The organism is Brevibacillus sp. B_LB10_24, from assembly GCF_046036945.1.
GTDB lineage: Bacteria > Bacillota > Bacilli > Brevibacillales > Brevibacillaceae > Brevibacillus_C.
The window spans coordinates 1-112,810 of the sequence record NZ_JBJQOQ010000010.1 but is presented as its reverse complement, the minus strand read 5'-3'; the positions used below and the strand labels follow the sequence as shown (position 1 = coordinate 112,810).

The following is a 112,810-nucleotide window of genomic DNA, read 5'->3' as shown; positions in this document are numbered from 1 at the left end:
GAGCTGTAAGCTCAGTCGGTCGCTTTTTGCATTTTCTGGCAGTCATGGGCGCATACTAACCGGTACACGGACAAGGGGGGAGACGAATGGAAGCACCTTTATTCCTGCGGCTGAGAAGAAGACTGTCTGTTCAGCCGGGGGCCGTTGTGACGATGGGCGACATCTGCCAGCTGTATTGGGATGGCGTGCAGGAAGAGCATCTGCGAAGGCTGCCGGTCTACCAGGTAAAGCCGGAGGATGGAGACTTGTTGGTGATCGACATCATGCAAGTGGTGAAGAAGCTGCGCACGATGTACCCTGGCATCCAGCTTGAGATCCAGGGTGCCCCGCAGGTGATTGTCGAAGTGATCAGCAAGCGCAAAAGGCCCAACATTGTCTTGGTCGTATTGGTCTGGCTCGTGTTGTTTATCGGCTCGGGACTTGCGATTATGAACTTCCATACGGATGTAAGCATGCCTGAAGTGCATCAGCGCCTTTACTACCTGATCACCGGACGGACCGAGAGTCAGCCGCTGATGATGCAAATCCCGTATTCGCTGGGAATCGCTTTGGGCATGATCCTGTTCTTCAACCATATCTTCCAAAAACGCATCAACGAGGAGCCAAGTCCATTGGAAGTAGAGTTGTTTTTATATCAGCAGAATGTCGACCAGTATTACATTCAACATGAGAACAAGGAGAATGAAAAGATGAAGTGATGAAGCTGCTGCTGGATGGACTGTTGGTGATCGTTGGGCTCAGCGGAGGATTTGCAGTGGGCGGGGGGCTGGTCGCCTTCATCACGGTGCTCGATATCATCCCGAGGTTGACCCAATTGACGAATTCCCGCTCTTATATTCGGGCGTACGAGTGGGCGCTTGTTTCCGGTGCGCTCTTTTTTACGGTGCTCGATTTCTTTTCGCTCTCGTTTCAGTTGGCCGAGCTGGTGACCGCCCTTGTGGGTCTGTTCGCCGGGGTATTTGTCGGGACGCTTGCGGCTGGCCTGACGGAAGTGCTGAATGTCTTTCCCATTTTGGCCAAACGGCTTTCGATGACCGACTTTATCCTCTCTTTCTTGATGGCGATGGTGGCAGGCAAAATGCTCGGATCCTTGGTGCAGTGGCTTTTCCGCCTATGATTTGGCAGCAGGCTGGGGCTCATAGAACGGACAAGAGTAGGAAAAATATCGTAATGGAAGGGAAAGGGAGAATACCATCAGAAAGGAAGTGGATGTTCATTGGCAACCAAGACAAAACAGGCTCCCGACCTAAAGATGACCAAAGCGCACTATCAGCAGCATGCGGCGAAGTACCAACCGCAGCGCAACGTCCTGCTGAATTCTTGGCGTGCGTTTTGGGTCGGCGGTACGATCTGTCTTCTGGGACAGGTGATTCAGAAGTTCTATATGAGCGTCTTTGACTTCACGGATAAAACGGCGGGGAATCCGACCGTGGCGACGCTGATTTTCATCTCTGTGCTGTTGACCGGTCTTGGCGTGTATGACAACATCGGTCAATACGCCGGAGCGGGATCGGCTGTTCCGGTTACCGGATTCGCCAATTCAATGGCTTCGGCGGCGATCGAACACCGCAGCGAGGGATACGTGCTGGGAGTCGGAGGCAATATGTTTAAGCTGGCCGGATCGGTGATCGTATTCGGGGTCGTTGCCGCATTTGTGGCCGCGTTGATCAAAACGCTGATGGTCATGATCTGGCCGGGTTGATTAGATAGAGGGGGGGTTACGTGTGAGCGTCGATCTTTTGACAGCGCCTCGTTTGAGCCGTCAGACGTGGAAGTTCACCAGCGACGTCCGGATTCAATCGTCGGCAACGGCTGTAGGTCCCAAGGAAGCGCAGGGACCGCTCAAAGATACTTTCGATAAAACCTATGACGACATGTACGCAGGCCGGGATTCCTGGGAGGCGGCAGAGCAGCGGCTGATGGAAGACGCGATCAGCATCGCGATTGCCAAAGCGGGCCTGACCGCGGATCAAGTGGATTTGATCATGGCCGGAGACCTGCTCAATCAGAACATCACAGCCACTTTTTCGGCGGAAAGCATCGGCATCCCGCTGATGGGCATGTACGGGGCATGTTCTACTTCGATGCTGACGCTTGCCAACGCAGCTGCACTGGTGAATGCCGGTTATGCCAACTGCATCGTCGCAGCCTGCAGCAGCCACAATGCGACAGCAGAGAGGCAGTACCGATATCCGACGGAGTACGGCGGGCAAAAACCTCCGTCAGCCCAATGGACGGTGACCGGGGCGGGTGCGGCCGTCGTCGGGCAGGGTGGAGCGGGGCCACGGATCACGTATGCGACGATGGGCAAGGTGGTAGATATGGGAGTAAAAGATCCATTCGACATGGGGACGGCGATGGCTCCGGCGGCTGTCTCCACGCTCCTGGCCCATTTTCGCGATAGCGGACGAACTCCGCAGGATTACGATTTGATCGTGACCGGCGACCTCGCAGCCATTGGGTATCCGATTGCCAAAGCGATGCTGGCAAAAGAGGGGTATGATATGGATCGTGTGTACAACGATTGCGGTCTGATGGTCTACTCTCCGGATCAAGATGTGTTTGCCGGCGCCAGCGGCTGTGCCAGCAGCGCGGTGGTGACTTACGGATACATCATGGAGCAGATGTCTCTTCGCAAGCTGCAAAAGGTGCTGGTGTGCGCAACGGGTGCCTTGCTGAGTCCGGTCAGCTATCAACAGGGAAAATCAATCCCGTGCATCGCCCATGCGGTAGCGCTGGAAGGGGGAATATGAACGCATGGAATTCGTGATCGCCTTCGTCGTCGGCGGACTCATCTGTGTCGTCGGACAACTATTGATGGACGTCGGCAAGCTGACCCCGGCCCATGTGATGAGCACACTGGTGGTCGCCGGCGTCGTGCTTGATTTCTTCGGTTTTTACGATCCGTTTATCAAGTTTGCCGGTGCCGGCGCCACCGTGCCGATCACCAGCTTTGGACACTCTTTGTACCACGGTGCGATCACCGAGGCCCAGCGGGATGGACTGGTCGGCGTGATCACCGGAATTTTTGAGGTGACAAGCGCAGGTATCTCGGCCGCGATCGTATTTGGTTTTCTCGCCTCGCTCGTCTTTAAACCAAGGGGTTGAAGAAGAAGGAAGGATGACACATGGCTGGCAGACCTCGCGATGTGATCCTTGTCACAGATGGCGATGCCGTAGCCCAAAGAGCCATTGAACTGGTTGCCCGGCAGATTGGCGGGCGCTGCATCTCCCTGACGGCAGGAAATCCGACCCCGCTGTCCGGCGAGCAAGTGGTGACCTTGATCAATCAAGCCGCCGGCGATCCGGTGTTCGTGATGTTTGACGATAATGGCGATTGCGGGCAGGGAGCAGGAGAGCGGGCTTTGTCGATCGTCGCTCGCCATCCCGGCTTCCGGATTCTCGGCGTGCTGGCCGTCGCTTCCCATACGAACTGGGCAAAAGGCGTCCAGGTAGACTGCTCGATAGACAACACCGGCCGGATTGTCAAGGATGCTGTGGACAAGGACGGCTTTGCACGAAAACAGTTGGACAACCGGATCATGGGTGATACCGTCGACATCCTTGCCGGGTTGTCGGTTCCCAATGTCATCGGCATCGGCGATATTGGGAAAATGGCAGGGCGCGACAGCCTGCGCCGCGGTTGTCCCATAACGCGAAAAGCGGTCGAATGGATACTGGAAAGGAGCGGTTATCATGCCGGCAGAGGCCCGGGAGAAACATCCGATCACCCCTAATATTGAAGAAAACCAACAGTATCTCAACCGGGTACTGGGGGTCGGCGTCAGCTATGACATGGGCGTACACGAGTGCAATATCGGCGGCATGCGGTGTCTGCTCTACTACATCAACGGATTTGCCAACAGCGATCTGGTTACGATGATCATGCGCGATCTCAACGATATCAAAAGCAGGGAACTGGCTTCCGATATCATCGAGCGCCTCTACCACAAGTACATCCCCTTTTTTCAATTGGCGAAGGTAAAGAACACGGACGAGTTTGTCGACCAAATCCTTGCCGGGCAGGTGGGGATCGTCGTCGAGGGAGAGACGGCTGCTTTGATGCTGGATGTGCGGAAATACCCTGGCCGCAATCCGGAAGAACCGGATTTGGAAAGAGTGGTGCGCGGGGCACATGACGGTTTTACGGAAACCCTGGTCATGAACACGGCGCTGACCCGCCGCCGCATCCGGGATGACCGCCTTCGCTTTGAGGTGATGCAGATTGGCGAACGTTCCAAGACGGATGTCGCGATCGCTTATCTCGAAGATGTGGCCAATCCGGATTTGGTACAGGAGCTGCGCGAGAGGCTGAGCAGTGTGAACGTGGACGGCATTCCGATGGCAGACAAGACAGTGGAAGAGTTTATCATTGGGAAAACCTGGAACCCGTTTCCGATGGTCCGCTATACAGAACGTCCCGATGTGGCAACGGTTCATTTAATGGAAGGACATGTCCTGATTTACGTTGACACCTCTCCGAGTGTGATGATCACGCCGACAACGTACTTTCACCATGTACAGCACGCGGAGGAGTACCGGCAGACACCGATTGTCGGCGCCTATCTGCGCTGGATCCGCTTCTTTGGGATTGTCGCTTCGCTGATTCTCCTGCCGCTCTGGGCGCTGTTGGTGATGAACCCTGACATGATCCCGTCATCGCTGTCGTTTCTCGGCATAAAAAAGGCGGCACACATCCCGATTTTGGCGCAATTTTTTCTTGCTGAAGTAGGTGTGGATCTCATGCGAATGGCGGCCATCCATACGCCGACGCCGCTGGCAACCGCCATGGGCTTGGTCGCGGCGATCCTGATCGGTGAGGTTGCGATCAAGGTGGGAATGTTTTCCCCGGAGGTCATTCTCTACCTGGCAGTGGCAGCGATCGGCTCATTTGCCACTCCCAGCTATGAATTGGGCCTGGCCAATCGCCTGGTCAGACTCGTCTTGTTGATCTTGGTCGGTTTATTTGGCGCTCCAGGTTTCGTCATCGGGATCGCTGTCGTCATCGTCATCCTGGCGATGACCCGTTCCCTCGACACGCCGTATTTGTGGCCGCTGATCCCGTTCAACTACCAGGCCATGAAGGATGTCATCATCCGTGCGACGATGCCATCGAAAAAACTGCGGCCCAGTATTGTAAAACCCCAAAATCCTTATCGGCAATAGCTCCTCCGATCATAAGAATATCCATTGTCAACAAAATTCCGTCCATGTTATAGTATAATTTAACGAGATAAAGTCCGCATGGTACGTTGGCAGCAGACATGACAACTGGCGTGCTCTCACGTCAGTTGTTTTTTGCCGCCTAAATGCAGAAATTTCATGCAGACTTCTGCTAGTTTTTCTTCTTTCACACAAGCGAGTCAGGAAGCTAGGGGGAAATGGATGATGTTACTTCACGGTACCAGCCGTATCGATGAAAAAGGACAATTGGAGATCGGCGGCTGTAATGCAGTTGAGCTCGCCGCAGAATTTGGCACACCGCTTTTCGTGTATGACGAAGCGCAGATCAGGGACAAGTGCCGCGCATTCGTCACAGCGTTTCAAGAAAGTGGACTCGCTTTCCAAGTCGCCTATGCGAGCAAGGCATTTTGCACGATGGCCATGTGCAAATTAATCGAAGAAGAGGGTCTGTCGCTGGATGTCGTCTCCGGCGGCGAACTGTACACCGCTCTGCAGGCGGGATTTCCGGCCGAACGCATTCATTTTCATGGGAACAATAAATCGATTGACGAAATGGAAATGGCGCTGGATGCCGGGATCGGCTGTTTTGTCGCAGACAACTTTTACGAGTTGGGACTGCTAAACGAACTGGGCAAAGCGCGGGGAAAACAGGTGAATGTGCTTTTGCGGATTACTCCTGGAGTGGAGGCGCATACGCATGAGTACATTTCAACGGGCCAGCAGGATTCCAAATTTGGCTTTGACATGATGAGCGGACAGGCGTTGGAAGCGGTACAATTTGCGCTGCATGCGGAAGCGCTCCATCTGCTGGGTACGCATTGCCATATCGGATCACAAATTTTTGAAACAAATGGATTTGTCTTGACAGTCGAACGGGTGATTTCGTTCCTCGCCGAGGCAAAGGCAAAACTGGGCTTTGAACCGGCTGTTTTGAACGTCGGCGGCGGCTTTGGCATCTACTACGTAGAAGGCGATACGCCGCGAGCTCCGGGCGAGTACGTTAAGGCGATTACGGCCACAGTCCGGCGCGAATGCGAAGAGCGCGATTTGGCGCTGCCGGAGCTGTGGATCGAACCGGGACGCAGCATTGTCGGGGATGCCGGTACGACGCTTTACCGCATCGGCTCCACCAAGGAGATCCCCGGTATGCGCAAGTACGTCGCGGTGGACGGAGGCATGACGGACAATCTGCGGCCTGCCCTGTATCAGGCCAAATACGAAGCGGCTTTGGCCAATCGCATGCGTGACGAGGCGGAAGAGACCGTGTCGATCGCCGGGAAGTGCTGTGAGTCGGGCGACATGTTGATTTGGGACGTCAAATTGCCAAAGGTGCAAGCCGGCGACATCCTGGCCGTTCCCAGCACAGGGGCGTACGGATACGCCATGGCCAACAATTACAATCGGATCGCCAGGCCGGCCGTCGTGTTCGTCCGGGATGGACACGCCGAACTGGTCGTCGAACGCGAACAATTGTCTGACCTGGTCCGCCTGGATCGCCTGCCGAAGCGGATAAACCTCTAAACTTGCCTAGCTGAAAAAGAACAGATAAGATAAAGAGATCACTGCAAAAGGAGGCCGATCCATGAAAACGGCTAAAATCACGCTTGAAAATGGCAAGGAAATCACCCTGGAATTGTATGATGAAGCAGCGCCCGGCACCGTTGCCAACTTTGAAAAATTGGCAAATGAGGGCTTTTACAATGGTTTGACGTTTCACCGTGTCATCCCGGGATTCGTCGCTCAAGGCGGCTGCCCGTACGGTACCGGAACAGGCAGCCCCGGCTATACGATCAAGTGCGAAACCGCAGGAAACCCGCACAAGCACGAGCGCGGCGCCTTGTCCATGGCCCACGCCGGCAAGGACACCGGCGGCAGCCAGTTCTTCATCTGCTACGATGCTTTCCCCCACCTGGACGGTGTTCACACCGTGTTCGGCAAGGTGACCGAAGGCATGGAACACGTGGACAACATCAAGCAAGGCGATCAGATGAAGGAAGTCAAAGTAGGGTAAACCTGAACAAGAAACAACGACACTGGCCACTCACAGCTAGTGTCGTCTGTTTTTTACATACGAATGAAAATAGGAGGAGCTTATGGAGATACTCTTTGTGATCCTGATTCTGATCGGCATGCTGACGATCTACGATGCAATAAGAAAACTAAACGCGAACATCATGACCCAGATCGATCAAAATGATAAAATCATCGAACTGCTACAAGAACGAAATTCGAGAAATTGAGTGAAGTAATCGAAAAACGAGCAACAAGTTACGAGTATTAACAGACTATAGGAAAAGCTCCGGTGAGACCGAGAAAACTGGAGCGAGCAGAGGCCTTGGCAACGCCCACCCAGTCGGAACGGAACAAAACGGCACACGCTTGTCGACCAAATGCTACGTTGAACCACCCCCAGTCATTTTTGGTCGACGTGCCGTTTTGTGAAGTGCAGACGGCCAGTCCAGCTTCCCCGCAGGCGTGCCACGAACGAAGCGAGCCCATTTTTCTTAAGTCTCCACGGACTATGTTCACAAAAGCAAGCGAACAGATGCTTTTTCCCCCGTTTTTGCCATGTCTTCTTGTCTCTCTCTAATCCAACTGGTATTCTATTAATTAGTGATTTTTGTAGATTTGCGAACAGGAGGCCGCACATGGATCTATCCCAATTCTTGCACTTTGACTGGTATACGCTCCCGTTTCGCTTGATCGCCTTCGTCATCGCCTTTTCGCTGCACGAGTGGGCACATGCTTATGTGGCTTGGCGATTGGGCGACAACACAGCGCAGCGGGAAGGGCGGCTGACGATCAATCCGATCCCGCACCTCGATCCGTTCGGCTTGCTGTTGATACTGTTCGGGCCATTCGGCTGGGCCAAGCCCGTACCGGTCAATCCGTTCAACTTTCGCGGCAACAAGCGCTTAGGGATGGTCTACGTCGCCGCTGCCGGCCCGTTTGTCAATCTGGTGTTGGCATTCTTGTTTGCCGCCATTTACTTTTTGGCGTACAAATTCAGTCTTTTGAACGGCCTACCGGATAAAGCGGTGGAAGCCATCGGGTATACGCTGCGCTACAGCTTCATCATCAACTGCGGTTTGCTCGTCTTTAACCTGCTGCCGATATCTCCTTTGGACGGTTCCAATATTCTCCGCTTTTTGGCACCGAAAAGCTGGGGCGGCTTCTTCTATAAACTGGATCTCTACGGCCCGTGGATTCTCCTATTGTTGGTCTTTATCCCTACGCTTAGAGCCTATGTGCTCGGCGTTCCGCTGTGGTACGTGACGAGTGGAATCGAGAATGCCGTGCGAAGTTTCTTAGGCATATAAGGGAAGGGCGGACTGACGTGTCGTACAGCATTAAACTGGATTCGTTTGAAGGACCGCTCGATTTGCTGCTGCACCTGATCGACAAAGCGGAAGTCGATATCTATGACATACCGATTGCCGAGATTACAGAACAGTATCTGCAGACGATTCACGCCATGCAGGAGCTTCAGTTGGAGGTAGCGAGCGAGTTTGTCGTCATGGCGGCCACGCTGTTGTCCATCAAGAGCAAGATGCTGCTGCCGAAGAAGGAAGAACACGTGTTTCAACCGCTGCTGGACATCGATGTGGAAGAAGTCGATCCGCGAGACGAGCTGGTCCAGCGCCTTTTGGAATACAAGCGTTTCAAACTGATAGCCGAACAGCTTAGGGAAATGGAGACAGGACGCAGCCAGGTCTTTACCCGTCCGGCGGAAGATCTGACGCCGTACATCCGCGAAGAGGAGCCCCCGGTCGTAGGCGTTACGCTCTACGATCTGATGTCGGCGCTGGAGAAGCTGCTCGCCCGCAAGCGGGATGACGAACCCATGACAAAGGTATCGCGAGATGAGGTGTCGATCAAGGACCGAATGAAGGAGATTCGGCAGCTGCTAAAAGTCGGCGGCGGGATGATCCGGTTTTTTCAGCTGTTTTCCCCGTCAGCCAGCAGAACGGAAATTGTTACGACTTTCTTGGCTTTGCTGGAGTTGATGAAGGCAAAGCGGGTAACGTGTGTACAGAATCAATTGTTTACGGATATCTTGATCTGCGAGAGCCAGGCGGCAGGAGGTGAAGCAGATGGATTATGACAAGCTGAAAAGCGTGATCGAAGGGCTGCTCTTTCTGGCGGGCGACGAAGGGCTGGACGCAAAACAGATCGGCGAGATCATCGAACTGCCCGAGGATACCGTCGTCGACCTGATTGAAGACATGAAAGCGGACTTCCGCCGACAAGGACGCGGCATTCAGATTGTGGAGGTTGCCAGAGCCTACCAATTTACCACCTTGCAGGAGCATGCTCCCTACTTCGAGCGGATGGCCTCATCACCCGGCCATTCCACGCTGTCACAGGCAGCCTTGGAGACGTTGGCGATTATCGCCTACAAACAGCCGATCACTCGTTCGGAGATTGAGGAGATACGGGGGGTCAAGTGTGAAAAGGCACTGAATACGCTCTTGTCAAAGCAGCTCATCCGGGAAACCGGCAGAGCGGAAGGAATCGGCCGTCCGATTCTCTACGGAACCACCAAAGAGTTTTTGGAGCATTTCGGGCTGAGGCAATTGACCGATTTGCCTGCAGCGCCCGAGGGGCTCAGCGTTGAAGAAGCTGAAAACGAAGTTGCCGCCTTATTTGCCAAGGCTTCCGCAAACGACGTTGCACCGGAATAGGTTGAGGTACTAGAGAACGTCTCGTCCCCATATACTTGTACCATAACAAGTGATGCAAAGATGGGGAGGACGTTATGAAGTACCTGAACCGCATATCCGGCGCACTCGTCGTTTTTCTTTTGTTTCAGGGATGGTTCGTCCCGATGAAGGCCGCAGATGCGTCGAGCCAGCCTCCAAAAATATCTGCTGAAGCCGCAGCGCTGATCGATGTTACATCGGGACGCATTTTGTATAAGAAAAACGCGGATAAAAAGATGCGGATCGCCAGCTTGACAAAAACGATGACGGCGATCGTGGCGATTGAATCGGCCAATCTGAACGATGTCGTCACCGTACCGAAGAGTGCGGTCGGGGTGGCAGGCTCTTCGATTTACCTCAAACAGGGGGAGCGGCTTACGCTGGAGGAATTGCTGTACGGGTTAATGCTGCGGTCAGGAAATGATTCCGCCGTGGCGATAGCCGAGCATGTCGGCGGTTCAGTTCCCGGATTTGCTTTCATGATGAACGAAAAAGCGGCGATGATTGGCATGACCCATACGAATTTCACCAATCCGCACGGGCTTGACGACAGCAACATGCACTATTCCACTGCCGAGGATATGGTGAAGCTGTCTGCCTATGCGTTGAAAAATCCGGAGTTTCAAAAGATCGTCTCCACGAAGGTAAAAACGATCTCCTGGGAAGGGGAGGATTGGGGAAGACGGCTTTTAAACAAAAACAAACTGCTCTTCATGTACAAAGGCGCAGACGGGGTGAAAACGGGCTATACCAGGCTGGCCAAACGCTGTCTGGCCTCTTCCGCAACCCGGGACGGCCGCCAATTGGCCGTGATTACCTTGAATGCTCCGGACGATTGGAAGGATTCCATGGGCCTGCTGGATTGGGGGTTCAGTCAATTCCAGCCGGTGAAGGTAGTGCAAAAGGGCGAACCTGTGGAACCTGATGTGACGATTGAGCGGAAGCAGGACGATCTCGTGTTCGTCACGATGAACGAGTTTAACTACCCGCTGACAGAAGAAGAGGTTCCCAGCATCCAATCGAAGGTACAATTGTTTGAGCGCAGCGCCGTACCGGCGATGATCGGCAAACATGTCGGATTTTTACAAATTTACCTGGGCGGCGCACTGATTGGCAAAGTGCCGCTTACCGTTCAGCAGACCGCGACCGGCGTGCAGATGAACCGACACGTTCCTGCTTTTGTCAATATCGTATGGGAAATTATGGCAGGGGGGATTCTACATGCTTAATCTGATCTGGCTGGGGCTTATCCTGATCAGCATTGTCGTCGCAGCATTCAACGGGCGGATCGAGGTGATCAGCCAGGCTTCGTTCGAAGGGGCGAAGACCGGGGTTACGGTCTGCTTCGGCTTGCTGAGTATCCTCGTTTTTTGGATGGGCGTGATGAAAATCGCAGAAAAATCCGGGCTGCTGCACCTGCTGAGCAAGCTCCTCTCACCTGTCGTCGGCAGGTTGTTTCCTGACGTGCCAAAAGGGCACCCGGCGCTTGGCTACATCATGTCGAACATGAGCGCCAACATTCTGGGCTTGGGAAATGCGGCTACGCCAATGGGTCTTAAAGCGATGGAAGAACTGCAAAAACTGAATCCCGACAAAACTACGGCCTCAGCGTCGATGTGTACGCTGCTGGCGATCAATACGGCCAGCATCACATTGATCCCGACGACGATCATCGCCATCCGCATGCAGTACGGCTCCAGCCAGCCCGTTGAGATCGTCGGCACGACCCTGATCGCCTCCTTCCTTGCGACCGTCTTCGCCTTGCTGCTGGACAGGTGGTATCGGCACCGGTACCGCAATCGCCTGAGATAAGGAGGGGACGATTTGTACGGACTAATCTCACTCCTCTCCCTTTGGGCGATCCCCGTCCTGCTCGCTTTTATCCTCGTTCATGCCTGGTCGCAGCGGGTCCCCGTCTATGAGACTTTCGTCGAAGGCGCGAGGGGAGGGCTGGTGACCTCGATCAAAATCATGCCCCATCTGGTGGCGATGATGGTGGCGATTACCTTGTTCCGCGAGTCAGGAGCGATGGAACTGCTGCTTGGCAGCTTGCGGCCGCTCTTGCAGTGGCTCCACGTTCCCTCGGAAATCGTGCCGCTGGCATTGATGCGTCCCCTCTCCGGCACCGGTTCGCTGGCGATCACGACTGACTTGATCGCCCAGTACGGTCCGGATTCGCTGCTCGGCCGGTTAGCCTCTACCATGCAGGGGAGCACGGATACCACCCTCTACGTGCTGACCGTCTACTTTGGCGCGGTGGGGATTCGCAACGGCGCCTACGCGCTGAAGGTGGGACTCTGGTCGGATCTGGCTGGTGTCGTCGCTTCGCTGATCGTCGTTTATCTGGTGTTTGGATAAGATGTTTGCCGGTCTTTGGGCAACCCGATTCACGATCGCTACGGTGAATCGGGTTGTTCTTTTTGTGACGCCGAAGCCGCAAAGTTGTCCTCCCACACAGAAATGGGTATGATGAGTAGGAGGTGAACCGGGTATGGAACGCTTGCAAAAAGTGCTCGCTCAAGCGGGTGTGGCCTCTCGCCGCCGCTGTGAGGAACTGATTATACAGGGCCGGGTAGAGGTAAATGGAACAGTTATACGAGAATTGGGAACCAAGGTAGATCCGCTTCGCGATCGCATCACTGTCGACGGACGGCAGATTCGCCGGGAAGAACATCTCTACCTTTTGCTCAACAAGCCTAGAGGCGTGATTACGAGCCTGTCTGATCCCCAGGGCCGCCGGGTGGTGACTGATTTGCTGACCGGAATCGACGAGCGGGTATATCCGGTGGGACGTCTGGACTATGACACCTCCGGATTGCTGCTGTTGACGAACGACGGCGATCTCGCCAACCGCCTGGCCCATCCTTCTTATGAAATAGACAAGGTGTATCGGGCGTTTGTGCGGGGCATCCCGAGTGAAGACTCACTCCGCCGCCTGGCCGAGGGAGTCCTGCTGGAAGACGGAATGACCGCACCTGGACAGGCCAGTCTGGTGGTAGCGGACCCCACCCGAAATCGGGCGGTGATCGAATTGACCATTCACGAGGGAAAAAACAGGCAGGTTCGCCGGATGTGCGAAGCCGTCGGTCATCCGGTTCTGGCGCTGGAGCGGATCAGGCTGGGTTTTCTCACGCTGGAGGGAGTGAAAAGGGGAAGATTCCGCCATCTGACCGACGAAGAGGTGGCCCGTCTGCAACAAGAACTGACCGGCAGCCAGAAGGCATCCCGCGGGTAGATCGTTCAAAATCTGTTCATAAATGTTGTGTTGGCTGCATTTTTAACAAGGCTATAATAAAGTCGGAGTTAAAAGATGCCACGTCATTTCTGTTGAAAACCGTATATGAATAGGAGAATGTGTGATGAACAAACGAAGTCGCACACCAATCCGAATCGCCATTCTCGGTGTGTTGCTTGTCGCACTCGTCTTCGCCATCTACTCAAGCTATGCGAAATCGGGTGAGGTAGGGGTAGGAGATGCGGCGCCAAACTTCAGCTTGAAGCAGCTCGACGGCACACCTATGAAGTTGTCTGACCTGCAAGGGAAAGCGGTCCTGCTCAACTTCTGGGCCAGTTGGTGCGATCCTTGCAAGGCAGAGATGCCCGATCTGGAAAAAGAGTACGGCAAATGGAAGGATAAAGGTCTGGTCGTCGTCGGCGTCAATATTGGCGAAACACCGCTTATTGTCAATCAGTTTGTGGAACCCAGGGGCCTTACCTTCCCTATTCTTTTGGACGCCAAAAACGAGATTACCAAGCTGTACAACATTGGGCCGATCCCGACGTCATTCTTTATTGATGCGAACGGAAAAGTTGTAGACAAAGTAGTCGGCCAGATGAACGAAGCGATCATCGAGAGCAAGGTGGCTAAAATTTTGCGGTAAGTGAGGAGCCAATATGGACCAAACTGATCTCGACCAAATCAAATGTGAATGCGGACATGCCAATCCGGTTGGCACGCTGCTGTGCGAGTCCTGCGGAAAACCGTTGGACCAGCCGGAGGAGCCGGATGGAGAGCGGCAGACCCGACAGGAGTTTCCGGACATGCGGTATGAAGGCATGGCCCGCCGTTCACAGACCTACAAGAAAAGCATTGTCGACCGTATCTGGAACTTTTTCTCTTCAGTAAAAATTGCGGTATGGATGATCGTCATCACCTTGATTGCCTGCGCACTCGGGACGGTCTTTCCGCAGCAGCAGTACATTCCCGTTCCTGTTCCGACAGAAGCAGACGTCGCGCAGTTCTATGAAAAAACCTATGGCATGCTAGGCAAGATCTACTATGCGCTCGGTTTTCATAATCTCTTTGATTCCTGGTGGTTTGTGACTCTTCTGGTCATGATTGGGACATCGCTCGTCATCTGCAGTCTCGACCGTGTCATTCCCTTGTACAAGGCGCTCTCCAAGCCGCGGGTAAACCCCCACGAGTCCTTTTTAAAAGGGCAAAAACTGCGCGGTGAGGCAGTTGTCACAGACGATCTCGATGCCCGGAAGGTTCTGCCGGAAGCAGCCGCGCTGCTGAAAAAGAAAGGCTATCGGACCTATCAGGAAGGGACATCGCTGTTGGGAGAAAAGGCCCGGTTTAGCAGGTGGGGTCCCTATATCAACCACATTGGATTGATCATCTTCCTGCTTGGGACATTGATGCGGAGCCTGCCGGGCATGTATCTGAACGAGTTTGCCTGGATCCGCGAAGGCGAAACGGTCCCGCTTGAAGGCACCCCCTACTACGCCAAAAGCGTCAGTGCCAAAGTAGACTACTACTCGGAAGACGAGTTTCCGGAAAAGCTGGATCTGCGGGGGGGCGTCATCGCCAAGAACTATCAGACCGATATCATTCTCTATCGTAATGAAAATGCAGACCTGCCCGGGGCCGAACCGAAGCTGACGCAGCTGAAGGAAGGCATCGCTACCGTCAACCACCCGTTCACGTACGAAGACCTCAGTCTGTTCCAATCTTCCCTGCTGCCGATGCAGCTGAGGGCGCTCAATTTCACGCTGGTTGATCAGAAGGCAGGGAATAAGGAGCTTGGCAAAATCAAGTTGGACTTGTTTTCTCCTGTTGAAGAACAAAAGGTGGCTGATGGCATCAGCGTTCGGGTGATCGCCTATTTTCCCGACTTTTATCTGAACAAGGAAGGGAAGCCGGATACCAAAACGGGTCAGCCGAACAACCCGATGTTTGCTTTGCAAATCAAGAATGAAGACGGGACGCCGGCGGAAAAGCTGGTATATGTGCAAGGCGGAACGATCAGCGACAAGGCAGACGCCCGCTACACGCTGGGAATTGAAAAACCCGACTTCTACAACCTGACCGGCCTGATGGTACGAAAAGATAAAATGATGCCGTTCATCTACTTTGGCAGCATCATCTTCCTTATTGGCGTTGTGATGGGTCTTTACTGGCAGCACCGCCGGATCTGGGTTCATTTTGCCGGCGACCGCCTCTACATTGCGGGGCATACCAACAAAAACTGGTTTGGGCTGCGCAAAGAAGTCGAGTTCTTGACGACTAGCATGAATCTTCCGGTACAGCTGGTTTTGGATTCCACCAAACCCATCCATAAAAAACGGGAAAAGGGTGAATCCAAAGAGACCGCAAAACAGAATGGTTGAGTGATTGTCATCGCTTCATAAGGAGGGTCATCGTACTTGGATTATCTAAAACTTAGTGACAACCTGCTGCTGATATCGTTTTTTATCTACCTGATCGCCTCGATCGTATTCACCGTGGCGATCACCGGGAAGCGCTGGGCCAATCGTGACCCCGAACTGCATACGAAAAGGTACGGCAACATCGGCTTCATTATTACGGTAGTCGGTTTTCTCACCCAGTTAGGCTATGTAGTAACCCGCTGGATGGGCGGCGGGCACAGCCCCACCAGCAATATGTTTGAATTCATGGCATTCCTTTCGTTTACCATTATCTTTGCTTTCCTGGTTTTGTATGCCATCTACAGGCTGCCCGTCCTTGGCCTCTTTGCCGTGCCGCTCGGTTTGATCATGCTGGCTTATGCCAGTGTGTTTCCGCGTGAAGTGACGCCGCTGATCCCGGCACTCCAAAGCTACTGGCTGAAGATTCACGTCACGACCGCCGCGCTGGGCGAAGGGATCCTGTCGATCGGGTTTGCCGCGGGGTTAATCTATCTCGTTCGCACCGTCGATCAGAAAGTCAAAAGCAAGAGCACCTTCTGGCTGGAATTCGTGCTGAGTACCGTGCTGATGCTGATTGGCTTTATCATCATCGTTTCGATCTATGCCGGGTTGGATCAAAAGACTTCGTTCGAATTTCCTCAGTACAAGGACGGTCAAGTACAGAGCACGCAAAACGTGGACTACGTCCTGCCTGCGATCGTAGCGCCTTACGAGTCCAAGATCACCAAACCGGGACCGATGACCCCGCTGTTTGAGGCCCCGTCCTGGATGGAAGGGAAGGATGCGGCGCGCAAGCTGAATACCTTGATCTGGTCGATCATCACCGGACTGATCCTCTACGGCCTGCTGCGGTTGATTTTGCGCAAGCGCTTGGCGGCCGCCATGCAGCCCTGGCTGGAAGACATCGATCCCGATCTCATCGACGAGATCAGCTACCGGGCGATTGCCATCGGGTATCCCGTCTATACGCTGGGGGCGCTTGTCTTCGCGATGATTTGGGCAGCGGAAGCCTGGGGCCGCTTCTGGGGTTGGGATCCCAAAGAAGTCTGGGCGCTGATCGTCTGGCTGTTCTACAGCGCCTACCTGCACCTTCGCCTGTCAAGGGGCTGGCTGGGGACGAAGTCGGCGTGGATGTCCGTGATCGGATTTGTTATCATATTAATTACATTGGTCGTAGTCAACCTGGTCATTGCCGGATTACACTCTTACGCCGGAGTATAAATGATATGACTGCTTGATCGAAAAGCTGGTATTATGCCAGCTTTTCGGTATATCTTTTTGTCCATTTCCTTCGAGAGGTGATCAGTCTTTATGGAAAAAGAAGCGAAAATTCTGGTAGTAGACGACGAAGAAAGGATCCGCCGTTTGCTCCGCATGTACCTGGAGCGTGAAAACTTCGAGATTGATGAAGCAGAGCAGGGCGAAGAAGCGCTGGACATGGCGCTGGCCGCCGACTATGATCTGATCTTGCTCGATTTGATGCTGCCCGGGATAGATGGCATGGAGGTCTGCCAGAAGATCCGGGAGCGGAAGGCGACGCCGATCATCATGCTGACGGCAAAAGGGGAAGAGACAAACCGGGTGCAAGGATTCGAAGCCGGGGCGGATGACTACGTCGTCAAACCGTTCAGCCCGCGTGAAGTCGTCTTCCGGGTGAGGGCGATCTTGCGCCGATCATCGGCTACGGCCTATCTGCGGACGGACACCGTGGCAAGCCATACAATCCTTGTCTTTCAGGACTTGACGATTGATCACGATGCGCACAAGGTAACGGCCAACGGGCAGGAGATCAACCTGACTCCGAAGGAATACGAATTGCTCTATTACCTGGCCCAGTCGCCGGACAAGGTGTTCTCCCGGGAAGAACTGCTGAAGGACGTTTGGCACTACGATTTCTTCGGCGATTTGCGCACGGTAGACACGCACATCAAACGGCTGCGCGAAAAGTTGAACAAGGTCTCTCCTGATGCGGCACAGATGATCGCCACGGTCTGGGGCGTAGGCTACAAGCTTGAGGTGCCAAAATAGGTGGACGTCCTTTTTCGAAGTGTTGTCGGAAAACTATGGCTCACCATTATTGCGCTGTTCGCCTTTATTTTGACCATCTTTAGCCTGCTTTTGGTCCAATCCTTTGACAGCTATTATTTTCACAAACAGGCGGAAAGTCTAAAGAGCTTGGCGGAACGCCTATCCGAAGAGTTTGTGACGGAGGCTGACCCGCATCAGGTCTTTCATTTGGCAGCCCGGATGAGCGGCTCATACAGGATCGGCTTATCCGTGATTGACGAAAATTACCGCGTAGTAAGCCAGACGGAGCCCGATCCGGAAGCGCCGCAAATCCCCATCGATCAACTGCTGAGGGAAAACAGCCTGCACGTCGACCAGGCGTTAAAGGGACAGCATCCGGCGCCGGTGACGGTCATTCTGCCTGGCCAGAATAAAGAGATGAACGACAGGGTACAGATCATCGCCGTCGCCGTACCGATACCTGCCCACTCCGGAGCAGTGATTTTGTATCAAGCCATCGAAGACGTCAATGGAACCGTAGGGGAGATGAGAAAGCTCATCTATATCGTCGGCGTGATCGGATTTACGATGACGACGGTGTTTGCCTTCTTCCTTTCCTCGCGAATCGCTTTCCCGCTGCGGCAGATGAAAGCAACGGCTCACCGCATTGCCGAGGGAGACTACCACGCGGAGATTCCCATTCGGACGAACGACGAAATCGGCGATTTGGCATCCACCTTTAATACGATGGCCAGCCGGTTGAACAGCACGGTTAACGCCCTGTCGCACGAAAAAGAACAGTTGGCAAGCGTGCTTCGCAGCATGATCGACGGCGTCGTGATGATCTACGGAGACGGAAAAATCGTGGTGACCAACCCGCCAGCCGAGAACTTTTTAAAGGATTGGAAATTCGAGCACCCACAGGAGCCCAGTCCGGTGCTGCAATTATATCAGCGGCTGCTGGAAAACGAGCAGGAGATACGCGAAGACATCCCCTTGCAGGGGCGGATCTGGTCGATCGTGATGACGCCCCTCTACGTGCAGGAGCAGATTCGCGGTGCGGTCGCTGTCCTGCGCGACATGACCCAGGAGCGAAAGCTGGATAAACTCCGCCAGGATTTCGTCGCGAACGTGTCGCATGAACTGCGAACGCCTCTGTCCATGCTGCAGGGGTACAGCGAGGCGATCGTGGATGACATTGCCGCGACCCCGGAGGAGCACAAGGAGCTGGCCAAGATCATCTACGATGAGTCCGTCCGCATGACCAAGCTGGTAAATGAACTGCTGGATCTGGCCCGGATGGAGGGCGGGCATGTGGAGCTGTTCCGCGAAGAGGTTGCTGTCCGCCCCTACATGGAACGGATACAGCGGAAGTTTACCAATCTGGCCCGCGAACAGGAAATCGCACTGCAGCTGCGAATTGAGACAAAGCGGGAGCACTTTACCTTTGATCCGGATCGAATGGAACAAGTGCTGACCAACCTGGTGGATAATGCGCTGCGGCACACCCCGACTGGCGGAATCGTCATCGTCGCCGCAGCAGGAGAAAAGGCCCTGCAGCTAGAAGTAAGTGATACAGGCAGCGGAATTCCGCAAGAGGACTTACCGTTCGTGTTTGAGCGGTTCTATAAAGCCGACAAGGCAAGGACAAGAGGGAGAGCGGGAACAGGTCTTGGACTGTCCATCGTCAGAAATATTGTTGCCGCGCACGGAGGCAAGATAACGGTGCAAAGCAAGCTCGGCGAAGGTACGACCTTTACCATTACCCTGCCGGATGAGGAGACAGACATGAGGAGTGGAGCGAATGGTTCGAACAATTCTATTTGATGTTGACGGTGTCATGCTCAGCGAGGAGCGGTACTTTGATGCGTCCGCGCTGACGGTTTGGGAAATGCTGCACAACGAGAAATACCTCGGACTTCCGGGGGACGAATTTACGCCTTCACCGGAGGAGGAGACGATCCGGAGGGTCAGGAATACCGTTTTTTCCAATGACGAGGTACTGCGTTTTCTCAAGGCACGTGGTACCAATTCCAACTGGGATATGGTTTTCCTGAGTTTTTCCTATCAATTGATACGCCTCTGCCAGCATTTGCAGGAGAAGCACCCGGAGGCAGCGGAGCTGTTGACCGGCCAGATCAATCGGGCCAAGTTGGCTCAGGTTGCTGACTGGGCGCGCGAGGCTGGCGATTTCGCCATTGATTACAAGGCCTTTGTAGCTGATTTTGGCAAAGGAAATGCGGAGAAGGCCGAACTTCTCCTGTATCTGAACCAGATCGCAAGTGAGCGCTGCGGTGTGGAGACCCGAATCTTCTCGCGAAACAGCGAGTTGTGGGAGCTTTGCCAGCAAACGTTCCAGGAGTGGTACCTGGGTGACGACCTGATTGCAGGCTCGATCGGGAGAGAGACGTTTCAGAAAGGTAAAAAGGGCTTCCTCACGGACGAAATTCCGATCGTGGAGCCGGCCAAGCTTCGTGAGATCCTGCTGGAGCTCAAGGCCAAAGGGCTGACGCTGGGAATCGGTACAGGACGTCCGACAATCGAAACCCATGTTCCGCTGAAAGAGCTGGGCCTATTGGAGCTGTTTGAGGCCAACCGCGTGGTGACGGCGAGCCATGTCCTGGATGCCGAGACAGCCTACCCGCAGTTTGCGCCGCTCTCCAAGCCGAATCCCTACTCCTATGTCAAAGGGTATTTCGGTCTGGACAAACCGGATGCCGAGGTCTTGAATCAGCCGCTCCCGCTGCCTAATGCAGAGGAGATTCTGATCGTCGGCGATTCGCTTGCCGACCTGTTGGCTGCCCGCAAGATCGGCTGCCGATTTGCAGCAACTTTGACCGGGCTTTCCGGCAAAGAGGCGAGAAGCACCTTTGAAAAGGAAAAAGCCGACTACATCTTGGAGGATGTCAGTGAGATTCTGACGATCTTCTCGTAAGCATCACCCCCGGGAACCAGTGCGTTCTCCGGGGGTTTTTTGTTTTGAAGGCTGTTTTGTTTGTTCCTTTCTGGCCTGGGATCACAGGGAGAGTCCCATATTTTGCCCCACCCAGCACATTAAAGTCCGGCCAAAACTTGCGGAGTGACACGTACAGCTATACAATGGAAATAAAAAACAGTTAGGAGTTGTTAAGCCGATGTACGATATCGTGATCATTGGAGGAGGCACGGCTGGTTCAAGCGCGGCCATTTTCGCTGCCAAGGCTGGAAAGAAAACGCTCGTGATTGACAATGACAAAGGCATGACTAGACGAGCCTGGCTGGAGAATCACTACGGCATCATGGAGATCAGCGGCCCTGATCTGATCGACACAGGCAGGAAGCAAGCAGAAAAATTTGGAGCAGAGTACATAGACGACAAAGCAGTCAATGTGACCAAAAAGGAGAACGGCTTCAGCATCGCTACGGAAAATAGGGAAGTCGAAGCCCAGCACGTCATCCTGGCGACCGGCGCCCTCGTCGACCTGGCAGAGACGATCGGCCTCCAGACAAAACCGGGTACCGAACCCCGCATCAAGACCGTTTTTGACGTAGACAGCAGCGGCAAGACCAACATCGACGGCATCTGGGCCGCCGGCACCTGCGCCGGAGTCAGCGTCCACACCATCGTCACCGCAGGCGACGGCGCCAAAGTCGCCATCAACGTCATCAGCGAAATCAACGGCGAACGCTACGTCGACCACGACGTATTACCCGCAAAGTAAGAGAAGAAATAGGAAAAGAGGAAGTGCCCTCTCCGATAGGAGGGGTACTTTTTTTGTAGTAGAAAGCAGCGAGAGTCCGAGAAAAATGGAGCGAGCGAAGGCCTTGGCAACGCCCACCCAGTCGGAACGGAAAAAAACGGCACACGCTTGTCGACCAAATTCTACGTTGAGAGACTCACAGTAATTTTTGGTCGACGTGCCGTTTTTTGGAGTGCAAACGGCCAGGTCCAGCTTCCCCGCCGGCGTGCCACGAACTGAGCGAGCCCATTTTTTCGGACTCCACCCACCATGTTCGCAAAAGCCAAAAAAAGACGCGAGGCTTTTCCAACCCCGCGTCCAAGACAGATTCTACAGATCGATTTGCGTAACGCTAGTAATTTCCGAAAGTTCTCCAACTGTATCGAGCAATTCTGCCGAGAGCGGCTTGTCGACAGTCAGCATCATGATCGCGTCGCCGCCGACATCCTGTCGTCCCACCTGCATGGTTGCGATGTTGACGCCATTTGAACCCAGCACCGTTCCGACCCGTCCAATGACACCCGGCCGGTCGTTGTGATGGATCAGCAGCAGATGGCCTTCCGGAGAAGCGTCGATCGAGTAGTTGTCGATCTTGACGATCCGTGCGCCATACCCGTTCAGACGGGTTCCGGCGACCGTGCGGCTCTCCTGGTTGGTTCTGAGCGTCACAGTCAGCAGGTTGGTAAATCCGCGGCTGTGCGAAGACTTCTGTTCATTGACTACGATGTCGCGCACTTTGGCCAAGTGCGGAGCGTTGACGTAATTGACCTGGTCGCCGAGCCTGAAGGACAGCACCCCTTTGAGGATCGTCCGCGTGAGCGGCGTGGTATCCACGTCAGCCAGCTCGCCGCTGTACGTGATCGAGATTTCCTGCAGCGCGCCAATCGTCACCTGGGCGAGAAAATGGCCCACTTTTTCCCCGAGGTCGAAGTAAGGCTGCACCCGCTCCAGAACATGGGCAGGGAGGGACGGAAGGTTGACGGCGTTTTTAAATGCCTCTCCGCGCAGGGCTTTCAGCAGCTCTTCCGAGACGTCAATGGCTACGTTTTCTTGCGCTTCCACCGTCGACGCACCCAGGTGGGGAGTGACGACGACCTGCGGCAATCCGATCAGCGGATTGTCAGTTGGGGGCTCCACTTCGAAGACGTCGAGCGCCGCACCTGCCACTTTTCCGGTCGTGATTGCTTCGTACAGGGCCTTTTCGTCAATGATGCCGCCGCGTGCGCAGTTGACAATCCGGACGCCTTTTTTCATCATTTCAAATTCACGCGTGCCGATCAGGTGGTGTGTCTCCTTGGTCAAAGGAGTGTGAACCGTGATGAAGTCGGCCTGGACGACGATATCGTCAACCGTTCCCATTTGTACGCCCAGCTTTTGCGCGCGTTCCTCCGTCAGGAAGGGATCGTATCCGATGACCTTCATGTTAAATGCTTTAGCCCGTTTGGCCACTTCCGAACCGATCCGGCCCATCCCGACGACGCCGAGAACCTTGTTGTTCAGCTCTACACCCTGGAAGCTTTTGCGGTCCCAGACACCGTCGGTGAGCTTCTTATGCGCCTGCGGAATGTTGCGCGCGACAGCCATCAGCATCGCAAAGGTGTGTTCCGCCGCCGAGAACGTGTTTCCGTCGGGAGCGTTAATGACCGCGACACCAGCACTGGTGGCGGCGCCCAGATCGATGTTGTCTACGCCGACTCCGGCCCGTCCGACTACCTTGAGCCGCTTGGCGGCGGCGAAGACTTCTGCTGTCACCTGTGTTTGGCTGCGAACCAGCAGGGCGTCGTAGTCAACGATCTCCGCGAGCAGGTCGGAAGGGGAGAGGTTGGTTTTTTGCACGACTTCTATATCAGGAGCTTCCAATAGCTTCTGGATTCCAAATTCGCTGAGCGGATCGCTGATGAGTACTTTAAACATGGTTGATCAATACCTCCTGTGCAGCTTTGACACCGGCGCCAAGCGTTACGTCTGTGCCGATTTGTTTTAATGCCATTTCGATGGCGGATACGACAGTGATGACGTCGAGCGGATCACAGTACCCCATGTGGCCGATCCGGAAGATCTTGCCTTTCAGATGCTGTTGTCCGCCGGCGATGATGATGTTGTGCTTGGTCCGCAGCACCTTGCGAAGCTCTTCTGCATCAAATTTTCCCTCAGGGTTCAGCGAGGTCACGGTAGGCGATCCGTACTCGTCCTTCGTCATCAACGAGATATCGAGGGCCTTCATCGCTGCCCGGGTCATATCCCTCATCAAGACGTGGCGGTTGATGATGTTCGGCATACCTTCCTCTTCAATCATGCTGCATACCTCGGCCAGTCCAAAGACGAGAGAGACGGCAGGCGTATAAGGGGTGGTCGAATCCGCCAGGCTTTTGCGGTATGCCTTTAGGTCGAGGTAGAACGCCTGCGGCTTCACCTGCTCGATCACTTTCCAAGCTCGTTCGCTGGCAGCCAGAAACGCCAGGCCGGTCGGGAGCATAAACGCCTTTTGCGAACCGGTGACCAAGATGTCAATGCCCCATTTATCCATCTCGCAAGGGACAGCTCCCAGGCAGCTTACGCCATCGACGATAAACAGCGCATCTGTCTCCTCGTGAACCACCCGGGACAATTGTTCGATCGGATTTAATACGCCGGTCGATGTTTCACAGTGGGTAGCGAAGACAGCCTTCACTTGAGAGTGTTCTTTCAGGAACGGAGTAAGGACTTCCGGCGTGATCGCTTCTCCCCAGGGAACTTCCAGGCGATGGACGATAATACCGTAACGCTCGCATATTTTGGCAAACCGTTCCCCGAAGACGCCGCTGACCAGAACGGCCGCTTCTTCACCGGGCTGAACCGTGTTGACCACTCCCATTTCCAGAGCGCTCGTGCCGGAGCCGGTCAAAATGTAGACGTCCTGCTCGGTGCCAAAGATCGGCTTCAGCCGCTTGGCCGTTTCGGCAAACAGGGCGGAAAACTGGCCGCTGCGGTGACCGATCATCGGGCGATTCATCGCCTGCATAACGCGGGGGGGAATCGGGGTTGGGCCTGGAATACGCAAAATTGTTTTGTCTGCAAACATGGTTCTCTCATCCTCCTGTATTTTCTTTACATGTAAGGCAGATAAGGTGAAAAATTCTTATCCGCCAATAAAAAACCTCTCGTCCCTCACTACAGATCGCTGTAGTGAGGGACGAGAGGTATGCTTCGCGGTACCACCCTCATTTGTTTTCCTTTTCGCAAAGGAAAACCTTAGCAGGTTCAAGACCTGATGGATAACGGATCAACCGATCAAACCTACTTGCCGCACGGCTTTCAGCTTGTAACTCCGAAGTGCTCATCTGTGCAAGGAACCGCCGATTCGCAGCGACCATCGGCTCTCTGAGGGTTTCCTTCGCACAGCATATCTTCATCAACGTTGTTCGACTATTCTGTTTGCTGAGATTTGTTACTAACTTTATCACGGCAATTGAAAACCGTCAAGCAGAAAAATCATGAACATTTAATTACATTTTTTGAAAAACGTTCGGAAAAGCAAAAGAAAGACACGGATGCTCCCGTGCCTTTATAGTTGTTTATGTAATTACTTGCTTTCTTTGTAGCGGGCGTAGCACTCGTCGATCAAGGCATTTGCCTTCTCAGGACCGTACCAGCCGTCAATTTTGGTCACTTTGTTCTCGAGGTCTTTGTACCGCTCGAAGAAGTGGGAGATTTCCTTCAGCACGTGCGGTGATACATCATCCAACGACTTCACGTGGGCAAAGCGCGGATCTTTTACCGGTACGCCGAGCAGCTTTTCATCCTGCCCCTTGTCGTCAGACATGACCAGAACGCCGATGATGCGCGTGTCGATCACGCAGCCGGGGAACGTCGGGAAGGTGGTGATCACCAGCACGTCAAGCGGGTCGCCGTCCAAAGCCAACGTATTATCCAAATAGCCGTACTCCGTTGGATAGTGCATAGGGGAGTACAGAACGCGGTCAAGGCGAAATACTCCGGCATCCTTGTCAAACTCGTATTTATTCTGACTGCCGGTAGGAATTTCAATGATCGCTTCTACAACTTTATTTGTTTCAGACATCGCAGCAGATCCTCCTTCAAATGGTGTCAAGCAAAACCATTTTACATTATAACAAGAAGTTTTCGTAAATAAAAGCAGGGAATAAGCCTAAAAAAATCGCCCACCTCCCTTAGGGGTGAGCGATTTTTTTGCCGTACTACTCTTCCACTTTTATCGAATCAGTCGGGCAGCCGTCAGCTGCATCCCGAACATCGTCGAAAAGAATATCAGGGATTTCGGCAGTGTTCGTATTATCGTCAATTTTGTTGTATGCCAACCCTTCATCGTCGTAATCGAACACGTCAGGTGCTGTAGCACCGCAGGCCCCGCAAGCGATACAGGTTTCTTTGTCTACCCATGTCGTCATGTGTGGTTTCACCTCCCAGCAAGATGGTCCACTGCTCATCCTCATTTTAGACTCTGGACAAACAGATTTCAAGAATGAATCCCTTTCAGAAATGAACTTATTCTGTAAACAGGGGCATCTCCGGAAAAGCAACCTTGGGATAGACCTGTTTGCGCAGGGCGGAAAAGTCGCCGGAACGGACCGCATCGGTCGTCATCAGGACGCGAATGGCAAAGGGAACGTCAGTCCAGCCGAGAGATGCTGCTTGATCATTTGCGATCACGGAGTCAAGTTTTGCGGTCAAATCCACCGGCCGGTATTCAACCAGCTTTTTTGTCTGGTACAAATATTCGGCGCTAATATAGTTTCGATAATGAAACGGGTATTCCTTCCACTGGGAGAAAGAGATGGACTTCGGAACTTCCAGAGAAGCAGATTTTTTCGTTACGTACAACTGCTCCCAGGTAGCGACCGCTTTGTACATATCCGCCTCGGCACGCAGCCATGCAGTGTCAAATTCGCTGTTGCCGGCATCCTCAGTATACGCCTTCAGGCTTTGGATGTATTCATGTTTGGCCTGCAAAAGCAGCGGGGAAGTTTCCGGGACACCTGCTTTTTCCACTTCCTGCAGCGTCTTTTTGACCAGTTTGCGGAGTTGCTGGCTGGAGGTGTCTGCCTCCTGCTGGCTGTTCATGCGAAGGTACTCCGCTTTGAATTCCTGCATCGGCTTGTACACGTTGTAATAGTAAGCGATAAAATCCTTGTCCGGGTACATCCCTTGGGCTTTGCGGTCTGACTGCACCGATTGCTCGGCGTAGATTTTTCCCTTGATGACGCTTGCGCCCAAAAAAAATCCGCAGACGAAGCTGGCAAATGTTATGATAATCATATAGGTAAGCAGGTAGTCGGTTTTTTTCAATCGTTGCATGCCAATCCTCCAACAATGATGGTGTTTAGGGTAAAGGAGTAAAGATGAGTCAGTTTCTGGAAAAAGAAGGGCATTTCATGAAGGCGCTCGCTCTTTACGGTCTTGCCCGCCTGGCCGGCGAGCGGACGCTGTACGCGCTGTACTACGTGCTCAAAGGCAGAAAGGCAAATCAGACCATACAAGATGTCCACCTTTTTGGGCTGCATTCCTATTATCGGCTTTTTCCTGATCTTTTGAGAGAGCATTGGACGGAAATTCTGTCTTTTTTCCTTGCGGAGAAATGGATAGCGGAAACGACCCTGTCCGCACACACTCCGAAAAAAACGTACAGCCTGACGGAACGCGGCCTGCAGGTATTGGCGAACGCCAAAGAACGCTACGAGCTGGACAAGTGGCTCGGCATGGATGCGAGCCTTGCCGATTGGGAGCAGCTCGAATCGTTCTGGTATAAGCTTCACCTGATCGTGCAAACGACCTCCCATCTGCTGCAGGGAAAGTTGGACTTTTACCCGGTCGTTCAGAACAGGCAGGTGCAAAAGTGGGTCAGACAGCAGCTCCAGACCGCTCGGCAGCGTCAGTTATGGATGGAAGGTTTATACAGGGAGCTGCACGCGACCTTGGGGGAGTTTCCAGGCGAGCTGCAGCGATTGATCGTTAACCAGTTTTCCGGTGTGGGACAAGCCGGGTTGACACTGGAACAGATCGCTCACAAGGAGCGGGAGGCTGTCTCGTTCATTCGGCTGAAGCAGAGGTATGTCTTGACCTGTCTCTACCTGAAGGCTTTGCGCGGAAGGCCGGGCGGTACGTCGCTGCTGGCGTCACTGTGCGAAGGGCAGGCTGCCGCGAGCGAACGGTTGACGCAAAGTGCCAAGGAGACGTGGCGGCTGCTCAGACGGGGCATCTCTCCGGAAGAGATAGCCGGACTGCGGGGATTGAAGGTTGCCACCGTCGAGGACCATCTTGTGGAGATCGCTCTGCATCAGCGAGAGTGGGACCCTTCCCGCTATCTCAGCGCCGCAGAGCAGGCAAGGATCGTCGAGGCCAGTCAAGCGCTGGGTACACGCCGATTGCGGGCGCTCAAGGATTACCTCGGCCCCGGTTACAGTTATCTGAAAATTCGTTTGGCATTGGCCAAAAAGGAGGGGGCTTCATGGGGGTGAACCGTGAGCAGATCATGAGGGCCTTGGAATCTTTTTTTGGCTACAGCGGCTTTCGACCCGGGCAGGGGGAGTTGGTTGAGCGGGTGATGCAGAAGCGAAATGCACTGGGGATCCTGCCGACAGGAGGAGGAAAGTCGATTACATATCAACTGCCGTCGCTGTTGTTTCCTTTTCTTACCATTGTGGTAACGCCGCTCATCTCCCTGATGATCGATCAAGTGCAGCAGCTTCGCCAAAAGGGAAGGCGGGATGTCGCCTACGTAAACAGCTCCCTGACTGCCCAAGAGATGAGGGAGACGCTTCGGGAAATTCGTGAGGGCAAGTACCGGCTCGTCTACATCTCTCCGGAAAAGCTGCAGCAGCCTGCGATTCTTCAACTGCTTGGCAGCCGGAAAGTCTCATTGGTGGCCATTGATGAAGCCCACTGCATCTCACACTGGGGACATGACTTTCGCACCGATTATCTTCGCCTGCCGGATGTGGTCGAGATACTTGGTTCACCTCCCGTTCTCGCCTTGACAGCGACAGCCACTGCTGCCGTACAGGAGGAAATCTGCCGATTGTTTCGAATTGAGCACGAGGATGTGGTCGCAGAGCCGCTCAATCGGAGAAATATTGCCTATGACATCAAGCCCGTAGCGAACGAAGCGGAGAAGCTCCAGGAGATGGTCGGCATGCTGCGTCAGCTGGCGGGACAAGGCATTGTCTACTGCTCGACCCGGCAAGCCGTGGAACGCCTGGTGTCCGCCTGCAAGCAGGCCGGGCTGGAGAGCGTTCACGGGTACCACGGAGGGATGTCGGCGATGGAGCGTGTACAGCTGCAGGAGCAGTTCCTGCTGCGTCAACTCGACGTCATGATTGCTACCAACGCGTTTGGCATGGGAATCGACAAGCCGGATATCCGCTTTGTCCTTCACTACCATTTTCCCGCCAGCATCGAGGCGTACGTGCAGGAGGTGGGGCGGATCGGCCGGGATGGGGAACGCGGGTACGCTTGTCTGTTTTACCTGCCGGAAGACGCCCTGATTCACCAGCACCTGGTTCAAAACGAGTGCCCGACCGAAACGGAGGTTGGGTGGTTTTTACAGCATCTGCAGCAGCTTCGGCCAGATGGTCCCGAAACGCTGGTCCAGCTTTCCCAAAGCGATCTGCAAACTGCTTGTGGAGGCAGCGAAAATCTCGCCCGCGCCCTGCTGTTTTACGCGGAGAGGTGCGGGCTGATCAGCCGGCTGGCACAGACGAGGGAAGGGTACCAGTTCGCTCTTGCCAGCGGCGATTGGACGCGGGCAAAGAGCAGGATTTCCCGGCGATTTCAACGGACGGCCGGGCAAAAGCGGCAAAAACTTCAGGAGATCATCGCCTGGATCGAGGGGACTGCTTGTCTGCGCGAAGGCTTGCGTAAGTACTTTGGAGAACGGGAGGCCGGCTCGCCGGTGGAAAACTGCTGCTGCCGCTGCGGACTAAATCCTGGTGAATTTTTTGCGGACGGCAACAAACGGGAAAAAGCTGAGGCGGCGACATGGGATTTGACGCGGGCACTGAGACGTCTGCTGCCGGCTCTGGAATGCAGTAGGGAGGCTTCGAGTTGACAGATCAACTGAAAGAAATGGATCAGCGGACCTTGTACTTGAACCTTCTGCTGACACAGGGGATCGTACTCTGCGCGGGGATCATCTTGAGCCTGACCGTTCACGGATGGCAGGAAAGCTGGCTGCTCTTTCGATTTCCCGGGTGGAGGGCGATGGCTTTTGCTGTTGGGGCCGCTTCGGCTATCGCGGCGCTCAGTTTGCTCCTGGAGCGGATATTGCCCAAGCAATGGCTGGACGACGGGGAGCTCAACCGGCGCATTTTTCACGGGCTTTCTATGTGGCAGACGGCGCTCTTGTGCGGGTTGGTGGGACTGAGTGAAGAGTGGTTGTTTCGCGGCGTCATCCAACCGCTGGCGGGCAATCTCTTGACAAGTCTGGCTTTTGCGCTGATCCACTTTCGCTACCTGCGCAAGCCTTTTCTGTCACTCACCGTATTTCTGACGAGCTTGGTTTTGGGATGGCTGTATCAATCCGCCCAAAGTCTCTTGGTTCCGATCGAAGCGCACAGTCTGTTTAATTTTTTCATGGTCCTTTCCATTCAGTATGGTCCGTCGCGGGAGGGTGACGAGTAAAAAGGAGGCAGTCAAGACATGTCGAGCAGTTCAAAGCAGAAAAGCAAGGGATGGGCCGCCCCTTTGCCGGCTGATCGCCCGCTACCTTCCCGCAAGCTGCGGCATTCGCGCAAGAGACGCAGCAATCCGCTGGCCCACAATAACCGGTTGGCGCTTTGGGTGGGGATCTTTAGTGTGCTGATTGTCTGTGCGATCGCATATGAGATCGTTCAGGCCAATAAAAACAGACCGGCACTCACGGTCCAGGCAACGACGGAAATGCCGCAGAATACCGGTCTGCTTACTCCGGCCGTCCCCAAAGAAAATGAGGGGGAAAACGAGCATCCGGACAGCCAGTCCCCCAATCCGGTCGAAAGTCACTCAGCTCCTCAGCAGGCAGGGACGGATGGGCCGCCTCTCACCAAGGAGCAGATTTCCCCGACAGATATCCCACCGGCAGGGGATGAGCCAGTCCATGCCAACGGGCAGCTTTCATCAGTTAATGCCGCCCCGGCCCAGGCCGCCGCTGCCCAGTCCAAGAGGCAAAAACCGTTGAAGGTAAAACGTCACGTGGTCAAGCAGGGGGAGACGCTGTACCAGCTTTCCCGCCTCTATTACGGGAATGAGACGAATGTAAAGCGAATTGCCCGATACAACGGGATCAGTGCGGAAGCGAAGCTGGCCGTGGGCCAGGTCATCTCGATCCCCTCGCCATCCCGCTGATTGTTGGCGGGCTGGCATCATTTCGTCGGCAGGACAAACTGGTACCCCGCATGTTCCAGCCCGGTCAGGATGTCATCCAGCTCACGGGCGGTCCGCATGCGATCGTGAAATAAAATCGTCGCCCCCGGATGAATGCTGCCGAACACTTGTCGGGCAATTCCCCGGGGTCTTTGGTATACGCGGGCGTCCCAATCGAGAGAGCCGACAGACCAGTTCAGCGAAGCCATCCCCTCCTCCCTGCAGATGTTCCTGGAATCATCGGTGTCGGCGCCATAGGGCGGGCGAAAGTACCTGGGTGTGTCGCCGGTAAGCTGACTGATGACCGCGTTGGTGCTGATGATCTCTTCCCGCTGGCTTTCTGCCGGCAGCTTGCGCAGGTTTTGGTGGTGCCAGGTGTGGTTTCCGATCAGGTGTCCCCGCTGTTTGATGTCCTGAAGCAGCGCTGCCTTCTTCGGCTTGAAGGTGATCGTCCCGTCCCCATTCTTGAAAGCAAGCTGGTTTCCATTGACGAACCAGATTGCCTTAGCCTGATGGCGATCCAACACCTCCAGCAGCTGCCTTGTCGATTCGCCGGAAGGACCGTCGTCGATCGTGAGCAGGGCGATTTTTTTATTGCTTCCCTCAAGGTCGACGATCCGGTAATCTTTCATCCGGATCGTGTAGCCCGGGGCCTTCTCCGCGATCTGGACAGCCGGCCGCTGAATCTTTCGGGCATGGATGGGGCGTGCTTCCGAATGGACAAGATAAGAGCAAAGGCAGGCAATCGTGAGAACAGCGGTCAGGATGAGCTTCGGCAACGGTCGCACCTCCGTCTTTCGTAGTGGGGCATGTATTTTTAAGTCTTTGCGGGCAGGCATTTTCCCATGTAAAATCCCTTTCCCGGGAAAGCGCAGAAAATGACATCGTCCTACAAAGAAGTCGCGATCAAGGGGCGGAAAATCGAGTCGTTTTTCCAAACTTCGATTCCCGGTCGGGTGCTATTTTCTTGTCCCAAAGTGTGGTATGATATAGGGACACACATATTGATGCTGCGCTAGCACTGCTTATGCCATTTTCGATGGTTGGAGGATAGCGGAGCACCATTACAGGCTGTGATTCATAACCTGTAATACGACTGGATGGCGAGGAGGGACAGTCATGCGTGTAGAGCGCCTTGGCCAAGACAAGATACGCATCTTTTTAACGTTTGATGACTTGACGGAACGAGGCATCGAAAAAGAAGATATGTGGCGTGACATTCCGAAAGTACATGAACTGTTCAACGACATGATGGAGCAGGCTTACCAAGAACTCGGGTTTGAAGTTTCTGGTCCGGTCGCCGTTGAAGTGTTCGCCTTGCCAGCTCAGGGAATGGTCGTAATCGTCACTAAAGGAAAAACGGGGTTTCGACAAGAAAAAGAAGAGGAATACGAAGAAGAAGTCTACGAAATGGAAGTGACACTTGAAGAAAGTGATCTCATCCTTTATTCCTTCCGTGACTTTGAACATATGGTAGAAGCTGCCCATCGGATCAATGGTATGCTGACGAATGGGGGAAGCGCCTACTTCTATCAAGGAAAGTATTTCCTTGTTCTTGAAGAGGTTGATTTAGACCAAGAGCGATATCATAAACTGATTGCGATCCTCTCTGAATACGGTGAAGCGACACCAACGACTGTTTATGTTCTCGAAGAGTATGGAAAAGTCGTATTTGCCGAAGATGCCGTTAAGGAAATATGCCGCCACTTCTCATAAAAAGCATCTCTGACAAGATTTCCCGTTTGTACCATGCAAACGAAAGCACCTGGCAGATTCGTCGCCAGGTGCTTTTTACCGTACGAAAAGAGTCTTATATTCCGGCGAACAGATCGGACTCTTTTCCGTTGAGCCGGTAAGAAGGCAGCCGGTTCCAGGCGAGGATAAAGTAATTGGTATCCCGCACATGGCGGTAGTCTCCTTGGGCAATGCCAGGAAAAACCCGCTCCACAGACAGATGCTGCGTCCGGTGTGCCAACAGGGCCTTCGCCGTAACGTCGACGTATTCCGGTGCCGTAATATGCGTGGTAATTGCCTCATCCGGATCTGTGTAGATGGTGCGGGCAGGGAACGGACCCGACCGCGGCAGCGTACAGAAATACAGCTTTTTCACGGGGGAATCAGGCGCCAGCTGGCTCACCGCGCGTGCGGTAGCTTGGGAAATGGCCCGGTGGTCAGGATGGCCGGAGATGCCGTGCGGCGCAAAGGTGATCACTACCTGTGGCTGCACCTTGGCAATCACTGAGACAATTCGGCCTGCCAACTCATCTATCGGCACATCAGACAAGTGTTTGTCCTGGTAATCCAGGATGTCCAACTGGTTGATCCCCAAGATGCGCGCAGCTTCCCGAAGTTCCCGTTCGCGCACGGCCGGCAGCTCTTCTGCCGTACAGATTGGCGGATCGCCGGCTTTCCCTGCCTGCCCGCGGGTAGCGCACAGCAACGCGACCGTCGCGTTTTCTTCCCTCGTGTATTTGGCAATCGTGACACCAGAGGTGAAGGTCTCATCGTCGGGATGGGCGAAGACAAACAGGATTCGTTTTTGAGACACGTGTGCCCCTCCTCATTGCATTGATCTTTACAAAACAGATTATCGCATATTTCGACGGCGCAGGCGAGGCTGGGACAGGTTGCGAAGCTGTCCGTTTGAAACGGGATTACATTCTCTGTGACTAAACCCTAGTATTTCGGAAAACCTAAAAAAGACCTGAATTTACATGAGTTTGGGCGCAATTACTAGGTAAGCCGTTATTTTTAAACTTCTCATCCCTTGAACAAGGGTGTATACTAAACGATGGATTACCGACAACTATTTTGAGGTGGTTAAGAAATGGGGAAGCACGAAGTGGTAACCGGTGAAACGAAAGAGGCGGTTAAACAGCAGGAGAGCTTGAATTTGCTTACCTCCACGCAAACTGTCATCAAAGAGGCACTCGAAAAATTAGGTTACCAGGAGTCAATGTATGAACTGTTAAAAGAGCCGCTTAGGGTCTTGACGGTTCGCATCCCAGTTCGTATGGACAACGGTGAAGTAAAAGTGTTCACCGGATACCGCGCACAGCACAACGATGCGGTAGGACCGACAAAGGGCGGGATTCGCTTCCATCCAGACGTTACAGAGGATGAGGTGAAAGCGCTTTCGATTTGGATGAGTTTAAAAGCAGGTATCGTTGATCTTCCATATGGTGGAGGGAAAGGCGGAATCATTTGCGATCCGCGCGAGATGTCGTTCCGTGAATTGGAGCGCTTGAGCCGCGGCTACGTCCGGGCGATCAGCCAGATCGTCGGACCGACCAAAGACATTCCGGCACCAGACGTCTTCACCAATTCGCAAATAATGGCTTGGATGTTGGATGAGTACAGCAGCATTCGCGAATTTGATTCACCCGGATTTATTACAGGCAAACCGATTGCCCTCGGCGGTTCCCACGGACGGGAAACGGCGACGGCCAAAGGGGTTACCATTTGTATCCGGGAAGCGTTGAAGCGCCGCGGCATCGCCCTGGAGGGAGCGCGTGTCATCGTACAGGGCTTCGGCAATGCGGGAAGCTACCTGTCCAAGTTCATGCACGACGCCGGTGCCAAAGTGGTCGGGATTTCCGATGCGTACGGCGCCCTCTACGATCCGAACGGCCTCGACATCGACTATTTGCTGGACCGCCGCGACTCCTTCGGAACGGTGACCAAGCTCTTTACCAACACGATTACGAACAAAGAACTGCTCGAGTCGGAATGCGACATCCTCGTACCGGCTGCGATCGAAAACCAGATCACGAAAGAGAACGCACACAATATCAAGGCACAAATCGTCTGCGAAGCGGCCAATGGTCCGACTACGCTGGAGGCGACGAAAATTCTCACCGAACGGGGAATTCTGCTGGTGCCTGACGTATTGGCCAGCTCCGGCGGCGTTACGGTTTCCTATTTCGAATGGGTGCAGAACAACCAGGGTTACTACTGGACAGAAGAGGAAATCGAGTCGAAATTGGAACACGTGCTGGTCAAAGCTTTTGAAAATGTCTACAGCACCTCCCAAACCCGCCGCGTAGACATGCGCCTCGCCGCTTACATGGTCGGCGTTCGCAAAATGGCGGAAGCTTCCCGTTTCCGCGGTTGGGTCTAATATCTTTCAGCATTCGATTCGACAGCCCTGCTTGAGTTTTTGCTCAAGCGGGGCTGTTTTTGTAATATGGAGGGAGGAATTGAGACAATGATCACGTATTCCATACAGTGATCTTATTTTTTTCTACTGGTAAGGAGGAGAAACACTTGAAAAAATTACGTCGCAGTGGCATCACGTTGCTGTCCGCCGTGTTGACGACCGGTATCCTGGCAGGCCCGGCCTTTGCCGCACCGCTCCAACCAATTGATCACGTACAATGGCTGAAGGAAAAGTCATTTATGATCGGTGATGACAAAGGAAGCCTGGCGCTTGAACAAAACGTTTCATTGGCGGAAGTGATCGCCGTCATATCCCGGTTGAAGGACGCCGATGTGAAACCGGATTCGTCCAACTGGGCCGCGCCGTACATAGCATGGGGACAGGCACAGGGAGTGCTGACCGCCGAAGATGCCAAAAACGGCTACCAAGCGGCCAGTGCCAGCAAGATCAAGGAGATTGCCAAAGGCTTCGGATACACGCTGAACCTGGCTGACAAGCCGCAGGTCACGCGAGGAGAATTTGCCCAAGCGCTCGGCGATGCCGCAACCCTGCACATCACGATTGCCCATACGAATGACGTCCACGGCCACATCGAAGAAAACCAAAGCGGCAAAGAATTCGGCTACGCGAAAATTGCTACTTTGCTCAAAGAATGGCGGGGCGAAAATGACAACTTCCTGCTGATGGATGCCGGCGACACCTTCCAGGGAACGGTATTCGCCAATCAATTCAAAGGCGAGTCGATCGTCCCGATCCTCAATCAGTTAAGCTACAACGCCGGCGCATCTGGTAACCACGAATTCGACTTCGGCTACGAGCAGCTGTTGAAATTGAAGGACATGGTCAATTACCCGATCATCGCCTCCAACGTATTCAAAGCAGATGGCACCAACCTGCTTCCTCCCGTATACAAGACGGAAATCGGCGGCAAGAAGTTTGCGTTCATCGGCTTTGTGACGGAAGACACCCCGATTGTGACCCATCCGGACAACGTCAAGGGTCTTACGTTTAAAAATCCGGTAGAAATAGCTAAACAGCTCGTGCCTGAGATGAAGAAGGAAGTGGATCACGTCGTCGTCGTTTCCCACATCGGTGTCGAAGTGGATCGTGAGATTGCGAAGAACGTCGACGGAATTGACTTAATTATCGGCGGACATTCCCATACCCCGATCAGAACTCCGGAAGTCGTAAACGGAACGTACATCGTTCAGGACTGGGAGTATGGCAAATCCCTCGGCCGCGTCGATATGTACTACCTCGGGGACGAGATGGTGGCGTTTAGCGGCGGCTTGAAAGAGTACGACGAGACCGTGAAGCCTGATCCGGAGATTGAAAAGCTGGTCAAGGACGTCGTCGCCAAAGTAGACGAGATCATGAACGTCGTCATCGGCAAGGCAGCCGTCGATCTGGACGGCGACCGCACGCTTGTCCGGACCCGCGAAACCAATCTGGGCAACTTCGTTACGGACGCGATGCTGGAGCGGACGAAGTCGATTCCGGGTCATGAAGCGGACGTGGCTTTGACCAATGGCGGCGGTATCCGGGCACAGGTCAAAGCTGGCGACATCACCAAAAAAGACTTGTACACGGTCTTCCCGTTCCCGAACACGCTGGTGGTCGTCGAGGCAACAGGAGAAGAACTCCGTCAGGCGTTGGAAGACGGAGTCAGCAAGGTAGAAGAACAACAAGGGCGCTTCCCGCAGATCAGCGGCATGTCCTTTACCTATAATCCATCAAAACCGGCCGGTGAACGCATCGTCGAGGTGAAGGTGGGCGGCCAGCCGCTCGACCCGAACAAGACGTACAAGGTGGCCACCAACGACTTTATCGCTGCCGGCGGAGACGGTTACGAGTCTCTGCACAAAGAAGGATTTAACACGGGTATTACCTTGTATGATTTGATGGAAGAAGCCATCAAAGAGAAGAAAGAAATCAGCCCGAAAGTAGAAAATCGCATCGTGGAAGTAAAATAAAAACAAAGCACCCCTCTGGCAGAGAAGCAAGCTTCAAACTGCCGGAAGGGTGCTTTTCAATTGCCAGGCTGTTTCAATGGTCGAATAATCCCTGCAATTCGGCAGGGTCACAAGTGTGTTGCAGTGCAATCATCAGCTTGAGGCGAGCTTTTTGGCCGTTTAAGCCGTTGGAGAAGATCACACCCATATCCTTTAGCTGCCGCCCGCCCCCGGCATAGTCGTACACATCCTGCACCTGTCCGTTGAAACAGCGGGAGACGAGGACGATCGGCACTCCTTTCGCGAGGACTTGCTGCAAGACAGGGACGATCGCCGGAGGGACATTCCCCAGCCCCAATGCCTCGACGACCAGCCCGTCGATGGGCTCCTCCAGCAGGAAAGTGAGCCAGCGGGGGTCCATCCCGGCCACCGCCTTGACCAATGGGATGTTGGCGTCTGCGTGGACAACCTTGTAGCATTCGCGGTCAAGCGGGGCATGGTGATAGCTGACTGCTTTTTTCGTAACGGTTCCGATCGGGCCGTACTGCGGCGACTGAAACGTGGCGACATTGCTGGTATGGGTTTTGGTGACATGGCGTGCCGCGTGAATCTCATCGTTAAAGACGACCAGAACGCCCTTGTTGCGGCTGGCCGGATCAGAGGCGACCCGAACGGCTGAGATGAGGTTAAGCGGTCCGTCCGCACCCAGCTCGTTGCTGCTGCGCATCGCTCCCGTTACGACTACAGGGAGTTCGAAGGGCAGCGTCAAGTCGAGAAAGTAGGCTGTCTCCTCCAAGGTATCCGTACCATGAGTAACGACTACGCCAGAGTAGCTGCCTGCTGCCATTTCCTGCTCGATGAAAAGCCGGAGCTGATTCATAATCGGCGGGGTAATATGCGGACTGGGCAGGTTAAATGGGTTGAGCATCTTGATGTCGGCATAGCCGGACAAAAATGGTACAATTTTTTCGATCACATGGTCGTCCATCGGTTTGACGCTTTCGGACTGGGCGTCTGTCGACATGGCGATGGTGCCGCCGGTGTTGATCACAAGTACTTTTTTCATCACAAAGCCCTCTCCTGTTGCGGGTTTTCATTCAATATGATTCATGGTACGATGATTGGTAGCCTATGTAAAGGAGCAGTCTCTCCATGATTGCCATAGTTGGGGCCGCACTGGCACCAGGAATTGCCCTTCTCAGTTACTTTTACTTGCGGGACAATCTGCAGCCCGAGCCGATCTCGATGGTAGTTCGCTCGTTCATTTTCGGCGTCCTGTTAGTTTTTCCGATCATGACGCTTCAATATATCATCCAGTCAGAATGGCAGCTCGACCATCCCTTATTTCAGGCCGTTGTCGCCTCTGCCCTGATTGAAGAATTCTTCAAATGGCTGGTGGTTTACCATACAGCCTACAAGCATGTCGAATTTGATGAGCCATACGACGGCATCGTATACGCCGTCGCGGTATCGCTCGGCTTTGCCACGCTGGAAAACTTCTTCTATCTGCTGACAAACGGGCTGGAAATCGCATTTTGGCGCGCGCTGCTGCCCGTATCCAGCCATGCCCTCTTCGGCGTGTTAATGGGATATTACCTGGGTATCGGAAAATTTTCCAAGGACCTTCAAAAAAAACAGCGGAGGATCGCTGTTTCCCTGTTTATTCCAATCGCTTTGCACAGCGTCTACAACCTGATCTTTTTAACAGCCCAGCAGTGGATGCTGCTGGTTACGCCGTTTATGATCGTCCTCTGGTGGCAGGGGTTAAAAAAAGTCCGGCTCGCTCACGAATTCGGTTCTAAAACGAGGCCGAGGGGTACAAAATAGAGGGTGAGGAGGAGACCTTCGTGCCAAAAAATGAACGAGCAAAAGTGACTATTCGCTGTAATGTATGTGGTGAACGCTTTACGCTGCGAGGCCGTCGTAATCCTGAAGGAGCGGTAGATACGGGCTTTAAACAATGCTTGTGCAACAATGACCGGCACTTCATGGTGACGGAAGAGAGTTAGAAAGAACTGGCAAAGCCAGTTCTTTCTTTTTTTGTATAGAAGACCATTTTACCACTAACACTATTCCCAGAATCAACATCCTTCTAAGGAGGAATTTGCTGTGTGGAAAGCACGAGCGGCACTGTGGGGCATTGCGCTGGCGACGGTTCTGGGGGTTATCGGCGGAATCTTTGCCATCCCTCATCCCTGGTTGTTCGGAGGGGAGGGCACCATTGAAGCCAAGGGGCTGGAAGTAGCTGCGCCAGAAGCGAAAAAAGCGAATGCCAATGTCTCGCATACTGCCAAGTACTCCGCCAATGATCTGAAAATCATGGCGAATGCTGTCTACGGCGAGTCAAGGGGTGAGCCATATGAAGGACAGGTGGCAGTTGCGGCCGTCATTCTGAATCGGGTAAAGAGCCCAAACTTCCCCAATACCCCGACCGGCGTGGTTTTTCAACCGGGCGCTTTTACCGCTGTGGCAGACGGGCAGATTTGGTTAACCCCTAATGAACGGGCGAAAAAAGCCGTGCAGGATGCCATGAATGGCTGGGATCCGTCGGATGGTTGTACCTATTACTTTAATCCGGATACAGCGACCTCCAAATGGATATGGAGCCGTCCGCAGGTAAAGCGCATCGGTAAGCACATCTTTTGCCGTTAATTTTGGAAAGGAGGCAGGAAAACGATGGTCTATGGAGCAATCAGCCGTGTACTTTTTCCCGTTGCTGCGGTAGCCCTCGTCGGAGCAGGTGTTTGGGGGTATCAGGAGCACAACGAAAAGAATTCGATTTTGATCAAAACAGAAAACCAGTATCAACGGGCCTTCCACGATCTTAACCACCATATTGACAAGTTGAGCGATGAACTTGGCAAATCCCTGGTTGTCAACTCACAGCGGCAGGTGACGCCCGCTTTGACAAATGTCTGGCGTCTGGCCTACAGCGCCCAGTCCGATGTAGGGCAGCTGCCGCTCACTCTCATGCCATTCCACAATACAGAAGAATTCTTGGCCAAGGTAGCCGACTTCTCGCACAGCGTGGCGGTTCGCGACCTGGGCAAAAAACCTCTCAGCGATCAGGAACACAAGACGCTAAGCACTCTGTACGACCATTCCAAGCACATTCGCAAGCAGCTGCGCGACATGCAGACCAAAGTGCTTGACCAGAAGCTTCGCTGGATGGATGTGGAGGTCGCGCTGGCTTCCGACGATAAAAAGACGGACAACTCGATCATCGACGGATTTAAGACGATTGACAAGAATGTGCAGGAATACTCGGAGATTGACTGGGGTGCCAGCATTCACAGTCTGGACCAGAAGAAAAAAATGCGGGTCAAGGGACTGGACGGAAAACCGGTTAATCAGACCGAAGCCGAACGAATAGCCAGGGATTTTGTCGGCTCGCACGATTCCCGCACACAGGTGCAAATCAATGCCAACGATCACGGGAAGGGTCAAGGATACTCTGCCTACAGCATTACGATCAAGGATGGAAAACGCAAAAATCCGATTCACCTGGACGTTTCCAAAAAGGGCGGAAAGGTGCTCTGGATGATGAACGAACGGGATGTCAAGCAGGAAAAAATCTCCTTGCAGCAAGCCCAAGACAATGCAGCCAAGTTTCTGAAAGAGCGCGGCTATAAAAATATGGTGCCAACGGAAAGCGACAGTTATCACGGTATGGGAGTGTTTACGTTCGTGCCCGAGGAAAACGGCGTGCGGATCTATCCCGATGCCGTCACGGTAAAAGTAGCTCTGGATAACGGCGAGGTCAACGGTTTTCACGCTACTCAATACCTGTTCAATCACAAGGATGGCCGCAAGCTGCAGCAGAAGCGAATCAGCATTGCACAAGCGCGAAAATCCGTCAGTCCGCGGATCAAGGTGACGGATCAGGGGCTGGCAGTTATCGAAGGGAAGAACGACGGCAAAGAGGTGCTCTGCTACGAATTTAGAGGGGAGCACGCCGGAGTCCCTTACCAAATCTTTGTCAACGCTGAAAACGGGGAAGAGGAAGAGATCGTTCGCCTGGACAACGAGCCGGGATTTGGCGACAATAAATAACGCTCCGATCAAACAGAGAGGGAAAGTTGACGCGAGTCGTCCAGCTTTCCCTGTTTGCCGTGAAGTGGAAAAACTGTGTATAATGAAAGGGGAGAGTTAGGAAAGGGGAAGAATCGGGAGATGAAACTGCCGCAAATAGGACAAATCATCTGGCTAAGTCCGGACACATCTGCAGATGAAGAGACAAAGACAGTGTTGAAATCGCGCATTGCCGACTTCACAAGGAACGCGGCTGCTATCGAATTGCCGATTGATGAGCGGACAAAGCACATGGAGCGGGTGAAAACAGGTTCCTTGTGGAAGGTTTGGTACATGGGTGATGATGGTTTGCGCCACGACTTTCACACGGAGGTAATGGGTTTTCGTGAAGAAAACATTCCGCTGCTGCTCATCAAGCTTCCGGACCCGCAAGACATCGTCAGAACCCAGCGGCGGTCTTATGTGCGCGTACCTGCCGAGGTGGAAATCTCTGTGAAGTCTCAGGAGCAGGATCCGGCCTGCCACTTTCTTGCGAAGACGCTCAATGTAAGCGGAGGCGGTTTAGCTTTCTCCTGTGAAGAGAAGTACCCGCTGAAAGAAAAGCAGTTGGTCAACATCTGGCTGAATCTTCCAAATCGTAAGGGAACCGTATCTCACGCTTACTCCACATGTGAAATTACACGGATTGAAAAGAAAACGGATTTCTGCCAGTGGGTATCGGTCAAATTTCTCGACATTAGCGAAGGGGACCGCCAAAAGGTGATTCGCACCTGCTACGAGCGGCAGCTTGAACTGAATAAAAGGGGCATCCCCGACTCATAGTAATCGTAGGATCGCTAATGGGGGGACACATCAGGATGAACAGCCCGGAAGAGTACAACCTCCGTTTTTGCAGCCTTGCTGAACGGTTTGAACGCTGTCTCGCGAGTCTGATCATCTGCTTGTTTACCCTGCTAGTGCTAGGACAAATAGCCTGTACATATGAGCCGGTCAAGCATTTTTTTATCGAGACTTTGCTGTGGGAAGGGCATCCCTTTCAACCGTGAAGTTTGCGCACAAGGCCGTTTTGTGGTAGCATATACGATAGCAGAGTAAATGTGCAGGAGCAGGCATGTCCTGCTTTTGTTGTTTTCTGTCAGGAGCGGTATAAGGCTGCCAGACGGAGACTTTCCTTGCAGCTTTTCTTTACTACCAAATTAGCGGGTGATTCTCTACATGAAAATCGCAATTGATGGACCTGCCGGCGCTGGCAAGAGTACAGTGGCACAAATTGTCGCTGCCCGCCTCGGATACATATATATTGATACTGGAGCCATGTACCGAGCACTCGCATGGGCCGTCATCCGCTCCGGATTGCCGGCTGACGATGAAGAAGCAGTCAGCCGATTGCTCAGTCAGGGAACAATCGAACTGCGCCGCACGGAAGCGGGGCAGGGAGTCTTGTGGAAAGGGCGAGACATCACGGCCCAGATCCGCACCCCTGAGGTCAGCAATGTCTCGTCGATCGTAGCCAGTCTGGGCAAGGTTCGCGAGCAGATGCTTCACCTGCAGCGGGAGCTGGCCCGGCAGGGCAGCGTCGTGATGGATGGACGAGATATCGGCACGCATGTGCTGCCGGATGCCGATGTCAAGATCTTTTTGACGGCATCGCTGGAAGAGAGGGCGAAACGCCGCGTCGACGAGCTGCATGCCAAAGGCTACGATGTCGAATATGAAACCCTGCTGGCCGAACTGGAGGAGCGCGACCGGCGCGATTCAGAACGGAGCGTAGCGCCCCTGCGCAGGGCAAAGGACGCACACTTGGTGGATACCACCGGGAAGTCCATTGAGGAAGTTATTGATGAGATTCTCAAAATTTGCTTGTGAGCAGGTGAACAGCGCCGGTGAACAACTATTATAAATTTTTTCGCTTTTTATTCCGCAAGATATTTGCCGGGTTTTACCGATGGCAAGTTATTGGTTCCGAACATATTCCTAAAGAAGGTCCGGTAATTCTCTGTTCCAATCACATCAGCAACTGGGACCCCCCGTTGGTTGGATCCGGGATTGAACGCCAGCTTCATTTTATGGCCAAAGAGGAACTGTTTCATGTACCGGTTGTCTCGTTTCTCATCAAGCAGTTTGGGGCATTGCCGGTGAAACGGGGTCAAGCTGACCGGGCTGCAATCCGCGCCACTTTGAAATTGTTGGAAGAAGGAAAAGTGTTTGGCATTTTTCCGGAGGGACATCGCAGCAAGACAGGCGATCTGGGAACGGCCATGAACGGTGCGGCAATGTTCGCCTTAAAGTCACAGGCAGCGGTTGTACCGGTGGCTATCATCGGGCCCTACCGGCTGTTTCGCCCAATCAAAATCGTCTACGGCCAGCCGCTGGATTTGTCCCGCTTCAGGGAGTCCAAGCCAACGGCCGAAATCATGAGAGATACGACAGAGTACATCATGCAAAGCATCAAGGAACTAATTGAGCGGCATCAAGAATAGCGCTTTTTTCCTGACTTGACGAATATCCCCTAAAGATAGTATCGAATGCAGGGGATGGAAGAATACTATATCTGTGTATCTCCACTTCCAATTGTCTGGCCCCCCGCCCTTGGCGAGAGGTTCATATATTTTGCAATACTATCCCGCTTCATATAGGTGTTTCTTGTGTGACGGATGGTAATCAAGGAGGTTTAGTCAATGGTGGATGAGACAAACAACAGCGCAAGCCTGACAGAGGTAAAAACACTCTCTGTGGGCGACGTAGTCCAAGCGAAGGTAACGAAAGTGGAAGAAAAACAAGCTTTGGTAGATGTAGGTTACAAATACGACGGACTCATTCCGATTAGCGAGCTCTCCAGTCTTCATGTGGATCAAGTATCGGATGCAGTCTCGGTCGGAGACGAATTCGAAGTGAAGGTAACCAAAATCAACGACGACAAGGAAGAACTGGTCGTCTCCAAAAAAGCGGTTGCCGCAGAAAAAGCTTGGGAAGAGCTAAGCCGGAAAATGGAATCCGGTGAAGTGCTTGAAGCAGAGGTAAAAGAAGTAGTGAAAGGCGGATTGGTTGTCGATGTCGGCCTGCGCGGTTTTATTCCCGCTTCCATGGTCGAACGCCACTTCGTAGAAGACTTTTCCGATTACAAAGGCCGTACGTTAACGCTGAAGGTCGTGGAGATGGACCGTGAGAAGAACAAGGTGATCCTCTCCCATAAAGCTGTTCTGGAAGACGAGCTGAAAAAGCAGAAGGGCAGTTTGCTTGAGAGCCTCCAGCCGGGCCAAGTGTTGGACGGCACAGTGCAGCGCTTGACTGACTTCGGAGTGTTTGTAGACATCGGCGGCATCGACGGCCTGGTGCACGTCTCCGAACTGGCTTGGAATCGCGTCGACAAACCGTCTGACGTGGTCAAAGAAGGCGACAAGGTGCAGGTAAAAGTACTGAAAGTAGACAAAGCGAACGAGCGAATCAGCTTGAGCATCAAAGAAACCCTTCCAGGACCTTGGGAAAAGGCTGCTGAACAGTTCAAGTCCGGCGACGTCGTGACAGGGGTTGTGAAGCGTCTGGTCAGCTTTGGCGCATTCGTCGAAATCGCTCCTGGCATCGAAGGCTTGGTGCATATTTCACAAATCGCCAACCGTCACGTAGCGACTCCTGGTGAAGTGCTGAAGGAAGGGCAAGAGGTTCAGGTAAAAGTCCTCGATGTAAACCCAACCGAACAACGCGTCAGCTTGAGCATCCGCGCCCTCGAAGAGGAGAAGGTGGAAAAGGCAGAACGCGCCAGCAGACGCGAGCATCAGGCTTTCCAGCAAGAGAACAATCAAGGGTTGAATGTAACTTTAGGCGACTTGTTCGGAGACCTGAAAGACAAGTTGAAATAAGCGGCGTCAATAGGGGATGCGCATGAGCGCATCCCTTTTTGTTTGTGTTGATTTCGGGGCAGACTTGGGGTAAGGAGGAAATCGGGATGAACCGCTCAAAACGAAAATGGGAGCACATTCAATACGCATTAGCTGCAGGTCAAACGGGAGCAACCGGGTTTGACGACCTGAAGTTTGCGCCAAACAGTTTACCTAATATATCTTATGGTAACAATTCGCTTGGTGTACGACTGGGCGACTGGGAGCTGTCGTCACCCATTATCGTCAATGCGATGACAGGCGGATCGAAGGAAACAGCAGAAATCAATCGCAAATTGGCAGAGATCGCACGCGAAAAGAAGCTGGCGATGGCGGTTGGTTCGCAGATGGCGGCGGTTCGCGAACCGGATTTGGCCTGGACCTTTCAGATAACCCGAGAAGTGAATCCCACAGGCCTGATCTTCGCCAATCTCGGGGCTGAAGCAACCGTTGAACAGGCTGAGCGTGCGGTTGAAATGATCGCCGCCGACGGACTGCAAATTCACCTGAACGTCATGCAAGAACTGCTTATGCCTGAGGGCGATCGAGATTTTACCGGCTATCTGCTCAATATCGAACGACTGGCAAATTCTTTGTCCGTACCGCTCATCGTCAAGGAAGTGGGTTTCGGGATGACGCGGAAAACGATCCGCCAGTTGGCTGATGCCGGTGTAAGGCTGATCGATGTCGGCGGGAAGGGCGGGACCAACTTTGCCCAGGTGGAAAATTACCGGAGCGAGCGTCCGCTTTCCATGTTTGAGGACTGGGGATTGACTACTGTACAAAGCCTTCTGGAAGCAGATTGCAGCGAAACGAACGGCGTCGCGTTCATCGCTTCCGGCGGCATCCGGCACGGCCTGCATATTGCCAAAGCTTTGGCGATGGGGGCTGGGGCGACTGGATTGGCAGGCCATTTTTTGCGGATGGTGCAGACGCTGCCGCTGGAGGAGTGCCTGGCGAAAGTAGACGAGCTTCACCATCAACTGAGGATTGCGATGACCGCACTTGGCGCTTCAGATGTACCGGCACTTCGCGCTGTTCCTGTGGCAATTGGCGGCGAGACGCGATCATGGGCCCAGCAGCGGGGAATTGACTGCCAGCGGTACGCGGCCAGAGACCTGGACGAGCGTACAGAGGAGTGAGCCGGAAGGGAACGTCGTTATGAAAGCCACCCATCAGGGCATACTTGTGAAGAGATGTGAATGCGAGAAAAGGAGCAAGCCATGAATGATGGTGTGTTATCCATTGTCTTACAGTGGTCGCTGATCTGTGTCGTCTGGATGGGGAGTTTGGACAAACAGCTGCATAGGCTTCACCTAAACCGCAGGTCGGCGCTGGTCATTTTGACTGTCACGCTCATTTGCGCTTTTACCAGTTGGCGGCTGTACTTCTTTCCCGTTGATGTGAACGTAAGCGGGGCTGTCATTCCGCTGTTCTTGGCATGCTGGTCCTGGCTGCACTTGCCAAAACAGGGCAAAACGGTCCTTATTCTGGCAGCCTTCCTGTTTGCCTGCGCCCTGTACTTTGCCCGGCTGTTTGCCTTCCGCGATCCGGTGCTGCTGGTGTGGGACGAAAAGCTGCTGCTGCCCGCGCTGCTGATTACCGTGCTTGTCTTTTTGACGCGCAACTGGCAGGTTCACTGGTTTATCATCTTGGTCGCTTTTCCTCTGGCGGATGCTTTCTACACGCTCCATTTTCTCGATAAAGGAGCAGAGAGCCAGATTGGCGGTGCGAAAACACAGGATTTCCTCTGGTGTACCATCTGTCTCTGGACGGCCCTGATGTCGCTGTACTTTACTTTGCAAAAAAGCGTTGTCTGGTCGTACCGCCGCTTTGTCCGGACGTTCAAATTACGAACAAAAACACACTCTCACAGGTGATTTCTTTTGTTAAAACAACTGCTTGCTAACGAATACTTTATTCCTTTGTTCATCGGTTTTGGATTCGGCGTCTTAACCCGCGTGCTGCTGCTGCGAACCGATTACCGGCAGTACCCGACGTCGCCGCATGGCAAGATCATCCACCTTTCCCTCGGAATCATCGCCTCTTCCCTGGGGGCTGTGGCCGTCCCCGCCTTGCTCAAGGAAAACTACACAGCGATTACCTTCTTGACTGTGGCGGCACAGCAGTTTCGCGACGTGCGAAAGATGGAGCGAGATACCTTGACGGAAGTAGACCAGCACGAGCTGGTTCCGCGCGGCGGCTCTTACATTGAAGGGATTGCGATGGCGTTTGAGGGACGCAATTATTTGGTTATCTTTGTCGCGTTTGTGACTACGTTTGCGGCCGTGCTCTTTGCCTGGTGGGGCGGGCTTATCGCTGGCATTGTCACGATGGGAATTGGATTGAAATTCAAATCTGGAAAGACGTTGGGGCATATCGTCGATATCGTTCCGGCCGAGGTGCATGTGGACGATAACAACCTCAGTGTCGGAGATATTTACATCATGAACATTGGTTCTGAGGAGGCTCAGGAGCAGATCAGGCAGCATGGCATGGGGTTTATCCTGGTCCCGAAGAATCAAAACGCCAAAGTGACGATCGCCAACCTGGGCCAGCGTCAAGCGATTTTGCACGACACGGCAACGATGTTGGGCGTCTACCGGGACGACGGGGAGCCCTCGCTGGTACCGATGGCAAAGCGCGATCTTCGGACCGGACGGATCGGATTGTTTTTACTGCCGATGACGCCCGATGTTTCAAAAGCGGAACAAGTCATCGTTCATGTACCGCTGCTGGAGTACGCAAGCCGCATCCCCAAAGAAGCCCCAATCAATCAAACGGCTCCCTCTAACGACCAATAATTATTATACAGACGAGGAGGAGCGGAATGGATTCGAAGATCATGGCTGTGATCACAACGCAAAAGGAGCAAATTGCCGGAGGCGCCCCTATATTTATCATGCCGAACCACGAAAAAATGCAGCGTGTCGCCATCACGTTGGAAAAAATATTGGACGGCATGGTCCATCAAGTCACTCCAGATATCCTGATCATTGTTCGACATCATTAGAATGTGTTATGATTAGCAGGTGAATTTCTAGAGAAATGAGTGAGCAGTAACATGGGATTGCCTGTTGTCGCGATCGTAGGAAGACCGAATGTCGGTAAGTCCACGATCTTTAACCGGCTTGTCGGTGAGAGAATTGCCATTGTAGAAGACACGCCGGGTGTAACCCGCGATCGATTATACGGGAAGGGTGAATGGCTGAACCAACAGTTTCACGTCATTGATACGGGAGGGATCGAAGTAGGCGATACAGACGTGATCCTTACCCAGATGCGCCATCAGGCCGAACTGGCCATCGATGAAGCCGATGTGATTCTGTTTGTCGCAGACAGCCGTACCGGCGTTACCGATGCGGACATGGAAGTAGCGCGCATGCTCAACAAGACAAAAAAACCGATTGTCTTGGCAGTCAATAAAGTGGACAACCCGGACATGCGAAACGAGATTTACGATTTTTACCAGTTGGGCGTGGGTGATCCATTCCCTGTCTCCGGGAGCCACGGGCTCGGCCTCGGCGATCTGCTGGAGGAAATCTTCAAGCATTTTCCGCAGGTTCCGGAGGAAGTTGAAGCGGAAGACGTGATCCGCGTCTCGATTATCGGACGCCCTAACGTGGGGAAATCGTCATTGACGAATGCGATCCTCGGAGAAGAACGCGTGATTGTCAGCGAGGTCGCGGGAACGACCCGGGATGCGATAGACACTCCGTTCGAACAAGACGGTCAGCGGTACGTGCTTGTCGATACGGCGGGGATGCGAAAGCGCGGCAAAGTGTACGAAAGCACGGAGAAGTACAGCGTCATGCGGGCTCTGAAGGCGATTGAAGACTCTGATGTGGTGCTGGTCGTGATCAACGGCGAAGAGGGAATCATCGAGCACGACAAGAAGATTGCCGGATACGCCCATGAAGCGGGAAGGGCCGTGATCATTGTCGTCAATAAATGGGATGCGGTAGAAAAAGACGATAAAACGATGCAGCATTTTACAGAGCTGATTCGCGAGGAGTTTAAGTTTCTTTCCTATGCGCCGATTCTGTACGTTTCGGCCAAGACAAAACAGCGGGTCGGTACCATTCTTCCCAAAGTAAATCAAGTGGCAGAGGCGCATGCGATGCGCATTCCGACTGCCGTGATCAACGATTTGGTGACGGATGCGACGATTATGGCGCCTCCTCCGACGGACAGGGGCAAGCGTTTAAAGGTCAACTACGTGACGCAAGCGGCTGTCAAACCGCCAACGTTTATCGTGTTTGTCAACGACCCTGAATTAATGCATTTTTCCTATGAGCGCTATCTAGAGAATAAAATTCGTGAGGCATTCGTATTCGAAGGGACTCCGATACGGATTCTAACGCGTAAAAAGGCATAGGGAGAGGGTAACGATGAGCTTTGTTCTCGCCATGATTATCAGCTATCTGATCGGGTCAGTCAGCTTCAGCACCATCATCGCCAAAAGCATTGCCGGGATCGACATTCGGCAGCACGGCAGCGGCAACGCCGGTGCCACCAATACGCTGCGGGTACTGGGGAGAGGTCCCGGCATTCTGGTGCTGATACTCGATGCCTTGAAGGGATTGGCGGCAATGGGAATCGCCCACTTGATTACCGGCGGAGATCCGATTGCTTACGCGCTCGCGGGAATATTCGCGATTATCGGACACAATTGGCCGATCTATTACGGTTTTCGCGGCGGCAAGGGCATTGCTACCACAGTAGGCGTAGCGCTCGGGCTGTCACCCACCTCTTTTTTGGTAACGGGTCTGGTCGCTGTGCTCGTGATTATTTTGACGCGGTATGTATCGCTCGGTTCGCTTGTTTTGGCAACCCTGTTGCCGCTTTGCCTGCTTTTCTTCGGAGCGGACAGATCTTTTGTCTGGATCAGTTTGATCATTACCGTACTAGCCTATGTACGGCATTACCGCAATATTGTCCGCTTGATCCAGGGAACAGAGCGAAAACTGGGCGACAAGTCGCATTGAATACCAAACGAATGCGGAGGCGAGTGATTTGTCCAAAGAAATAGCAGTGATTGGAGCGGGCAGCTGGGGAACCGCTCTGGCATCTGTCTGTGCAGAAAACGGCCACAGCGTAACGCTTTGGGTGCGTGACGAGCGGATTGCCAAGGAGATCTCTGACAGCCGAACCAACAAAAAATACCTTCCTGATGTCGTCTTGCCGGATACGATCTGTGCCGAGACGGATCTTGAGGCTGCTGTAGCCGGCAAGCAGGTGGTTCTGCTGGTCGTGCCTTCGCACGCCATGCGCAGCGTGGTACGCCAGATGGCACCGCAGCTGACTGCAGACACGCTGCTGATCCACGCTGCAAAGGGCTTGGAGATCGAGTCGCGAAAGCGCATGTCCGAAGTGATCCGGGAAGAGGTGCCGGGCGAAATCGGCGACAATCTGGTCGTGCTGACAGGACCGAGCCATGCTGAAGAGGTAGTCCGGCGTTCGCCGACCACAGTCGTGGTGGCTTCCGAGTCGGCAGAGCGCGGCATGCAGGCTCAGGATGTGTTGATGAACGGGTATTTTCGCGTTTACACCAATCCCGATCTGGTCGGAGCGGAAGTTGCAGGAGCACTGAAAAACATCATCGCGCTGGGAGCGGGCCTCTCGGATGGACTGGGGTTTGGGGATAACGCGAAAGCCGCGCTGCTGACTCGCGGCTTGGCCGAGATTGCCCGGCTGGGGATCAAGCTGGGAGCGAACCCGCTCACCTTCGCCGGCCTGGCAGGGGTGGGGGATCTTGTCGTTACCTGCACCAGCAAGCACAGCCGCAACTGGCGCGCTGGCTATCTGCTGGGACAGGGAGAGCCGCTGCAGAAGGTCTTGGAGCAAATGGGGATGGTCGTCGAGGGGATTCGCACCACGAAGGCAGCGTATTCGCTCTCCAGAGAGGAACAGGTAACGATGCCGATCACCCATGTGCTGCACAGCGTTCTGTTTGAGGGAATGGAGGCCAGACAAGGGGTAGACGAGCTGATGGGGCGCGGTCGCACGTTTGAATTGGAAGACATCATGAATTACCCAATGTAATCTCACCATTCTCCGGTCGCCTACATACTATAGGGAGAAACCTATAGGGGTGAAGGAGGAGCTTACATGGGCAAAAATTTTTCACGCAGGTTGTTTGAAAAGCTGCAAACATCTGGTCTTTCCAACATTGACGAAAACGGATTGCGGGCGATTGCCGGTTCGCTTACGCGAAGCGATTTTGAAGATGAGTCAAAGCTGCGTCAATTGATTCAGACACTGTCTGCCATAAGCGGTACCCCCGTCAGTACGGAAAAAGAAGAAAAGATTTTGCAGATGTTTCGGGAAAAGCAAGTCGACATGAATGATCTGCAATCCCTGGGCAAACTTTTGAAATAAACCGCAGGGGGTGAGAAATGGGCGATTATGCCTGTTCCCCTCGTTTCAAAACGACATAATGTAAGACTAGGAACAATCATGGCTCTACAGGGACATGGCTGACCTACAGGTAAGGCAAGAAAAAAAGAGGGGCAGTAAGTTCACCCCTCTTTTTTTCGTTTGTCAGCCCCGTCAGCCTGATGTTTCAGTAAGTTTTGCACCAAAGGAGATTGTAGCAGATTAAGCAGCTGCCCGATATCGATGTTGCCGAGTGGACCGAGCGGATTGGAGTCGTCCTCTTCTTCGGCTTGCTCACCCCTGTGGCGCTTTGGCTCGGCGGCTTTGTTGATCTGCGCCGGTTTCGCTGAAGTCCTGCTCAGCGATTCGAGTATCTCCATCGCGCCATACAAGGTGTCCATCGTATTTTCCACCTGGCGGATCGTGCTGCTGATTCCCTTGATATTGAGCCGCATGCGGTTTACAGAACTGCGAACTTCTTCGGAGGACAGGGGCTCTAGTGGAACCGGCAAGCGACCAGCTTGCCCTTCCTGCGGTTGAATTTTTTTCTTTGTCATTGGCGCATAGGGATTGCGCCATTTTCGCATATTCATCGTCCTTCCCCCTTTACAGGTGAATCATCAGAATAGTGTATGCGAATGCCCGGGTGTAGGTTCGTATAAGCAGAATATGTTATAATAAACGAATCACGGAAAAATTGTGCAAAGGAAGCTGTTTTGGTTATGGGAATCGACCCGATGACAAAAATGTGGATAGCGATCGCGGCAATGGTGTTGATGTTTGTCTGCAACATTATGGTTGTCTATTCACGCAAGTTGCAGAGTTCAACGATTCGCTTTTTGCTAAAAACAGTAGCGTACCTGCTGCTGCTGATCACATTGCTGATGATTTTGCTCGTCATATTCTAGGGAAGGGAGATAAAGCTGTGTCGGAACTGACGTTGACGGCTCGTGGAGAGGCCTATGTCGTACCAGCCGAGCTGGATGAGACGATTGTAAAAGTAGCGAAAAAACACGCGATTCCATGGGGATATGCATGTGAGCGGGGCATCTGTGCCCAGTGTCGCACAAAGGTAATCGACGGGGCTGATTGCTTAAACGAGATCACGCCGGAAGAAAAGCTGCGCCTGCGCAAAGCCGAGCGGCAAAACGGCTACCGCTTGGGCTGCCAGATACGCCTGACGAAAGCGGGCAGGGTCAATCTCCTGCACAGCCCCTACCGATAAGGAGAGAGGGCCATGGGGAAAATCACTTTTCGCCCTTCAGGAAAACAGATTAACGTTCGAGCCGGGAAAACGCTGATCCAGGCAGCCAGGGCGGCCAGGGTGTACATTCCTCAGCGCTGCGGCGGGCACGCCTCTTGTCAGATGTGCAAGGTGGTAGTGGAGCAGGGTGAACTATCGCCGCCCAGCCCGTTGGAGCTGCGCAAGCTGACGGAAGCCGATCTTGCCGGCGGAGTGCGGCTCTCGTGCCAGGCCAGAGCGACCATGGGCGATTGCGTGGTAAGCATACCTGTCAGCAAGCTAAAATCGGTGGTTGCCGCTGCGCTGGAAAGGCAAAAATACGAGCTTGAGGATGAACAGTAGGAGGAACACGTAACATGCAGTTTACCTTTCATCAGACGTGGCTGGCCCGGATCGGCTCTATCATCTTGATGGGAGCGCTGCTGTCCGGCTGCCTTTATCCGGCCGAACGCAGAGCGGAAAATCAAGTGCCAAGTTCATTTTATTTAGAAGCTACGCAAAAAGCAGTAGAACAATTTCAGCAGGATACGGCGGTCCTGCCGATCGTAACCAATCCGTTAGAGACTCCGATTTTTGAGAAATACGAGATTGATTTTTCCAAACTGATGCCAAAGTATCTGCCGGATGCGCCTGCCAATTCCTTTGAAAGGGGCGGCATCTACAAGTACGTCATTATCGATGCGGAGACGAAGCCTACTGTGAGGCTGATTAACCTCGACGTCGTCAGCAAGGTGGCAGATGTTCAGCAAGCGGTCAACCGCTATATGCAAAAACACGACGGCAAGCTGCCCGTAAATGGCGACCTGGGGAACGGCTACTACACGATTAAATACAGTATCATTGCCATGAAGGAGCCGGAAATCAAGAGTACAGTGACCAGCCAGCTGCTTACCCTGATTATGAACGAAAAGGGCGTGGTGGGCATTGATTACGCTCCGGATATCGCTGCGGTCCTGCGCAACAACGAGAAGCTGGAGGTCCCCAAGAACACCGATCCCCGCTATGTTTTCGCCAGGGAGTCGATGTTCGTTCCAGTGAAATCATTCCCCTACACGATGGAAAACGGGGAGCCGTACCTGCTCAAATTGTCATAGTGCCACTTATGTGATCCTTCCTCTAGAGAGGAGGATCATTTTTTTGTTCTACTTCGCTTGTTTTTACATATATTGATACTGTCCTAGATTCTAGTACGAGATTCTCTCTTCAATAATGAAGGTTGAGGGATAATTCGGAAAAACCGTCATAGAGTAGAAATAGACAAACACAAGGAGGTCATCGAAGGTGGAACGAGTCGATATTTTTAAAGACATTGCTGAACGTACGGGCGGCGATATCTATCTCGGGGTCGTCGGTCCTGTCCGTACGGGCAAATCAACATTTATCAAGCGGTTCATGGAACAAGTGGTCATACCCAACATCCCGCAAGAAACGGACCGTATCCGGGCTACGGATGAACTGCCGCAAAGCGCGTCCGGCCGCACGATTATGACGACCGAACCGAAATTCGTCCCCAATCAAGCGGTTCAGATCAATGTGACTGATGGCCTCAGCATCAATGTAAGGCTGGTTGACTGCGTTGGCTACACCGTGGATGGAGCCAAGGGCTTTGAAGACGAACACGGGCCGCGCATGGTGAATACCCCCTGGTACGACGAACCGGTGCCATTTGAAGAAGCAGCAGAAGTAGGCACACGAAAAGTCATCCAGGATCACTCCACGATCGGCATCGTGGTGACAACGGATGGAAGCATCGCGGAGATTCCCCGACAGGGCTACCTGGAAGCGGAGGAGCGCGTCGTAAGCGAGTTAAAAGAAGTAGGCAAGCCTTTTGTTATCCTGGTGAACTCGACACGCCCCCGTTCTGAGGAGGCGCAAGCGCTTCGGGCCGAACTGCAGGAAAAGTACGACGTTCCAGTCATCGCCTTGTCGGTAGACCACATGTCTGAGCAGGAGGTTCTGCTGATCCTGCGCGAGGTCTTGTTCGAATTTCCCGTACACGAGGTCAATGTCAATCTGCCGAGCTGGGTCATGGTCCTGGAGAGCGGTCATTGGCTCAGGCAGAATTACGAGGAGGCCGTACGGGAGACAGTCAAGGATATTCGCCGCCTCCGTGACGTGGACCGGGTCGTAGGGTATTTCAGCGATTACGATTTTGTGGAGCGGGCCGCACTCGCCGGGATGGACATGGGACAGGGGATTGCCGAGATCGACCTGCATGCGCCCGACGATTTGTACGACCGTATTTTGATGGAGATCGTTGGCGTGGAGATCAAGGGGAAAGATCACTTGCTCAAAATCATGCAGGAGTTTTCCCATGCCAAGCGCGAGTACGATCAGGTAGCAGAGGCGCTGCATATGGTACGCTCGACCGGATACGGCATCGCGGCACCGTCTCTTCATGAGATGTCTTTGGATGAGCCGGAAATGATCCGCCAGGGCCCCCGTTTTGGCGTGCGGCTGAAAGCGACGGCTCCGTCCATCCACATGATTCGCGTCGATGTAGAGTCGGAGTTTGCCCCGATTATTGGTACGGAAAAGCAGAGTGAGGAACTGGTGCGCTATCTGATGCAGGACTTTGACAAGGATCCGCTGTCCATCTGGAATTCCGACATCTTCGGGCGGTCTCTGCATTCGATCGTAAGGGAGGGCATCCAGGCCAAAATCCTGATGATGCCGGACAACGCCCGTTACAAGCTGCAAGAGACACTGGGGCGGATCATTAACGAGGGATCGGGCGGTTTGATCGCGATCATCCTCTAAGTTGATAGGTAGTTCCAAAGGCCCGGGTTAGGGCTAATGCGAGATAGGCTTCCGCAGGAAAGGAGGCCTTTTTTGCGTTTTCTCCACGGTTTCGACAGGAAAAGGCTTGAATTTCACAAAACGGTGTATTACTATAAGCTTGTCAGATAGGCAATAACCGCCAACGAGCGTATATTTTTTAGATTTTGTGGTAAAGACATGTACTATAAATGACGATAATTTCTTTGAGGGGAGGTGAAGACATGAATAAAACAGAATTGATCACGAAAGTGGCTGAAACCACCGAACTCACGAAAAAAGATGCTACCAAAGCAGTGGAAGCAGTTCTTGATGCCATTGCTGAGGCTTTGAAATCTGGGGACAAAGTTCAACTGATCGGCTTCGGTAACTTTGAAGTGCGCGAGCGTGCTGCCCGTAAAGGTCGCAACCCGCAAACTGGCGAAGAAATCGAAATCGCTTCCAGCAAGATCCCTGCCTTCAAACCTGGTAAGCAACTGAAGGATTTGATCAAGTAAATTTCGCTTCTTCATTTAGAAAGTACCTTACATAAGAATGCTCTGAATAAGAAGCAGGTTTTGCTTTCATGAAGTTGCAAAGGAAAAATCCACATGTCAAATGTGGATTTTTTTACTTGTCCAAGCCCATAGCAAGGCACACCAGGTTTTGCATTTTCCTTCCCGGGGTGGTAAGATGGGCTTGTTCTTGTTTGCAGGGCTGAGGAGGTTAAAATATGAATGTCGATCTTGAAAAAATCCAACACGCGGTGCGGATGATCCTCGAGGCAGTGGGAGAAAATCCGGATCGTGAAGGGCTGTTAGATACACCGAAACGCGTCGCCAAGATGTACGCTGAAGTGTTCGAAGGCATGCATGTTGACGAAGAACAGTACTTTGAGACTGTCTTTAGCGAACAGCATGAAGAGATGGTCCTGGTCAAAGATATTCCGTTTTACTCGATGTGCGAGCATCATCTGGTCCCGTTTTTTGGGAAGGCGCATGTTGCCTACATCCCGCAGGGCGGACGGGTCGTCGGGCTCAGCAAACTGGCTCGTGCTTTGGAAGCGGTAGCGAGACGCCCCCAGCTGCAGGAACGGATTACCTCTACCGTAGCTGATGCGATCATGAAAAAGCTGGAGCCCCACGGTGTCGTTGTCGTAGTGGAAGCAGAACACATGTGCATGACCATGCGCGGTGTGAAGAAGCCGGGTTCCGTGACGGTAACATCCGCAGTCCGCGGGATCTTCGCGCAGGATCATGCAGCAAGAGCGGAAGTATTCAGTTTGCTCAAGGGGTAAGGAGGAAAGCCCGTATCCGTCTCGAGGTGGAACGGGTTTTCTTGCAAAATACTATTGACATTTGCCCTGCTGATCATGTATATTGTTAATTGTCTTCAGTCGGGATGTGGCGCAGCCCGGTAGCGCGCACCCTTGGGGTGGGTGAGGTCCAGGGTTCAAATCCCTGCATTCCGACCATCTACATGTTAATAAAGAGAACCTCGTTCCGAGGTTCTTTTTTACTATTTTGAAAAGCCCGTGGAGAAAGAGAAAAATGGAGCGAGCGCAGGCCTTGGCAACGCCCGCCCAGTCGGAACGGAAAAAAACGGCACACGCTTGTCGACCAAATTCTACGTTGAGATGCCTACAGTCATTTTTGGCCGACGTGCCGTTTTTTGGAGTGAAGACGGCCAGTCTTACTTCCCCGCAGGCGTGCCACGAACGAAGCGAGCCCATTTTTCTCTTTCTCCCTAGACAATGTTCTCCAAGCAAAAAAGAAACAGAACGCTTTTTATTTCAAACCAGACTTGGCTTGCGCCCCCTGCTGTTTTATAATGGAAAGTGGAATGTCTTAGGACAGGTTGGTGTAAAATGAACATTGATTTGCGCTTTGTCGCGACACAAAACAGATACATACAAGGAAACACGTTGTTGAAGAACAACTCTCCGCTCCCGCTTGACCAATCTTTTGCCGATTTGCTCGACGCCCAGTTGGAAGCGGGCGGCCGGATTATTCCGGCGGAACAGGTGCTGGCCGAGCTGGATGGACAGTATGAGGGGAAGAGTGCCTATTCCGCCAATCCTCAAGAGATTTTGGCGATGATCGAACGGACAGCCTCGCGGTTTGGAGTAGACATGGGGTTGGTCCGGGAAGTGGTTCGTGCTGAATCCAACTTTAATCCGTCAGCTGTCTCCAGCGCCGGTGCAAAGGGCCTGATGCAGTTGATGGATGCCACGGCCAGGTCTCTTCAGGTTCGCGATTCGTTCGACCCCCAGCAGAACCTAGCTGGCGGTGTCCGTTATTTGCGCGACCTGCTGCAAAGATATGACGGCAATGTAAAAGTGGCGTTGGCTGCCTACAATGCCGGACCAGGACGAGTCGATCGCTTAGGGATCGCCACAGACGACGACTTTGACCGCAAGGCGGGAGAACTGCCTGCCGAAACCCAAAAGTACGTGGCGAAGATTATGAGCCGGCTGTCGATACAGGCTGGGTAATTTCGGGAAAGCAGCCATTCACGCATTTGAATGCAGCCCAGGATAAAGGAGGATTTCAGTGGATCAACGCAACGGAATTTCGCAGGATTTCTTTGTCATTAAGGCGAAAGAAAACGGGGTTCACGTCATTGGCTTAACCCGAGGTATGGATACGCGGTTTCATCATACGGAGAAGCTCGACAAAGGCGAAGTGATGCTCGCCCAGTTTACCGAACATACTTCTGCGATCAAGGTGCGCGGAAAGGCCCTCATCCTCACCCGGCACGGCGCGATTGATACGGACGAATAAGAGTTAAAAAGGTTCGATAGCAGGCATAGCCTGCTTTTTTCTTTTGTACAATGGTGGGGAGGAGGGATGTCTATGCCCCGCAAGCTGGTGGCTGCGGTTATGGTTTCCGCATTTCTTGCCCTGATGCTCTCGTTTGTTCCTGCCTTAACAAGGGAAAAATACGGTTTGGTGATGCCGACGATGCGTGAGGTAACGCCGATCGTCGTAACTGAACAAAATCTGGTCGATTTGTTTACATTGACTCCAACTCATTATAATATTAAGCGTGTAAAGTGGGAGAATCATTCGCTGTACGTCGATTTTTACGTAACACCTGCCCAATCGATTGAAGCGGCGCCGCTGTACCAGGACTTTTACACACTGGCATACCATTCTTTCTCTCTAACGCGAAATGTCGATAACCTGTTTTTTCGGCTGCTGGAAGAGGGGATCTCAGGCAGGACCAGAGTGCTTTTGGCTATCTCCGCAGAGCGGTCAAATCAATCCCGCGCCTACCCCGCTCCCGAACGGATCGACGACATAGTTTCGTTTGTCCAAAAGAATTTTCCCGTACGAGAAGAACCGGGGTTTGCAGAGAAACTTAGTCCCTAGACCAAAATTATGATATACTCAAGGATGATTGCTTATAAGAAAAGCTTTTTTCATGAAGCTTTTCTCATTGGAGGAAGCCTGATGAATCGAGATGTAACACCTTTTTCCGATGAGATCCGGGAGATCGCCGAACGGATTCATCACATGATTTCACAGCCATTTGTTCGGCAATACGTCGATATGCCCGCTATGGCGGAAAATCGGTTGGCATTGCTTTACTTTTGTTTGCTTGAGAACGGCTTGGAAAAAGAGCGGGCAAAGCGGCTGACCATTAGTGCTGGGCTGATGCAAGTAGGGTTGGATACCCATGAACTGGTAAAGCTCACGTATGAAAACACCGTATTGGACGAGCGAACAAGACAGCTTACCGTACTTGCAGGGGACTACTGCAGCAGCCAGTATTACTATCTGTTGGCCGAAGCGGGAGAAATCGAACCGATTCGGATTTTTTCCCATGCGATTCAGGAGATTAATGAAGCGAAGATGCAGCTTCACGTATCCGAAAAAGACAACAAGCTCTCCTGGGAAGCGTACCTCTCCCTGCGCCAAACCATTGATACGGCGCTGTACGTAGGGGTGGTGAAACACTTTACGCCGGTAGAAGAAGAGCGCCGTTTTTGGGTGTCCCTCTTTGAAGAGACCTCTGCAGTCGAGCGAATTATCGGCGAGTGGGAACAGCTGCAATGGCAGAAGCAGATCCCTTCCGGATTGTCGAGATTGCTGCAAAAGCCGGGTTTGACCTTGGCCAATCTGCTGGATTTTGTCGAGGCGCGGACGAACGAACTAATCGGCGTATGTGAACAGTTGGTTTGCAGTCTTTACCCGAACGAGAAACAACCGCTACTCAACTGGGTAACTTCTCGCTACTCGCACCGATTGAATCGCTTAAAACGCGTAGTTGAGGAGATGTAGGGAAGGTGAACAAAGAACAGATGGAACAGAAGGCCAGGTACGTTCACAATGTGTTTGAGAGTATCGCCGATGAATACGACCGCATGAACAATGTGATCAGCTTCGGGAGCCACGTTGCCTGGCGCAATTACACCATGCAAAAGCTGCAGGTAAAGCCTGGACAAGCTGCGATCGACATCGCCTGCGGGACATGTGACTGGACGGTCAGCTTGGCTCGCGCCGTCGGACGGGAAGGTATGGTCGTCGGCCTTGACTTCAGCCAAAAAATGCTCGAGGTAGGCGGGTACAAGGTTGCCAAAGCAGGAGTAGGAGATGTGGTCTCGCTCGTCAACGCAGACGCGATGAGTCTGCCGTACGAAGACAACAGCTTCGATGTAGCGACGATCGGTTTTGCTTTGCGCAATGTTCCTGATATTCAAACAGTCCTCGGCGAGATGGCGAGAGTAGTCAAGCCGGGCGGAAAGGTGGTATCGTTGGAAGTGTCCAAGCCTCCGTTTCTGCCGTACCGTCAGCTCTTTTATTTTTACTTTTACAAGATCTTGCCGGTGATCGCCAAATTGATCGTAAACAAGTATGAGGAATACGCATGGCTGCCGCAGTCGCTGACCCACTTTCCCGACAGCAAGGAACTCACGCAGATGTTTAAAAAAGCCGGGCTTGATCCGGTGCAGGTCAAGCTGTTTATGGGGGGCGTGGCGGCGCTCCACATCGGAACCAAACGCTGAAGACCGCATCCTTTTCATCAGGGGACATGCTTGCCTTCTGCGGGTAGTCACGATTCCTGTTTTCTTGCAGAACTTCAAGACCCTTTCACCAAAAGTAAACAGTGCGTAGATCGGAAGTGCTTACAATGGTACTGCAAAAAGTAAAGATCATATTGGAAATGATAAAATTCGAACATAGTATCTTTGCCCTGCCTTTTGCCTTTATGGGGGCCGTTTTGGGGAGCATTGTCGTCGAGCATGCCTGGCCGACCTGGAGTGAAATCTTCTGGGTCACGGTCGCGATGGTCGGGGCGAGGAGCGCCGCAATGTCGCTCAACCGCCTGATCGACCGATTCATTGACGCGAAAAACCCGCGAACGGCGACGAGGGCAATTCCCGCGGGGCTGATTTCTGTATCGGAAGTACTTATTTTTATCATCGTCTCATTTGCCCTTCTCTTTTTGGCTGCTTCCCAACTGAACATGCTGGCGGTAAAACTGCTGCCGCTTGCCGTGTTGGTGCTGATTATTTACTCGTATACGAAGCGCTTTACCTGGTTGTGCCACTTCGTGCTCGGCGCAGCGCTCGGCTTCGGCCCGCTGGGCGGCTGGGTCGCTACGACCGGACAGATCGATGCGACAGCGATGCTGCTGTTTTTCTCGGTGATGCTGTGGACCGCAGGCTTTGACATCATCTACGCCTGCCAGGACGCAGACTTTGACGTCCGCGAAGGACTTTTCTCGATCCCGAGCCGCTTCGGTGTCGCCAACAGCTTGATTATTGCACGGCTCTGCCACACGCTGACCGTGATCGGTTTCTTCACGCTTTACTTCATGTCAGATTTATCCATTTGGTTCCTCATCGGCGTGATTGTCTCCGCTGTGATCCTGATCTATGAACACAGCCTGGTCAAACCGACAGACTTGTCGAAGCTGAACGTCGCTTTCTTTAACATGAACGGCATTCTCAGCGTTGTCATGTTCGCATTTACGATTATCGATTTGGTGATGTCATGAATAAAAAACAGCTGGCAGTAGGGATTACTGGGGCGAGCGGAGCGATTTACGGCGTGCGCTTTGTGCAGGAGCTGCTCAAGGCGGGCCATACGGTTCACTTGATGATTACGGAAGCTGGCTGGCAGGTCTTTCGCGACGAGTTGGAGTGGGAAGCAGATGACCGGGAAAAGTTGCTTGCGGAAAAACTGCAGCAGAATTTTCCCGGCCGCCTTCACTATTGGACTTTGCGCGATTTTTCTTGTCCGGCGGCAAGCGGCTCGCACCGCGGCGACGGAATGATCATCATCCCGTGCTCGATGGGGACGCTGTCGGGAATTGCCAACGGGGCTTCCGGTAACCTCATGGAGCGGGCAGCAGATGTAGCGCTGAAGGAAGGGCGGAAGCTGGTCATCGTCCCGCGGGAGACTCCGTTGAATGCGATCCACCTGGAGAACATGCTGCGGCTGGCCCGGATCGGCGCGAGGATTTTGCCGGCGATGCCGGGTTATTACCACAAGCCGCAGACGATGGACGAGCTGATCAATTTTGTTGTCGGGAAAGCGCTGGATGCGTTTGATATTCCGCATACTCTATTTCAACGCTGGGGGAGTCAACATGAAGACTAAGACACTCACGATTGGACAAATTCGCTACACGAATACACTCCCTGTCTACTTTTACTTTGACCAAAGCCGTTTTGAAGACCGGGTAGATTTTGTGCAGCAAGTGCCGGCTCAATTGAATAAGGCGATGGCGGCGGGAAAAATCGACGTCGGTCCGATTTCCGCCTTCAGCTACGCCGAACATGAGCAGCAGTACCTGGTGCTGCCGCATCTGTCCGTGAGCGCTTATCGCAAGGTACGTTCGATCTACCTGTTTTCCAAGCAGCCGATTGAGCAGCTTGACGGGGCTCGTATCGCACTCACAAACACGTCAGCGACCTCGGTCAACTTGCTCAAGATCATCCTGCAAAAGTTTATGGGGTTCCATGTCACCTATGAGACGATGGAGCCAAAGCTTTCCCAGATGATGGAGCAGGCGGACGCCGCCCTGTTGATCGGGGATGAGGCCCTGCTTGCCTATCGCGCCAACAAAGAGTACCATGTATATGACCTTGCTGAACTTTGGCATCAGCATACAGGCTATTCGATGACGTTTGCCTTGTGGACGGTTCGCAAGCAGGCGATCGAGCAGCAGGAAGCCCTGCTGAAAGAGATTTACGCCGCCTTTTTGGACAGCAAGGAAAAAAGCCTTCGCGACTTGACGCCGCTGGTCGCCCATGTCAAGGAACAGATTGGCGGAGAAGCGGCGGATTGGTACGAGTATTTCAGCGGATTGCAGTACGACTTTTCTCCGAAACATCAGGAAGGGCTGGAATACTATTTTGCCCTGGCGGCCGAACAAGATCTTCTGCCGGCTGCGGTTAAGGTGAAGGTATGGGATTTGGGATCGATAGCAGCTACTAATACGTTAACGAGTTAGGTGGAACGGATGAACCTCGTCGATATTTATTTTCAGTTAAAGGGCGATGTGCAGTACATCGAGAAGGAATTGGAGCGGGCGATTGACACCGGGCTGCGGGACTTGTATCAGACATCCACGCATCTATTGAAGGCAGGTGGCAAACGGATACGGCCCGTCTTTGTATTGCTTGGCGGAAAATGGGGGAACTACGATCTAGAGGTGTTGAAAAGAGTGGCCGTTCCCCTGGAGTTGATCCACATGGCCTCTCTCGTTCACGACGATGTCATTGACGATGCCGACAAACGGCGCGGCCGCGATACCGTAAAAGCCAAGTGGGACAACCGCATCGCGATGTACACGGGAGATTACATTTTTGCAAGGGCGCTGGCGATTACGGCAGAGCTGCCTAACCCGAAAGTACATCAGATCCTGTCAAAGGCGATACTGGAGATGACCAAAGGCGAGATCGAGCAGGTACGGGCTTTGGGCAACTGGAATCAGGGCCTTCGCCACTACTTGCGGCGAATTAAGCGCAAGACGGCCCTGTTGATTGCCATCAGCTGCCAGCTCGGAGCGATCGCCTGCGGGGCCAGCGAGAAGCTGGTGAGGCAGATGTACCTCTACGGCTACAACGTCGGCATGGCTTTCCAGATAACCGATGACATCCTCGATTTTACCGGTACAGAGAAGCAGTTGGGGAAACCCGCGGGAAGCGACTTGCGCCAGGGCAATATCACCTTGCCCGCGCTGTACGAAGCCTACTGCGGAGCCAATCAGCGGCAGCTGCAGGCCTGGATCAAGCAGGAGAGGCTGCCTGAGCACATCGATGAGTCGATTGAACTGATCAGGCACGGTGAGGGCATCGAATACGCCCGCCGGCTGGGGGACCTTTACCTGAATCGGGCCCGAGCCGCGATCGGGGACCTGCCTGACAACTCGACGAAAAAATCGCTGATTGAGATCGCCGGCTTTATTGGCGAGCGCAAGTTTTAACCGCCGGCAGGTTGCTTGTCTGTGCAATCTTTGATAAAATTTTCGTTGGTGTGATCACTTAAATACATAGCTTTAATGGAGGCAGCACATGGAAAAAACATTTATTATGGTAAAACCAGACGGTGTACAGCGCAATTTGGTCGGAGAGATCGTCTCCCGTTTTGAAGCAAAAGGCTTTACGCTTGTTGGCGCAAAACTGATGCAAGTCAGCCGCGAACTGGCAGAAAAGCACTATGAGGAGCACAAGGAACGCCCGTTCTTCGGCGAACTCGTGGACTTCATCACTTCCGGTCCGGTATTTGCAATGGTCTGGCAGGGCAACAACGTCATCAGCACGGCTCGCAACATGATGGGAAAAACCAATCCTGCGGATGCGGCTCCAGGCACCATTCGCGGCGATTTTGCCGTAAGCGTCGGCATGAACATCATCCATGGATCCGATTCGCCTGAGAGCGCTGCCCGTGAGATCGGTCTGTGGTTCTCTGAATCCGAAGTCGTTTCGTTCGAAAAAACGATCCAACGCTGGATTTAAAGACATCCAAAACGGGAAAAAGGCTCCAGGAGAGCCTTTTTCTTTTGCCTGGAAACTGTGAACGAATGCACCTGTTAGGAGGGCCAGCGGATGGATGATCTCGATTTTTATCAATTCATTGCCAACATTAAAAAAAAGACGGGCATCGATTTGGCGTTATATAAGGAAGCGCAGATGAAACGGCGCCTGACCAGCCTGAGAGGGAAGCGCGGTTTTTCCAGCTTCGCCGATTACTTCCAGGCTCTCAGCCACGATTCCGAGCTGTTTGCCGAATTTCTCGACCGCATGACGATCAACGTATCTGAGTTTTTTCGCAATTTTGCCCGTTGGGAAGTGTTGGCCAATAAAATTTTGCCGCGCTTGTACCGCGAGTCAGGCAAGCTCAAATGCTGGAGCGCTGCCTGCTCCACCGGGGAGGAGCCTTACACGCTGGCCATGCTGATGCTCCGCGAGCGGCACAGCTTCAGGGACTTCAGCATCATGGCCACGGATATCGACGAAGGGGCGATCGCCAAGGCGAAGCGGGGGATCTACCTGGAACGGTCCCTGCAGGAGTGTCCCACGGACTTGGTCCAGTCGTACTTTCGCAAAGACGGGGTAACTTATCAGATTTCTCCGCAGATTGTGAATGCAGTCACCTTTAAAAAGCACAACCTCTTGGCGGATCCGTTCGACAGCGGGTTTGACTTGATCATTTGCCGCAACGTCATGATTTATTTTACCGATGAAGCGAAGCACGAGCTGTACCAGAAGTTCAGCAAGGCGCTGCGGCCGGGAGGGACGCTCTTCGTCGGCAGCACCGAACAAATTTTTCAACCCCAGCAATACCAATTCGAGTCAGAAGATACGTTTTTCTACCGAAAAATGAAATAAGACAGGAAAAACATGTATACTCTCCCGGGAATTTTCTCAAAATAGGAATAATAAGTTTCTGGGAGGATGTTCATGGATAAACGCAAAGTCATTGAAGCCTACCGTCGGGGACTGATTACTTTACAGGAATGCGGCCAAATCCTGGGGACAGAAGAGACACAACTGGACGATCTGATCGCCGGGAGCTACCCTTACCGCCCGCTTTCACAAGACCGCATGCTTGTTGTAGATAATGGTTAGTTGACGCAACCGACAGCACATCTGCGAAAAAGCCCGATTGATGTGTTTCTTGCCGGCTTCTCCGGGACGGAGAAGCTTTAATTTTTTGAGGGGATGGGTTTCCTTCCCTGTGAGGGTATGATATTATATCGCTTAAAAGTGCTAAAGGGTAGGAGGAGAAAGAGATGAGATATCTAACAGCAGGAGAGTCGCACGGTCCGCAGTTGACCGCGATCATCGAAGGGATTCCAAGCAACCTGCCCATCTCGATTGAAAAGATCAATGAGCAACTGGCTCGCAGACAAAAAGGACACGGCCGCGGCCGCAGAATGCAGATCGAAAAAGACACGGTACAAGTGCTGTCCGGCGTTCGCCATGGCTTGACGACGGGTGCCCCGATTACGCTCGTCGTAGAGAACAAGGATTGGACCCACTGGCAGACGATCATGAGTCCGACACCAGTGGACGAGGGGGAAGATCGCCGCAGAGTTTCCCGGCCGAGACCTGGACACGCCGATTTGAACGGGGCGATTAAATACCACCAGCGTGATATGCGCAACATTCTGGAAAGGTCCAGTGCCAGGGAGACGACGATTCGCGTCGCCGTCGGGGCGGTTGCCCGCCAGCTGCTGGAGCAGTTCGGAATCAAGGTGGCCGGCCAGGTACTGGAGATCGGCGGTGTGAAGGCAGAGCGAATTGACCTGCCGCTGGATGAATTGATCGCGGTAACAGAAGCGTCACCTGTTCGCTGCGTTGATAAAGAGGCGGAAGCCAAGATGATCGCTGCCATCGACAAAGCAAAAGAAGAGGGCGATTCGATCGGCGGGGTCGTGGAGGTCATCGTCGAAGGCGTACCGATCGGCCTCGGCAGCCACGTGCAGTGGGACCGCAAACTGGACGGCCGACTGGCCCAGGCAGTGATGAGCATTCAGGCGTTTAAGGGCGTAGAGATCGGGATCGGATTTACGGCTGCGGAATTGCCGGGATCGCAGGTTCACGATGAGATCACCTGGCAGGCTGAGACCGGCTATCGGCGGCGGACCAATCGCGCCGGGGGGCTGGAGGGCGGCATGACGACGGGAATGCCGGTTGTCGTCCGGGGCGTCATGAAGCCGATTCCCACGCTGTACAAGCCGTTGATGAGTGTGGATATCGACAGCAAAGAGCCGTTTAGCGCCAGCATCGAGCGCTCCGACAGCTGCGCGGTGCCCGCAGCCGGCGTCGTCGCCGAGGCTGTGGTCGCTTGGGAGATTGCTCGTGCGTTATGCGAAAAGTTCGACAGCGACTCGCTGGATGACATGCTGGAAAACGTTCAAAAATACCGTGAGTATACGGAGCGATTCTAAATGGAACCACGCAAACTTACTGTTGAATTAGGGGAGCGAAGCTATCCGATCCTGATCGGCGAGGGCTTGCTGCAGCAGATTTCCGCACTGCTTGCTGAAAGAGGGGTAAGCAGCGCAAGCAAGCTGCTCGTCGTCACAGATTCGAATGTCGCCGCGCATTATTTGCAGCCGCTCTGCGACCAGTTGGCGGCAGGGGGCTACAAGGCGGTCCCGGCGGTAGTAGAAGCGGGGGAGCAGGCGAAGCGCCTTTCCGTATACGAACAGGTGATGACCGTCGCCATCGAGGCGGGGCTGGATCGCAAATCCGTCGTCATCGCCTTGGGAGGCGGCGTAATCGGCGATCTGGCAGGATTTGTCGCCGCTACCTTTATGCGCGGCATCCCGTTTGTGCAGGTGCCGACGACACTGCTCGCCCACGACAGTTCTGTCGGCGGCAAAGTGGCTGTCAACCACCCGCTGGGGAAAAACTTGATCGGTGCGTTTCATCAGCCGCTCATGGTCGTTTACGATACGGGAACACTCTCCACGCTGCCCAGGCGGGAGATCGCTGCAGGTTTTGCTGAGATCATCAAACACGGCCTGATCGCAGATGAAGCGTTCGTCGAATGGCTGGAGCAAAACGCGGAGCCGTTGAATCGGTTGTCGCCTGATCTGCTGGCGCAGGCAATCGAACGCGGCTGCGCGATCAAGGCGGGCGTGGTCGCCGCTGACGAGACGGAGCAGGGCATGCGCGCTTGTTTAAACCTGGGACACACCTTTGGGCACGCCTTCGAATCGCTGTCCTCATACAGCGGACTAAACCACGGAGAGGCGATTTCCATCGGGATGGTACTGGCCGCCCGCCTGGCAGAGCAGATGGGCATGGCTGGGCAAGGAGTGGCCGATGAGACGAAACGAGTGCTGGAGCTGTACGGTCTTCCGACAAAATGGCCTGCCGGGATCGATCCCCAAGAGGTGCTAACCGCTATGGGACGGGACAAGAAGGGGGTCGGCGGGCAGCTCGTGCTGGTGCTGCCGCGAGCCATCGGAAAAGTCGAAATCGTAAGGAATGTTGAGCCGGATCTGGTACTTGGGGTAATGAAAGCGGCGATGGAGGAGTAAATGAGATGAAAGTACGGGGGATAAGAGGAGCAATTACCGTCGAAAACAACAGCAAGGAAGAAATGGTTTCCGCCACTTTGGAGCTGTTTCGGGAAATGATTCGGCTAAACCAGGTGGAGGCTGACGATGTTGCCAGCGTCATTTTGACGACGACACAGGATCTGGACGCCGTCTTCCCGGCCCAGGCCGCGAGACAGATACCCGGATGGGAGTACGTCCCGTTAATGTGCGCGCGGGAGATTCCTGTCGTCGGCAGCCTTCCTCTCTGTATCCGCGTGATGATGCATGTCAATACAGACAAAGGACAGCGTGAGATCAAGCACGTCTTTCTGCGGGAAGCGGTCAAGCTCCGTCCTGATTTGGCAACTCGCGGTTGACATCCGCAGCATTCTGCTATAGAGTGGAAACTAGTTAAGTAGAGTTATGTAGACTTTGTTGCAGAATCACGTGTATTACAGAAGAGCAGAGAGTAAGTAAGAAGAGAAGAGAGCCGATGAGAAGAGAAGAGCTGAGACAGGTGTCTATTTGTACATCTAAAATCCAGGACTCTTCCTGGATTTTTTTGCTATTTTCCTTCCTTCCTCTTCTCCACTACAGGAGAGGTGTCATTTCTATGTTGTATTTTCCTTCACGTCAAAGGACGAATCTGCCGGACCACTTGCGTCATTCCCTTTCCCCCGCTCGCTTGCGATCGCTGCCCATCATGGAAAAGCTCTTTGACAGGTGCGCAAGAAATCCATTCTTAGCCGTAGAGGAGGTATCGCCATGCTGCCAGTAACGCTGGAGAAGTTGATGAAAAAGGAACATCTGGACCGTGAGACCGCCCGTGAGGCAATGGGTATGATCATGGACGGAAAAGCGACCCCCGCACAGATTGGCGCCTTTCTGGCAGCATTGCGGATGAAAGGGGAGCAGGTCGAGGAGGTTATCGGATTTGCCCAGGCGATGCGGGAGCGGGCGCTGCAGCTGCCGCTGCCTGGCGAGGGATTGATCGACACCTGCGGAACAGGCGGTGACGGCAGCAATACGTTTAACATCTCGACAGCGGCGGCGATCGTCGCGGCAAGCGGCGGAGCGAGGATTGCCAAACACGGCAACCGCGCCGTCTCCAGCAAGAGCGGCAGCGCCGACGTACTGGAAGCACTCGGCATTCCGATTATGATGTCTCCGGAGACGGCGGTCTCCTGTTTGATGGAGACCAACCTTTGCTTTTTGTTTGCGCCGCTGTACCATCAGGCGATGAAACACGCAGCCGCCCCGCGAAAAGAATTGGCCGTGCGTACCGTGTTCAACCTATTGGGGCCGCTCACCAACCCCGCAAGGGCAAAGCGCCAGCTGATGGGCATCTACGATGCCAGCTTGTTGACCGTCGTGGCTGAGGCGCTCCGCGAACTCAATGTGGAACGGGCCCTCATCGTTGCTGGTGAGGATGGTTTGGATGAATTGACTATTACTGGTAAGAGCTGGATTGCAGAATTGAAAGATGGAGAAATTCGCAGCTACGAGATAAATCCGGAAGAGTTAGGTCTTGAGCGGCGCTCTATCGATGAGATTCGCGGCGGAGACGCTGCCTACAATGCCGCCATCATCGAAGACGTGTTCTCCGGAAAACGCGGTGCGGCGCGGGATATTGTCCTGTTCAATGCCGGCGCAATTCTGTATCTGGCTGATCAGGCGGCGTCGATCGGACACGGTGTCATTCGCGCAGCCGAGCTGATTGACAGTGGAGAGGTCATGAAAAAATTGAGACAGATCAGGGAGATAGCGGGAGGTTTGATGGATGCTTCATAAAATTGTGGAAACCAAGCGGGAAGAAGTCGCCAGATTAAAGGCAAATGCAGATACATTCGGATTATACGAACAAGCGAAGCAAATGGCTGCCCCCCGCGGGTTTTCCCGTGCGTTGATCGAAAGCCCGCGCCCCGTCAGTGTGATCGCCGAAATCAAAAAAGCTTCGCCGTCCAAAGGGCTGATTCGCTCCGATTTCGATCCGGAGAAGCTCGCCTGCAGCTACGCCGCTGCAGGAGTGGAAGCGATGTCCGTCCTGACAGACGAACAGTATTTCCAAGGCAGCCTGGAGTACCTGCAGCGGGTGAGGTCTGTCGTCGACGTGCCAATCCTGCGCAAAGATTTCATCATTGACGAATGGCAGATCGTCGAGGCCAGAGCGTATGGCGCCGACTGTATTCTGCTCATCGCAGCGATCCTGGATCCGCACCAATTGCGCGACTACGCCCAGATGGCCGAGTCCTTCGGGATGGATGCATTGGTGGAAGTCCACGACCGCTCCGAACTGGACCTGGTGCTCAGCGTCATCAAACCGGCGCTGCTCGGCATCAACAACCGCAACCTGAAAACATTTGAAACCAAGCTGACGGTCACCGAAGAGCTCATCTCGGCTGTGCCGGAAGGGATCCCGGTGGTGAGCGAGAGCGGCATCTCCGCCCCTGCTGACATCGACTTCGTTCATCGGGCGGGAGCGCGGGCCGTCCTGGTAGGAGAGCACTTCATGCGGCAGGCAGATGTGACAGGGGCTGTGATCGATTTGGTTGGCAGCAAAACAGGCACGAGACAGGAGAGTCGGCCATGACAAGCGTGAAGATCTGCGGGATCACCCGTGTTGATACACTTGAACTGCTCGCCCGCAGCCATGCAGACTACGTCGGATTTGTCTTTGCCAAAAGCCGGAGGCAGGTTACCCCGGAGGCTGCGGGTGAAATGCTTCGGAAAGTCCCTGAACATCCCGCCGCTGTCGGGGTGTTTGTCAATCCGACACTGACAGAACTGGAGCGGGTGCTGAGTGCAGCCCCGCTTCAGGTCATTCAGCTGCACGGCAGGGAGACGCCGGATTTCTGCGCCGAGGTGCGCCGGAAGTTTTCCCTCCAGGTCTGGAAGGCGATCAGCATCGAAGAAGGAAGAGAGCTTTCCGACGAGCTGGAGTCGTATCGGCCGCACGTGGATGCGTTTCTGTTTGACACCCACGATCAGCAGCTGGCCGGCGGAACGGGAAAACGGTTTGCCTGGACGGAGATACCCCGGCTGCGGATGCTGGCGGGGGATACGCCGTTTTTTGTAGCGGGCGGCATTCACCTGGACAACCTGGGCGAGCTGCTGGAAGGGTACCGGCCGGATGCGATTGACGTCTCCAGCGGTGTGGAAACAGACGGACAAAAAGACCACGGAAAGATTACGCAACTGTTAGAAAGGGTGAGGGAATATGACAAGCAGGACAGGAACTGAGGCATCGGTGCCCGATTCGGCAGGGCGCTACGGCCGGTTTGGCGGCAAGTACGTGCCGGAGACGCTGATGTCGGCACTGACGGAACTGGAGAGCGCGTTTGCGGAAGCGGTGAGCGACCCGCAGTTCATATCGGAACTGAACCATCTGCTTCAGCGCTACGCCGGCAGGCCGACGCCGCTCTATCACGCGCGGAGGCTGACAGAGGCGCTGGGCGGGGCGCAGATCTACCTCAAGCGGGAAGATTTGAACCACACCGGCGCCCACAAGCTGAACAACGCGCTCGGACAAGGTCTCCTGGCAAAGCGGATGGGGAAAAAGAAGGTCATTGCCGAGACTGGCGCAGGCCAGCACGGCGTCGCCAGTGCAACAGTGGCGGCACAGCTCGGGCTTGCGTGCAAGGTGTTTATGGGCGAAGAAGACATCAAGCGGCAAGAGTTGAACGTCTTTCGGATGGGGCTGCTCGGTGCGGAAGTCGTCCCGGCGACGACGGGCACCCGAACGCTGAAAGACGCAACCAATGAGGCGATTCGTTACTGGGTGTCAAATGTAGACGAGACATTTTACATCATCGGTTCGGTCGTCGGTCCGCACCCGTATCCCTACATGGTGCGGGAATTCCAGAAGATCATCGGCGAAGAGACGCGCGAACAGATCCTGGAGCAGATCGGCCGGCTGCCGGACGAGGTGGTCGCATGCGTCGGCGGCGGCAGCAACGCGATGGGAATGTTTTACCCGTTTATCCACGACGATGTCAGACTTCGCGGTGTAGAAGCGGCCGGCCACGGGCTGTCGACGGACAAACACGCCGCCACCCTGACGTTGGGCAGGCCGGGCGTCATCCACGGCGCCTTGACCTATCTGCTGCAGGATGAGTACGGGCAGGTGCAGGAAGCGCACTCCATCTCCGCCGGTCTCGACTACCCTGGCGTAGGGCCGGAGCACGCTTACCTGAAGGACACGGGACGCGTACACTACGCCTCGGTAACGGATTGGGAGGCACTGGAAGCCCTGCAGCTGCTCTGCCGGACGGAGGGGATCATCCCCGCTTTGGAGAGCGCCCACGCTATAGCCGAGGTTGTCAAGCTGGCTCCGACGCTGCCGAAGGACCAGGTCATCGTGATCTGTCTGTCTGGGCGCGGGGACAAAGATGTAGCCACGCTGCAAACGAGACTGGACGCCGGCGGGCATGGGGGGACTGAAGCATGAGCGAAGTGAAGAATCGCATTGACGAGCTGTTTGCCGAGCGGGAGAAAAAGCGGTTTATCCCGTTTATTACGACGGGCGATCCGTCTTTAGATACCAGTGTCCGGCTCATCCGCGCGCTAGTCGAAGGCGGGGCGGACTTGATCGAGCTGGGCGTTCCTTATTCAGATCCGCTTGCCGACGGTCCGGTCATTCAACGGGCTTCCCAGCGTGCCTTGGAGGCGGGTACGACGATCCAGCATGTGCTTGAGGTAATAAAAGAGCTTCGGGATTCAGGCGTCACGATCCCGCTTGTCCTGTTTACCTACTACAACCCGGTGCTGCAGTACGGCGTCGAGCGCTTGTTAGAGCGTTTGGCCGCTTACGGCGGGGATGGCATCATCATCCCGGATTTGCCGTTGGAAGAAAACCGGGAGGCGCTGGCCGCAGCGAAACAACACGGGCTGCACCTGATCTCCCTGGTCGCGCCGACGTCCGATCAACGAATTGCCATGATCGGCGAGCAGGCGGGCGGTTTCCTCTACTGTGTCTCTTCACTTGGAGTCACGGGGACGCGCAGCGGGCTGAATTCCAACCTGGTCCCGTTCCTGGAGCGGGTGAGGTCAAGTACCAGCGCTCCGCTTGGCGTCGGGTTTGGCATTTCTACGCCGGAACAGGTGAGGGAAGTGGCCCGGCACGCCGAAGCTGTCATCGTCGGCAGCGCGATCGTCAAGGAAATCGAACGAAATCTGCCGCTGCTGGAAAATCCGGAAACGGTGGAGGAAGGAATTGCGAAAGTAAAAACATTTGTACAAACATTATCAAGTGCGTTAAAATAACAGGAAAAACCTGTTTGGAGTGATCAGGTCATGAGACCGAAAGAGCGAATACTGGATGCACCCGTCTACCAACCCGGCAAACCGATCGATGAGGTCAAGCGGGAATTGGGCCTGACGGAAGTCATTAAATTGGCGTCAAACGAAAATCCGTACGGCTGTTCGCAAAAAGCGAAAGCGGCCATTGCGGCAGGGCTGGAAGACTTGGCCCTGTACCCGGACGGGGGAAGCATGGAGCTTCGCTGGGAAGTTGCCGATTTTTTGGGCGTGAAACCGGATCAATTGATCTTTGGAAATGGTTCCGATGAGATCATTTTGATGATCGCCCGCGCTTACCTGGGGGAAGATACCAATACGGTAATGGCGAACCCGACCTTTTCCCAATATCGTTCAAATGCAATCATCGAGGGAACCGAGCTGATCGAAGTGCCGCTCAAAGACGGCGTCCACGATCTGGAGGCCATGGCAGCAGCCATTAACGATAAAACCCGTGTCGTCTGGGTGTGCAACCCTAACAACCCCTCCGGGACGATTGTGACCGAGGCGGAATTGACGGCATTTCTGAAAAAGGTGCCGAGCGATGTTTTGGTCGTCATGGACGAAGCGTATTACGAGTACGTCGTCGCGCCAGAATACCCGCAGACGATTCCCATGCTCGAAGCGTATCCCAACCTGATCATCCTGCGTACGTTCTCCAAAATCTACGGTTTGGCTTCGCTTCGCGTCGGTTATGGCGTCGCTGCGGAAAAGATCATTTCCGACCTGAACCACGTCCGCGAGCCGTTCAATACGGGCAGCCTGTCTCAGTCTGCGGCGCGCGCTGCTCTGGCAGATCAGGAGTTCGTCGCATCCTGCCGGGAGAAAAACCGCCAGGCACTCAAGCAGCTCACCGACAAGTTTGACCAGTGGGGACTAAATTACTACCCCTCGCAGACCAACTTTATTCTGGTCGACCTCAAACAGGATTCCACGGAAGTGTTCAACAAGCTGCTGCGCAAAGGAATTATCGTGCGTTCGGGCAGCGCGCTCGGCTTCCCGGGATACCAGCGGATCACCGTCGGAACGGCAGAGCAGAACGAAAAGCTGTTGGCCGCTTTGGAAGAAGTCGTCACAGAAGCGATGCCGCAATAATCCTGCCAATTTAGCAGATATGATTTCGAACGGACTACACTACCAATTCTGGAAAGAGGAACGTGGAGATGAAAACTACAATCGCCGTTCTTGGCGTTGGCTTGATCGGCGGGTCGGTAGCGATGGCGCTGAAAGAAAATCCCGGCCACCGTCTGATCGGCTTTGACGTTCGCCAGGATTACCTGGATAAAGCACTGACAGGCGGCGTCATCCATGCCGGGACGACGGATTTGCAGACGGCGGTGCGGGACGCGGATGTCATCATCATAGCGGCGCCTGTCGAACAGATATACAGGCTGATAGACAAGCTGGGCGAAATCGAACTGAAAGCAGGAGCGATCGTAACGGACGTCGGCAGTACGAAGAGCGAAGTCGTCCGCTATGCGAAAGTCCTGACTGATAAACAGATCACCTTTATCGGCGGCCATCCCATGGCCGGTTCGCACAAATCTGGGGTCGAGGCAGCATCCGAGCGCTTGTTTGAAAATGCGTTTTACGTCTTGACCCCCGGTGCCGACGTCCCGGCACGCGAGGTGGAGCGGTTGACGAATATCCTGTCATACACCCGGGCAAAGGTGGTCGTGATGGATCCCGCCGAACACGATCAAGTGGTTGGAGCGGTCAGTCACTTTCCCCATATCATCGCTTCCGCGCTGGTAAACCAGGTATCCCAGTACAATGAGGGCAACGACTGGTACTACCGCCTGGCTGCTGGGGGATTCCGCGACATCACGCGGATCGCATCCAGCAATCCGCGGATGTGGCGGGACGTATTGCTGAACAATCGCGATCACCTGCTCAAAATCGCTGCGGACTGGCGGGCGGAATTGGACCGCATCATGCGGCTGGTGGAGGCCGGTGAAGCAGAAGAGATCGAAAACTTTTTCCGCAGTGCACGCGATTTCCGCGACCAATTGCCGGAGCGCAAGAAAGGTGCCCTGCCGCCGCTCTACGATCTTTATCTGGACATTCCCGACCACCCTGGAGAGATCGGCAGGATTACCACTCTGCTCGGGGCAAAGCAGATCAGCATTACCAACATCGAGATCTTGGAGACTCGCGAGGATATCTTTGGGGTGCTGAAAATCACCTTCCGCAGCGAGGCGGAAATGGAAAAAGGGGAGGAACTGCTTCACTTCTTCGACTACAATGTGTATCGCAGAGGGTGAAACAGACCTTTTCTTAACACAGAGAGGAGTGGGAGCGTGCTGCGTGTACAGAAGGCAGGAAAGATAGAAGGAACCGTCCGGGTGCCGGGGGATAAGTCCATCTCCCACCGGGCGGTCATGTTTGGCGCACTTGCTGAGGGAACGACACAGATCAGCGGCTTTTTGGCGGGCGCCGACTGTTTGAGTACGATTGAATGCTTCCGGCGGATGGGAATTGATATTGTGCAATCCGGCGACCAGGTAACCGTTCACGGAAAAGGCTGGTGGGGACTGGAAGAGCCGGAGCAGAAACTGGACGTCGGCAACTCCGGCACGACGATCCGATTAATCTCGGGGATCTTGTCTACCCAACCGTTCCATACGGTGATCGAGGGAGACGAATCGATCGCAAAGCGCCCGATGCGTCGGGTCGTCGGTCCGCTGCGCGAGATGGGGGCGAAAATCGACGGCCGCAAAAACGGCGAGTTCACTCCTTTATCGATCCGCGGCGGGGATTTAACAGGGATTCACTACGAGTCTCCAGTAGCCAGCGCCCAGATCAAGTCAGCCATTCTGCTGGCAGGATTGCAGGCAAAGGGAACGACCTCTGTAGAAGAACCGCACACCTCAAGAGACCATACGGAGCGGATGCTGCGGGCTTTTGGGGTGGACGTCAAGACGGAAGGCACGCGGGTTTCCGTAAGCGGCGGGCAGACCCTGAAGGGACGGGCCATTACCGTACCAGGTGACATTTCTTCCGCTGCTTTCTTGATTGCAGCTGTGATGATGGTGCCCGGCAGTTCACTGGTGATTGAACAGGTAGGCATCAATCCTACCCGCACCGGGATCATCGATGTGGTGAAGGCGATGGGCGGCCGGATCGAGATCGTAGGCGAACGCGTCTTGAACGAAGAGCCGGTGGCAGATTTGCATGTGCATCACTCTGAGCTTCGCGGCACGGTGATCGAGGGGGATCTGATCCCCAGATTGATCGACGAAATTCCCGTCATTGCTGCCATGGCGACACAGGCGAGCGGACAGACGATCATCCGTGACGCGGCTGAGCTGAAGGTAAAAGAGACAGACCGCATCGCCACGGTCGTAAGCCAGCTGACGAAGTTTGGGGCGAGGGTGACGCCGACAGAGGACGGCATGGTGATTGAAGGAAACACGAAATTGACGGGTGCTGCCATCGACAGCATGGGAGACCACCGCATCGGCATGGCGATGGCCATTGCCGGGTTGGCAGCCGAGGGAGAGACGACCGTTTCCAATGCGGAAGCGATTGATGTCTCCTTCCCGGGCTTTGCCGAGCTGTTGGCTTTGATCAGCAAAACTGTCCATACGTAACCGTCGCAAAAACCAAGAAGAGTGAAAGCGGTACTTCCCGTTTTTCACTCTTTTGTTTTTGAAGACTTGCCCGCAGAAAAAAATCGGGAAAAATGAAAAAATTGTTTGACAAGCGTGGAAAGATGGCTATAATTTAAATTACAGTATGGTTTCTCTCCACTCCTATCCAAATATTTCAAAAGCACGGTTGTGCTACCGCCGATTGAATGCGCTTTCAAGCGTGCCGGCGGTCTTTTTCATTCTGGGGTGTTTGCACCTGCGGCAGGCAAGAAAACGCTTTTTTTTTTTCGTTCCGCGTGTCTTTTTGTCCCACCGTCTTCATAAGTTTTTACTGAAGAAGGGAGGGACAAGCATGGGTACCAGCCCCCTGATCATTCGAGGTGGAACTCTTGTTACCGGATTTGGAACGAAAGAGGCGGATATCTGGATCGAACAAGGACAGATTCGCCGCATCGCCAAGGATCGGCTCAAAAAACGGATAGACTCTGTCCAGACAAATGTCTTCGATGCAGCCGGTTTCTACGTACTGCCAGGCTTTATCTCGCTTCCCAGAATGGGCGCCGACCGCTTTTTGCCCCCGCAGGAGTACCAGCGGCAGCTCGCCTCTCTCGTCAGGCGGGGAAGCACCTGTTTTATCGATACCATCCACGTTGAGTCGTGGATGGATGAAGCGCAGGTCGTGTACCAGCTTGCCCGCCACTACAACAGTCCGGTCGACCATTCTGTTCGCCTGCAGCTTACGGCGGATGCGTTTACCGCAGACAGGCTTCGTCGCCTGCGAAGCCAGGGCTTTTTTCTCTATGAGGTGACGCTTCGCTCGCTGCGTGAAGCAGCCGGGATCAATTGGGATTCGCTGTATCCGGTTATCAGCCAAAGCGGAATTGCCGTCCACCTCCACATACCGGAGGAAGCGGCGCTGTCTGTCAGGGAGCGCAGCGACCTCATACGTCTCTGGACAGTTGCCTGTTTATATGGGAAAGTAAGGACGTGCATCAGAGGAGTAGAGCCGCTTGAGGATGAATTTCAGGATGTGTTTTATCGAATCGCACAGCTGACCAACGAGCAGGAGATGAGAGAGCTTGACCGGCTGTTTCAGGATTGGTACGGGTACTTTCCAGCGATATGTCCGGCAGAGGATTTGAGCATCTACATCGGAAAGGGATCCCGTACACCGGAGGAACTCTTAAGCTTGCTCGTCCGGATGTCGTCGACAAATATCGCCAAAGCTTTTGGCTGCTATCCGCAAAAGGGGTGCCTTGCTGCCGGGGCTGACGCGGATCTCATCCTGATCGAGAAAGATAAGTGGTTGACAAATTTTTCAACTACTACTATTCTAAAATTTGACGAATACTGTTTTCCAACATATGTCATGTCAAAGGGGAAATGGTTGTACCAACAAGGCGAATACACAGATGTGGTAGGTGCTGGAGACTATTTACAGAAATTGTCCTTTTATAAATTTGCTATTTGACCCCAGTTTTGGGGGTTTTTTCATAAAGGATTTCGTCGAAAAAAAGAGAAAAAAGGGTTTGTACTACGGCGCAACTTTTGGCAACCTCAGCGGTCTAAGATGATAGAGAAGGCGCTGGGGTTTCGGAATCGCTAAGGGGGGTAAACCTGTTAATGACCGATTCCCAGTTAATTCGTGAAATTAAAGAAGGCAACCTCGAACTTTATGCAGAATTAATCCGACGCTATGAAAAGAAGATACTAGCATTCGTTTTACATATGCTAAGGCAAGCCAACTTAGAACACATGTCCGAAGACATATGTCAGGAGACTTTCTATAAAGCGTATCGGAGTATCCATTCCTTCCGGGACGAAGAGGCTACATTTTCAACATGGCTTTACACGATTGCCCGCAATTCTGTATTAAGTGAACTGCGTAAGAGCCGAAATGCAGAAGTATACCTGGAAGATACGATGCAGGTTCCGATTGCCTCTTTTGAACGCCTGCCAGAACAACAACTTTTGCGGACGGAGCGAGAAGTACTGGTGCGTCGAGCGATCAACAATCTCCCGGAAAAACAGCGGTCCGCGCTCATTTTGCGCGAGTACGAGCAGATGGACTACAGCGAGATTGCCACGATACTCGACCTGACCGTCAGTTCTGTCAAATCCTTGTTGTTTCGTGCGCGTCAAAGTATCAAAAGCCAATTGGAGTCCTATATGATGGAACCGTATTTGGAAGAAGCCGAAGGGATGAATAAACGATGAAATGTCAAGAAGCCCGTGAAAAACTAACGGAATACACGGATCATTCGCTGCCGGAGGTGACACGGCGCCGGATCGATCAGCACCTGGCCGAATGTGACTCCTGCCGGGCTGAATTCCGCGTTTGGGCGGAAAGCGGAAGGTGGATTCAGGCTGACAAGCAGCAGTACGCCAACGTAAAACCGACGAGGTCGATCGTCGACGCTGTCATGGCCCGGATCATGTCCGAGGAAAAATGGGCGATTCCCATTGGCCGGAAAGTGTTTACGCTCACGGCGAAGATGCGGCGGTTTGGTGCCAGTGTGGCGATCCTTTTGCTGATGTTATCCGCGTTTTCCCTCTACAACAACACTTCGGACAAACCGATCGCGGCATCTTCACTCGTGCCGTCCAAGCCCGAAGTAATTGCGGCTTCTAACGAGACGACACAGGGGCTGGCAAAGTTCTCTTCAGATGTGGAGACCACGAGCAAGCAAGAAGTGGCAGCCACCGACAAGTTTGTCTACAACGCGGATTTTGATACGGGTGTAGGGCCAAACTATGGACTGATTCTGGGCATCTTTGGTATACTTATAACCGTTATCGGATTGAGCTGGATGACGAGAGCTTAGAAAAAGGCAAGACCGTCTTGGGACGGTCTTTTTTCTGCTTTACCAAAACCAAAACGGGCGGACCAAACGGAGAAGAGGTGCGAGCACATGTCAAAACAGTGGTTTTACGTGATAGACGAAGCAGTTAAAAAGGTAACGGAAGGGGAAGTGGAATTGGGATTGACTGCACTGAGGAAAGTGCAGGAGCACGGGCGAGCGCTGCCGGAAGTGATGCTTTACCTGGCGGACGTCTGGTATCAGTTGGGCCACCTGAACGAGTCATCCGGGCTGCTGCGCGAGATGCTGGAGCAGCAGCCGAATATGGACGTGGAGACCAGGCAGGAGTGTGAACTCCTCTTGGCCGAAGTGGCGCTTGACGAGAGCGACTACGAACAGGCGGAAACGCTGCTGTTCAAATTAAGGGATGAAGGGTACGAGGGGAGCCGGTTGGACGTCCTGCTGGCCGATATGTTCTCCTTGCAGGGGTTGGATGAGGTGGCCGTCAAGTACTTGGCACGGGCGCAGCAGCAGGAGCCGGAGAATCAGGAGCTGAAGGAAGCGCTGGGAGAGATGTACATCCGCCTGGCCAGGTTTGAGGAGGCGAAGGAGCTGCTAGGCGAGCTTGACCGCCATAACCTGTCACACCTGCTGGTTACCGCGCGGCTGTATGCGCAAAACGGGCAATTTGAACAAGCCTACGGGGCCTATCAGAATGCGGCGGCGATCGAGTCTGCGCCGGAAGCGCTCTTCGGCTGCGGGATGATGGCCTTTCACCTGGGACTGCTGCCGGAAGCAAAAGAGTATATCGAGGCGCTGCTCGCTGTTGACGAGGAGTATATGACGGCCTATCCGCTGCTGGCCGATATTCTTCAGGCGCTGGGCAAGACGGACGGGGCGATCGAAGCATTGGAACGCTATGTGGAGCTGTCGGGTTTCGATATTTCCCAAGTCCGACGGTTGACTGCGCTGCTAGAGCAGACAGGGCGCCAGGAACAGGCAAAAGAGTATCAAAAGCTGTTGGAACAATGGGACAGCGAGGATGAAGAATAGCGGTTGATCAGCTGAAAAGGACGGGGAGTTGCACAAAGCAGCTCCCCGTCTGTTTTAGTTTTCCTCATCTTGGCAAAAATGAGAGTAACGTACCGAAGATAGAGAGGGATTTTGCGATGAATCTGGCAGAGATCCTCGTCTTTACCGACATCAAGCAGCTTCACCAAATTGCCGGGTACTACCGATGCGAGTGCAACCTCAACTCCAAGAATGACCTGATCACCACTCTGCTGGTCAATTTGCGCCACAGGCAGACGATCTGGACAGAACTGGAGCGGCTTACGGAAGTGGAAAAGCACTTCCTGCTGCTGCTGTTTTTAGACAAGCGGAGCTTGTTCACCCTGGAGGATTTGCTCGCGAAAGCTGGCATTGCCCTGGACTGTTCAGAGGAAAAGACGGAAGAGAAGGCCCGGAAGTACGTCGCTTTAGCGTTGACGCGCGGCTGGCTGTTTCCCGCCAAAGGAAAGACCGTTGGACAGTTCCAGGTGCCCAGGGACATCCGTGAGCCTTATCTGGCTGCCTGGCTGGAACAGCAGGAGTTGAGGCGGAAGCATGAGGCCCCTGCTGTTTATCGCGATGAGGGAGGGGCCCTGTGCGACGATATCTATCAGTTCCTGCGTTTTCTCGCCAAGGAACCGGTCCCGCTGACGTCTGACGGAGGGATGTACAAGCGGTATCAAGCGCAGCTGCTGCGATTTCTCAGCGTGGAAGAAAAGCCGGTGGCAGGGGAAAGGTGGCGGTTTGGCTACGGGCTTCACTTTGATCTTTACCCTGACCGCTTCTCCCTGTTGTACGACTTTTGTTTTTACCAGCGCTGGATTGAAGAAGGGAATATGCAGGTGGAATTGACGGAACGGGGACGGGAGATGCTGACACAGCCTTACAGCGACAAGACGTATCACGAGTTGATCCGCTTCTGGCTACGCCTGTACAAGCGGGCCATCCCCAACTTGCCGATGCTGGTGCAACTGATTCCATTGATGACCGGTTCAGAGTGGATTGCCCACAGGGCCATTCAAGCGTCGCTGCTCAAGTGGCTGAAACCTTTTTATTATGATGACCCGGCCAGCATATTATCCAACCGGCTGCTCAAGATGATGGTTCATTTGGGATTGTTGAAGGCAGGACAGGCGGACGAGGGCGAGTGGTATTACAGCACGACTTACGCATGTCAGACATGGCTCAAAGAGTATAACGGTTTTACGGAAACGACGATTTTGTTGAAATGAGGGATGGAATTGGACAGGCCTAACTACCTGCAGCAAAACATGGTTGCCGAACTGTTGTCAGAGATAGTGATCGACGAGCAAGTCCGGCTGTTTCGGAAGCGGACTCTCTACCGGGAGATCGACGAGGCGCTGGAGCTGAAAAACAAAGAGCGGTTTCTCTGCCTGACGAACGAACTGAGAGAGATCATGGCGTACGAACAAGCGGGAATCGGCTGATTGTCAGACCGGGGTAATCGTGGTAAGCTAAACGACAGATTCCCTGGGAAGGAGCCGGTTTTACATGCAGTGGTCAACGGAAGAATTACATAATTGGGAGGAGTTGCAGCCATATGTGGACACTGCACTGCTCCCTGTTTATTTGTACGGGGAGGGTGTATCGCTTCCTGAACACGTAAGACGCATGTCGTACCTGTCGCGGTTGGCGATCGCAGTGGAACAGCGGCTGCGAGGCCGGGTATTGCTGTTTCCGCTGTCGTACCAAATCGGCCGGGAAAAGGCTTGGACAGCTTTGCCGCCGGAATTTCCTTACGTCTTTTTGCTGCGCTTTTCAGGTCATGAGCTGGAGCTTGCTGATGATTCCGCGGGACAGAAAGCGAGAACGTTCCAAATCGGAACGGAGGAACTTGATTCCGAACTCCGATTTGACATCACAGTTGACGTGCTGCATCAAGAGATTGTAAATTCCTGGCAGGGTAAATAGAAAAATCCTCTCCGTCAAAAAAGCGATAGAGGTTCCTGTCGTTGGTTATACTACAGACATGCTGGAAACGTGTATTTTTGACAAAATCTCAACAATCTCATTTTCGCTTCCCTTTAAGCCCTTGACTTACCAATGGACATTCTTGACATCTAAAAAGTGGTTAGCTATTATTGGTTTGACCTAGTCTATGTATATGTATGTAGGAACATTCGTTGCGTAATTCTACAGGATAAGGAGGGAAAAGGATGAGCGAAAAACAGGAAATTTCCAGACGTACGTTCTTGAACTATGCTCTGATGGGCACTGGCGGTTTCCTAGCTGCAGGTATGATCACACCAATGATCCGGTTTGCGATTGACCCGGTGCTGAAAGCGGCTGGTGGAGGAGATAAAGTAGCGGTAGGAAGCGTAGATGAGTTTGGGCCTGAGCCAAAAAGCGTTTCATTCAAGGTGCATACAAAAGACGGCTGGTACGAAACGGAATCTACTTTGACTGCGTGGGTGACAAAGGACGCAAATGGAGAGATTTTGGCCCTGTCGCCGATATGCAAGCACTTGGGCTGTACCGTCAACTGGAATGGGAGCCCGGACTTTCCCAATGAGTACTTCTGCCCATGTCACTTCGGGCGCTACACGGCCAAGGGGGAGCACATCCTCGGGACACCGCCGATGGCATCGCTTGACGAGTATGAGACAGAGGTTAAAGACGGAAAACTGTACTTAGGTCAAATCATACCAAATCCTCGACCGGGGGTGAGCGGCTAAGATGATACAAAAAATGTATGACTGGGTAGACGAACGTCTCAATATCACTCCGATGTGGCGGGATCTGGCCGATCACGAGGTGCCTGAGCACGTAAACCCGGCTCACCATTTTTCTGCGTTTGTCTATTGTTTTGGTGGACTTACGTTTTTTATTACTGTTATTCAAATTCTGTCTGGAATGTTCTTGACGATGTACTACGTTCCGGACATCATCAACGCATATGAGTCTGTCAACTACCTGCAAAACCAGGTAGCATTCGGAACAATCGTACGCGGGATGCACCACTGGGGTGCCAGCCTCGTCATCGTGATGATGTTTTTGCACACGCTCCGCGTATTTTTCACCGGTTCTTACAAGAAGCCGCGTGAAATGAACTGGGTAGTCGGCATGCTGATCTTCTTCGTCATGCTCGGTTTGGGCTTCACCGGTTACCTGCTCCCTTGGGATAACAAAGCGTACTTCGCTACCAAGGTAGGGATGCAGATCGCGGACACGGTACCGATCATCGGGCCTTACGCCAAGACGCTGCTGCAAGGCGGATCGATCGTAGGGGCGCAAACGCTTGCACGTTTCTTTGCGATTCACGTCTTCTTCCTGCCGGCTGCGCTGTTGGCCTTGCTCGGCGGACACTTCATCATGATTCGTGCGCAGGGTATCTCCGGTCCACTATGATGTCTTCGACAATAAGGAGGAAATAGCATGGCAAAACATGACAAAGATGCTACCTTCGTCGGAGATTCGCGGATCCGGGCGAAGCGCATCCCAAATATTGCTCCATCTTACTCTGAGTACCCGGGAAAGTCGGAGCCGTTTTGGCCGAACTTTCTGCTCAAGGAGTGGATGGTGGCAGCCGTCTGTTTACTTGGATTTCTCGTACTTACTGTATCGGCAGCACCGGAGCTTACAGGGAAAGCAAACCCGAACAACACTTCCTTCATTCCGGTGCCTGACTGGTACTTCCTGTTCCTTTATCAAATGCTGAAATACCCTTGGGCAGCTGGTACTTGGGTCGTCCTCGGAACGGTGATTATTCCGGGTCTCGCCTTTGGCGCCTTGATTTTGGCTCCTTGGCTTGACAGAGGAAAAGAGCGCCGCGCGTTCCGCCGCCCGGTCGCTACCTGGATCATGCTGGTTACTCTCGTCGGGGTATTCTACCTGACCTGGGCTGCAAACGAAGAGCATGAGAAGAGCCTTGCGTCGAACGGTGGAGGCGGAGGCGGCGGAGCAGGCGCTCCTCCGGCGGCTGCTGCAGATCCCAACTTCAAGGCTGGAGAGCTGTGGGCTGCACAGCAAAACTGCCAAAACTGCCACGGTGTCAATATGGAAGGCAGTGCAGCTGCGCCTAATCTGCAAAAGGTTGGCGCTGAGCTGAATGCTGATCAGATTGCTGACATCATCAAGAACGGCAAAGACGGAAAAATGCCGCCTGGCATGTTCAAGGGCAGTGATGAAGAACTGACAAAACTTGCTGAGTACCTGGCAAGTCTAAAATAAGCTCGTACAATGAAAAAGCTGGCTGACACCTCGGTCAGCTTTTCACTTTCATAAGCTGTACCTGATTACGGCAACGGTCTTGACAAGTAGACGGCATAATGGATCATGTCTGAGAGACAATTGAGGTGAAGTGGATGTGGGAGTGGTTTTTGGGGATATTGGCAAAGAGATGGTTTCTCTGGATGCTATTTGTAATCAACCTGTTGGGAACGATCTACGGTTTTATCTGGTATGGTGACCAATTGGCGGATACAAAGCCCTTTTTGCGAATATTCGTTCCGGACAGTCCGACGGGGAGCGGTCTCTTTACGCTGGTTCTGCTGACGTATTTGCTGGGACGGCACATTCCAATCCTGGAAGCGTTGGCGGGTATTACGAATTTTAAGTATGGCGTGTGGGCCGTCAGCATCATCATTGCCGGTTGGTGCTTGGGAAATCAAGTTCACTGGCAGGATATCATGCTGCTTGTCTCCCACACCGGAATGGCTGTTGAGTCAGCGCTGTATGCCCGATTTTATAAATTGAGCTGGCTGCCGGTCGGATTCGCTGCGTTGTGGACATTAAATAATGACTTTATAGATTATCTGATGAACACCCACCCATGGCTCCCTGACGTACTTGTGCCGTACACGGGAATAATTGGTCTGTTCACCGTACTGCTCAGCTTTATCTCGATTACGTTGATATGGTATCTGAATGCGAAACAGCCTAGAATCGAGGTCTAATCTTGTCCTCCTCTCCATAGTCTGTACTATGGGAAAGGAGGTTTTTTTTTGCGAAAGAAGAGTACGAAAATCCTGATTTTATTGTGTTTGGCAGGATTTTTGCTTGCCTGGCCGATCAGTTACTTTTTCGCAAAGCTGGAGAAGCCGACAGAAGAAGCCAACCTCACCCAACTGGACCGCACGGCACAGGAATTCCTTTCGCTCACGATGAAAGGGGATTTGGATAACGCCCGCTTGCGGGTGATTCGACTGGCAGAGATGTTTCCCAGCAAGGCGATGCCGCTTGCGATCCGGATTGAAAGCTTAAACGCGGTGACGCAATCGATATTGGCTGCGAAAAAGGAGTTCGCTTCGCCGAAGCCAAGTGAGGAGGTGTTGATCTGGCACGCTACCCGGGTGCGGGTTACCATCGATGCGCTCCGCCATGCCAGTCAACCGATGTGGCGAACATACTTTGATTCCTATGCAGCGCAGATGCAGCACCTGATGCAATCGTCCGTAGAACGGGACATAGAATCTTTTCGACAGCAGTTTGAGGAGTATAAACGCCTCTTTTTGGTGATCCGGCCGGCTATGAGCGTGCAATTGAAGGAATCGCTGATGGAAAAGATAGATAACTCCTATGAGCTTCTGACCCGGGAGATTCGGAACGCGACGCCTGACTGGCAAATTGCCCGGGATGCGCTGCGCGAGCTGAACAGCTCGATGCAGGAGGCGTTTTTTGGCGAGGATAGAAGCGCGCTGGCGCGCTTTTCGTCGCCGAACTCCCCACTGCTTCTGATCCTCGCCGTCGCTGGAGTACTTACCATAACATTAGGTTATGTCGCCTGGAGAAAGTACCTCGCTGAGCAAGAGCGATTCGTTTCATGAGAAAAGACCCTGCCTATTATCGAGGCAGGGTCTCGCCGTGTATGTACGGTTCTAATCACGGAGCGGCTGTTTGTTCTCGTCAAGCGTGAATCCTTCACCCAGCACCTCGTGAACGTCGCTGACGATGACGAAGGCGTGCGGGTCTGCTTCTTTAATGATGTTTTTAATTTGCACGACTTCATTTCGTCCAACCACACAGTAGACGACTTCTTTTTCCGTGCCGGAATACGCTCCTTTTCCCGTGAGGATCGTCACGCCGCGGCCGAGTGACAGGATCTGCTGGGCGATCGTTCGCGGGTATTCCGAGATGATCGTCAGCGCTTTGCCGGAGGTCAGGCCGTCCTGGAAGAAGTCGACGACCCGCGCCGCGATAAACACGGCTACGAGCGTGTACATCGCGCTCTCGACGCTGAGGTAGACCAGGGAGGCGGCGATGACCAGCATGTCGCCTAAAAACAGAGTGCGGCCGATGCTGATTCCGTAGTATCGGTTGAGCATTCGGGCGATGATGTCAACCCCTCCGGTAGTCCCGCCGTACCGGAAGATGATCCCCAGACCGGCACCCACCGTCACCCCGGCATAGAGTGCCCCGAGCAGGGTATCGGAGAGGGCGTGATAGTGGAGCACGGCAGCGAACAGCGAGAGAAAGAGAGACAATGAGACGGTTCCGATCATGGTGTAGAGAAAAGCGGTTCGCCCCAGCACCTTCCAGCCGATGAAAAAGAGCGGAATATTCAGTGCGAAGTAAACGATCCCCTGATCAAACTGGGGGATCAGGAGTTTGATGATGATGCTGATCCCGGTAATGCCGCCTTCAGCAAGATGGTTGGGGATGTTGAAGGCGTTGATGCCGAATCCCATAATAGCCGTGCCCACAACGATGGCAATGATACTTTTTACCTTGACATTCATGATTGCGTCGCTCCTTGCATATGACTACCTCGCCATTATAATGAAGCTTTTTTGCCTTGTCCAATGTATGATACACTAAATGCGTGAAAGAATTTGGCAAAATGAGCTTAATTCCGTTACGATACTGGTAAGAAGGGTGAGTCGGTGCCAAGATGGAACAGAGAAAAACGCTGCAGCAGATCCAACAGGAAGTGGATGATTACATTTCGCAATTTAAAGAGGGCTACTTTTCGCCGCTGTCGATGATGGCCCGGATGACCGAGGAAGTCGGGGAGCTGGCGAGAGAAATCAACCACTACTACGGTGAAAAACCGAAAAAACAAGAGGAAGGCGAAAAGACGATCGAAGAAGAGCTGGGTGATGTATTCTTCATCGTTCTCTGCTTCGCCAATTCTCTGGGAATCAGCCTGGAAGAGGCCTTTGATCGCATTATGCACAAATTCTACACAAGAGATAAAGATCGCTGGACAAGGATAGAGGAGTAGATGAACATGGAACCAAAACAAACGATTAAGGTAGCCGTCGCCGGGGCGAAAGGCAGAATGGGTCAAGAAGTGGTAAAAATGCTGGGAAGCGACAGCGAGCTGTCATTCGTCGCAGCAATTGATTCCAAACTGGACGGAGTAGATGTCGGGGAAATCGTCGGCGGCAAACCGCTTGGTGTGCCGTTCGTCCGTTCGTTGGAATCTGCTTTGACTACATACAAACCTGATGTCTTAGTCGATTTTACCACACCTCAAACGGTTTGGGAAAACATGGAGATTGCCCTGCAGCACGGCGTCAGACCGGTTGTCGGCACGACGGGGCTTTCGCCGGAGCAGATTGAACTTCTGTCAAGGACCTGCCGTGAACGGGGGATCGGTGCGATCATCGCGCCCAATTTTGCCATTGGCGCGATCCTCTGCATGAAGTTTGCCGCTATGGCGGCGAAATACATGCCGCATGTTGAAATCATCGAGCTGCACCACGATCAAAAGCTGGATGCCCCAAGCGGTACCGCCATCAAGACGGCAGAGCTGATCGCCGAGGCGCGAAGGGAGCTGAGCCAGGGCCATCCGAATGAACACGAGTCGATTCCGGGAGCGCGCGGGGCGGAGTATCACGGTTTCCGCATCCACAGCGTGCGCCTGCCGGGCATGGTCGCCCATCAAGAGGTGCTCTTTGGTGCGACGGGCCAGACCCTGTCAATCCGCCATGACTCGATCAACCGGGAGTCCTTTATGCCCGGCGTCAACATGGCGATCAAGGCCGTGATGAACCTGGATCGGCTGGTGTACGGTTTGGAACATCTGTTAGATTAAAAACGGGGTGGGGAGACCATGAAGATTGCTTTAATTGCACATGACCGCAAAAAAGAAGAGATGATCCAGTTGGCCGTGGCGTACGAACCGATTTTGGCAGCCCATGAGCTGTACGCGACCGGCACGACCGGAACGAAAATAATGGAAAATACAAAGCTTAAGGTCACGCGCTTTCTTTCAGGTCCGCTTGGCGGCGATCAGCAGATCGGCGCCATGATCGCCCAAAACGAAATGGACCTGGTGATCTTTTTGCGTGATCCGCTGACGGCCCAGCCTCATGAGCCCGACATCATCGCCCTCCTGCGCTTGTGCGATGTGCACCAAATCCCTCTGGCCACCAACCTGGGGACAGCAGAGGTGCTGCTGAAAGAACTGCGGCGCGGAGGACTGGCTTGGCGCAATCTCGTTCACGAGGAGCGGTGAGGATGGAATTGGATATTTTAGCAGTGGGCGCACATCCTGACGATGTGGAGATCGGAGCTGCGGCCGCCTTGATCAAAGCGGCCAAACAGGGCAAACGCGTCGGCATCCTGGATTTGACGTACGCCGAGCTCTCCTCCAACGGCACGGTCGAGACCCGGCAGGAGGAAGCAGCCGCAGCCTCCCGGTTGATGGGGCTGCACGGACGCTATAATTTCGGCTTGCCTGACCGCGGCCTGGAGGCGGTTCGCGAAGAGGCGATCCGGCGGGTCGTCGATATCATCCGTCAGACCCGCCCCAAGACGGTGCTGGCGCCGTACTGGCAGGATCGTCACCCGGACCATGAAAGCGTCAGCCGCATCGTCAAAGAGGCGGTCTTTTCCGCAGGGGTCCGCAAGTATACGGGAAACGAACAGCTGGCAGCGCACCGGCCAGCCCATTTCTACTACTATTTTATCAACAATGTCAGCGTGCCCAGTTTTGTCGTTGACGTAAGCGATGTCTACCAGGAGAAGCTGGCGGTGCTGCGCTGTTATCAAAGCCAGTTTGAACGGGGCAAGGATGGCGTGGAAACGCCGCTCACCAACGGTTATCTGGAGCAAGTAGAGGCTCGTGAGCGCCAGCTGGGCTACCAGGCGGGAACATTGTTCGCCGAGGGATTTGTCAGCCCGAACCCGCCTGTACTGGCGTCCCTGGCATAATATAATAAACAGAAGAAAGCAAATAGGAGACAGGGGAGGCGCTTTTAACGCATGAACATCGGGATCACCTGTTACCCGTCGCTGGGCGGATCCGGGGTCGTCGCTACCGAACTGGGAAAGCTGCTCGCGGACCGGGGGCATACCGTTCATTTCATCACGTCCGGCATGCCGTTTCGCCTGGGCAATTACCAGCCGAATATTTTTTACCATGAAGTGGAGGTCAATCAGTACGACGTGTTCAAATATCCGCCGTACGATTTGACGCTGGCCAACCGCATGGCCCAGGTGGCCGTCAACGAGCAGCTGGATATCCTGCACGTCCACTACGCCGTCCCTCATGCGTTATGCGCCTATTTGGCAAAACAGATGGTGGGAGATTGGCTGAAGATCGTCACGACTCTGCACGGCACGGACATTACCGTGCTGGGTTACGATTCCAGCCTGCGGGAAATGATCCGGTTTGGGATTGAGAGAAGCGACCTGGTGACAGCAGTATCTGCGGATTTGATCGCGGAGACGAAGGAACTGCTGCAGGTAGAGAAGGAGATTGAGCTTGTCTACAACTTCGTAGACAAGCGACGCTACTTCCCCAAGGACGTCGCTTCTCACAAGCAGCGGTTTGCACCGAACGGGGAAAAGCTGCTGATGCACATTTCCAATTTTCGTCCGGTAAAACGGGTTTCCGACGTTATTGAGGTGTTTGATCGGGTCCGTAAGCAGGTTCCGGCCCGGCTGCTGCTCATCGGCGAAGGTCCCGAACAGGCGGCGATCCGGCAAATGGTGGAAGAGCGCGGACTAAAGCAGCTGGTCTGTTTTTTGGGAAAACAGGAAGACGTAGCGGAAGTGATTTCCCTGGCAGATGTGATGCTGCTGCCTTCGGAAAAAGAGAGCTTCGGCCTGGTCGCGCTGGAGGCGATGGCTTGCGGCGTTCCGGTTGTCGCGACGCGGACCGGGGGCATTCCGGAAGTCGTGACAGACGGAGTCTGCGGCTTTTTGACCGACATCGGCGACGTGGCTGCAATGGCCGAGCGGACGCTGCAATTGCTGCAGGATCATCAGCTCTACGAGGTATTTGCCCAGGCAAGCATCGAGCGTTCCAACGTGACGTTTTGCCACGATACAATCGCGAGTCAATACGAAGCGCTGTACCAGCGGCTGCTGTCGCCAAAGGAACTGGCCCGCTAGGATTTCACTTTGAATGCCTGCACCATTTTGGAGATGAAAATCAACAAGCCGATGACAATTTTATCCATGTCGAGATGCCTCCTGATGTTTGTTTCTGGATAAGCAGACGGTGAAAAGGGGATGAGTGTCATGATAAAAGAACAGGCTATGCAGGTGCTGCGCCGGCTGGAGGACGCGGGTTTCGAGGCTTTCTTCGTCGGCGGCTGTGTCCGCGATTGGCTTTTGGGCAGAACCGTACATGACATAGATATATGTACGAATGCCCATCCGAGCGACATCATGCAGCTTTTTCCCCGGCATTATCCGACGGGTTTGCAGCATGGAACCATTTCCGTCATGGAAGGTTCCGATATTTTTGAGGTGACGACGTACCGAACAGAAGGAAAGTATGACGATTACCGCAGGCCGAGCGAGGTTGCTTTCGTAACCGATATCCGTCAGGATTTGGCTCGCCGCGATTTTACCATCAATGCGATGGCGATGGACCTGAAGGGCCGGATCGTCGACCCGTTTGACGGACGCCGTGACTTGCGCGATCGAGTGATTCGGGCAGTCGGAGATGCCGATACGCGCTTTCAGGAGGACGCCCTAAGGTTGGTGCGGGCTGTCCGCTTTGCTGCCGCGCTGGGTTTTCAGATTGAAGCCAGTACGTACCAGGCATTGGGTAAACACGCTCCGCTGCTGAAGAGTATCGCCGTCGAGCGCATCCGCGACGAGCTGACGAAACTGGTCGACAGCAGCTTTCCGGACGAGGGATGCCGCTTGCTTGACGAGACGAATTTGTTAGGTAGTTTGCCCCGAATCGCCGAAGTCTTTCACTGCGGGAGAGAGGATGCGTGGCGCTTGCCCCGGCTTGGTTCTTTTTTGCAAAAATGGAGCCTGTTGTTCTATGCGGCCGGCCAAACGGATGAATCGGCACGGCAAGCAGCGGCTTCCCTGCGGATGTCCAAACGGGAGCGGGAGACGATCAAAGCATTTGTGTCCATTTTGCATGAGCTGTCCCCTGCCTGGGATCAGCCCCGTCCGATTGACTGGGGGAAGCTTCTGCTCCGCTATGGCTGGGACTTCTGTATGCAGGTAGATATGCTGCTGCAAGCGATCTGGTCCCGCCAAAATGACCGGGAGTCGACACGGACACTGATCGAGACGTACGAGAGCATGCCCGTCAAGTCGCTTGGCGAATTGGCCGTGACCGGAAGCGAACTGCAGCGGGCGCTCGGACGGGAGCCTGGCAGTTGGATTGGACGGGTGCTGCAGTCGCTGTATGAACAGACGGCGCTGCGCGGTTTGCCCAACACCTACCAGGCGTTGATTGAAGCGGCAAAGAAAGAGGTAGAGGCAGATGAAGATCAAGCAGGAGATATTAAAGGCGTTTAGAGACCAGCCTGGACAGTTTATATCCGGAGAACACCTCAGCCAGATTTGCCAATGCACCCGGACGGCGGTCTGGAAGCATATCGAAGAGCTTCGGCAGGAGGGGTACCAGTTCGAAGCCGTGCGCAAATCCGGCTACCGCCTGGTCTCCTCTCCCGACAGCGTCTCGATGGAGGAGATTCTCACAGGGATGAAGACAGAGCGAATCGGACAGTCTGTCATCACCTTTGAAACTGTCCGCTCTACCCAAATCATCGCCCATGAGACAGCAAACAGCGGCGCGGCTGAGGGGACACTGGTCGTCGCTGACCGGCAAGAGGGCGGAAGGGGGCGGCTTGGGCGTCCCTGGCATTCGCCTAAAGGGGCGGGTATCTGGATGAGCCTGATCATCCGCCCGGACATTCCCCTGCCGCGGGCGCCGCAGATGACGTTGTTGACCGCGGTTGCGATGGCGAAAGCAATTGAGCTGGAGGCAGGCATCAAGCCGCAAATCAAGTGGCCCAATGATATTTTTGTGGGTGGAAAAAAAGTCTGCGGGATTTTAACCGAGATGAATGCAGAAGCGGATCGGATCAACTACCTGGTGATCGGAATCGGGCTGAACGTCAACACCCAGCCGCAGGATATTCCGCCGGAATTGACCGAAATCGCCACCTCGCTTCGCATCGAGACGGGAATCAGCTTCAGGCGGGCTGCGTTGATCCAGGTTTTTTGCCAGCAGTTTGAGCGGATCTACGATCAGTATCTGGCTGAAGGCTTCGCCCAGGTCAAAGCGGAGTGGGAAGCGTATTCGATGTCGCTCGGCCGCGTTGTGACGGTTCGCACCCCCCACTATACGATCCAGGGAAAGGCGATTGGTCTGGGCACGGACGGTGTGCTGATCGTCGAGGATGCAGAGGGGAAGCAGCACAAAGTTTATTCGGCCGATGTAGAATAGACGTACAAATGTTCAGGCATTTTTGGTATACTGGGAGAAGCCATGGTCGTATTGAGAAATCAAACGGCACTTGGCGCACAATTTACTTGCACGACCACATTTTTAATAGGGTATCTGCTCAGAGCCGCAAGGACCGAGACAGAAGGACAAATGTACCTGGTACATGTATTTGGCATGGACAGCCTTCTCGCTTCTTTCGGGAGGGTTTTTCTTTGTTTTGGCCGTGGCTCATGGAACGGATAGGAAACGGGGGATAATGAAATGACTGAAAGAAAAGCGCCGGTGACGACCGCCTGGCTGCGTAAACAAAAGCAGGAAAAGCAACCGATCGCGATGATTACTGCATACGATTATCCAACGGCCAAGCTGGTTGAAGAAGCCGGCGCGGATATGATCCTTGTGGGAGATTCGCTTGGTATGGTCGTACTGGGATACGATTCGACGATTCCGGTTACGATGGCTGACATGATCCATCATACCAAGGCGGTTACCCGGGCCGTAAAACGGACTTTTGTCGTCGCTGACATGCCGTTTATGAGCTACCACGGCACGGTCGAGGAAGGCGTCAAGAATGCCGGCAGACTCATGCAGGAGGGGCTCGCCAAGGCGGTCAAAATCGAAGGCGGAAGCGAGCTTGCGCCGCTGGTGACTCGCTGCGTCCAGGCAGGGATCCCGGTCATGGGACACATCGGACTGACGCCGCAGTCGGTCCATCAGTTGGGCGGCTACAAGGTGCAGGGAAAAAACATCGCGGCTGCGACAAAGCTGCTCGAGGACGCCAAAGCTCTGGAAGCCGCGGGCGCTTTTGCGATCGTGCTGGAGTGCGTGCCGGAAGAGGTGGCGGCAAAGATCTCGGAGAGCATCGGAATCCCCACGATCGGTATCGGGGCCGGAGCGGGCTGCGACGGACAGGTGCTGGTGTTTCATGATGTCGTCTCCTACGCCTCGGAAATACAACCAAAATTTGTAAAAAAATACGTGGATATCGGCCGGTTGATCAAAGACGGGGTGGAGCGTTATGTATCCGAAGTAAAGAGCAGGGAATTCCCGACAGCCGATCACGTCTTTACCGCCTCTGAAGAAACCGTGGCAAAATTGTATGGAGAGGGAGCCAAAGAATGAAACAGATCAAGACGATACCAGAACTGAGACGGGAACTGCAATTGATCCGGCGGGAGGGAAAGAGCATCGGGCTGGTGCCGACGATGGGGTACCTGCATGCCGGGCATCTCAGTTTGGTCGAGGCGGCGCGGGAGGCATGCGACACGGTCGTCATGAGCATCTTTGTCAATCCGCTGCAGTTTGGGCCAAACGAGGATTTCGAGCGTTACCCGCGAGATCTGGCTCGTGACAGCCAGCTGGCAGAATTAGCCGGTGTCGATTTCCTGTTCACCCCTTCAGTAGAAGAGATGTATCCCCGGCCGATCCTGACCAAAGTCTCCGTCGGACAAGTCTCGGAACCGTTATGCGGACGAAATCGGCCGGGACATTTTGACGGGGTGGCTACGGTCGTAAGCAAACTGTTTCATCTCGTTTGGCCCGACAAGGCGTTTTTCGGGCAGAAGGATGCCCAGCAGCTTGCCGTGATTGAACAGATGGTGTTCGACCTGTCGATGCCGATCACGGTAGTCGGCTGCCCAATCATCAGAGAGGCAGACGGATTGGCACTAAGCTCCCGAAATGTCTATTTAAATCAGGAAGAACGCAGCCAGGCGACGGTGTTGTACCGCAGTCTGCAGGCCGCACAGCAAATGCTTCGCGACGGGGGAGCGTCGGTGGCGGATGTGCGTGATCTGGTCATCGAGATGATCAACGGGCAGCCGCTCGCCGAAATAGACTACGTAGAAGTGGTCAATTACCCGAGCCTGTCGCCCGCCGAAGAACTGCGGCCCGGACAGCGGATCTGCATCGCTGTCGCCGTTCGGTTCGGGCGGACCAGATTGATCGACAACGTTATCACCGTTATCTAAACGACGCTGATAGCATCGCACCAGCGATCAGACTGAATAGAGCCACTCCTCTTGTGAGACAATGAAACTAGCAACTACCTCACAAGGAGGTGGCTTTTTTTGTCGATTAGTCAGTGGTTTGATTCACTTATCGCCCGCCTGCAGACAGTAGAGCGCGAGTGGCCGGCGGCAGATGAGCCGAAAAGGATGGCTTTAGCCAAACAGCTGTTTGAGCTACGCGAGGCGAGTGATCAATTTGTAGAGTTGTGGCTGCATTTTGAGGAGCAGCTGTCACGGGTGATCAAAGAGATTAAGGAACAGCAAGGACAGCCTGTACAGGCAGATGACAAGGCGTTTGATGCGGTCAAACAGGCAGTGCTCGGCGACACTGGCCAAGGCGGTCAGCCAGCCGCGAAGCAAGAAAAAACGGCGGAAGAGAAAGAGGAGGCGCGGACGGAGCAAGGCTTGCTGTTTCGCAAAGGGGAAGGGTTTTATCACCTGCGCCTGTTTCACGACGCCAAGCGCTGCTTTTCCGAACTTGTTCAGCATTCGCCTGATTGGGAGTACGGAAGATTGTACTACGCCTACAGTCTCTTTTTCAGCGAGGAAAAAGAAGCGGCAACCAAAGAGTTTCGGCTGCTGAGCCGGACCGCCAGTTCGCCAAAAATCACGGCAATCAGCTTTAATGCACTGGGGTGCATCTTTGCCGAGGAAGCTCGCTTTCTCGAGGCAAACCAAGCGTTTACGGCGGCGCTTGAGGCATATCCGCATTACTTGGAGGCTCTGTTCAACCTGGCCTTATGCCAGCTTCACGACGGGGCGGCAGAAGAGGCGTTGGACAGCATTGAACAGTATCTGCAACGGTCAGAAGATGACTGGGAGGCGCAGATTGTCTGGCTGCGGGCAGCCGAAGCCCTGGCCTCCATGGACGGGATGAAAGAGCGGGTGCCGCCCGTGCCCATGAGGATGCCAAACCGCCACCTGAAGCCGACTACGCTGCGTGAACTGGCGGCCGTTTACGAGGCGCGCGGGCAGGTCCACCGGGCACAGGTCTGTTATCGCTATCTGACGGAACAGCTGCCCGGCGAAGGCTGGACGTGGCACGGATTGGCCTGGACGATCTGGCAGATCAGCGGGAATGAGAAAGGCTTTCCCCTGATGAAAAAAGCGATCAGCTTGGCTCCCGACAACCTGGACTTTACCTTTTCGTACGGCTGGATGCAGTTGTTTTCCGGCCAGCAGGAAGACGCACTGAAAACCTTTCGCTTTATCCTTTCGCGTCAGCGTGATCACCGGCTGGCCCAGTCGGGACTGATCACGGTCTACAGCGCTCAGGGCGATTACGCGGAAGCGAAGCGGGTGGCTGAGTCTTTTCTGCTGGAGGATGACGCCTATTTGCGTTCGCTCGGATACTACCACCTGGGCAGATTGGCCATGCTGCAAGAAGACTGGCTGCTCGCCAGAGAGTATTTCCGGCACGTCGACGGCGATCCCAGCCTCATCCGCGAGGTACCGCTGTTCCTGAAATTGTGTGCAGACAAATTAGGGCTGGAAAGCGGGCAGTTGGCGGAGGAATCACTTCCCATCTGACGTAAGGCAAGCAGGATTTCAGCCGTTTTTGCCGAAATCTAGGGACAGTCGTCATTTTGAGGTGAAGTCAGTTTGAACCGATTTATTGTTGTTGATTTTGAAACTACGGGAAGCCACCCCCGCCAAGGTGACAGCATCATCCAGATTGGCGCTGTCACCGTTGATGACGGGGAGATTACGGAGAGCTACTCTACCCTGGTCAATCCCGGCCAGCCGATTCCCCCCTTTATTACGTCTCTAACAGGGATTTCGGACGAAATGGTCGCGGATGCTCCGACCATCGAGGAAGTGCTTCCCGACCTCTTGCGCATGCTTGATGGCCGGACTTTTGTCGCACATAATGCCTCGTTTGATTTGCTCTTTTTACAAGAAGCCCTGCACAGCCAGGGCTATTATACATTCGATGGATACGTCCTGGATACGGTAGAGCTGTCCCGCTTTTTGCTGCCGATGCAGGGCAGTTACCGCTTGGCAGAGCTGGCCGACGATTTGGAGATTGAACATGAAAATCCCCACCAAGCGGACAGCGATGCGATGGCTACTGCCAACCTGCTGCTCAAACTGCTTGAGATTTTGGGCGGACTGCCGTTGATTACGCTGCAGCGGCTGCAGCTCTTGGTTGCGTCTTTTCGCTCTGACATCAGCGTCCTGTTAAGCCATATGGAAATGGAGAAGCTGATGCAAGTCTCCTTCGCAAAGGAGCAGGGAGCGGCGTCCCCAGACGAGGAAAACTGGGATGTGTATCGCGGGCTGGCGCTTCGCATCCGCCAACCGGAAGCCCTTCTGCAAACGGCCCAAGAGCCGGTCTATCCGGCTGAGTTAGACGTTTTTTTAGAAGGCGTCATCGGAGAGCGAGGAACCTTGGCGCTGACAAGCGAACGGTACCAGCGGCGTGAAGCCCAGGAAGCGATGATCCGGGCGGTGTATGCGGCGATGAACGACGGGGCCCATCTGCTTGTCGAAGCCGGAACGGGGACGGGAAAATCGCTCGGCTATCTGCTTCCGACCCTCTTGTGGTCCAAGTGGCATCAGCAGCAGGCAGTCGTCAGTACCCATACGGTTCACCTGCAGGATCAGCTATTTCACAAGGACATCCCGATGCTGCAGGCTGCTTTGCCCTTTTCGTTTACAGCGGCCAGATTAAAGGGACGCGGCAACTATCTGTGCCTGCGCAAGTTTGAGCAAAGCCTGGAAGAGACGGGGGAGGGCGCTAGCCACGAACTTCGGCTGACCAAAGCGCAGTTGGTCACCTGGCTGACCCAGACCGAGACAGGCGACGTGGAGGAGGTAAGCTTGCCTCCTGCAGGAGGACTGCTGTGGCAGCAGGTGAAGAGCGATGTCAACTCCTGTCTGCATCGGAACTGTCCGTGGTTTACCCGCTGCTATTACTTTCAAGCGAAAGAGATGGCCAAAGGAGCCGATGTGCTGATCGTCAATCATGCCCTGCTGCTCTCCGACCTGCAGGCCGACAGCCGCATCCTGCCCCGTTACGAGGTGGCGGTGATCGACGAGGCCCATCAATTGGAGGACGTAGCCAGCCAGCAATTTGGCGTACAGTTTTCCTCCGCCGGACTGTCCAACCTGTTGGATCGCTTGGCAGTCGATCAGGAACAGGGAGTGCCGCAGCGATTGGCCGACGAACTAGAAAGTTGGCAGCCAGAGCTGCAGGAGCGGGCAGCGGCCGGATTGGCTGACTTGGCGGAACGTCAGCTCGCCGCCCGGGAGGGGTTTCATCAATGGGTCCGCTCCTTTACCGACTGGGCGGTAAAACACGCCAAGGATACAACTGAGACGGGCAGGGCGACAGTGCGGTTTCGCGCCAGTGACTTTTCCGGACGCCAGCAGCGCATCGTCGGTAAAGCAAAGGAGATGATTGAACAGCTTGGCCAGCTGGCAGGGGCTGCCGAGCACATGCTGGGGTTGGCGAAGGGGGAGTCAGAGCGGCCGCCGTTTGCGGTGCGCAGCCTGGTGACCAACCTGGAAGGAATTCTCGACGACCTGCAGCAGCGGATGGGTGTTTTGCATTTCCTGTTTTTGTCAGAGCAGCCGGAATACGTCTGTTGGGCGGAAGTGGAGATTCGCACCACCCGCAAACAGCTCTACCTGTATGCCGCTCCACTGGATGTTTCCGGGCCTCTGGCCGAGCAGCTGTTTGCCGACAGGCGGAGCATTACGCTTACCTCTGCCACACTAACCGTCAAAAACAGCTTTGCGCACATCATCGAGCGCTATGGTCTGAACCGCCTCCCGGATGAGCGGGTTCGCACGTTGAGTCTTCCCTCGCCGTTCGATTATGAACAGCAGGGCTTGATCCTCATTCCAAACGATTTTCCCAGCCTCGGCAAAGAGACCGAGGGGGCCTATCTGGAAGCGGTGGTTCAAGGGTGCGCCGACCTGATCCGGGCGGCCCAAGGACGCACCTTGATCCTGTTTACCTCCTACGCCATGCTTAGGCAGGTCTACGACGGATTAAAGGAGCAGTTGGCTGACGAGAATTACCGATTGCTCGGCCACGGCATCGACAGCGGAAACCGAAGCAAGCTGGTCAGAATGTTTCAGCGCGAGCCAAAAGCTGTCCTGCTCGGAACCAGCAGCTTTTGGGAAGGTGTAGATATTCCTGGTGAAGCGCTCAGCTGCCTGGTCATCGTGCGGCTGCCGTTTCAACCGCCGAATCTGCCGCTCCTGGAAGGGCGGTATGAAAAAGCCAAGGCCGAGCAGAAAAATCCATTTATGACGCTGTCACTGCCCCATGCCGTGATTCGCTTTAAACAAGGGGTGGGCCGCCTGATTCGCCAACAGTCAGACAGGGGCGTCGTCGCGGTATTTGACGCCCGCATCGTCGAATCCCGATACGGCCGGGCTTTTCTGCAATCCTTACCGCCTTTTCGCATCGAGACGGGGAAATGGACACAGCTTCGCGAACTGGTTCATCCGTTTCTGTACAGCATGCATCCTCATTCGGATTCATAAAATGAATCAATAGTCTGATGAGGAATAAGGTGGTACAATATTATGCGGAAAAGTACGCCGAAACCGCTCGTTCTCATGCTGTTTGTCGTCCTTGTCCTGTCGAGCTGCTCGATCGGCAGCCATCTGAAAAAGGCGGTAAAAGTGGATGATCCCTTCTCTGCCGAAAATGAACGGAACTTCTCCGGGATGGTCGTCACCTTTTTTTCATTGCCGGAAGGGGAAAGTACGCTGATCCGCTTGCCGGGCGGCAAAAAGCTGCTGGTTGACACGGGAAGCGCCGAGGATGCCGAGGTGCTGCGCTCCTTGCTGGAGGAACGCCGGGTGACCAAAATCGATTATGTGATGTTGACCAACGACCAGCCGGCGCAGGCCGGCGGATATGCTGAACTGGCAAAGACGATGCAGATCGATTCTGTGCTGCTGCCCAAGCTGACCTATGCGACTGTCCTGCAGACCGTGCCGATCCAACCGGACAAAAAGCTGGTGCTGCTGTCGGCCGGTGATCAGTATACACTGGATGAGAGCGTCGTCCTCACCGTGCTAAACCCGAGTGAGCCGCTGTTTCTGTCGCCCCAGGACAACTCGATCGTCTTTTCACTGAGGCAGGATAAACTGCATTACCTCTTTACCAGCGGGGTCGGAGAAAAGGCGGAAGAGCGGTTGCTGGAACGGTATCCGCAGTTTTTGCCTGCGGAAGTGCTGAAGGTGGCTGCTCAAGGCAGCAACCAGGCGTCTACTCAGCCGTTTTTGACCAAAGTAGACGCCCAGGTGGCAGTCATTCAGACAGGCAAACCATTTGACCAGCTGAAGCCGGGGCAGGCAGAGATCATGGAGCGTTTAGGCGAGTCTTGGGCAGAGACGTACGTGACCAGTCAAAGAGGAACCATAACGGTTTTATCCAACGGCAGAGAATACAAAGTAATTGAAGTAGAGAAAAAACCGAAGGGGGGCTAAAGCGTGAAAGCCTTCAAGATCTCTGAAGCCGTTGTTCGCCGTTTGCCTGTCTATCTGCGTTATCTGACACATCTGCAGCAGATGAAGGTAAAGACTGTCTCCTCGCAGCAGATGGGCGAAACCCTGGATGTCAATCCGGCACAAATCCGCAAAGACCTTGCCGCCTTCGGAGATTTCGGCAAAAAGGGAATCGGCTACGACGTCGATTACCTGATCAACAAGATCAGACAAATTCTCAAGATCGATCGGGAAATCCCTGTTGTCCTCGTCGGTGCCGGAAACCTTGGACATGCCATCAGCAATTACAACGCCTATATGCATGACAACATGCGCATCGTCGCCATCTTTGACGCGGATCGGCGCAAACACGGCAAAAAAATCGTCGGGCTTTCCATTCAGCCGATGGAAGCCTTAAAACAGATCGTTCAGGAGAAAGAGATCCGCCTGGCGATCATTACCGTTCCCGCCGCTGCGGCACAGAATGTGGCCGAGCAGTTGATCGATGCGGGAATCAAGGGGATTCTCAATTTTGCCCCCATCACCATTCACACGGAAAAAGACGTGCGGATTGACAATGCGGATGTCACTTCCAGTCTGCAGAGTCTGGCTTACTATATACACGAATAAGGAGAACGAGATGAAGACAATTATTACGCATGCGACCGTCATCACGGTAAATGACCAAAACGAGGTCATCATAGACGGAGCGGTAGCTTTTGAAGGAAACCGGATCACTTACGTTGGCCCCACTCCCGAGAATTTGTCGGGATATGATGAAGTCATTGACGGCAAGCACAAATACGTACTGCCCGGGCTGATTAACACACACGGTCACGCCGGGATGTCGCTCTTGCGCGGGTATGCCGACGATCTGCCGCTGCAGGAGTGGCTAGAAGAGAAAATGTGGCCGCTGGAAGCGCAGTTTACCGGCGAACACGTCAAGTGGGGAACCCATCTGTCGCTGATCGAGATGATCCGCAGCGGTACGACTGCCTTTGTCGACATGTACGATCACATGGGAGAGGTGGCCGAAGCCGTGGCCAGCTCCGGCATGCGCGCCCGCTTGTGCCGGGGAGTAATCGGCTTGACATCAGAGGAAGAGAGACGAAGAAAGCTGGAAGAAGCGACAACTTTTGCCCGCGAATGGCACCAGCAGGCTGACGGCCGCATCACCACCATGATGGCGCCGCACGCACCGTATACCTGTCCGCCGGATTACATACGGCAAATTGTGGAGAGGGCGGAAGAATTAAACCTCCCCATTCATATCCACATGTCAGAAACTCGTTTTGAAGTGGAGCAGAACGTCAAGGATTACGGCGTTCGTCCGGTTGCCCACCTGGAAAATCTCGGTGTATTTCGCCGTCCAACCCTTGTGGCTCACGCCGTACATTTGACGGATGAAGAGATAGAGACTTTGGCAAAATACGATGTAAAAGTATCACATAATGTCGTCAGCAATTTGAAATTAGCCAGCGGCGTGGCCCGGGTGCCGGAGATGCTGGCCAAGGGGATCGATGTTTCCCTGGGGACGGACAGCACTGCGAGCAACAACAATCTCAATTTGTTCGAGGAATTGAAGCTTGCGGCGATTTTGCACAAGGGAGTAACGTACAATCCGGTTGCGGTACCGGCAGAGGAAGCGCTGCGGATGGCAACCCGCTACGGAGCCGCCTGCGTGTTTCAGCCAGAGGCACTGGGATCGCTGGAGGTTGGCAAACAGGCCGACATGATTATGCTCGACGCCAGTCAGGCTCACTACCATCCGGCGCCCAACCCTGTTTCCCATGTGGTCTACGCCGCAAATGGACACGACGTGACTGACAGTATTGTGGCTGGAACCTTTCTCATGCGGAATCGTGAGCTGCTGACCATCGACGAAGAGAAGGCCGTCTTTGAGGCAAACCGCATGTTTGAATTGCTGAAACGTTAAAAGGTCTCCTGTCTTGGCGAGACAGGAGTGAAGTGGTAGGTGTAGGCAGGGGAATATTTTGTTGCGCGTTAGACGTTCGATCTTTTGGCTCGCCATACTTCCTCTAATGGCGTGTGCCGCCATGTCAATGGTGTTTGGTGGGGCAAGGCTCTAAGCGGTGATGACAAATCTGCCCATGAGACGCGAAAGAAGTGCAAGGGCACGGGTTTCGTTTCAGGAGATGTCGTCATGGAAGGCAGTTTCACGCGCTCACCTCCTTGGGGGTGTATCTGTAGTATGACCGACGGCTTGTCTGCTATGTTTAGAAACTTTTCCGTCCCGTTCTAAAACCTTCCCGTATGACATATGCTTTCGGAAAGCATGTCAAGGGAGGACAAAGAGGACGGGGAGGAAGGTCCATGTACATCCGACCACGCCGGTTATGGTGGTTTTTGCCTTTGTTTGCTGCTTTGTTTTTGCTTGGGATGGCGCTTGGCAAAGTGACAGACAAGCCCCAGGTCAAAGAGGCAAGTGTGGAAATGGACAGCAGGAGCCAAGAAAGAGCGAATCGGGCTGCAATTGCCGCCCTCCTGGATCAGGTGAATTCCGGCGAGGAGACCCCCTTTCAAGTCAGGGTCAAAGAGCAGTCGCTTGCCGGACAGTTTCAAGGAGCAGCATTCGAGCTGGGTGGAGACATCCACGGTCATCAGTTGAAGATAAAGCGTACCGAGGATCAGGTCACGGTCGCAATCGACGGGGAAGAGCAGGAGGGCACGATGACCCTGCCATTTTCCCTGTATACGCCTTATGAACACATGACTGTCATCAAAAGCCATCTGGAGCAGGTAAAGCCGCTTCCGCTGAAGGATGCCAAAAAGGAAGGCTTGCTCGGGTACCAGTTTTCCCTGCCGCCAGGTGAAGTAAAAGCGATGCTGTCCACCTGGCTGGGGCCGCAGTTTCCTACTGAGCAAGTATTTCAGCAGTTTCTGCAGCAAGTAGCCGTGACCTACCAAATGTGGTATGATGAGAAAACGAGTCACCTGCGCCAACTAGTCGTAAGCCTGAAAATTTCCGGACCAAATGGCGGCAAGCAGGATCAATTAATTTTTCTCTTGTAGGAAGGAAAAGGAGATTTTTTGGTGTTAGCCCGCATTCTCATTTCAATATTTGGATTTTTCATCGTGATTGCCGCGGCGGTTTACTTTTTTGTCTCCAGTGTCGTAAATCAACAGTACACGTTTGAAGATCAAGCCCGGCAGTGGGCCGGTCAGCGAACGCACATTGCCCAAATTGACCAGATTGCGGAATACCGCGGAAAACAAGCCTATGCTGTGGTTATGGGAAAAGATGCGGACGGAAAAGGGCTGGTTGCCTGGATGACACCGGATGAGACGATCGTGGATTCGACCGATGGAATGGTCGCGGAAGAGGACGTGAAGCAGATCGCCTTGTCTGCTTTTCCCAATGGGGAGATTATCCACGCCGTTCCGGGAATAGACGGATATTTGCGTTTTTGGGAAATTTTAGTAATTGATCAGGGCGGTTTATACAACTACGCCTACTACGATCTGCATACGGGAAAGTTGATCAAGTCCTATCGGCTGAATCAATCCACTATCAGTTAACCCATACAAGACCGTTTCTTGAGTAAGCTGGCGCCGGCACATGACCGGCGCCTTCTTATTTAACATCGACTTTCTCCGAGAAAGGCGTCCTATTGAAGCTTTTCTTAACGAGCGGCTGTTCCATCGCCTACAATGAGAATTTTACCGTGCGCCCCTGGCGAATCGGCCAGGCGGACGGCGGCCTTTACCTGCTCCAGAGGGAAGCTGGCGCCGGACGTCCCCAATCTCACCCTCTGACTGGAGACAAGGTCAATCACCCGATGAAACGTCCGGTGCCAGGTTTGCACGGACACCTGTTGGTTCCAGTGCCGCAAATGAAACAATTTGACCCGGACGTTTGCACGCCGCGCGATGGTTCCCCAATCGACAGGTGTACCCGATAAAAGCCCGATGCTGAGCACAATCCCTTGCGGACGAACGCAACAGGCCAATTCTGCTCCGGAGATCCCCCCGACAGAATCGACGGCAGCACTGGCTCCGCGTCCGTTCGTCAGCTCCATGACGGTATCGCGCAGGGGAGCGGCCGATTCCTGGATGACGGCTGAAGCGCCAAGTCGTATCAACTCTTCCGTGTAGGCATTGCTTCTGGTCACGGCAATCAAGCGAAAGCCGAGGACGTTTGCGAGTTGGGCAAAAATACGGCTGAGTGAAGAACCGCCGGCGTTGATCAGCAAGACGTCATCTGCTCCCAGCCGCAGAACCTCTGAACAGGTCAGCCATGCCGTCAACGGATTGATGTACAGCTGTGCAGCCGTCTGATCGTCGATCACATCCGGAACGGGAACGGCCAGCTCTGCGGACGTTTTTACGTACGCTTGCCACGTGCCTTCCCCTCGCAAGGGGAGGACGCGCCTGCCCAGCAGCCATTTTGGAACGCCGGGACCTGTTTCTTCCACAATGCCGACCCCTTCGTATCCAGGGATGGAGGGCAGGGAGATGCGGTGGGCATACGCCCCCCGGACGGGGATCAGGTCGGACGGGTTGATCGGCCGGACACTCATCCGCACCAGGACCTCCCCGTCACCGGCCCCAAACACGTCTGTTTGCTCTACCCGCAAGACATGCTGCGGGTCACCGAATTGACGGTATCTGACACACATCGCTTTCACTCGCACATCCCCCTTTTAGGCAGCTCCGGTTTGCCTCTTTCACTCTATTATCGCCGCTCGGCAGGCGAAGAGACAAGCACCTGTCGTTCGATCCCAACATCTACATGCGAACCATGCTATATAAATGTGATATACTGAAAGGCGTTGAACCTGATAGACGAGATGCAGCATGAGAAAAAAGGGGGAGTTCGTGTGTCCGTACGTAAAGTACCGGTTGTGCTTTCGCTGCTTGCTACGCTTGCTCTCCTGTTTGGCGGATGGTTTATCTATCAGAAAACGGCAATTGAAGAGCCAATTCGCACAGAAGTGAATCAGATGACCTCGGCCAAATTGGCTGATTTACTCGTAGATAAAGAGCGTATCGCATTGAACCTAACGATAACAAAACCGGACCAGTTTGCCAGTGAATATGCGCGGCTGTTGGCCGCGATCAAGCCTATTTCGGCAGGCAAGCAAGTAGAAATTCACTTGACGAACCAGGACCCGGAATTGAAGCAGATCTGGTCGAACGGAATATTTGACATCACGGAGGCAATGGACTTGCATCAGTACAGCAGAATTCCTGCGATCCTGAACAAGTGGAAAGACGCAAACCACTTGGATCTGGCTGCCTCCAGCATGGACGACACCAATGTGTACGTCTACCTGCAGCGCGGTTCCAAGCAGTATTATACCGTATTGCCGCGCTTATCCCAGCAAGGAAACGAGGTGACGATCCGTGACTAAGGAGATTCTCTTCGGAGCGGTTCCGGCGGTATTGATCTTTCTGATGTTTTTAGGGATTAACATCGGCCCCTTCCTGCTATTCGGCGCTATCCTGGCAGGAATTCTGTTCTTTTTTTCGCGCCAGGCCGGCATGGGCGGATTCAAAGCGCGAAGCAAGGCGGGAAAACATGCGGTTGTGAAAACGGCCATTCAGTTTTCCGATATCGGTGGACAAGAGCGGGCCAAACGCGAATTAAAAGAAGCGTTGGACTTTTTGATCCACAAGGATAACCTGGAAAAGTACGGTATCCGGCCGATTAAAGGCGTGCTGCTGACAGGTCCCCCCGGTACGGGGAAGACGCTGATGGCCAAAGCGGCTGCCAACTATACCAACTCCGCATTTGTCGCCGCGTCCGGCTCGCAATTTGTGGAGATGTACGTCGGTGTAGGTGCCCAGCGCGTGCGGGAACTGTTCCGCGAAGTAAAGCAGCTCGCGGAGAAGAACGGCCAAAACAACGGCATTATCTTCATCGACGAGATTGACGTCATCGGCGGAAAGCGGGATGGACAGCAGCAGCGGGAGTACGATCAGACGCTGAACCAACTGCTGACTGAGATGGACGGGATCACTACCAGCGACAATCCGCGCATCCTGTTGATCGCGGCGACGAACCGCAAGGATATGCTCGATTCCGCCTTGCTGCGGCCTGGCCGGTTCGACCGCCATATCGCCGTGGATCTGCCGGACAAGAAGGCGCGAATGCAAATCCTCGAGATCCACACGGCGAACAAGCCGCTGGCCTCCGACGTCCACGTGGAGCGGATTGCCCAAGAGACGTTTGGATTCTCCGGAGCGCAGTTGGAGAGCGTCGCCAACGAAGCGGCCATCTATGCGATGCGGGACGGTGCGGAGCAGATATGCGGACAGCATTTTGAGCTGGCTGTTGACAAGGTCATGATGGGCGAAAAGAGCGACCGGGAAGCCTCCGACGAAGAAAAACGGCGGGTCGCCCTGCACGAATTGGGGCACGCCATCGTCAGCGAGCGCGTCCGGCCCGGTTCCGTTTCCCAAGTGACACTCAGTCCGCGCGGGCAGGCATTGGGCTACGTCCGGCAAAATCCGATGGAAGACCGCTACCTCTACACCAAAGAGGCCCTGGAAAAGCAGATTATGGTCTGCCTCGGGGGAGCGGTTGCGGAAGAGATCTATTTCGGCGGACGCAGCACCGGTTCCAAGAACGACTTTGAACAAGCGTTGAGTATGGCGCAGGAGATTGTCCAAAGCGGCATGTCGGAGCTGGGGATTGTCCATCTGCAGTACATCGACAAAACACAGGTGCATGAGGAAGTAAACCGCATTCTGGAAGATCTGGTCGAGCGGACGCGAAAGCTGCTTCAGGCACATGATGAAGTGTTTACGGGCAGTTTGCAAATCTTGTGGGATCAAGAAGTGTTAAGCGGAGATTCCTTCCGGGACATGTTGAAAAAAATACAGCCGGTTGAAGAGCTAGCGGTGTAAAAGGCCGCTGGCTTTTTTTTTACGAATGATATGCATACATCATAATGAATTTATAAAACTTCACTTTGGTCGAGCTTGCTGGAAAGTGGCTTAAAAGCTGTAAAAACAGCGAATTTGTACAGTTTTACAGCTGCTGCTGTTAATATTTGAAAGAAAAAAACCGAAGAAAAGCCCTTGTCAAATTCATTATAACGATGTAATGTTTAGATATGAAAGCGAATTCAAATCGTATAACATTATGATGAATTTTGGGGTTGATATTCCGTGTTGAGCAAGGATTCTCATGAACCGCTGTACGTGCAGCTGCAAAAGAGCTTGCGCGAGTATATCGAAGAGCATTTGAAACCGGGAGATATGATCCCGACCGAACCGGAAATCGAAAAAACCTACCAGGTGAGCCGGATGACGGTCAGAAAGGCGATCGATTCCCTGGTTGCAGAAGGGCTGGTGGTCAAGCAGCAAGGCCGGGGAACCTTTGTGCAAAAGCCGAAAATCACCCAGGACATGGAGAGTATCACCAGTTGGACCGAGGAGATGAGGCAAAAAGGGAAGACCCCGGGAACCAAAGGCTTGCAGATCGTAGAAGTGCAGCCTTCGAAAAAAATGATAGCCGAGATGGGACTTGATCCCGACGAAAGCATGATCTGCGTCAAACGGATTCGCTGTGCCGACGGAGAGCCGATCGCTATCATGATGAATTACCTGCGAGCCAAGTTTTTGCCGGGGTTTCTCGAGCGAGGGCTGTCGAACGAATCCCTGTACAGCGAACTGGAGACCACCTACGGCCTGAAAATCGAACGTGCTGATGAATTGATCAGGGCCCGCGAAGCGTCCGAACTGGAGGCTTTTGAACTGGAAATTCCGCCGGATTCGGCTGTTTTGCACATCACCCGCGCCTCCATGCTGTCTGACGGCACTCCGGTGGAGAGGGTGGAAATGATCTGCCGGGCCGACCGTTATCAATACCGGATCTCCTTGTCCGGCCGGACCAAACAGAAAGTGATTGACTTCGACTAGAGAGGACAGATGTTGATGCTGCTATTAAGCCAAGAAGTTGTACGTTTGGATGCTGAAGCAAAAACGGCCGAGGAGGCAATCCGGCTGGCCGGCAGCCTGTTGGTTGAAGCAGGCAAGGTAGAGGCCGGTTATGTCGATGCGATGGTCAATGGCTTTCGGGAAATTGGCCCCTACATCGTACTGGCGCCGGGAATCGCAATCCCGCACGCCCGACCCGAGCATGGGGTGAAGGAGCAGTGCCTGTCGCTGGTCAGGCTAAAGGAGCCGGTAGCTTTTGGACATCCTACCAATGATCCGGTTCGCCTGGTGTGTGCGATCGGCGGAGTGGACAACACGGGCCATATCGGCATGCTGCAGGCCTTGGCCGGTATCCTTGGCGATGCAAACAAGCTGCAAGGGATCATGAAGGCAGCGACATTTTCTGAGCTGCAGCAGGCAATCCAGTAAATAAAACCTGAAGATGAGAGGATGGAGATCAGAGATGAGAGTGGTAACGGTATGCGGGATGGGTTTTGGTACAAGTTTGATGCTGCTGATGGAAGTGCAGGCGATTGCGCAGAAGCACGGTTTTGCCGTTGACGGTGAAGCGGTCGATTTGGGTTCGGCCAAAGGGAAGACTTGTGACTTTATGGTCGCATCCGGAGAGATTGCCGCTGAGCTGTCCGCAGAGACCGTAGAAGTAGTCGCGATTGACAACCTGCTCGACAAACAAGAGATTGAAGCGAAAGTGATGCCTGTGATCAGGCGGATTGCCGATACCAAGGGGGCATAGCCAACATGCTGAATTTTATAACTGCCATTTTGAGCAATCCCGCATTCATCCTGGGGATTATCGCTGCCGTCGGGCTGATCGCGCTTCGCAAATCGACGTCAGACATCATTAAAGGAACGTTGAAAACCTTGTTTGGATTTTTAATCCTGCAAGCGGGATCCGGGATTATCGTCAACGCGCTGGTTCCCTTCAGCACGATGTTCACAAGTGCGTTTGGACTCCACGGGATCGTGGCAGAGGACAACTCACTGGTCGCAGCCGTTCAGGTTGTTCTTGGCAAGGAAACAGCATTGATCATGGTCTTTTCCTTCCTGATCAACCTGGTGCTGGCTAGATTTACGCCGTGGAAGTACATCTTCCTGACCGGACACATGATGTTTTCCTTCGCCGGAACGATGGCGATTACACTCGACCAGATGGGGGTCACAGGGGTAAAGGCAATCGTGATCGGTTCTGTCGTGCAAGGGATCTCGATGGTTTTGTTCCCGGCCATTTCCCAGCGGTTCGTCCGCAAGGTTACCGGCAACGACAGCGTCGCCTTCGGTTTCTGGGGCAGTTCCTGGATCAGCCTCTCCGGTTGGGTCGGCGGACTGCTCGGTGACAAGACGAAGAGTTCGGAAGATATGAAAGTGCCGAAATCACTAGATTTCTTGAAGGATATGTCCGTGTTGATGGGGATTGTCATGGTCCTGGTCTACGTAGTGACGGCCCTGTTCGTCGACCCGGCGAAAATGGCAGACATAACACAGGGACAAAACACCTTCCTGTTTGCCATCATCAATGCCTTGACGTTCGTCGCCGGCGTGCTGGTCCTGCTGCAAGGGGTCAGAATGTTCCTCGGGGAAATCATTCCTGCCTTTAAAGGGGTAGGCGAAAAAATCGTTCCCGGTGCCAAGCCGGCGCTGGACGTGCCGATTTTCTACTCCTTCGCACCGGTCGCGGTGACGATCGGCTTTCTGGCGGCGATGGTCGGCGGACTCTTGGTTACATTTATCTCCAAGTGGCTGCCGGTGGTTGTGCTCCCTTCTGTGATCGGCCTGTTCTTCATGGGCGGCGCCGCAGGCGTCTTCGGCAACGCGGTTGGCGGCAGAAGAGGAGCGGTTGTCGGCGGTTTTTTCCTCGGTTTTACGTTCTCGCTCTTGATCGCACTGGCGTATCCGCTGATCGACGTGGGTAAATACGGCGTGCAGGGATTGTGGTTCGCGTCGCCTGATGCCGTGATCGTCGTCATCCTCATGCGATTGATCGGCATGTTGTTCGGCGTCTGAACAGGAGAAGGACATCTGGCGGCTTCCCGGCCCTTTCCGGTACGGTCAGCACCACGGTTAGGGCCGCATCATCTTCACCTACAGCAAAAAAGACAAGGAGTGGTAAGAGATGAAAAAAATTCGTACTGTACGGGGTGACATTTTACCTGAGGAACTCGGTTTTACCTATTCGCACGAGCACTTGTGGTGCTGTCCGCCGCCGTCGCAAAAAGACCGCGACCTGGAGCTGACCAACTACGATGCCTCTCTGGAGGAGCTGCTCAACTTCAAATCGGTCGGCGGTCAGGCGCTGGTTGACGCCTCTACACTGGATTATGGCCGCGACGGCAATAAACTAAAAAGCATGTCGGAAGCAGCCGGTGTCCATGTCATCGGTACAACTGGCTTTAACAAGCATATCTACTTCCCCGACTGGGTGGAAAAAGAGAGCATCGACCAGATCAAAGATCGCCTGGTTCACGACGTGACGGTAGGAATGGACGGCAGCGATGCAAAAGCGGGGTTCCTCAAGGCAGGATCCTGGCTGCAGCTGATCCATCCGCTAGAGGAAAAGGTGACGCGCGCAGTCGCCCGAGCCCAGCTCGAGACAAACGCGCCGATCTGGCTGCACACCGAAGCGGGTACCATGGGAATGGAAATGCTGGATATTTTGGAAGAAGAAGGTGTCAACTTGTCTGTAGTGGCGGTCGGTCACAGCGACCGCAACGCTGATCCGTACTACCATTTGCAACTGGCCAAGAGAGGCGCATACGTTCAATTCGACGGACCAAGCAAAGTGAAATACTACCCTGACAGCACCCGTGTCGCCTTGATCAAAAACATGATTGACAACGGGTTCCTGGAGCAATTGCTGATCTCGGGAGATATGGGCCGGCAATCCTACCTGCACGCATACGGCGGAGGTCCCGGATTCAAATACATCATCACCAAATTTATCCCCCGACTGCTCGATGAAGGGATTACACAAGAGCAGATTGACACGATCTTCATCAAAAATCCAGCCCGCTGGCTGGCATTTTGAGGGGGAGCATGATGAACTTGCAAAAAGGTGAAATCGTGGCGATTATCCGCGGCGTTGCGCCAGAGGATGTCTCTGACGTAGCCCGCACTTTGCTTGACGAGGGCATCTCCTGGATGGAGGTATCGCTGAGTGAAGAGGAGATAGGCCTGGCCTGCATCAGGACCCTTGCCGCCGAGTTTCAAGGCAGGCTGCAGCTTGGCGTAGGAACCGTCACTACCGCTGAGCAGGCGGACAAGGCGATCGCAGCCGGGGCACAGTACATCATCACGCCTGGCTGGGATCGTGAATTGACCCGCTGCGTTCTGGGCAAGGGCGTGCACATTTTCCCCGGGGTGTATTCACCCGGCGAGGTGATGCAAGCGCTGGCTGACGGAGTCGAAGTGGTCAAGCTGTTCCCGGCAGGCTCGCTCGGCAGCGATTATGTAAAAAACTTGTTTGGGCCGTTTCCAAGGCTGCAGTTGATGGGAGTCGGCGGGATCAGCAGGAAAAACCTGGCGGAATTTTACGCCGCCGGCTGCAGTTCGTTTGGGATTGGCAGCGACCTGGTCCCGCGCGGTGCGACCCGTGAACACTTGGATGCGATCCGTAAGAGCGCGGCTGAATATGTCAAACTGGTACAAACGCTAAAAAAGTGAGGTGACTCTAGATGGGAGTGAAAGAACTCAAATACATGACGCGGGATGAAGCGGCAGCGGCCGTACAGGAGTTTCCTGTCGCCGTCCTGCCGCTCGGCGCGACGGAACAGCACGGTCATCATCTCCCTTTGGGTGCCGATATCTTTTTAGCAGAGGGACTCTCTCGGAAGATCTGTGAAAAGACCGGAGCGCTGCTGCTGCCGACAATGCCATTTGGGTATTCCTGGGTATGGCGCGATATTCCCGGCACCGTCTCGCTTCAACAGGATCATGTAGAAGCCGTAATCAAAGACGTGGCTCACAGCGTATCGCGATACGGCGTCAAGCTGCTCGTTCTGGTCAATGGGCATGATGCCAACAATTCGTCGATGAAATACGCCGCCCGCGAGTTGCAGGACGAATTGGATATGCCTGTCATCTACCTGTTTTATCCAGGGATGGACCAGATGTTTAAACAGGTTTGCGAGTCTCCAACTTGGCATGGCATGATCCACGCCTGTGAGTTTGAGACGTCACTGATGCTGGCACTTCAGCCGGAGCTGGTGCAGATGGACAAAGCGGTTCGCGAATACCCGGACAAGCCGCCGCTGTACGGCAAATCGACCATGTCGCTCGGCCATATGAGCAAAAGCGGCGTCTACGGCGACGCGACTCTGGCGACCCGGGAAAAAGGGGAGAAGATGCTCGCTTACTTCGCTGACGAGATGGCCGAACTGCTCCAGACGGCTTATCAGGAGCTGACAGCACCCGAGCTCCCAGAAAAACAGCGCGTATAACATGCATGCTTCTTTTACTGGAAACAGCGCATCTCAGCCGGAACTGGCCGAGGTGGGCTGTTTTTTTTCTACGACTGACCAATTAACATACAAAATGTATATTCT

The 112,810-nt window shown here is 53.8% G+C and carries 126 protein-coding genes, 1 tRNA gene, 1 pseudogene and 1 other annotated feature (1 of these 129 cut by a window edge); of the genes and pseudogenes, 116 read left to right on the top strand and 12 right to left on the bottom strand.

Going from position 1 to position 112,810, the window contains the following annotated elements:
• The 11 genes from sigF to ACI7RC_RS11850 all read left to right on the top strand — a co-directional run.
• On the top strand, positions 1-9 hold the 3' end of the coding sequence (sigF, locus tag ACI7RC_RS11900; RefSeq protein ID WP_408108460.1) for an RNA polymerase sporulation sigma factor SigF. It extends 747 nt beyond the left edge of the window; the window shows 9 of its 756 coding nt (coding positions 748-756); its start codon lies off the left edge, out of view; the stop codon is at positions 7-9.
• A 77-nt stretch (positions 10-86) separates the two neighbouring features.
• A complete protein-coding gene (locus ACI7RC_RS11895) occupies positions 87-698 on the top strand; it encodes a stage V sporulation protein AA (protein ID WP_408108459.1) in 612 nt (203 codons plus the stop codon).
• Complete coding sequence (locus ACI7RC_RS11890) at positions 698-1,117, top strand: stage V sporulation protein AB (protein WP_408108494.1); 420 nt, start codon at positions 698-700, stop codon at positions 1,115-1,117. Before ACI7RC_RS11895 ends, ACI7RC_RS11890 begins: the two co-directional genes overlap by 1 nt.
• A gap of 99 nt (positions 1,118-1,216) precedes the next feature.
• Positions 1,217-1,702 carry a stage V sporulation protein AC gene (spoVAC, locus tag ACI7RC_RS11885; protein WP_408108458.1) on the top strand — a complete coding sequence of 162 codons (486 nt, stop codon included), beginning with the start codon at positions 1,217-1,219 and terminating at the stop codon, positions 1,700-1,702.
• A gap of 22 nt (positions 1,703-1,724) precedes the next feature.
• A complete protein-coding gene (spoVAD, locus tag ACI7RC_RS11880) occupies positions 1,725-2,753 on the top strand; it encodes a stage V sporulation protein AD (protein ID WP_408108457.1) in 1,029 nt (342 codons plus the stop codon).
• Between the two features lie 4 nt (positions 2,754-2,757).
• Entirely contained in the window at positions 2,758-3,108 is a 351-nt protein-coding gene (gene spoVAE, locus ACI7RC_RS11875; RefSeq protein ID WP_408108456.1) for a stage V sporulation protein AE, read from the top strand.
• A gap of 20 nt (positions 3,109-3,128) precedes the next feature.
• Positions 3,129-3,737, top strand: coding sequence for a stage V sporulation protein SpoVABEA (gene spoVAEA / locus ACI7RC_RS11870; protein ID WP_408108455.1), 609 nt, complete (start codon positions 3,129-3,131; stop codon positions 3,735-3,737).
• Complete coding sequence (locus ACI7RC_RS11865; protein ID WP_408108454.1) at positions 3,697-5,166, top strand: spore germination protein; 1,470 nt, start codon at positions 3,697-3,699, stop codon at positions 5,164-5,166. The genes spoVAEA and ACI7RC_RS11865 overlap by 41 nt, the downstream gene beginning before the upstream one ends.
• Before the next feature lie 222 nt (positions 5,167-5,388).
• A complete protein-coding gene (lysA, locus tag ACI7RC_RS11860) occupies positions 5,389-6,705 on the top strand; it encodes a diaminopimelate decarboxylase (RefSeq protein ID WP_408108493.1) in 1,317 nt (438 codons plus the stop codon).
• Between the two features lie 61 nt (positions 6,706-6,766).
• Positions 6,767-7,195, top strand: a complete 429-nt coding sequence (locus ACI7RC_RS11855; protein ID WP_408108453.1) for a peptidylprolyl isomerase — start codon at positions 6,767-6,769, stop codon at positions 7,193-7,195.
• An 82-nt stretch (positions 7,196-7,277) separates the two neighbouring features.
• The gene (locus ACI7RC_RS11850) at positions 7,278-7,424 is read left to right on the top strand and encodes a hypothetical protein (RefSeq protein WP_408108452.1); all 147 of its coding nucleotides are present in this window, start codon (positions 7,278-7,280) and stop codon (positions 7,422-7,424) included.
• 37 nt (positions 7,425-7,461) lie between these two features.
• Here ACI7RC_RS11850 and ACI7RC_RS11845 read toward each other — a convergent pair whose 3' ends face one another.
• The gene (locus ACI7RC_RS11845) at positions 7,462-7,683 is read right to left on the bottom strand and encodes a hypothetical protein (protein WP_408108451.1); all 222 of its coding nucleotides are present in this window, start codon (positions 7,681-7,683) and stop codon (positions 7,462-7,464) included.
• 149 nt (positions 7,684-7,832) lie between these two features.
• Between ACI7RC_RS11845 and ACI7RC_RS11840 the strand changes: the two genes are divergently transcribed.
• The 14 genes from ACI7RC_RS11840 to ACI7RC_RS11775 all read left to right on the top strand — a co-directional run bounded on the left by ACI7RC_RS11840 (position 7,833) and on the right by ACI7RC_RS11775 (position 21,247).
• Positions 7,833-8,504 carry a site-2 protease family protein gene (locus ACI7RC_RS11840; RefSeq protein WP_408108450.1) on the top strand — a complete coding sequence of 224 codons (672 nt, stop codon included), beginning with the start codon at positions 7,833-7,835 and terminating at the stop codon, positions 8,502-8,504.
• 17 nt (positions 8,505-8,521) lie between these two features.
• A complete protein-coding gene (locus tag ACI7RC_RS11835; RefSeq protein WP_408108449.1) occupies positions 8,522-9,289 on the top strand; it encodes a segregation/condensation protein A in 768 nt (255 codons plus the stop codon).
• Positions 9,279-9,869: an SMC-Scp complex subunit ScpB gene (scpB, locus tag ACI7RC_RS11830; RefSeq protein ID WP_408108448.1), complete on the top strand. Its 591-nt coding sequence runs from the start codon at positions 9,279-9,281 to the stop codon at positions 9,867-9,869. Before ACI7RC_RS11835 ends, scpB begins: the two co-directional genes overlap by 11 nt.
• A 74-nt stretch (positions 9,870-9,943) precedes the next feature.
• A complete protein-coding gene (locus tag ACI7RC_RS11825; protein ID WP_408108447.1) occupies positions 9,944-11,116 on the top strand; it encodes a D-alanyl-D-alanine carboxypeptidase family protein in 1,173 nt (390 codons plus the stop codon).
• A complete protein-coding gene (locus tag ACI7RC_RS11820) occupies positions 11,109-11,699 on the top strand; it encodes a nucleoside recognition domain-containing protein (protein WP_408108446.1) in 591 nt (196 codons plus the stop codon). The genes ACI7RC_RS11825 and ACI7RC_RS11820 overlap by 8 nt, the downstream gene beginning before the upstream one ends.
• A 12-nt stretch (positions 11,700-11,711) precedes the next feature.
• The gene (locus ACI7RC_RS11815; RefSeq protein ID WP_408108445.1) at positions 11,712-12,245 is read left to right on the top strand and encodes a spore maturation protein; all 534 of its coding nucleotides are present in this window, start codon (positions 11,712-11,714) and stop codon (positions 12,243-12,245) included.
• Between the two features lie 133 nt (positions 12,246-12,378).
• Complete coding sequence (locus tag ACI7RC_RS11810; protein ID WP_408108444.1) at positions 12,379-13,122, top strand: pseudouridine synthase; 744 nt, start codon at positions 12,379-12,381, stop codon at positions 13,120-13,122.
• Positions 13,123-13,246: 124 nt separating this feature from the next.
• Entirely contained in the window at positions 13,247-13,768 is a 522-nt protein-coding gene (resA, locus tag ACI7RC_RS11805; RefSeq protein WP_408108443.1) for a thiol-disulfide oxidoreductase ResA, read from the top strand.
• A gap of 13 nt (positions 13,769-13,781) precedes the next feature.
• Positions 13,782-15,500, top strand: a complete 1,719-nt coding sequence (resB, locus tag ACI7RC_RS11800; protein WP_408108442.1) for a cytochrome c biogenesis protein ResB — start codon at positions 13,782-13,784, stop codon at positions 15,498-15,500.
• Positions 15,501-15,536: 36 nt separating this feature from the next.
• Positions 15,537-16,760: a cytochrome c biogenesis protein CcsA gene (gene ccsA, locus ACI7RC_RS11795; protein WP_408108441.1), complete on the top strand. Its 1,224-nt coding sequence runs from the start codon at positions 15,537-15,539 to the stop codon at positions 16,758-16,760.
• Positions 16,761-16,850: 90 nt separating this feature from the next.
• Positions 16,851-17,567: a response regulator transcription factor gene (locus ACI7RC_RS11790; RefSeq protein ID WP_408108440.1), complete on the top strand. Its 717-nt coding sequence runs from the start codon at positions 16,851-16,853 to the stop codon at positions 17,565-17,567.
• Positions 17,568-19,373, top strand: coding sequence for an ATP-binding protein (locus ACI7RC_RS11785; RefSeq protein WP_408108439.1), 1,806 nt, complete (start codon positions 17,568-17,570; stop codon positions 19,371-19,373).
• Positions 19,351-20,481, top strand: a complete 1,131-nt coding sequence (locus ACI7RC_RS11780) for an HAD family hydrolase (protein WP_408108438.1) — start codon at positions 19,351-19,353, stop codon at positions 20,479-20,481. Before ACI7RC_RS11785 ends, ACI7RC_RS11780 begins: the two co-directional genes overlap by 23 nt.
• Positions 20,482-20,680: 199 nt before the next feature.
• A complete protein-coding gene (locus ACI7RC_RS11775) occupies positions 20,681-21,247 on the top strand; it encodes an NAD(P)/FAD-dependent oxidoreductase (protein WP_408108437.1) in 567 nt (188 codons plus the stop codon).
• A gap of 348 nt (positions 21,248-21,595) precedes the next feature.
• Here ACI7RC_RS11775 and serA read toward each other — a convergent pair whose 3' ends face one another.
• From serA to ACI7RC_RS11750, 5 genes are all read right to left on the bottom strand, one after another.
• The gene (gene serA, locus ACI7RC_RS11770; RefSeq protein WP_408108436.1) at positions 21,596-23,179 is read right to left on the bottom strand and encodes a phosphoglycerate dehydrogenase; all 1,584 of its coding nucleotides are present in this window, start codon (positions 23,177-23,179) and stop codon (positions 21,596-21,598) included.
• Positions 23,172-24,326 (bottom strand): pyridoxal-phosphate-dependent aminotransferase family protein, encoded by a 1,155-nt coding sequence (locus ACI7RC_RS11765; protein WP_408108435.1) that lies wholly within the window; start codon positions 24,324-24,326, stop codon positions 23,172-23,174. The genes serA and ACI7RC_RS11765 overlap by 8 nt, the downstream gene beginning before the upstream one ends.
• Before the next feature lie 104 nt (positions 24,327-24,430).
• Positions 24,431-24,669, bottom strand: a binding site (T-box leader).
• A gap of 158 nt (positions 24,670-24,827) precedes the next feature.
• Complete coding sequence (locus ACI7RC_RS11760; protein ID WP_408108434.1) at positions 24,828-25,325, bottom strand: inorganic diphosphatase; 498 nt, start codon at positions 25,323-25,325, stop codon at positions 24,828-24,830.
• 136 nt (positions 25,326-25,461) lie between these two features.
• Positions 25,462-25,671: a ferredoxin gene (locus tag ACI7RC_RS11755; RefSeq protein ID WP_408108433.1), complete on the bottom strand. Its 210-nt coding sequence runs from the start codon at positions 25,669-25,671 to the stop codon at positions 25,462-25,464.
• Positions 25,672-25,768: 97 nt separating this feature from the next.
• Positions 25,769-26,578, bottom strand: a complete 810-nt coding sequence (locus ACI7RC_RS11750) for a hypothetical protein (protein WP_408108432.1) — start codon at positions 26,576-26,578, stop codon at positions 25,769-25,771.
• Between the two features lie 44 nt (positions 26,579-26,622).
• On the opposite strand from ACI7RC_RS11750, the gene ACI7RC_RS11745 reads away from it, so the two are divergent.
• Genes ACI7RC_RS11745 through ACI7RC_RS11730 form a run of 4 tightly spaced genes read left to right on the top strand, consistent with a single transcriptional unit; the run spans position 26,623 to position 30,601 of the window.
• The gene (locus ACI7RC_RS11745; RefSeq protein WP_408108431.1) at positions 26,623-27,738 is read left to right on the top strand and encodes a YpbB family protein; all 1,116 of its coding nucleotides are present in this window, start codon (positions 26,623-26,625) and stop codon (positions 27,736-27,738) included.
• Positions 27,729-29,327: a RecQ family ATP-dependent DNA helicase gene (locus ACI7RC_RS11740; RefSeq protein ID WP_408108430.1), complete on the top strand. Its 1,599-nt coding sequence runs from the start codon at positions 27,729-27,731 to the stop codon at positions 29,325-29,327. Before ACI7RC_RS11745 ends, ACI7RC_RS11740 begins: the two co-directional genes overlap by 10 nt.
• A complete protein-coding gene (locus ACI7RC_RS11735; protein ID WP_408108429.1) occupies positions 29,324-29,899 on the top strand; it encodes a CPBP family intramembrane glutamic endopeptidase in 576 nt (191 codons plus the stop codon). The genes ACI7RC_RS11740 and ACI7RC_RS11735 overlap by 4 nt, the downstream gene beginning before the upstream one ends.
• 18 nt (positions 29,900-29,917) lie before the next feature.
• Positions 29,918-30,601, top strand: a complete 684-nt coding sequence (locus tag ACI7RC_RS11730; protein ID WP_408108428.1) for a LysM peptidoglycan-binding domain-containing protein — start codon at positions 29,918-29,920, stop codon at positions 30,599-30,601.
• 17 nt (positions 30,602-30,618) lie between these two features.
• On the opposite strand, the gene ACI7RC_RS11725 is transcribed toward ACI7RC_RS11730, so the two are convergent.
• Complete coding sequence (locus ACI7RC_RS11725; RefSeq protein WP_408108427.1) at positions 30,619-31,398, bottom strand: polysaccharide deacetylase family protein; 780 nt, start codon at positions 31,396-31,398, stop codon at positions 30,619-30,621.
• 340 nt (positions 31,399-31,738) lie between these two features.
• Between ACI7RC_RS11725 and ACI7RC_RS11720 the strand changes: the two genes are divergently transcribed.
• Positions 31,739-32,335, top strand: coding sequence for a genetic competence negative regulator (locus ACI7RC_RS11720; RefSeq protein WP_408108426.1), 597 nt, complete (start codon positions 31,739-31,741; stop codon positions 32,333-32,335).
• Positions 32,336-32,429: 94 nt separating this feature from the next.
• On the opposite strand, the gene ACI7RC_RS11715 is transcribed toward ACI7RC_RS11720, so the two are convergent.
• Positions 32,430-33,167: a PIG-L deacetylase family protein gene (locus ACI7RC_RS11715; RefSeq protein WP_408108425.1), complete on the bottom strand. Its 738-nt coding sequence runs from the start codon at positions 33,165-33,167 to the stop codon at positions 32,430-32,432.
• Between the two features lie 279 nt (positions 33,168-33,446).
• Here ACI7RC_RS11715 and ACI7RC_RS11710 point away from each other — a divergent pair, with 279 nt between their 5' ends.
• Both ACI7RC_RS11710 and ACI7RC_RS11705 read left to right on the top strand, forming a co-directional pair.
• Positions 33,447-34,739 (top strand): Glu/Leu/Phe/Val family dehydrogenase, encoded by a 1,293-nt coding sequence (locus ACI7RC_RS11710; protein WP_408108424.1) that lies wholly within the window; start codon positions 33,447-33,449, stop codon positions 34,737-34,739.
• A gap of 146 nt (positions 34,740-34,885) precedes the next feature.
• On the top strand, positions 34,886-36,751 hold the full coding sequence (locus tag ACI7RC_RS11705; RefSeq protein WP_408108423.1) for a bifunctional metallophosphatase/5'-nucleotidase: 1,866 nt from the start codon (positions 34,886-34,888) through the stop codon (positions 36,749-36,751).
• 73 nt (positions 36,752-36,824) lie between these two features.
• Here the strand turns inward: ACI7RC_RS11705 and ACI7RC_RS11700 are convergent, their stop codons facing one another.
• Complete coding sequence (locus tag ACI7RC_RS11700; protein WP_408108422.1) at positions 36,825-37,796, bottom strand: asparaginase; 972 nt, start codon at positions 37,794-37,796, stop codon at positions 36,825-36,827.
• 86 nt (positions 37,797-37,882) lie between these two features.
• On the opposite strand from ACI7RC_RS11700, the gene prsW reads away from it, so the two are divergent.
• From prsW to ACI7RC_RS11620, 16 genes and pseudogenes are all read left to right on the top strand, one after another.
• On the top strand, positions 37,883-38,557 hold the full coding sequence (gene prsW, locus ACI7RC_RS11695) for a glutamic-type intramembrane protease PrsW (protein WP_408108421.1): 675 nt from the start codon (positions 37,883-37,885) through the stop codon (positions 38,555-38,557).
• A 471-nt stretch (positions 38,558-39,028) separates the two neighbouring features.
• Positions 39,029-39,382 (top strand): annotated as a pseudogene (locus tag ACI7RC_RS11690) (cell wall hydrolase); the annotation flags it as partial.
• 24 nt (positions 39,383-39,406) lie between these two features.
• Positions 39,407-40,783, top strand: a complete 1,377-nt coding sequence (gene ypeB / locus ACI7RC_RS11685) for a germination protein YpeB (protein WP_408108420.1) — start codon at positions 39,407-39,409, stop codon at positions 40,781-40,783.
• Between the two features lie 120 nt (positions 40,784-40,903).
• On the top strand, positions 40,904-41,584 hold the full coding sequence (locus tag ACI7RC_RS11680; RefSeq protein WP_408108419.1) for a flagellar brake protein: 681 nt from the start codon (positions 40,904-40,906) through the stop codon (positions 41,582-41,584).
• A gap of 35 nt (positions 41,585-41,619) precedes the next feature.
• Positions 41,620-41,808, top strand: a complete 189-nt coding sequence (locus ACI7RC_RS11675; protein ID WP_408108418.1) for a hypothetical protein — start codon at positions 41,620-41,622, stop codon at positions 41,806-41,808.
• A gap of 169 nt (positions 41,809-41,977) precedes the next feature.
• The gene (cmk, locus tag ACI7RC_RS11670) at positions 41,978-42,628 is read left to right on the top strand and encodes a (d)CMP kinase (protein ID WP_408108417.1); all 651 of its coding nucleotides are present in this window, start codon (positions 41,978-41,980) and stop codon (positions 42,626-42,628) included.
• A 17-nt stretch (positions 42,629-42,645) separates the two neighbouring features.
• Positions 42,646-43,242, top strand: a complete 597-nt coding sequence (locus tag ACI7RC_RS11665; RefSeq protein WP_408108416.1) for a lysophospholipid acyltransferase family protein — start codon at positions 42,646-42,648, stop codon at positions 43,240-43,242.
• A gap of 198 nt (positions 43,243-43,440) precedes the next feature.
• Positions 43,441-44,619, top strand: coding sequence for a 30S ribosomal protein S1 (gene rpsA, locus ACI7RC_RS11660; RefSeq protein WP_408108415.1), 1,179 nt, complete (start codon positions 43,441-43,443; stop codon positions 44,617-44,619).
• Positions 44,620-44,705: 86 nt separating this feature from the next.
• Positions 44,706-45,779, top strand: coding sequence for a type 2 isopentenyl-diphosphate Delta-isomerase (fni, locus tag ACI7RC_RS11655; RefSeq protein WP_408108414.1), 1,074 nt, complete (start codon positions 44,706-44,708; stop codon positions 45,777-45,779).
• Between the two features lie 81 nt (positions 45,780-45,860).
• The gene (locus ACI7RC_RS11650; RefSeq protein ID WP_408108413.1) at positions 45,861-46,517 is read left to right on the top strand and encodes a YphA family membrane protein; all 657 of its coding nucleotides are present in this window, start codon (positions 45,861-45,863) and stop codon (positions 46,515-46,517) included.
• Between the two features lie 6 nt (positions 46,518-46,523).
• Positions 46,524-47,441 (top strand): YIEGIA family protein, encoded by a 918-nt coding sequence (locus ACI7RC_RS11645; RefSeq protein WP_408108412.1) that lies wholly within the window; start codon positions 46,524-46,526, stop codon positions 47,439-47,441.
• A gap of 26 nt (positions 47,442-47,467) precedes the next feature.
• Complete coding sequence (locus ACI7RC_RS11640) at positions 47,468-47,650, top strand: capping complex subunit for YIEGIA (RefSeq protein ID WP_408108411.1); 183 nt, start codon at positions 47,468-47,470, stop codon at positions 47,648-47,650.
• 51 nt (positions 47,651-47,701) lie between these two features.
• Complete coding sequence (gene der, locus ACI7RC_RS11635; protein WP_408108410.1) at positions 47,702-49,015, top strand: ribosome biogenesis GTPase Der; 1,314 nt, start codon at positions 47,702-47,704, stop codon at positions 49,013-49,015.
• Positions 49,016-49,028: 13 nt separating this feature from the next.
• Entirely contained in the window at positions 49,029-49,625 is a 597-nt protein-coding gene (gene plsY / locus ACI7RC_RS11630; RefSeq protein ID WP_408108409.1) for a glycerol-3-phosphate 1-O-acyltransferase PlsY, read from the top strand.
• Positions 49,626-49,653: 28 nt separating this feature from the next.
• Complete coding sequence (locus tag ACI7RC_RS11625; protein ID WP_408108408.1) at positions 49,654-50,682, top strand: NAD(P)H-dependent glycerol-3-phosphate dehydrogenase; 1,029 nt, start codon at positions 49,654-49,656, stop codon at positions 50,680-50,682.
• Positions 50,683-50,748: 66 nt separating this feature from the next.
• Positions 50,749-51,018, top strand: coding sequence for a stage VI sporulation protein F (locus tag ACI7RC_RS11620; protein ID WP_408108407.1), 270 nt, complete (start codon positions 50,749-50,751; stop codon positions 51,016-51,018).
• A gap of 140 nt (positions 51,019-51,158) precedes the next feature.
• Here ACI7RC_RS11620 and ACI7RC_RS11615 read toward each other — a convergent pair whose 3' ends face one another.
• Positions 51,159-51,608: a hypothetical protein gene (locus ACI7RC_RS11615; protein WP_408108406.1), complete on the bottom strand. Its 450-nt coding sequence runs from the start codon at positions 51,606-51,608 to the stop codon at positions 51,159-51,161.
• Positions 51,609-51,752: 144 nt separating this feature from the next.
• Here ACI7RC_RS11615 and ACI7RC_RS11610 point away from each other — a divergent pair, with 144 nt between their 5' ends.
• The 43 genes from ACI7RC_RS11610 to ACI7RC_RS11400 all read left to right on the top strand — a co-directional run bounded on the left by ACI7RC_RS11610 (position 51,753) and on the right by ACI7RC_RS11400 (position 86,053).
• Entirely contained in the window at positions 51,753-51,923 is a 171-nt protein-coding gene (locus tag ACI7RC_RS11610) for a DUF2768 family protein (protein WP_408108405.1), read from the top strand.
• A gap of 17 nt (positions 51,924-51,940) precedes the next feature.
• On the top strand, positions 51,941-52,240 hold the full coding sequence (locus ACI7RC_RS11605; RefSeq protein WP_408108404.1) for a 2Fe-2S iron-sulfur cluster-binding protein: 300 nt from the start codon (positions 51,941-51,943) through the stop codon (positions 52,238-52,240).
• Between the two features lie 12 nt (positions 52,241-52,252).
• Complete coding sequence (locus ACI7RC_RS11600) at positions 52,253-52,600, top strand: 2Fe-2S iron-sulfur cluster-binding protein (protein WP_408108403.1); 348 nt, start codon at positions 52,253-52,255, stop codon at positions 52,598-52,600.
• A 14-nt stretch (positions 52,601-52,614) separates the two neighbouring features.
• Positions 52,615-53,352, top strand: coding sequence for a hypothetical protein (locus ACI7RC_RS11595; RefSeq protein WP_408108402.1), 738 nt, complete (start codon positions 52,615-52,617; stop codon positions 53,350-53,352).
• A gap of 187 nt (positions 53,353-53,539) precedes the next feature.
• Entirely contained in the window at positions 53,540-55,018 is a 1,479-nt protein-coding gene (gene spoIVA / locus ACI7RC_RS11590; RefSeq protein ID WP_408108401.1) for a stage IV sporulation protein A, read from the top strand.
• A gap of 242 nt (positions 55,019-55,260) precedes the next feature.
• Entirely contained in the window at positions 55,261-55,533 is a 273-nt protein-coding gene (locus ACI7RC_RS11585; protein ID WP_408108400.1) for an HU family DNA-binding protein, read from the top strand.
• Between the two features lie 215 nt (positions 55,534-55,748).
• Positions 55,749-56,312, top strand: coding sequence for a GTP cyclohydrolase I FolE (gene folE / locus ACI7RC_RS11580; protein ID WP_408108399.1), 564 nt, complete (start codon positions 55,749-55,751; stop codon positions 56,310-56,312).
• 100 nt (positions 56,313-56,412) lie between these two features.
• Positions 56,413-56,489, top strand: a tRNA-Pro gene (locus tag ACI7RC_RS11575).
• 393 nt (positions 56,490-56,882) lie between these two features.
• Positions 56,883-57,509: a lytic transglycosylase domain-containing protein gene (locus ACI7RC_RS11570; protein WP_408108398.1), complete on the top strand. Its 627-nt coding sequence runs from the start codon at positions 56,883-56,885 to the stop codon at positions 57,507-57,509.
• Positions 57,510-57,567: 58 nt separating this feature from the next.
• Positions 57,568-57,798, top strand: coding sequence for a trp RNA-binding attenuation protein MtrB (gene mtrB, locus ACI7RC_RS11565; RefSeq protein ID WP_408108397.1), 231 nt, complete (start codon positions 57,568-57,570; stop codon positions 57,796-57,798).
• Positions 57,799-57,870: 72 nt separating this feature from the next.
• Complete coding sequence (locus ACI7RC_RS11560; protein WP_408108396.1) at positions 57,871-58,389, top strand: hypothetical protein; 519 nt, start codon at positions 57,871-57,873, stop codon at positions 58,387-58,389.
• Positions 58,390-58,470: 81 nt separating this feature from the next.
• Positions 58,471-59,301 carry a heptaprenyl diphosphate synthase component 1 gene (locus ACI7RC_RS11555; protein WP_408108395.1) on the top strand — a complete coding sequence of 277 codons (831 nt, stop codon included), beginning with the start codon at positions 58,471-58,473 and terminating at the stop codon, positions 59,299-59,301.
• A 5-nt stretch (positions 59,302-59,306) separates the two neighbouring features.
• Positions 59,307-60,026 (top strand): demethylmenaquinone methyltransferase, encoded by a 720-nt coding sequence (locus ACI7RC_RS11550; protein WP_408108394.1) that lies wholly within the window; start codon positions 59,307-59,309, stop codon positions 60,024-60,026.
• A 125-nt stretch (positions 60,027-60,151) separates the two neighbouring features.
• Positions 60,152-61,021 (top strand): UbiA-like polyprenyltransferase, encoded by an 870-nt coding sequence (locus ACI7RC_RS11545; RefSeq protein ID WP_408108393.1) that lies wholly within the window; start codon positions 60,152-60,154, stop codon positions 61,019-61,021.
• Positions 61,018-61,626, top strand: a complete 609-nt coding sequence (locus ACI7RC_RS11540) for a UbiX family flavin prenyltransferase (protein WP_408108392.1) — start codon at positions 61,018-61,020, stop codon at positions 61,624-61,626. Before ACI7RC_RS11545 ends, ACI7RC_RS11540 begins: the two co-directional genes overlap by 4 nt.
• Complete coding sequence (locus tag ACI7RC_RS11535) at positions 61,616-62,482, top strand: menaquinone biosynthetic enzyme MqnA/MqnD family protein (protein WP_408108391.1); 867 nt, start codon at positions 61,616-61,618, stop codon at positions 62,480-62,482. The genes ACI7RC_RS11540 and ACI7RC_RS11535 overlap by 11 nt, the downstream gene beginning before the upstream one ends.
• Before the next feature lie 9 nt (positions 62,483-62,491).
• Complete coding sequence (locus tag ACI7RC_RS11530) at positions 62,492-63,457, top strand: polyprenyl synthetase family protein (protein ID WP_408108390.1); 966 nt, start codon at positions 62,492-62,494, stop codon at positions 63,455-63,457.
• 88 nt (positions 63,458-63,545) lie between these two features.
• A complete protein-coding gene (gene ndk, locus ACI7RC_RS11525; protein ID WP_408108389.1) occupies positions 63,546-63,989 on the top strand; it encodes a nucleoside-diphosphate kinase in 444 nt (147 codons plus the stop codon).
• A 90-nt stretch (positions 63,990-64,079) separates the two neighbouring features.
• On the top strand, positions 64,080-64,862 hold the full coding sequence (locus ACI7RC_RS11520; protein ID WP_408108388.1) for a CheR family methyltransferase: 783 nt from the start codon (positions 64,080-64,082) through the stop codon (positions 64,860-64,862).
• Between the two features lie 72 nt (positions 64,863-64,934).
• Positions 64,935-65,102, top strand: coding sequence for a hypothetical protein (locus ACI7RC_RS11515; protein ID WP_408108387.1), 168 nt, complete (start codon positions 64,935-64,937; stop codon positions 65,100-65,102).
• A 164-nt stretch (positions 65,103-65,266) separates the two neighbouring features.
• A complete protein-coding gene (gene aroC, locus ACI7RC_RS11510) occupies positions 65,267-66,427 on the top strand; it encodes a chorismate synthase (RefSeq protein WP_408108386.1) in 1,161 nt (386 codons plus the stop codon).
• Positions 66,428-67,528 (top strand): 3-dehydroquinate synthase, encoded by a 1,101-nt coding sequence (aroB, locus tag ACI7RC_RS11505; RefSeq protein ID WP_408108385.1) that lies wholly within the window; start codon positions 66,428-66,430, stop codon positions 67,526-67,528.
• A gap of 5 nt (positions 67,529-67,533) precedes the next feature.
• Positions 67,534-67,905, top strand: coding sequence for a chorismate mutase (gene aroH, locus ACI7RC_RS11500; protein ID WP_408108384.1), 372 nt, complete (start codon positions 67,534-67,536; stop codon positions 67,903-67,905).
• Positions 67,906-68,293: 388 nt separating this feature from the next.
• Positions 68,294-69,319, top strand: a complete 1,026-nt coding sequence (trpD, locus tag ACI7RC_RS11495) for an anthranilate phosphoribosyltransferase (RefSeq protein ID WP_408108383.1) — start codon at positions 68,294-68,296, stop codon at positions 69,317-69,319.
• Positions 69,309-70,118 carry an indole-3-glycerol phosphate synthase TrpC gene (trpC, locus tag ACI7RC_RS11490; protein WP_408108382.1) on the top strand — a complete coding sequence of 270 codons (810 nt, stop codon included), beginning with the start codon at positions 69,309-69,311 and terminating at the stop codon, positions 70,116-70,118. Before trpD ends, trpC begins: the two co-directional genes overlap by 11 nt.
• Positions 70,115-70,768, top strand: a complete 654-nt coding sequence (locus tag ACI7RC_RS11485) for a phosphoribosylanthranilate isomerase (RefSeq protein ID WP_408108381.1) — start codon at positions 70,115-70,117, stop codon at positions 70,766-70,768. Before trpC ends, ACI7RC_RS11485 begins: the two co-directional genes overlap by 4 nt.
• Positions 70,746-71,975 carry a tryptophan synthase subunit beta gene (trpB, locus tag ACI7RC_RS11480; RefSeq protein ID WP_408108380.1) on the top strand — a complete coding sequence of 410 codons (1,230 nt, stop codon included), beginning with the start codon at positions 70,746-70,748 and terminating at the stop codon, positions 71,973-71,975. Before ACI7RC_RS11485 ends, trpB begins: the two co-directional genes overlap by 23 nt.
• Complete coding sequence (gene trpA / locus ACI7RC_RS11475; protein ID WP_408108379.1) at positions 71,972-72,790, top strand: tryptophan synthase subunit alpha; 819 nt, start codon at positions 71,972-71,974, stop codon at positions 72,788-72,790. The genes trpB and trpA overlap by 4 nt, the downstream gene beginning before the upstream one ends.
• A gap of 30 nt (positions 72,791-72,820) precedes the next feature.
• Entirely contained in the window at positions 72,821-73,918 is a 1,098-nt protein-coding gene (hisC, locus tag ACI7RC_RS11470) for a histidinol-phosphate transaminase (protein ID WP_408108378.1), read from the top strand.
• Positions 73,919-73,986: 68 nt separating this feature from the next.
• On the top strand, positions 73,987-75,087 hold the full coding sequence (locus ACI7RC_RS11465) for a prephenate dehydrogenase (protein ID WP_408108377.1): 1,101 nt from the start codon (positions 73,987-73,989) through the stop codon (positions 75,085-75,087).
• A 36-nt stretch (positions 75,088-75,123) separates the two neighbouring features.
• On the top strand, positions 75,124-76,416 hold the full coding sequence (aroA, locus tag ACI7RC_RS11460; RefSeq protein WP_408108376.1) for a 3-phosphoshikimate 1-carboxyvinyltransferase: 1,293 nt from the start codon (positions 75,124-75,126) through the stop codon (positions 76,414-76,416).
• A 352-nt stretch (positions 76,417-76,768) separates the two neighbouring features.
• Positions 76,769-77,887 (top strand): amidohydrolase family protein, encoded by a 1,119-nt coding sequence (locus ACI7RC_RS11455; RefSeq protein WP_408108375.1) that lies wholly within the window; start codon positions 76,769-76,771, stop codon positions 77,885-77,887.
• 152 nt (positions 77,888-78,039) lie between these two features.
• Positions 78,040-78,633 carry an RNA polymerase sigma factor gene (locus tag ACI7RC_RS11450; RefSeq protein ID WP_408108374.1) on the top strand — a complete coding sequence of 198 codons (594 nt, stop codon included), beginning with the start codon at positions 78,040-78,042 and terminating at the stop codon, positions 78,631-78,633.
• A complete protein-coding gene (locus tag ACI7RC_RS11445; RefSeq protein WP_408108373.1) occupies positions 78,630-79,241 on the top strand; it encodes a zf-HC2 domain-containing protein in 612 nt (203 codons plus the stop codon). Before ACI7RC_RS11450 ends, ACI7RC_RS11445 begins: the two co-directional genes overlap by 4 nt.
• Before the next feature lie 87 nt (positions 79,242-79,328).
• Entirely contained in the window at positions 79,329-80,270 is a 942-nt protein-coding gene (locus ACI7RC_RS11440; protein ID WP_408108372.1) for a tetratricopeptide repeat protein, read from the top strand.
• Positions 80,271-80,386: 116 nt separating this feature from the next.
• Positions 80,387-81,499, top strand: a complete 1,113-nt coding sequence (locus ACI7RC_RS11435; RefSeq protein ID WP_408108371.1) for a hypothetical protein — start codon at positions 80,387-80,389, stop codon at positions 81,497-81,499.
• A gap of 39 nt (positions 81,500-81,538) precedes the next feature.
• Positions 81,539-81,715, top strand: a complete 177-nt coding sequence (locus ACI7RC_RS11430) for an IDEAL domain-containing protein (RefSeq protein WP_408108492.1) — start codon at positions 81,539-81,541, stop codon at positions 81,713-81,715.
• Positions 81,716-81,779: 64 nt separating this feature from the next.
• Positions 81,780-82,199 carry a hypothetical protein gene (locus ACI7RC_RS11425; protein WP_408108370.1) on the top strand — a complete coding sequence of 140 codons (420 nt, stop codon included), beginning with the start codon at positions 81,780-81,782 and terminating at the stop codon, positions 82,197-82,199.
• Positions 82,200-82,444: 245 nt separating this feature from the next.
• A complete protein-coding gene (locus ACI7RC_RS11420; protein WP_408108369.1) occupies positions 82,445-82,963 on the top strand; it encodes a Rieske (2Fe-2S) protein in 519 nt (172 codons plus the stop codon).
• Between the two features lies 1 nt (position 82,964).
• On the top strand, positions 82,965-83,636 hold the full coding sequence (qcrB, locus tag ACI7RC_RS11415) for a menaquinol-cytochrome c reductase cytochrome b subunit (RefSeq protein WP_019122428.1): 672 nt from the start codon (positions 82,965-82,967) through the stop codon (positions 83,634-83,636).
• Between the two features lie 27 nt (positions 83,637-83,663).
• Positions 83,664-84,458 (top strand): menaquinol-cytochrome c reductase cytochrome b/c subunit, encoded by a 795-nt coding sequence (locus tag ACI7RC_RS11410; protein ID WP_408108368.1) that lies wholly within the window; start codon positions 83,664-83,666, stop codon positions 84,456-84,458.
• Between the two features lie 125 nt (positions 84,459-84,583).
• Positions 84,584-85,183, top strand: a complete 600-nt coding sequence (locus ACI7RC_RS11405; protein WP_408108367.1) for a DUF1405 domain-containing protein — start codon at positions 84,584-84,586, stop codon at positions 85,181-85,183.
• 48 nt (positions 85,184-85,231) lie between these two features.
• Entirely contained in the window at positions 85,232-86,053 is an 822-nt protein-coding gene (locus ACI7RC_RS11400; protein WP_408108366.1) for a sporulation protein YpjB, read from the top strand.
• A gap of 51 nt (positions 86,054-86,104) precedes the next feature.
• Here the strand turns inward: ACI7RC_RS11400 and ACI7RC_RS11395 are convergent, their stop codons facing one another.
• Positions 86,105-86,965 carry a YitT family protein gene (locus ACI7RC_RS11395; RefSeq protein WP_408108365.1) on the bottom strand — a complete coding sequence of 287 codons (861 nt, stop codon included), beginning with the start codon at positions 86,963-86,965 and terminating at the stop codon, positions 86,105-86,107.
• Positions 86,966-87,117: 152 nt separating this feature from the next.
• Here ACI7RC_RS11395 and ACI7RC_RS11390 point away from each other — a divergent pair, with 152 nt between their 5' ends.
• The 16 genes from ACI7RC_RS11390 to ACI7RC_RS11315 all read left to right on the top strand — a co-directional run bounded on the left by ACI7RC_RS11390 (position 87,118) and on the right by ACI7RC_RS11315 (position 103,883).
• Positions 87,118-87,450, top strand: a complete 333-nt coding sequence (locus tag ACI7RC_RS11390; protein WP_408108364.1) for a nucleotide pyrophosphohydrolase — start codon at positions 87,118-87,120, stop codon at positions 87,448-87,450.
• A 6-nt stretch (positions 87,451-87,456) separates the two neighbouring features.
• Positions 87,457-88,266 (top strand): 4-hydroxy-tetrahydrodipicolinate reductase, encoded by an 810-nt coding sequence (gene dapB, locus ACI7RC_RS11385; protein WP_408108363.1) that lies wholly within the window; start codon positions 87,457-87,459, stop codon positions 88,264-88,266.
• An 18-nt stretch (positions 88,267-88,284) separates the two neighbouring features.
• Complete coding sequence (locus ACI7RC_RS11380) at positions 88,285-88,689, top strand: methylglyoxal synthase (protein ID WP_408108362.1); 405 nt, start codon at positions 88,285-88,287, stop codon at positions 88,687-88,689.
• 2 nt (positions 88,690-88,691) lie between these two features.
• The gene (bshB1, locus tag ACI7RC_RS11375) at positions 88,692-89,387 is read left to right on the top strand and encodes a bacillithiol biosynthesis deacetylase BshB1 (RefSeq protein WP_408108361.1); all 696 of its coding nucleotides are present in this window, start codon (positions 88,692-88,694) and stop codon (positions 89,385-89,387) included.
• Between the two features lie 51 nt (positions 89,388-89,438).
• Positions 89,439-90,572: an N-acetyl-alpha-D-glucosaminyl L-malate synthase BshA gene (gene bshA / locus ACI7RC_RS11370; protein ID WP_408108360.1), complete on the top strand. Its 1,134-nt coding sequence runs from the start codon at positions 89,439-89,441 to the stop codon at positions 90,570-90,572.
• A gap of 129 nt (positions 90,573-90,701) precedes the next feature.
• Entirely contained in the window at positions 90,702-91,949 is a 1,248-nt protein-coding gene (locus tag ACI7RC_RS11365) for a CCA tRNA nucleotidyltransferase (RefSeq protein WP_408108359.1), read from the top strand.
• Positions 91,915-92,883 carry a biotin--[acetyl-CoA-carboxylase] ligase gene (locus ACI7RC_RS11360; protein WP_408108358.1) on the top strand — a complete coding sequence of 323 codons (969 nt, stop codon included), beginning with the start codon at positions 91,915-91,917 and terminating at the stop codon, positions 92,881-92,883. Before ACI7RC_RS11365 ends, ACI7RC_RS11360 begins: the two co-directional genes overlap by 35 nt.
• Before the next feature lie 261 nt (positions 92,884-93,144).
• Entirely contained in the window at positions 93,145-94,005 is an 861-nt protein-coding gene (gene panB / locus ACI7RC_RS11355) for a 3-methyl-2-oxobutanoate hydroxymethyltransferase (RefSeq protein ID WP_408108357.1), read from the top strand.
• On the top strand, positions 94,002-94,853 hold the full coding sequence (panC, locus tag ACI7RC_RS11350; protein WP_408108356.1) for a pantoate--beta-alanine ligase: 852 nt from the start codon (positions 94,002-94,004) through the stop codon (positions 94,851-94,853). The genes panB and panC overlap by 4 nt, the downstream gene beginning before the upstream one ends.
• A gap of 99 nt (positions 94,854-94,952) precedes the next feature.
• A complete protein-coding gene (locus ACI7RC_RS11345) occupies positions 94,953-96,422 on the top strand; it encodes a tetratricopeptide repeat protein (protein WP_408108355.1) in 1,470 nt (489 codons plus the stop codon).
• Positions 96,423-96,494: 72 nt separating this feature from the next.
• Entirely contained in the window at positions 96,495-99,392 is a 2,898-nt protein-coding gene (dinG, locus tag ACI7RC_RS11340; protein ID WP_408108354.1) for an ATP-dependent DNA helicase DinG, read from the top strand.
• A 42-nt stretch (positions 99,393-99,434) separates the two neighbouring features.
• Positions 99,435-100,346: a ComEC/Rec2 family competence protein gene (locus tag ACI7RC_RS11335; protein WP_408108353.1), complete on the top strand. Its 912-nt coding sequence runs from the start codon at positions 99,435-99,437 to the stop codon at positions 100,344-100,346.
• A 3-nt stretch (positions 100,347-100,349) separates the two neighbouring features.
• On the top strand, positions 100,350-100,973 hold the full coding sequence (locus ACI7RC_RS11330) for a redox-sensing transcriptional repressor Rex (RefSeq protein WP_408108352.1): 624 nt from the start codon (positions 100,350-100,352) through the stop codon (positions 100,971-100,973).
• Positions 100,974-100,983: 10 nt separating this feature from the next.
• Positions 100,984-102,279, top strand: coding sequence for an amidohydrolase (locus ACI7RC_RS11325; protein ID WP_408108351.1), 1,296 nt, complete (start codon positions 100,984-100,986; stop codon positions 102,277-102,279).
• A gap of 398 nt (positions 102,280-102,677) precedes the next feature.
• The gene (locus tag ACI7RC_RS11320; protein ID WP_408108350.1) at positions 102,678-103,376 is read left to right on the top strand and encodes a hypothetical protein; all 699 of its coding nucleotides are present in this window, start codon (positions 102,678-102,680) and stop codon (positions 103,374-103,376) included.
• Positions 103,377-103,397: 21 nt separating this feature from the next.
• Entirely contained in the window at positions 103,398-103,883 is a 486-nt protein-coding gene (locus ACI7RC_RS11315; protein WP_408108349.1) for a cell wall elongation regulator TseB-like domain-containing protein, read from the top strand.
• A 104-nt stretch (positions 103,884-103,987) separates the two neighbouring features.
• Here the strand turns inward: ACI7RC_RS11315 and ACI7RC_RS11310 are convergent, their stop codons facing one another.
• Complete coding sequence (locus tag ACI7RC_RS11310) at positions 103,988-104,992, bottom strand: zinc-dependent alcohol dehydrogenase family protein (RefSeq protein ID WP_408108348.1); 1,005 nt, start codon at positions 104,990-104,992, stop codon at positions 103,988-103,990.
• A 192-nt stretch (positions 104,993-105,184) separates the two neighbouring features.
• Here ACI7RC_RS11310 and ACI7RC_RS11305 point away from each other — a divergent pair, with 192 nt between their 5' ends.
• From ACI7RC_RS11305 to ACI7RC_RS11265, 9 genes are all read left to right on the top strand, one after another.
• The gene (locus ACI7RC_RS11305; RefSeq protein ID WP_408108347.1) at positions 105,185-105,718 is read left to right on the top strand and encodes a hypothetical protein; all 534 of its coding nucleotides are present in this window, start codon (positions 105,185-105,187) and stop codon (positions 105,716-105,718) included.
• Entirely contained in the window at positions 105,711-107,216 is a 1,506-nt protein-coding gene (locus tag ACI7RC_RS11300) for an AAA family ATPase (RefSeq protein ID WP_408108346.1), read from the top strand. The genes ACI7RC_RS11305 and ACI7RC_RS11300 overlap by 8 nt, the downstream gene beginning before the upstream one ends.
• A gap of 264 nt (positions 107,217-107,480) precedes the next feature.
• Entirely contained in the window at positions 107,481-108,233 is a 753-nt protein-coding gene (locus ACI7RC_RS11295) for a GntR family transcriptional regulator (RefSeq protein WP_408108345.1), read from the top strand.
• 15 nt (positions 108,234-108,248) lie between these two features.
• Entirely contained in the window at positions 108,249-108,680 is a 432-nt protein-coding gene (locus ACI7RC_RS11290; RefSeq protein ID WP_408108491.1) for a PTS sugar transporter subunit IIA, read from the top strand.
• Positions 108,681-108,714: 34 nt separating this feature from the next.
• The gene (locus ACI7RC_RS11285; RefSeq protein ID WP_408108344.1) at positions 108,715-109,005 is read left to right on the top strand and encodes a PTS sugar transporter subunit IIB; all 291 of its coding nucleotides are present in this window, start codon (positions 108,715-108,717) and stop codon (positions 109,003-109,005) included.
• A gap of 5 nt (positions 109,006-109,010) precedes the next feature.
• Entirely contained in the window at positions 109,011-110,273 is a 1,263-nt protein-coding gene (gene ulaA, locus ACI7RC_RS11280; RefSeq protein WP_408108343.1) for a PTS ascorbate transporter subunit IIC, read from the top strand.
• Positions 110,274-110,382: 109 nt separating this feature from the next.
• A complete protein-coding gene (locus ACI7RC_RS11275) occupies positions 110,383-111,294 on the top strand; it encodes a phosphotriesterase family protein (RefSeq protein ID WP_408108342.1) in 912 nt (303 codons plus the stop codon).
• Positions 111,295-111,305: 11 nt separating this feature from the next.
• Positions 111,306-111,929, top strand: a complete 624-nt coding sequence (locus ACI7RC_RS11270; protein WP_408108341.1) for a bifunctional 4-hydroxy-2-oxoglutarate aldolase/2-dehydro-3-deoxy-phosphogluconate aldolase — start codon at positions 111,306-111,308, stop codon at positions 111,927-111,929.
• Positions 111,930-111,940: 11 nt separating this feature from the next.
• The gene (locus ACI7RC_RS11265) at positions 111,941-112,705 is read left to right on the top strand and encodes a creatininase family protein (protein WP_408108340.1); all 765 of its coding nucleotides are present in this window, start codon (positions 111,941-111,943) and stop codon (positions 112,703-112,705) included.
• Positions 112,706-112,810 lie beyond the last annotated feature (105 nt).

Coding starts and splice junctions, on each gene's coding strand:
- ACI7RC_RS11775 (WP_408108437.1), top strand. CDS start 20,681: ATGTACGATATCGTGATCATTGGAGGAGGCACGGCTGGTTCAAGCGCG.
- resB (WP_408108442.1), top strand. CDS start 13,782: ATGGACCAAACTGATCTCGACCAAATCAAATGTGAATGCGGACATGCC.
- ACI7RC_RS11265 (WP_408108340.1), top strand. CDS start 111,941: ATGGGAGTGAAAGAACTCAAATACATGACGCGGGATGAAGCGGCAGCG.
- ACI7RC_RS11820 (WP_408108446.1), top strand. CDS start 11,109: ATGCTTAATCTGATCTGGCTGGGGCTTATCCTGATCAGCATTGTCGTC.
- ulaA (WP_408108343.1), top strand. CDS start 109,011: ATGCTGAATTTTATAACTGCCATTTTGAGCAATCCCGCATTCATCCTG.
- ACI7RC_RS11545 (WP_408108393.1), top strand. CDS start 60,152: ATGGTACTGCAAAAAGTAAAGATCATATTGGAAATGATAAAATTCGAA.
- ACI7RC_RS11850 (WP_408108452.1), top strand. CDS start 7,278: ATGGAGATACTCTTTGTGATCCTGATTCTGATCGGCATGCTGACGATC.
- ACI7RC_RS11790 (WP_408108440.1), top strand. CDS start 16,851: ATGGAAAAAGAAGCGAAAATTCTGGTAGTAGACGACGAAGAAAGGATC.
- prsW (WP_408108421.1), top strand. CDS start 37,883: ATGATTGCCATAGTTGGGGCCGCACTGGCACCAGGAATTGCCCTTCTC.
- ACI7RC_RS11540 (WP_408108392.1), top strand. CDS start 61,018: ATGAATAAAAAACAGCTGGCAGTAGGGATTACTGGGGCGAGCGGAGCG.
- rpsA (WP_408108415.1), top strand. CDS start 43,441: ATGGTGGATGAGACAAACAACAGCGCAAGCCTGACAGAGGTAAAAACA.
- ACI7RC_RS11555 (WP_408108395.1), top strand. CDS start 58,471: ATGAATCGAGATGTAACACCTTTTTCCGATGAGATCCGGGAGATCGCC.
- plsY (WP_408108409.1), top strand. CDS start 49,029: ATGAGCTTTGTTCTCGCCATGATTATCAGCTATCTGATCGGGTCAGTC.
- ACI7RC_RS11675 (WP_408108418.1), top strand. CDS start 41,620: ATGAACAGCCCGGAAGAGTACAACCTCCGTTTTTGCAGCCTTGCTGAA.
- ACI7RC_RS11640 (WP_408108411.1), top strand. CDS start 47,468: ATGGATTCGAAGATCATGGCTGTGATCACAACGCAAAAGGAGCAAATT.
- aroC (WP_408108386.1), top strand. CDS start 65,267: ATGAGATATCTAACAGCAGGAGAGTCGCACGGTCCGCAGTTGACCGCG.
- ACI7RC_RS11455 (WP_408108375.1), top strand. CDS start 76,769: ATGGGTACCAGCCCCCTGATCATTCGAGGTGGAACTCTTGTTACCGGA.
- ACI7RC_RS11680 (WP_408108419.1), top strand. CDS start 40,904: ATGAAACTGCCGCAAATAGGACAAATCATCTGGCTAAGTCCGGACACA.
- ACI7RC_RS11380 (WP_408108362.1), top strand. CDS start 88,285: ATGAAGATTGCTTTAATTGCACATGACCGCAAAAAAGAAGAGATGATC.
- ypeB (WP_408108420.1), top strand. CDS start 39,407: ATGGTCTATGGAGCAATCAGCCGTGTACTTTTTCCCGTTGCTGCGGTA.
- ACI7RC_RS11740 (WP_408108430.1), top strand. CDS start 27,729: ATGGGGGTGAACCGTGAGCAGATCATGAGGGCCTTGGAATCTTTTTTT.
- ACI7RC_RS11360 (WP_408108358.1), top strand. CDS start 91,915: ATGAAGATCAAGCAGGAGATATTAAAGGCGTTTAGAGACCAGCCTGGA.
- ACI7RC_RS11895 (WP_408108459.1), top strand. CDS start 87: ATGGAAGCACCTTTATTCCTGCGGCTGAGAAGAAGACTGTCTGTTCAG.
- ACI7RC_RS11710 (WP_408108424.1), top strand. CDS start 33,447: ATGGGGAAGCACGAAGTGGTAACCGGTGAAACGAAAGAGGCGGTTAAA.
- ACI7RC_RS11420 (WP_408108369.1), top strand. CDS start 82,445: ATGAGCGAAAAACAGGAAATTTCCAGACGTACGTTCTTGAACTATGCT.
- ACI7RC_RS11765 (WP_408108435.1), bottom strand. CDS start 24,326: ATGTTTGCAGACAAAACAATTTTGCGTATTCCAGGCCCAACCCCGATT.
- fni (WP_408108414.1), top strand. CDS start 44,706: ATGAACCGCTCAAAACGAAAATGGGAGCACATTCAATACGCATTAGCT.
- hisC (WP_408108378.1), top strand. CDS start 72,821: ATGAGACCGAAAGAGCGAATACTGGATGCACCCGTCTACCAACCCGGC.
- lysA (WP_408108493.1), top strand. CDS start 5,389: ATGTTACTTCACGGTACCAGCCGTATCGATGAAAAAGGACAATTGGAG.
- ACI7RC_RS11515 (WP_408108387.1), top strand. CDS start 64,935: ATGGATAAACGCAAAGTCATTGAAGCCTACCGTCGGGGACTGATTACT.
- ACI7RC_RS11570 (WP_408108398.1), top strand. CDS start 56,883: ATGAACATTGATTTGCGCTTTGTCGCGACACAAAACAGATACATACAA.
- ACI7RC_RS11780 (WP_408108438.1), top strand. CDS start 19,351: ATGGTTCGAACAATTCTATTTGATGTTGACGGTGTCATGCTCAGCGAG.
- trpB (WP_408108380.1), top strand. CDS start 70,746: ATGACAAGCAGGACAGGAACTGAGGCATCGGTGCCCGATTCGGCAGGG.
- ACI7RC_RS11620 (WP_408108407.1), top strand. CDS start 50,749: ATGGGCAAAAATTTTTCACGCAGGTTGTTTGAAAAGCTGCAAACATCT.
- bshB1 (WP_408108361.1), top strand. CDS start 88,692: ATGGAATTGGATATTTTAGCAGTGGGCGCACATCCTGACGATGTGGAG.
- panC (WP_408108356.1), top strand. CDS start 94,002: ATGAAACAGATCAAGACGATACCAGAACTGAGACGGGAACTGCAATTG.
- ACI7RC_RS11440 (WP_408108372.1), top strand. CDS start 79,329: ATGTCAAAACAGTGGTTTTACGTGATAGACGAAGCAGTTAAAAAGGTA.
- ACI7RC_RS11365 (WP_408108359.1), top strand. CDS start 90,702: ATGATAAAAGAACAGGCTATGCAGGTGCTGCGCCGGCTGGAGGACGCG.
- ACI7RC_RS11760 (WP_408108434.1), bottom strand. CDS start 25,325: ATGTCTGAAACAAATAAAGTTGTAGAAGCGATCATTGAAATTCCTACC.
- ACI7RC_RS11445 (WP_408108373.1), top strand. CDS start 78,630: ATGAAATGTCAAGAAGCCCGTGAAAAACTAACGGAATACACGGATCAT.
- ACI7RC_RS11465 (WP_408108377.1), top strand. CDS start 73,987: ATGAAAACTACAATCGCCGTTCTTGGCGTTGGCTTGATCGGCGGGTCG.
- ACI7RC_RS11270 (WP_408108341.1), top strand. CDS start 111,306: ATGAACTTGCAAAAAGGTGAAATCGTGGCGATTATCCGCGGCGTTGCG.
- trpD (WP_408108383.1), top strand. CDS start 68,294: ATGCTGCCAGTAACGCTGGAGAAGTTGATGAAAAAGGAACATCTGGAC.
- spoVAE (WP_408108456.1), top strand. CDS start 2,758: ATGGAATTCGTGATCGCCTTCGTCGTCGGCGGACTCATCTGTGTCGTC.
- trpA (WP_408108379.1), top strand. CDS start 71,972: ATGAGCGAAGTGAAGAATCGCATTGACGAGCTGTTTGCCGAGCGGGAG.
- ACI7RC_RS11720 (WP_408108426.1), top strand. CDS start 31,739: ATGCGTGTAGAGCGCCTTGGCCAAGACAAGATACGCATCTTTTTAACG.
- spoVAEA (WP_408108455.1), top strand. CDS start 3,129: ATGGCTGGCAGACCTCGCGATGTGATCCTTGTCACAGATGGCGATGCC.
- ACI7RC_RS11450 (WP_408108374.1), top strand. CDS start 78,040: ATGACCGATTCCCAGTTAATTCGTGAAATTAAAGAAGGCAACCTCGAA.
- serA (WP_408108436.1), bottom strand. CDS start 23,179: ATGTTTAAAGTACTCATCAGCGATCCGCTCAGCGAATTTGGAATCCAG.
- ACI7RC_RS11615 (WP_408108406.1), bottom strand. CDS start 51,608: ATGAATATGCGAAAATGGCGCAATCCCTATGCGCCAATGACAAAGAAA.
- ACI7RC_RS11855 (WP_408108453.1), top strand. CDS start 6,767: ATGAAAACGGCTAAAATCACGCTTGAAAATGGCAAGGAAATCACCCTG.
- ACI7RC_RS11435 (WP_408108371.1), top strand. CDS start 80,387: ATGAATCTGGCAGAGATCCTCGTCTTTACCGACATCAAGCAGCTTCAC.
- ACI7RC_RS11390 (WP_408108364.1), top strand. CDS start 87,118: ATGGAACAGAGAAAAACGCTGCAGCAGATCCAACAGGAAGTGGATGAT.
- ACI7RC_RS11275 (WP_408108342.1), top strand. CDS start 110,383: ATGAAAAAAATTCGTACTGTACGGGGTGACATTTTACCTGAGGAACTC.
- ACI7RC_RS11285 (WP_408108344.1), top strand. CDS start 108,715: ATGAGAGTGGTAACGGTATGCGGGATGGGTTTTGGTACAAGTTTGATG.
- ACI7RC_RS11485 (WP_408108381.1), top strand. CDS start 70,115: ATGACAAGCGTGAAGATCTGCGGGATCACCCGTGTTGATACACTTGAA.
- aroB (WP_408108385.1), top strand. CDS start 66,428: ATGGAACCACGCAAACTTACTGTTGAATTAGGGGAGCGAAGCTATCCG.
- scpB (WP_408108448.1), top strand. CDS start 9,279: ATGGATTATGACAAGCTGAAAAGCGTGATCGAAGGGCTGCTCTTTCTG.
- ACI7RC_RS11410 (WP_408108368.1), top strand. CDS start 83,664: ATGGCAAAACATGACAAAGATGCTACCTTCGTCGGAGATTCGCGGATC.
- ACI7RC_RS11730 (WP_408108428.1), top strand. CDS start 29,918: ATGTCGAGCAGTTCAAAGCAGAAAAGCAAGGGATGGGCCGCCCCTTTG.
- ACI7RC_RS11535 (WP_408108391.1), top strand. CDS start 61,616: ATGAAGACTAAGACACTCACGATTGGACAAATTCGCTACACGAATACA.
- qcrB (WP_019122428.1), top strand. CDS start 82,965: ATGATACAAAAAATGTATGACTGGGTAGACGAACGTCTCAATATCACT.
- ACI7RC_RS11585 (WP_408108400.1), top strand. CDS start 55,261: ATGAATAAAACAGAATTGATCACGAAAGTGGCTGAAACCACCGAACTC.
- ACI7RC_RS11890 (WP_408108494.1), top strand. CDS start 698: ATGAAGCTGCTGCTGGATGGACTGTTGGTGATCGTTGGGCTCAGCGGA.
- ACI7RC_RS11745 (WP_408108431.1), top strand. CDS start 26,623: ATGAGTCAGTTTCTGGAAAAAGAAGGGCATTTCATGAAGGCGCTCGCT.
- ACI7RC_RS11320 (WP_408108350.1), top strand. CDS start 102,678: ATGTACATCCGACCACGCCGGTTATGGTGGTTTTTGCCTTTGTTTGCT.
- ACI7RC_RS11395 (WP_408108365.1), bottom strand. CDS start 86,965: ATGAATGTCAAGGTAAAAAGTATCATTGCCATCGTTGTGGGCACGGCT.
- folE (WP_408108399.1), top strand. CDS start 55,749: ATGAATGTCGATCTTGAAAAAATCCAACACGCGGTGCGGATGATCCTC.
- ACI7RC_RS11840 (WP_408108450.1), top strand. CDS start 7,833: ATGGATCTATCCCAATTCTTGCACTTTGACTGGTATACGCTCCCGTTT.
- ACI7RC_RS11865 (WP_408108454.1), top strand. CDS start 3,697: ATGCCGGCAGAGGCCCGGGAGAAACATCCGATCACCCCTAATATTGAA.
- bshA (WP_408108360.1), top strand. CDS start 89,439: ATGAACATCGGGATCACCTGTTACCCGTCGCTGGGCGGATCCGGGGTC.
- ACI7RC_RS11845 (WP_408108451.1), bottom strand. CDS start 7,683: ATGGGCTCGCTTCGTTCGTGGCACGCCTGCGGGGAAGCTGGACTGGCC.
- ACI7RC_RS11325 (WP_408108351.1), top strand. CDS start 100,984: ATGAAGACAATTATTACGCATGCGACCGTCATCACGGTAAATGACCAA.
- ACI7RC_RS11755 (WP_408108433.1), bottom strand. CDS start 25,671: ATGACGACATGGGTAGACAAAGAAACCTGTATCGCTTGCGGGGCCTGC.
- dapB (WP_408108363.1), top strand. CDS start 87,457: ATGGAACCAAAACAAACGATTAAGGTAGCCGTCGCCGGGGCGAAAGGC.
- ACI7RC_RS11650 (WP_408108413.1), top strand. CDS start 45,861: ATGAATGATGGTGTGTTATCCATTGTCTTACAGTGGTCGCTGATCTGT.
- ACI7RC_RS11700 (WP_408108422.1), bottom strand. CDS start 37,796: ATGAAAAAAGTACTTGTGATCAACACCGGCGGCACCATCGCCATGTCG.
- ACI7RC_RS11520 (WP_408108388.1), top strand. CDS start 64,080: ATGGATGATCTCGATTTTTATCAATTCATTGCCAACATTAAAAAAAAG.
- aroH (WP_408108384.1), top strand. CDS start 67,534: ATGAAAGTACGGGGGATAAGAGGAGCAATTACCGTCGAAAACAACAGC.
- ACI7RC_RS11290 (WP_408108491.1), top strand. CDS start 108,249: ATGCTGCTATTAAGCCAAGAAGTTGTACGTTTGGATGCTGAAGCAAAA.
- resA (WP_408108443.1), top strand. CDS start 13,247: ATGAACAAACGAAGTCGCACACCAATCCGAATCGCCATTCTCGGTGTG.
- ACI7RC_RS11810 (WP_408108444.1), top strand. CDS start 12,379: ATGGAACGCTTGCAAAAAGTGCTCGCTCAAGCGGGTGTGGCCTCTCGC.
- panB (WP_408108357.1), top strand. CDS start 93,145: ATGACTGAAAGAAAAGCGCCGGTGACGACCGCCTGGCTGCGTAAACAA.
- ACI7RC_RS11560 (WP_408108396.1), top strand. CDS start 57,871: ATGCCCCGCAAGCTGGTGGCTGCGGTTATGGTTTCCGCATTTCTTGCC.
- ACI7RC_RS11610 (WP_408108405.1), top strand. CDS start 51,753: ATGACAAAAATGTGGATAGCGATCGCGGCAATGGTGTTGATGTTTGTC.
- ACI7RC_RS11430 (WP_408108492.1), top strand. CDS start 81,539: ATGGTTGCCGAACTGTTGTCAGAGATAGTGATCGACGAGCAAGTCCGG.
- ACI7RC_RS11595 (WP_408108402.1), top strand. CDS start 52,615: ATGCAGTTTACCTTTCATCAGACGTGGCTGGCCCGGATCGGCTCTATC.
- der (WP_408108410.1), top strand. CDS start 47,702: ATGGGATTGCCTGTTGTCGCGATCGTAGGAAGACCGAATGTCGGTAAG.
- ACI7RC_RS11425 (WP_408108370.1), top strand. CDS start 81,780: ATGCAGTGGTCAACGGAAGAATTACATAATTGGGAGGAGTTGCAGCCA.
- ACI7RC_RS11530 (WP_408108390.1), top strand. CDS start 62,492: ATGAACCTCGTCGATATTTATTTTCAGTTAAAGGGCGATGTGCAGTAC.
- trpC (WP_408108382.1), top strand. CDS start 69,309: ATGCTTCATAAAATTGTGGAAACCAAGCGGGAAGAAGTCGCCAGATTA.
- cmk (WP_408108417.1), top strand. CDS start 41,978: ATGAAAATCGCAATTGATGGACCTGCCGGCGCTGGCAAGAGTACAGTG.
- ACI7RC_RS11335 (WP_408108353.1), top strand. CDS start 99,435: ATGCGGAAAAGTACGCCGAAACCGCTCGTTCTCATGCTGTTTGTCGTC.
- ACI7RC_RS11825 (WP_408108447.1), top strand. CDS start 9,944: ATGAAGTACCTGAACCGCATATCCGGCGCACTCGTCGTTTTTCTTTTG.
- ACI7RC_RS11600 (WP_408108403.1), top strand. CDS start 52,253: ATGGGGAAAATCACTTTTCGCCCTTCAGGAAAACAGATTAACGTTCGA.
- ACI7RC_RS11750 (WP_408108432.1), bottom strand. CDS start 26,578: ATGCAACGATTGAAAAAAACCGACTACCTGCTTACCTATATGATTATC.
- ndk (WP_408108389.1), top strand. CDS start 63,546: ATGGAAAAAACATTTATTATGGTAAAACCAGACGGTGTACAGCGCAAT.